The organism is Actinoplanes sp. NPDC023801, from assembly GCF_040639655.1.
GTDB lineage: Bacteria > Actinomycetota > Actinomycetes > Mycobacteriales > Micromonosporaceae > Actinoplanes.
The window spans coordinates 1-98,873 of record NZ_JBFAAI010000012.1 but is presented as its reverse complement, the minus strand read 5'-3'; the positions used below and the strand labels follow the sequence as shown (position 1 = coordinate 98,873).

The 98,873-nt window shown below is 71.9% G+C and carries 76 protein-coding genes, 1 pseudogene and 1 riboswitch; of the genes and pseudogenes, 43 read left to right on the top strand and 34 right to left on the bottom strand.

The window, feature by feature from the left end; all coding sequences use genetic code 11:
* Positions 1–587: 587 nt before the first annotated feature.
* From AB0G04_RS22185 to AB0G04_RS22175, 3 genes are all read right to left on the bottom strand, one after another.
* Entirely contained in the window at positions 588–2,012 is a 1,425-nt protein-coding gene (locus tag AB0G04_RS22185) for an SDR family NAD(P)-dependent oxidoreductase (protein WP_360985660.1), read from the bottom strand.
* Positions 2,013–2,117: 105 nt separating this feature from the next.
* On the bottom strand, positions 2,118–8,351 hold the full coding sequence (locus AB0G04_RS22180) for an MMPL family transporter (RefSeq protein WP_360985657.1): 6,234 nt from the start codon (positions 8,349–8,351) through the stop codon (positions 2,118–2,120).
* 82 nt (positions 8,352–8,433) lie between these two features.
* Entirely contained in the window at positions 8,434–9,210 is a 777-nt protein-coding gene (locus tag AB0G04_RS22175) for a hypothetical protein (RefSeq protein ID WP_360985654.1), read from the bottom strand.
* 199 nt (positions 9,211–9,409) lie between these two features.
* Between AB0G04_RS22175 and AB0G04_RS22170 the strand changes: the two genes are divergently transcribed.
* On the top strand, positions 9,410–9,922 hold the full coding sequence (locus AB0G04_RS22170) for an FKBP-type peptidyl-prolyl cis-trans isomerase (RefSeq protein ID WP_360985651.1): 513 nt from the start codon (positions 9,410–9,412) through the stop codon (positions 9,920–9,922).
* A gap of 6 nt (positions 9,923–9,928) precedes the next feature.
* Here the strand turns inward: AB0G04_RS22170 and yaaA are convergent, their stop codons facing one another.
* A complete protein-coding gene (yaaA, locus tag AB0G04_RS22165; protein WP_360985648.1) occupies positions 9,929–10,726 on the bottom strand; it encodes a peroxide stress protein YaaA in 798 nt (265 codons plus the stop codon).
* 48 nt (positions 10,727–10,774) lie between these two features.
* Here yaaA and AB0G04_RS22160 point away from each other — a divergent pair, with 48 nt between their 5' ends.
* Entirely contained in the window at positions 10,775–13,072 is a 2,298-nt protein-coding gene (locus tag AB0G04_RS22160; protein WP_360985645.1) for a bifunctional diguanylate cyclase/phosphodiesterase, read from the top strand.
* 90 nt (positions 13,073–13,162) lie between these two features.
* A complete protein-coding gene (locus tag AB0G04_RS22155) occupies positions 13,163–18,466 on the top strand; it encodes a diguanylate cyclase (RefSeq protein ID WP_360985642.1) in 5,304 nt (1,767 codons plus the stop codon).
* Between the two features lie 4 nt (positions 18,467–18,470).
* On the opposite strand, the gene AB0G04_RS22150 is transcribed toward AB0G04_RS22155, so the two are convergent.
* Positions 18,471–20,297 carry a copper resistance protein CopC gene (locus tag AB0G04_RS22150; protein WP_360985639.1) on the bottom strand — a complete coding sequence of 609 codons (1,827 nt, stop codon included), beginning with the start codon at positions 20,295–20,297 and terminating at the stop codon, positions 18,471–18,473.
* A 28-nt stretch (positions 20,298–20,325) separates the two neighbouring features.
* On the opposite strand from AB0G04_RS22150, the gene pgm reads away from it, so the two are divergent.
* The 3 genes from pgm to AB0G04_RS22135 all read left to right on the top strand — a co-directional run bounded on the left by pgm (position 20,326) and on the right by AB0G04_RS22135 (position 25,757).
* Positions 20,326–21,951 carry a phosphoglucomutase (alpha-D-glucose-1,6-bisphosphate-dependent) gene (gene pgm / locus AB0G04_RS22145; RefSeq protein WP_360985636.1) on the top strand — a complete coding sequence of 542 codons (1,626 nt, stop codon included), beginning with the start codon at positions 20,326–20,328 and terminating at the stop codon, positions 21,949–21,951.
* 83 nt (positions 21,952–22,034) lie between these two features.
* Positions 22,035–24,341, top strand: a complete 2,307-nt coding sequence (locus tag AB0G04_RS22140) for an EAL domain-containing protein (protein ID WP_360985633.1) — start codon at positions 22,035–22,037, stop codon at positions 24,339–24,341.
* A 54-nt stretch (positions 24,342–24,395) separates the two neighbouring features.
* A complete protein-coding gene (locus AB0G04_RS22135; protein WP_360985630.1) occupies positions 24,396–25,757 on the top strand; it encodes an MFS transporter in 1,362 nt (453 codons plus the stop codon).
* Here the strand turns inward: AB0G04_RS22135 and AB0G04_RS22130 are convergent.
* Positions 25,688–26,617, bottom strand: a complete 930-nt coding sequence (locus AB0G04_RS22130) for a MarR family winged helix-turn-helix transcriptional regulator (protein ID WP_360985627.1) — start codon at positions 26,615–26,617, stop codon at positions 25,688–25,690. The genes AB0G04_RS22135 and AB0G04_RS22130 overlap by 70 nt on opposite strands.
* A gap of 111 nt (positions 26,618–26,728) precedes the next feature.
* Here AB0G04_RS22130 and AB0G04_RS22125 point away from each other — a divergent pair, with 111 nt between their 5' ends.
* Positions 26,729–28,174, top strand: a complete 1,446-nt coding sequence (locus AB0G04_RS22125) for a GGDEF domain-containing protein (protein WP_360985625.1) — start codon at positions 26,729–26,731, stop codon at positions 28,172–28,174.
* Positions 28,175–28,183: 9 nt separating this feature from the next.
* On the opposite strand, the gene gndA is transcribed toward AB0G04_RS22125, so the two are convergent.
* On the bottom strand, positions 28,184–29,620 hold the full coding sequence (gene gndA / locus AB0G04_RS22120) for an NADP-dependent phosphogluconate dehydrogenase (RefSeq protein ID WP_360985622.1): 1,437 nt from the start codon (positions 29,618–29,620) through the stop codon (positions 28,184–28,186).
* A gap of 135 nt (positions 29,621–29,755) precedes the next feature.
* Between gndA and AB0G04_RS22115 the strand changes: the two genes are divergently transcribed.
* Positions 29,756–31,162, top strand: coding sequence for a GGDEF domain-containing protein (locus AB0G04_RS22115; RefSeq protein ID WP_360985619.1), 1,407 nt, complete (start codon positions 29,756–29,758; stop codon positions 31,160–31,162).
* Between the two features lie 14 nt (positions 31,163–31,176).
* Here AB0G04_RS22115 and AB0G04_RS22110 read toward each other — a convergent pair whose 3' ends face one another.
* Complete coding sequence (locus AB0G04_RS22110) at positions 31,177–31,491, bottom strand: type II toxin-antitoxin system PemK/MazF family toxin (RefSeq protein WP_360985616.1); 315 nt, start codon at positions 31,489–31,491, stop codon at positions 31,177–31,179.
* Between the two features lie 363 nt (positions 31,492–31,854).
* Between AB0G04_RS22110 and AB0G04_RS22105 the strand changes: the two genes are divergently transcribed.
* Entirely contained in the window at positions 31,855–33,714 is a 1,860-nt protein-coding gene (locus tag AB0G04_RS22105) for a SpoIIE family protein phosphatase (RefSeq protein WP_360985613.1), read from the top strand.
* 7 nt (positions 33,715–33,721) lie between these two features.
* Positions 33,722–33,895 (top strand): annotated as a pseudogene (locus tag AB0G04_RS22100) (sulfurtransferase TusA family protein); the annotation flags it as partial.
* 29 nt (positions 33,896–33,924) lie between these two features.
* On the opposite strand, the gene AB0G04_RS22095 reads toward AB0G04_RS22100, so the two are convergent.
* A complete protein-coding gene (locus AB0G04_RS22095; RefSeq protein ID WP_360985610.1) occupies positions 33,925–34,419 on the bottom strand; it encodes a group II truncated hemoglobin in 495 nt (164 codons plus the stop codon).
* Positions 34,420–34,477: 58 nt separating this feature from the next.
* On the opposite strand from AB0G04_RS22095, the gene AB0G04_RS22090 reads away from it, so the two are divergent.
* Together AB0G04_RS22090 and AB0G04_RS22085 are read left to right on the top strand one after the other, a co-directional pair.
* Positions 34,478–35,737, top strand: a complete 1,260-nt coding sequence (locus AB0G04_RS22090) for an erythromycin esterase family protein (protein WP_360985607.1) — start codon at positions 34,478–34,480, stop codon at positions 35,735–35,737.
* 190 nt (positions 35,738–35,927) lie between these two features.
* Entirely contained in the window at positions 35,928–37,025 is a 1,098-nt protein-coding gene (locus AB0G04_RS22085; RefSeq protein ID WP_360985604.1) for an alpha/beta fold hydrolase, read from the top strand.
* A gap of 12 nt (positions 37,026–37,037) precedes the next feature.
* On the opposite strand, the gene AB0G04_RS22080 is transcribed toward AB0G04_RS22085, so the two are convergent.
* Together AB0G04_RS22080 and AB0G04_RS22075 are read right to left on the bottom strand one after the other, a co-directional pair.
* The gene (locus AB0G04_RS22080) at positions 37,038–38,096 is read right to left on the bottom strand and encodes a spore photoproduct lyase family protein (protein ID WP_360985601.1); all 1,059 of its coding nucleotides are present in this window, start codon (positions 38,094–38,096) and stop codon (positions 37,038–37,040) included.
* Positions 38,097–38,169: 73 nt separating this feature from the next.
* The gene (locus AB0G04_RS22075; RefSeq protein ID WP_360985598.1) at positions 38,170–38,367 is read right to left on the bottom strand and encodes a hypothetical protein; all 198 of its coding nucleotides are present in this window, start codon (positions 38,365–38,367) and stop codon (positions 38,170–38,172) included.
* A 102-nt stretch (positions 38,368–38,469) separates the two neighbouring features.
* On the opposite strand from AB0G04_RS22075, the gene glgX reads away from it, so the two are divergent.
* Entirely contained in the window at positions 38,470–40,578 is a 2,109-nt protein-coding gene (glgX, locus tag AB0G04_RS22070; RefSeq protein WP_360985595.1) for a glycogen debranching protein GlgX, read from the top strand.
* Between the two features lies 1 nt (position 40,579).
* Here glgX and AB0G04_RS22065 read toward each other — a convergent pair whose 3' ends face one another.
* The gene (locus AB0G04_RS22065) at positions 40,580–40,924 is read right to left on the bottom strand and encodes a VOC family protein (protein ID WP_360985592.1); all 345 of its coding nucleotides are present in this window, start codon (positions 40,922–40,924) and stop codon (positions 40,580–40,582) included.
* Positions 40,921–41,280, bottom strand: coding sequence for a MerR family transcriptional regulator (locus tag AB0G04_RS22060; protein ID WP_360985589.1), 360 nt, complete (start codon positions 41,278–41,280; stop codon positions 40,921–40,923). The genes AB0G04_RS22065 and AB0G04_RS22060 overlap by 4 nt, the downstream gene beginning before the upstream one ends.
* Before the next feature lie 75 nt (positions 41,281–41,355).
* On the opposite strand from AB0G04_RS22060, the gene AB0G04_RS22055 reads away from it, so the two are divergent.
* From AB0G04_RS22055 to AB0G04_RS22035, 5 genes are all read left to right on the top strand, one after another.
* Entirely contained in the window at positions 41,356–42,462 is a 1,107-nt protein-coding gene (locus AB0G04_RS22055; protein ID WP_360985586.1) for a glycoside hydrolase family 32 protein, read from the top strand.
* Between the two features lie 3 nt (positions 42,463–42,465).
* Entirely contained in the window at positions 42,466–42,867 is a 402-nt protein-coding gene (locus AB0G04_RS22050; RefSeq protein ID WP_360985583.1) for a ChaB family protein, read from the top strand.
* Positions 42,868–42,959: 92 nt separating this feature from the next.
* The gene (dacB, locus tag AB0G04_RS22045; RefSeq protein ID WP_360985580.1) at positions 42,960–44,507 is read left to right on the top strand and encodes a D-alanyl-D-alanine carboxypeptidase/D-alanyl-D-alanine-endopeptidase; all 1,548 of its coding nucleotides are present in this window, start codon (positions 42,960–42,962) and stop codon (positions 44,505–44,507) included.
* A gap of 11 nt (positions 44,508–44,518) precedes the next feature.
* On the top strand, positions 44,519–45,127 hold the full coding sequence (locus AB0G04_RS22040; RefSeq protein WP_360985577.1) for a hypothetical protein: 609 nt from the start codon (positions 44,519–44,521) through the stop codon (positions 45,125–45,127).
* 24 nt (positions 45,128–45,151) lie between these two features.
* Positions 45,152–45,268, top strand: a riboswitch (SAM riboswitch).
* Positions 45,269–45,281: 13 nt separating this feature from the next.
* Positions 45,282–45,938: a GNAT family protein gene (locus tag AB0G04_RS22035; RefSeq protein WP_360985574.1), complete on the top strand. Its 657-nt coding sequence runs from the start codon at positions 45,282–45,284 to the stop codon at positions 45,936–45,938.
* Here the strand turns inward: AB0G04_RS22035 and AB0G04_RS22030 are convergent.
* The 4 genes from AB0G04_RS22030 to AB0G04_RS22015 form a co-directional block, all read right to left on the bottom strand.
* Positions 45,919–46,554 (bottom strand): HNH endonuclease family protein, encoded by a 636-nt coding sequence (locus AB0G04_RS22030; RefSeq protein ID WP_360985571.1) that lies wholly within the window; start codon positions 46,552–46,554, stop codon positions 45,919–45,921. The genes AB0G04_RS22035 and AB0G04_RS22030 overlap by 20 nt on opposite strands.
* Positions 46,555–46,672: 118 nt before the next feature.
* On the bottom strand, positions 46,673–46,987 hold the full coding sequence (locus tag AB0G04_RS22025) for a hypothetical protein (protein ID WP_360985568.1): 315 nt from the start codon (positions 46,985–46,987) through the stop codon (positions 46,673–46,675).
* A gap of 101 nt (positions 46,988–47,088) precedes the next feature.
* Positions 47,089–48,330 carry a phosphatase PAP2 family protein gene (locus AB0G04_RS22020; RefSeq protein WP_360985565.1) on the bottom strand — a complete coding sequence of 414 codons (1,242 nt, stop codon included), beginning with the start codon at positions 48,328–48,330 and terminating at the stop codon, positions 47,089–47,091.
* 68 nt (positions 48,331–48,398) lie between these two features.
* Entirely contained in the window at positions 48,399–49,946 is a 1,548-nt protein-coding gene (locus AB0G04_RS22015; protein WP_360985562.1) for a GGDEF domain-containing protein, read from the bottom strand.
* 85 nt (positions 49,947–50,031) lie between these two features.
* On the opposite strand from AB0G04_RS22015, the gene AB0G04_RS22010 reads away from it, so the two are divergent.
* Complete coding sequence (locus AB0G04_RS22010; protein WP_360985559.1) at positions 50,032–51,213, top strand: acyl-CoA dehydrogenase family protein; 1,182 nt, start codon at positions 50,032–50,034, stop codon at positions 51,211–51,213.
* A 175-nt stretch (positions 51,214–51,388) separates the two neighbouring features.
* Here AB0G04_RS22010 and AB0G04_RS22005 read toward each other — a convergent pair whose 3' ends face one another.
* The 5 genes from AB0G04_RS22005 to AB0G04_RS21985 all read right to left on the bottom strand — a co-directional run bounded on the left by AB0G04_RS22005 (position 51,389) and on the right by AB0G04_RS21985 (position 59,280).
* Entirely contained in the window at positions 51,389–52,048 is a 660-nt protein-coding gene (locus AB0G04_RS22005; protein ID WP_360985556.1) for a GNAT family N-acetyltransferase, read from the bottom strand.
* Positions 52,049–52,107: 59 nt separating this feature from the next.
* Positions 52,108–55,152 carry an EAL domain-containing protein gene (locus AB0G04_RS22000; RefSeq protein ID WP_360985553.1) on the bottom strand — a complete coding sequence of 1,015 codons (3,045 nt, stop codon included), beginning with the start codon at positions 55,150–55,152 and terminating at the stop codon, positions 52,108–52,110.
* Between the two features lie 115 nt (positions 55,153–55,267).
* Positions 55,268–56,176, bottom strand: coding sequence for a 5'-3' exonuclease (locus AB0G04_RS21995; RefSeq protein WP_360985550.1), 909 nt, complete (start codon positions 56,174–56,176; stop codon positions 55,268–55,270).
* 84 nt (positions 56,177–56,260) lie between these two features.
* Positions 56,261–58,594, bottom strand: a complete 2,334-nt coding sequence (locus tag AB0G04_RS21990; RefSeq protein WP_360985547.1) for an ABC transporter permease — start codon at positions 58,592–58,594, stop codon at positions 56,261–56,263.
* Complete coding sequence (locus tag AB0G04_RS21985) at positions 58,591–59,280, bottom strand: ABC transporter ATP-binding protein (RefSeq protein WP_360985544.1); 690 nt, start codon at positions 59,278–59,280, stop codon at positions 58,591–58,593. Before AB0G04_RS21985 ends, AB0G04_RS21990 begins: the two co-directional genes overlap by 4 nt.
* Positions 59,281–59,421: 141 nt before the next feature.
* Here AB0G04_RS21985 and AB0G04_RS21980 point away from each other — a divergent pair, with 141 nt between their 5' ends.
* Genes AB0G04_RS21980 through AB0G04_RS21960 form a run of 5 tightly spaced genes read left to right on the top strand, consistent with a single transcriptional unit; the run spans position 59,422 to position 63,509 of the window.
* Entirely contained in the window at positions 59,422–60,234 is an 813-nt protein-coding gene (locus AB0G04_RS21980; protein WP_360985541.1) for a histidine kinase, read from the top strand.
* A complete protein-coding gene (locus AB0G04_RS21975; RefSeq protein ID WP_360985538.1) occupies positions 60,231–60,887 on the top strand; it encodes a response regulator transcription factor in 657 nt (218 codons plus the stop codon). Before AB0G04_RS21980 ends, AB0G04_RS21975 begins: the two co-directional genes overlap by 4 nt.
* A gap of 19 nt (positions 60,888–60,906) precedes the next feature.
* Positions 60,907–62,046, top strand: coding sequence for an acyl-CoA dehydrogenase family protein (locus AB0G04_RS21970; protein ID WP_360985535.1), 1,140 nt, complete (start codon positions 60,907–60,909; stop codon positions 62,044–62,046).
* A 26-nt stretch (positions 62,047–62,072) separates the two neighbouring features.
* On the top strand, positions 62,073–62,516 hold the full coding sequence (locus tag AB0G04_RS21965; protein ID WP_360985532.1) for an Lrp/AsnC family transcriptional regulator: 444 nt from the start codon (positions 62,073–62,075) through the stop codon (positions 62,514–62,516).
* 12 nt (positions 62,517–62,528) lie between these two features.
* Positions 62,529–63,509, top strand: coding sequence for a phosphotransferase (locus AB0G04_RS21960; protein WP_360985529.1), 981 nt, complete (start codon positions 62,529–62,531; stop codon positions 63,507–63,509).
* Here AB0G04_RS21960 and AB0G04_RS21955 read toward each other — a convergent pair.
* Both AB0G04_RS21955 and AB0G04_RS21950 read right to left on the bottom strand, forming a co-directional pair.
* Complete coding sequence (locus AB0G04_RS21955) at positions 63,499–63,822, bottom strand: hypothetical protein (RefSeq protein ID WP_360985526.1); 324 nt, start codon at positions 63,820–63,822, stop codon at positions 63,499–63,501. The two genes, AB0G04_RS21960 and AB0G04_RS21955, sit on opposite strands and share 11 nt — an antisense overlap.
* Positions 63,823–64,103: 281 nt before the next feature.
* A complete protein-coding gene (locus tag AB0G04_RS21950; RefSeq protein WP_360985524.1) occupies positions 64,104–64,730 on the bottom strand; it encodes a TetR/AcrR family transcriptional regulator in 627 nt (208 codons plus the stop codon).
* A gap of 80 nt (positions 64,731–64,810) precedes the next feature.
* On the opposite strand from AB0G04_RS21950, the gene AB0G04_RS21945 reads away from it, so the two are divergent.
* On the top strand, positions 64,811–65,545 hold the full coding sequence (locus AB0G04_RS21945; RefSeq protein ID WP_360985521.1) for an SDR family NAD(P)-dependent oxidoreductase: 735 nt from the start codon (positions 64,811–64,813) through the stop codon (positions 65,543–65,545).
* 22 nt (positions 65,546–65,567) lie between these two features.
* On the opposite strand, the gene AB0G04_RS21940 is transcribed toward AB0G04_RS21945, so the two are convergent.
* Both AB0G04_RS21940 and AB0G04_RS21935 read right to left on the bottom strand, forming a co-directional pair.
* Positions 65,568–66,773 carry a pyridoxal phosphate-dependent aminotransferase gene (locus tag AB0G04_RS21940; protein ID WP_360985518.1) on the bottom strand — a complete coding sequence of 402 codons (1,206 nt, stop codon included), beginning with the start codon at positions 66,771–66,773 and terminating at the stop codon, positions 65,568–65,570.
* A gap of 44 nt (positions 66,774–66,817) precedes the next feature.
* Complete coding sequence (locus AB0G04_RS21935) at positions 66,818–67,387, bottom strand: TetR/AcrR family transcriptional regulator (protein ID WP_360985515.1); 570 nt, start codon at positions 67,385–67,387, stop codon at positions 66,818–66,820.
* On the opposite strand from AB0G04_RS21935, the gene AB0G04_RS21930 reads away from it, so the two are divergent.
* Positions 67,386–67,991, top strand: a complete 606-nt coding sequence (locus AB0G04_RS21930) for a maleylpyruvate isomerase N-terminal domain-containing protein (protein WP_360985512.1) — start codon at positions 67,386–67,388, stop codon at positions 67,989–67,991. The two genes, AB0G04_RS21935 and AB0G04_RS21930, sit on opposite strands and share 2 nt — an antisense overlap.
* A gap of 37 nt (positions 67,992–68,028) precedes the next feature.
* Here the strand turns inward: AB0G04_RS21930 and AB0G04_RS21925 are convergent, their stop codons facing one another.
* On the bottom strand, positions 68,029–68,736 hold the full coding sequence (locus AB0G04_RS21925) for a class I SAM-dependent methyltransferase (protein WP_360985509.1): 708 nt from the start codon (positions 68,734–68,736) through the stop codon (positions 68,029–68,031).
* A gap of 168 nt (positions 68,737–68,904) precedes the next feature.
* Here AB0G04_RS21925 and AB0G04_RS21920 point away from each other — a divergent pair, with 168 nt between their 5' ends.
* Positions 68,905–69,096 (top strand): CsbD family protein, encoded by a 192-nt coding sequence (locus AB0G04_RS21920; RefSeq protein ID WP_360986030.1) that lies wholly within the window; start codon positions 68,905–68,907, stop codon positions 69,094–69,096.
* 90 nt (positions 69,097–69,186) lie between these two features.
* Here AB0G04_RS21920 and AB0G04_RS21915 read toward each other — a convergent pair whose 3' ends face one another.
* Complete coding sequence (locus tag AB0G04_RS21915; RefSeq protein ID WP_360985506.1) at positions 69,187–70,545, bottom strand: lysine 2,3-aminomutase; 1,359 nt, start codon at positions 70,543–70,545, stop codon at positions 69,187–69,189.
* Positions 70,546–70,683: 138 nt separating this feature from the next.
* Here AB0G04_RS21915 and AB0G04_RS21910 point away from each other — a divergent pair, with 138 nt between their 5' ends.
* The 9 genes from AB0G04_RS21910 (at position 70,684) to AB0G04_RS21870 (ending at position 80,661) form a co-directional block, all read left to right on the top strand.
* The gene (locus AB0G04_RS21910; protein WP_360986027.1) at positions 70,684–71,691 is read left to right on the top strand and encodes an L-erythro-3,5-diaminohexanoate dehydrogenase; all 1,008 of its coding nucleotides are present in this window, start codon (positions 70,684–70,686) and stop codon (positions 71,689–71,691) included.
* Between the two features lie 5 nt (positions 71,692–71,696).
* Positions 71,697–73,235, top strand: a complete 1,539-nt coding sequence (locus tag AB0G04_RS21905) for an amidohydrolase family protein (RefSeq protein ID WP_360985503.1) — start codon at positions 71,697–71,699, stop codon at positions 73,233–73,235.
* 14 nt (positions 73,236–73,249) lie between these two features.
* Complete coding sequence (locus AB0G04_RS21900) at positions 73,250–74,782, top strand: lysine 5,6-aminomutase subunit alpha (protein WP_360985500.1); 1,533 nt, start codon at positions 73,250–73,252, stop codon at positions 74,780–74,782.
* Entirely contained in the window at positions 74,779–75,510 is a 732-nt protein-coding gene (locus AB0G04_RS21895) for an OAM dimerization domain-containing protein (RefSeq protein WP_360985497.1), read from the top strand. Before AB0G04_RS21900 ends, AB0G04_RS21895 begins: the two co-directional genes overlap by 4 nt.
* Positions 75,507–75,911: a hotdog domain-containing protein gene (locus tag AB0G04_RS21890; protein WP_360985494.1), complete on the top strand. Its 405-nt coding sequence runs from the start codon at positions 75,507–75,509 to the stop codon at positions 75,909–75,911. Before AB0G04_RS21895 ends, AB0G04_RS21890 begins: the two co-directional genes overlap by 4 nt.
* The gene (locus AB0G04_RS21885) at positions 75,908–77,125 is read left to right on the top strand and encodes a glutamate mutase L (RefSeq protein WP_360985491.1); all 1,218 of its coding nucleotides are present in this window, start codon (positions 75,908–75,910) and stop codon (positions 77,123–77,125) included. The genes AB0G04_RS21890 and AB0G04_RS21885 overlap by 4 nt, the downstream gene beginning before the upstream one ends.
* 398 nt (positions 77,126–77,523) lie before the next feature.
* Positions 77,524–79,140, top strand: coding sequence for an apolipoprotein N-acyltransferase (gene lnt, locus AB0G04_RS21880; protein ID WP_360986024.1), 1,617 nt, complete (start codon positions 77,524–77,526; stop codon positions 79,138–79,140).
* Entirely contained in the window at positions 79,137–79,907 is a 771-nt protein-coding gene (locus AB0G04_RS21875) for a polyprenol monophosphomannose synthase (protein WP_360985488.1), read from the top strand. The genes lnt and AB0G04_RS21875 overlap by 4 nt, the downstream gene beginning before the upstream one ends.
* A 244-nt stretch (positions 79,908–80,151) precedes the next feature.
* Positions 80,152–80,661 (top strand): FxsA family protein, encoded by a 510-nt coding sequence (locus AB0G04_RS21870; RefSeq protein WP_360985485.1) that lies wholly within the window; start codon positions 80,152–80,154, stop codon positions 80,659–80,661.
* A gap of 466 nt (positions 80,662–81,127) precedes the next feature.
* Here the strand turns inward: AB0G04_RS21870 and AB0G04_RS21865 are convergent, their stop codons facing one another.
* Together AB0G04_RS21865 and AB0G04_RS21860 are read right to left on the bottom strand one after the other, a co-directional pair.
* Positions 81,128–81,466, bottom strand: a complete 339-nt coding sequence (locus AB0G04_RS21865; protein WP_127552714.1) for an RNA polymerase-binding protein RbpA — start codon at positions 81,464–81,466, stop codon at positions 81,128–81,130.
* Positions 81,467–82,051: 585 nt separating this feature from the next.
* Entirely contained in the window at positions 82,052–83,185 is a 1,134-nt protein-coding gene (locus tag AB0G04_RS21860) for a serine/threonine protein kinase (RefSeq protein ID WP_360985482.1), read from the bottom strand.
* A gap of 525 nt (positions 83,186–83,710) precedes the next feature.
* Between AB0G04_RS21860 and AB0G04_RS21855 the strand changes: the two genes are divergently transcribed.
* On the top strand, positions 83,711–84,514 hold the full coding sequence (locus AB0G04_RS21855) for an SDR family oxidoreductase (protein WP_360985479.1): 804 nt from the start codon (positions 83,711–83,713) through the stop codon (positions 84,512–84,514).
* A gap of 45 nt (positions 84,515–84,559) precedes the next feature.
* Here AB0G04_RS21855 and AB0G04_RS21850 read toward each other — a convergent pair whose 3' ends face one another.
* Positions 84,560–84,988 carry a MauE/DoxX family redox-associated membrane protein gene (locus tag AB0G04_RS21850; RefSeq protein WP_360985476.1) on the bottom strand — a complete coding sequence of 143 codons (429 nt, stop codon included), beginning with the start codon at positions 84,986–84,988 and terminating at the stop codon, positions 84,560–84,562.
* A 56-nt stretch (positions 84,989–85,044) separates the two neighbouring features.
* Between AB0G04_RS21850 and AB0G04_RS21845 the strand changes: the two genes are divergently transcribed.
* On the top strand, positions 85,045–85,644 hold the full coding sequence (locus AB0G04_RS21845; protein ID WP_360985473.1) for a TetR/AcrR family transcriptional regulator: 600 nt from the start codon (positions 85,045–85,047) through the stop codon (positions 85,642–85,644).
* Here the strand turns inward: AB0G04_RS21845 and AB0G04_RS21840 are convergent.
* Positions 85,619–86,908 carry an SGNH/GDSL hydrolase family protein gene (locus tag AB0G04_RS21840; protein ID WP_360985470.1) on the bottom strand — a complete coding sequence of 430 codons (1,290 nt, stop codon included), beginning with the start codon at positions 86,906–86,908 and terminating at the stop codon, positions 85,619–85,621. The genes AB0G04_RS21845 and AB0G04_RS21840 overlap by 26 nt on opposite strands.
* A gap of 95 nt (positions 86,909–87,003) precedes the next feature.
* Entirely contained in the window at positions 87,004–89,061 is a 2,058-nt protein-coding gene (locus tag AB0G04_RS21835; protein WP_360985467.1) for a PAS domain S-box protein, read from the bottom strand.
* Positions 89,062–89,232: 171 nt separating this feature from the next.
* Between AB0G04_RS21835 and AB0G04_RS21830 the strand changes: the two genes are divergently transcribed.
* Together AB0G04_RS21830 and AB0G04_RS21825 are read left to right on the top strand one after the other, a co-directional pair.
* The gene (locus AB0G04_RS21830) at positions 89,233–91,092 is read left to right on the top strand and encodes a hypothetical protein (protein WP_360985464.1); all 1,860 of its coding nucleotides are present in this window, start codon (positions 89,233–89,235) and stop codon (positions 91,090–91,092) included.
* Positions 91,093–91,163: 71 nt separating this feature from the next.
* Positions 91,164–92,393, top strand: a complete 1,230-nt coding sequence (locus tag AB0G04_RS21825; RefSeq protein ID WP_360985461.1) for a hypothetical protein — start codon at positions 91,164–91,166, stop codon at positions 92,391–92,393.
* 1 nt (position 92,394) lies between these two features.
* Here the strand turns inward: AB0G04_RS21825 and AB0G04_RS21820 are convergent, their stop codons facing one another.
* Positions 92,395–93,852 carry a hypothetical protein gene (locus tag AB0G04_RS21820; RefSeq protein ID WP_360985458.1) on the bottom strand — a complete coding sequence of 486 codons (1,458 nt, stop codon included), beginning with the start codon at positions 93,850–93,852 and terminating at the stop codon, positions 92,395–92,397.
* A gap of 86 nt (positions 93,853–93,938) precedes the next feature.
* Here AB0G04_RS21820 and AB0G04_RS21815 point away from each other — a divergent pair, with 86 nt between their 5' ends.
* The 3 genes from AB0G04_RS21815 (at position 93,939) to AB0G04_RS21805 (ending at position 98,780) form a co-directional block, all read left to right on the top strand.
* Positions 93,939–95,084, top strand: a complete 1,146-nt coding sequence (locus AB0G04_RS21815) for a HAMP domain-containing sensor histidine kinase (RefSeq protein ID WP_360985455.1) — start codon at positions 93,939–93,941, stop codon at positions 95,082–95,084.
* Complete coding sequence (locus AB0G04_RS21810) at positions 95,081–95,737, top strand: response regulator transcription factor (RefSeq protein WP_360985452.1); 657 nt, start codon at positions 95,081–95,083, stop codon at positions 95,735–95,737. The genes AB0G04_RS21815 and AB0G04_RS21810 overlap by 4 nt, the downstream gene beginning before the upstream one ends.
* 130 nt (positions 95,738–95,867) lie before the next feature.
* Positions 95,868–98,780, top strand: a complete 2,913-nt coding sequence (locus AB0G04_RS21805) for a M36 family metallopeptidase (protein ID WP_360985449.1) — start codon at positions 95,868–95,870, stop codon at positions 98,778–98,780.
* Positions 98,781–98,873: the final 93 nt, after the last annotated feature.

The window sequence follows — 98,873 nt, the reverse complement described above, 5'->3', positions numbered from 1 at the left end:
TGGTGGGGCGCCTGGTGGTGCTCCTGGTGGGGCGCCTGGTGGTGCTCCTGGTGGGGCGCCTGGTGGTGCTCCTGGTGGGGCGCCTGGTGGTGCTCCGGGTGGTGCTCCGGGTGGGGCGCCTGGTGGTGCTCCGGGTGGGGCGCCTGGTGGTGCTCCTGGTGGTGCTCCGGGTGGTGCTCCTGGTGGGGCGCCTGGTGGTGCTCCGGGTGGTGCTCCGGGTGGGGCGCCTGGTGGTGCTCCGGGTGGGGCGCCTGGTGGTGCGCCTGGTGGCGCTCCAGGTGGGGCTCCGGGCGGTGCTCCCGGTGGTGGCTTCCCGGGTGGTGGCTTCCCCGGCGGCTTCCCGGGTGGCGGTGCTCCGGGTGGTGGCTTCCCGGGCGGTGCGCCCGGTGGCTTCCCCGGTGGCGCCGGTGCTCCGGGTGGTGGCTTCCCAGGTGGTGCGCCCGGTGGCTTCCCCGGCGGTGGTGGCCCGGGCGGCCCTCCGGGTATCGGCGCCCCGTAGTACCTGCCTCGCGCAGGTTTGTCCCTTCAGAACGAACGGGCCGCACCTCACGGTGCGGCCCGATTCGCTTGTCGTCCGCCGGGAACGGTCACCACGCGACGGGGACGTAGTCCTTCAGGAAACAGCCGTACACGTTCTCGCCACGCTCGCCGCGGACGATCGGGTCATACACCCGGGCCGCCCCGTCGACCAGGTCGAGCGGGGCGTGGAAGCCCTCCTCGTGCAGGCGCATCTTCGTCGGATGCGGGCGCTCGTCGGTGATCCAGCCGGTGTCGACACTGGTCATCAGGATGCCGTCGGCGAACATGTCGTCCGCGCTGGTACGGGTCAGCATGTTCAACGCGGCCTTCGCCATGTTCGTGTGCGGGTGCCCGGCACCCTTGTAACCCCGGCTGAAGATGCCCTCCATGGCGGACACGTTCACCACGTACCGCCGGGGGAATTTTGATGCCGTCATGGCCGGCCGTAGGCGGCTGACCAGGATGAACGGTGCGGTCACGTTGCAGAGCTGCACCTCCAGCAGCTCCAGCGGCGCCACCTCGTGCACCCGGTCGCTCCAGCTGTTCGTCGACACCAGGTCCGGCACCAGGCCACCCGCGTCAATCGCGACCGAACGGGCGGTCAGCGCCATCTCGGTGACCTCCTTCGCGGACAGCGTCGGCGGGTGCGCCGCCGTCAGCGCCGCAGCCGGCGACGAGCCGATCTGCGCGGCGCCACCGAAGAACTCCAGCTCGGGCAGGGGACCGTCGGGCAGCGGCGCCGACTCGGCGGCCACTAGCTCGGAATAGGCCCCCGCGGTACGGCGTACCGTCTGGGCCGCGTTGTTGATCAGAATGTCCAGCGGCCCGCGGGCCGCGACCGACTCGGCCAGGCCGACGACCTGCGCCGGATCGCGCAGATCGATGCCGACCACCCGCAGCCGGTGCAGCCAGTCGGCGCTGTCCGGCATCGCCGCGAACCGGCGGACCGCGTCGTGCGGGAACCGGGTCGTGATCGTCAGGTCCGCGCCGTCGCGCAGCAGACGCAACGCGATGTACATACCGATCTTGGCCCGGCCACCGGTGAGCAGCGCCGTCCGCCCGGTCAGGTCGGTACGCGCGTCGCGGCGCGAGTGGTTCAGCTCCGCACACGAGGGGCAGAGCTGGTGATAGAACGCGTCCACCACGGTGAACCGCTGCTTGCACACGTAACAGCCACGGGCCTGCTTCAGCACACCGGCCGTCGCGCCGCGGACCGAGCTCTGCAGCGGAATGCCCGCCGTCTCGTCGTCGATCCGGCCCGGCGCGCCGGTCGCGGTCGCCGCCGTCACCGCGCGATCGTTGGCGAGGACCGCCTGCCGGCGCTCCTTGCGGCGCTGCACCTTCACCGTCTTGAACAGGCCCGCGGTCGCCCGCCGTACCCGCACCGCGTCCGGGTGGTCCGGCTGCAGCGACTCCACCTCGGCCAAGACCGCGAGACAGACCTCGAGACGGTCCGGATCCACACCCACGGCGTCCGGGTCGATGCCGGTCATTTCGTACGTCCCCCTCTGTTCCTGCCCGCACGCACTGTACTTCCGGCGGCGCCCGGACCCACCGGCGGTCCTATCGGCCGTCCGGCGCCGCCGTCAAGTACTTGCTCACCGATCGGCGTCCGGCTCCTCCGGCCCGGGCTCCTGACCAGGCAGGGCCTGACCCGGGTGATCCGCCAGGGAAGCCGGGCGGCGGGCCTGGCGATCGTACGGGTGCTCGCCCGACACACCAGCCCACGACGGCCCGCCGTTCGGGGGACGCCGGGCTGCCGTCCGCCCGTGCTCCGGCAGGTGATCGGCGAGAGTCGACGGGCGTACCGTGCCCCGAAGCCGGTCGTCCAGAGTCTCCGGGCGGCGGCCGCGAAGGTACTCGGCTTCGTTCCGGTCCGGCTCCGCGACGCCCCACGCGCCGGCGTCGGCGGCGGCCGCCTCGTCCGCGGTGGCCACCGGCTCGGCGGGCCCTTCGGCCGGCTGAGCGGGATACGTCCCGGTGGTGGCCGCGACTCCGGCCGGGGCACCTCCACCGGCGGTCGCCGGGTCGCCGCCGCTCAGCCACTCGTCAAGTGTCCGCGGGCGGTGTGCCCGGCCGGACGGGCTAACCGGTGCGGCGGAACCGGCCGAGGCGGAGGCGAGGTCGCCAAGCGTCTGCGGGCGGCGGTCCGCGGGAGGCGGGAGGTCGCCCAGGCTCTGCGGCCGGCGGCCCACGGGCGGGTGCTCCGCCGCCGGCTGGTGCACCGGGGCGCCCGGACCGGCCGGGGCATCCGCCAGGGTTCGGGGCCGGGAAGCAGGAGCGTCCTGCAGAGTCTGCGGACGCTGGGCCGGTGCCGGGTCGGCAGCGGTGGCACCGCTCAGCCACTCGTCGAGGGTCTGCGGGCGGTGCACCGGTTCCGCTGCGCCGGTGACCGCGGCGGCTCCCGGCTCCGGCGTTGCGGCGGGCGACCCGACCTCATCCACCGGCTCGGCGCCGGCGGTCGTCTCCGCGGAGAGCGGCGAGATGCTTTCGGCCGCGACGGCGTCGGCGGGTTCCCGGGTTGCCTCGCTGACAGCGTCGTCGGCGGTACCGGGGGTCGTGTCGCCCGACCCGCGGAGAGGCGCCGGGTCAGGGACCGCGGTCGCCTGTTCGCCCTGGCCGGCGAGACCGAGGTCCAGCAGCGCGCCGTTGGCCTCTGCCCGGTCGTCCGCGGCAGCGTTCCGGACATGGTCCGGCAGGGGCGTCCCGGCCGGTGCGGTGGGCATGGCGGCCGCTGGCAGGGCCGTGACCTGCTCCTGTGCTGACGGGAACATCGGCTCGGCGGGTCCGGCGAGCTCCTGATGCCCGGTGGTGACCGCGGCCGGCTCGATCGGGCTGGTGGGCAGGCTGTCACCTGAGGCCGGCTCGATGAACCCGGTGGACGACTCGGCGGGCCGATCCGTGGGTGCGGCCGGCTCGCCGGAGTCAGCGGCCGGCTCGACCGTCGTGGTGGGGCCGGGTTCGGCCGGCCGGCTCACGGGCGTGGTCGGGTCACCGGAGGGGACGGCCGACGGCTCGTCCGTTGTCGGCGGGCGAGGGGGTAGGTCGGCCAGGCTCTGCGGCCGGTGCGGCCGAGCAGCCGGACTCACCGGAGCAGGCAGATCGCCGAGGCTCTCCGGGCGCGCGGTCAAAGCCGCTTCAGTGATCGGCGGCACTGCCGGGGCAGTCACGTCCGGCACTGCCGGGACGGTCATGTCCGGCACCGCGGGGACGGTCGCGTCCGGAACCGTGCGGCCCGGTGGAGCAGGCGTCACGTCACGCGCTGCCGGGATGCCGGCCAGCAGGTCGTCGAGAGTCTGCGGGCGCTCGCGGCCGACCCGTCCGGGTAGCGGGTGCGGCAGGTGGGCGTCGGGCCTCGGGGAGGTTTCTGAGGTGCGCGGCTCGGCGCCGAAGCGGTCCAGCCAGGGGAAGGGATCCGGTTCCGACAGATTGGACAGGCGGGGGTCGGATCGCCAGGAGAACGGGTCCTGGTCCGGTCCGTCACCGGAGGCGGGCGGGGTGGGATTCGCGACGGGTGTCACGAGGCGGTCAGCCCAGGGTTCGCTGGTCGCCGGCCCCTCAGCGGGCGCCGGCCCGTCAACGGGTGCCGACCCCGCAGCGGGTGTCGGCCGGTCAGCGGGTGTCGGCCGGTCAGCGGGTGCCCCGACGCTGGGTGCCGACCCGCCGCCGGGCGCCGGCTCGTCACTGATCGGTGACACACCGCCGGGCACGGAGTCTTTGCCGGGCGCCGGCTCCTCGCCGATGGACGTGAAGCTGCTCCAAGCCGCTTCGAAGGAGGCGGACGCTGGGGATCCGAACAGCGCGCTCTCGGTAGTAACTTCGATGGGGGTGAGGGCTGCGGGAGCTTCAGGATCGACGGCCGCGTGGCCCGCAGTCGTAGTGGGGGCGGGAGTCTCAGGATCGACGGCCGCGCGGCCCATGGCCACAGTGGGGAATCCGGCGACCCGACCCGTCTCGTCGGTGCCGGCAGGTGCGGAGGAACTGCCTGCGGTGTCCTCGACGGTCGCCACTCCGACGGGACCCTCTGGGATGCTCGCGGTGGCCGGGTCGATGGCCACCTGGTGCAGGGCGGTTACGTCCCCTGCCTCGACCGGGGCGCCCGAGCTGTCGGAGGCCGCTGCGAATTCTTGAACCGGGTCGGCTGTGGCCGCCGGGACCGTTGTGGCTTCTTGAACCGGGTCCGGTGTGGCCGCCGGGACCGTCGCGGACTCTTCAACCGGGTCGGGTGTGGCGGCCCGGACCGTCTCCTCGGCGAACAGCCCGGTGTAGACCGTCGCCGAGAAGATCTCCGGCTCCGGCGACCAGGTGGCCGACGAGGCGGCCTGAGCGGTGTCCTCCGGTGACGCGGTCGTCTCCGGGACGCCGAACGAGGACCCGGCAGCCGGTGGCGAGGCCGGGACCGGTTCAGTTGTCGCGAGCGGAACAGCACCAGCCGATACGTCGCTGTCAGCATCGGCGTCAGGCCCGCTCAGCGGGGATTCCGCGGCTTCGGTGACCCTGTCGGTCCCGGTGAGGGCAGCCTCCGGCACGGCGAGATCCCGACCGGAAGAGGTGGCTGCGAAGAGCCCGCCCACGACGGAATCGGTGGAACCGTCGCCGCCCCTCTCGGCGGCCTCGCCCACGGAGCGGCCGTGGGCGTCGCTTGCGGAGAGGCTGGAGCGGTCGGTTACGGAGAGGCCGTGGGTGTCGCTTGCAGAGAGACCGGGGGTGTCGCCCACGGCGAGGCCGGGGTGGTCGGTTGCGGCGAGGCCGGCGGGGCCGGGGCGGTCGGTTGCGGCGGGGCCGTGGGTGTTGCCCACGGCGAGGCCGGGATGGTCGGACTCGTAGAGGCCGGGGACATCGCTTGTGGAGACGTCGGCAGGGCCGGAGAAGAACCGGTCGCCGGGAGACGTAGCGGGGTCCGTGACGCTCTCTGCGATGGAGGCACCGGAGAAGACACCCTCGCTGGACTCCGCCGTGCCGGGGAGCTCGGCGGGCCTGGCATCAGAAACGGCGGTGGCCGGCGGGGCCGGGGAGGTACCGGGCTCGTCGGAGTCCGGCGAAGTCGGGGAGGCGGACGGGCCGGCGTCCGGCGGCAGATGCAGGACCTGCGTCACCGACGCGTCGCCGCCGGACCGGGGGGCGTCCTCGGATTCCGGGGCGCCGGGCAGGTGCAGGACGTGAGTGGCGGCCGGGTCCGGGCCACCGGTGGACGGACGATTACCGGCCGGGGCCGCGTCGGTGGATTCAGGGTCCGGCCTGCTGAGCTCGACGCCTGCGGCGAGGGTGGCCTCCACCTCGGCCCAGAGATCTTCGGGGCTGGTGCGCTCCGGCGCGGAGGACGAGACGTCGACGGAGTCCGGCTCCGGCGAGAAGGAGTCCGGGTCACGATGACGTCCGGGTCCTTCCGGCTCCTCCGTCCCCGCACCGGAGGAAGTCTCCGTACCGCCGGAGGAGGTGTCCGTACCGGTGGAGGGCGCGTCGGTACCGGTGGAGGAGGCGTCGGTACCGGTGGAGGAAGTCCCCGTACCGCCGGAGGAAAGGGAACGCTCCGGAAGCAGACCGCCTGCCCGGACCGCGGCCCCCTCCTTCTCGGAGAGGTAGTCGAGGACCGCCTCGTAGTCGAGCACGACCGTGCTGGACACCTCGGTCCCCCCGGATGGCAGCGCGGCCCGGTCCGGCCCAGCGGGGAGGGCGCGGGCCAGCAGCGTCCCGTCGAGGACGGTGGTCTCCTCCATGGCGGGGTCGTCCGGGCGCCACGCGTGCTTCCCACCCGGTTCCTCCTCGCCCGCGTATTCGGCGAGGCCGGCTTTCTCCTGCAGGCGCCGCAGCGGTCCGGGGGCCCACCAGGAGGCGTCGCCCAGGACGGCGAGTACGGCGGGGACGAGCAGGACGCGGACCACGGTGGCGTCCAGCACCAGCGCGACGATCATGCCGACGCCGATGAACCGCATGGTCGTGACCGACGACAGCGCGAACGCGCCGGTGACGACGATGAGGAGCAGCGCTGCCGCGCTGATGACCCGGCCGGTACGGCTGAGGCCGATGGTGACGGCCTGATGGGTGGTGGCGCCCCGCAACCGGGCCTCGACCATGCGGGAGAGCAGGAACACCTCGTAGTCGGTGGAGAGGCCGAAGACCACGGCCGCCATCAGGACGACGATGCCGGCTTCCAGCGGTGTCGGTGTGACGTTGAGCAGGGAGGCGCCGTGGCCCTCCTGGAAGATCCAGATGAGGATGCCGAAGGTCGCGGTGAGGCTGAGCGCGCTCATCACGACGGCCTTGATCGGCAGCAGGACGGAGCCGAAGGCCAGGAACATCAGCACCAGCGTGGCGCCGGCGAGCAGGCCGATCATGAGGGGCAGCCGGTCGCCGATCGCCTCGAGGCTGTCGACGTTGCGGGCGGTGACGCCGCCGACGAGCAGTTCGGTGCGGGTCGGCGGTTCGAGGGCGCGGAGCGCGTCGACGGCGTCCCGGGCCTCGTCGCTGAACATGTCGGTGCTCTTCAGGTCGGCGGTGAGGACGACGACGTCCTTGCCGTTGCCGCCGGTGGTGGCGACCTTCTCCACGCCGGCGACCTTCCCGGCGGTTTCGCTGAACGCCTTGACGTCCGGCTTCTTGCCGTCGGTGGCGCGGACGACGACCTGTACGCCGTCCGAGCTGAACTGCGGGTAGTCGGCTTTGAGCGTCTCGATCGCGACGCGGGACGGGTCACCGGCGGGAAGCTGCCGTTCGTCGTTCTCGCCGAAGCGGGCGTCGGCGATCGGCAGGGCGAGGACCACGAGGGCGGCGAAGATGGGTACGGCCACGAGCACCGGCCGCCGCAGGACCATTCCGGCGAGCCGTTCCCAGCCGCCGCCGTCGCCCCGGGTGAAGCGGGGCAGCCGGACCGGGACGAGGTCGACGCGCGGGCCGAGGATGGCGAGCAGCGCCGGCAGCAGGGTCAGCGACAGCAGCATGGCCAGGAAGACGGCGGCGAGCCCGCCGTACGCCAGGGATTTGAGGAAGTCCTGCGGGAACAGCAGCAGCCCGGCGAGGGCGGTCATCAGCAGGGTGGCGGAGAAGACGACGGTGCGCCCGGCGGTGGCCACGGTGCGGCGGACCGCTTCGGCGGTGTCGTGGACGGCCTGTTCCTCCCGGAACCGGCCGACCATGAACAGGCCGTAGTCGATCGCCATGCCGAGGCCGAGGAGGCTGGCCACGTTGATCGCGAACGAGTTGACCTCGTAGACGAGCCCGATGGCGTGCAGCACACCGAGGGAGCCGAGGACGGCGGCGCCGCCGACGAGGACCGGCAGGGAGGCGGCGACCAGCGAGCCGAAAATGATCAGCAGAAGGATCAGGACGATGGGCAGCGACACCATCTCGGCGAAGGCCAGGTCGTCGGTGGAGCGCTCGGACGAGGCGTGGCTGAGCGGGATGCCGCCGGCCAGTTCGACCTTCGCGCCGGGGACCGTGAGGGCGTCCTCGATGTCACGGTACGACTCCGTCTTGGCGGCCTCGTCGTCGCCTTTCAGGGTGATGATCGCGACGGCGCTGGACTTGTCCTCGGCGGCGAAGGCGGGGGCCTTGGCGTCCCAGTACGAGCTGTGCGACTCGACGGCCGACCCGGGCAGTGCCGCGAGCCGTTCCTTGACGCGTTTGGTGAGCGCGGCGTCGTCGATGGTGCCCTGGTCGGGCGTGTAGATGGCGATGACGTCACCGCCCTGCTCGCCGGTCGCGGTGGCCACCGTCTCGGCGGCCCGTGCCGACTCGCTCCGTGGGTCGTTGTATCCACCCTCGGTGAGTTGACCGAAAACGCCGAAGCCCCAGATGCCGGATCCGATCACCGCGACGAGCGCGACGATGAGCACCGGCCATCTCAGGCGGGCGACCCGCGATCCCCAGCCCGCGAACACAGGGTTCCCCTTTCCGGATTCACAAGAGTGGAGCAGTTCAGCTCAGGGTCGCGGCCTGGAGGGCCACGCCGCCGCAGTCTTCGTCGAAGGCCGCGTCGGTGATCCACTTGATCGAGATCTTGCCAGTTCCTGACGCACGGTACGAGACGACATAGGCGGTCGTCGCCATCGAGTCGCCGCGGCCTTCGAAGTGATCGATGTACGCCTCGCCGCCGGTGCTGAGTCGAAGGCGCAGGCTGCCCCGGGCCTCGATCACGCCGACGTACAGCTTGAGGGTGTGGGATCCGGTTGTCGCCGGTGCGGAGAGGGTGAACCCGTTGCCGGCACCGCAGGTACGGATGCCGCTGGTGACCCCGGAGGAGGCGGCCATCGGTTCGCCGCCGGTCCAGGTGAACCGTTCCGGGCTGGCGGTGTGCCGCTGCCGGGACTCGCCGGGGGTGCCCTCGAGGATCGTGAAGTCGCCACCCCGGTCGCGTTCGAGGGAGAACCGGCCCTGTTCGCCCCAGTGCACCCAGTCGACGGTGCCCTCGGCGTCCAGGTCGACGGTCGCGGCCACCGGCACCCGCTCGACGACGATCGAGTCGATCGGTGTCATCGACGGTGTCGGGGTGGCGCTCGGCAGCGGGATCGGGACCTGCTCGGCGGTCGGCGCGGCGACCGTGGGCGCGGCGGCGGCCGGCGGGTCGCCGTGGGTCGCGCGGCTGTGGATGATCACGCCGACGGTTGTCGCGGCGAGCACGCCGGCCAGGATCACGGCGGCCGGTTCCACGTGTTGCCGCCACTGACGCCGCCGACCGGGATCGAGCAGGGGCAAGGATCCTCCAGATCGGGCGGGGCGGGCAGGGCGCTAAACGATCTCATCTCCCCGGCCCCGGGTGAAGAGGGGGAGGCGGGTCAGGTCCTTACGGCCGATCGCCTGCATCGGCGATTCGGAGGAGGTTCTTAACCGTATTGGTCCCGGTTACGAGTAGCGTGTCCGAAGTTTCCGACTCGTCCGACCGGGAGAGCGACGTATGAGTGACAAGACCAGTTCCACCAGCACCCATCGCGGCCAGGCGATAGCCGGGGTGCTCAGCGGCGTGCTCGTCTTCGTCGTGCTCGTGGTCGTCTTCTTCGTCGTGCGCAACGACGGGGACCCGGTGCCGGCCGCCGCGCCCGCCGCCTCGGCCGACCCGCTCACGCAGGAGCCCCAGATCCCGACCGGGTCCGGCACCCTCACCGATCTCGTGATCAAGGAGCTGGTGCCGGGCAACGGCGAGGTGGTCAAGGCGGGCCAGACCATCACGGTCAACTACAAGCTGGTCGGGTACACCTCCGGCGAGCAGATGGACTCGTCCTGGGAGAGCGGCCGGTCGAAGCCGATCAGCTTCCGGGTCGGCACCGGTCAGCTGATCCAGGGCTGGGACAAGGGCATCCCCGGCCAGAAGGTGGGCAGCCGGATCCAGCTGGACGTGCCGCAGGCCCTCGCCTACGGGCCGGAGAAGGGCGACCTGCGGTTCGTCGTCGACATCCTGTCCGCTGAATGACGGTGGTCAGAGCTCGGCCACGACGACGTCGAGCTGCCGGGCCCGGCCGGCCGGCGCGGGGCGTTCCTCGACCGTGAACTTCAGGTCCCGCAGGGCCGTGACCAGCTCGTCCACCGAGCCGGGCGCGGCCCGCTCGGCGGCCAGCGCACGCACCAGGCGGCCCTTGGTGGCCTTGTTGAAGTGGCTCACCACGGACCGCCTGGCCACGCCGTCGACGACCCGCTCGTGCAGCACCCGCAGCGCGGCCGCCTCCGGGCCCGGCGTCCACATCGCGGCATAGGCGCCGGACCGCAGGTCCAGCACCGGCGTCCCGGCGCACGCCCGGTCGAGGGCGGGCTTCAGAGCCTTCTTCCAGTACGCCGTGAGCCCACCCACCGGTGCGGGCAGCGTGACACCCACCGAGCAGCGGTACGCCGGGATCCGGTCGCCGAGGCGCACCACGCCCCACAGGCCGGAGAAGACGACCGCCCGCTCGTCGAGCCAGGCGACGGCGGACTCGTCCAGCTCCCGGATGCCGAGCGCCTCGTAGAGCACCCCGGTGTACACCTCCGAGGCCGGGGCGGCCGGTGCCACCGGCAGCTCGGCGTTGCGCGTGATCTCGCCGCGCTGTCCCTCGCTGAGCCCCAGCACGGCCAGGGTGTCCGCGATCGATCGCGCGCTGCTGCGCCGGCACAGGGCGACCAGGCGGGCGAGCACCCGGGCGCGCGCGGCGGCCAGGGGCGGCAGCCACAGCGACGACGGGTCGACGGGGTCACCGGCCGTGGCCGGGGTCTTACCCTCGGAGGGCGGGAGCAGGATGAGCACGCCGGAACGATAGCGGGCGGCTTCCTTCACAACATCCGACAGCCGCCGATGAGTACCGACATGGGGAACTTCCGCCGAGGGCCGTGGCTTCAACTCGCCCTCACGGCCGGTACCGCGTTGCTCGGTGTGCTGTGGTTCATCCGGTGGTCGGCCGGCGGGCACGGCGACAAGGCCACCGCGTACCTCTTCATGCCGGCCGGACTGGCGGTGGCCGCGTTCGCGATCCTGCGGATGGTCCGCACGGTGCCGCTGGCGCCGGCGGCGGCCCGCTTCTGGTGGCAGCTGTTCGGCGGTTGCCTGCTGCTGTTCGGCGGGTACTCCGCGCTGGCCGTCGCGGCCTTCCGCAGCGCCCCGGACTACCCTGCCATGCCGATCGCCGGAACCGTGGGCGTCTGCGGCGGGATGCTCGTCGCGATCCATGCGGTCGCGCGTGTGCCTCTCGGGGTCGCCACCCGCTACGAGCTGGGCCGGCAATGGCTGGACCGCGCGATCGCGTTCCTCGGCTGCGCCGGCGTGCTGTACCACTTCGGGCTGGCACCGCTGATCGACACGCCCGAGCTGCGGGGCCGGCCGCTGGTGACGATGACCCTGCTGGCGTTCGTACTGGCGGCCGGCAGCATCACGAAGGTCTCGTACATCAACGGCGGTCCGGTCGACCGGGTCGCGGTGCGGCTCCTCGCGGCCATGGGCCTGGTCGGAGCGGTGGTGGCGATGATCGGGGTCAACGGTGGCCCCGACTGGCCCGCGGCGGCGCAGGCGCTGGCCCTGCCGGTGGTACCGGTGCTCCTGGTGCTGGCCGTCCACCGGCAGTGGATCTCGGCCGGCGCCCCGCCCCGGCGGCCCAACACCTGGTTGCCCTACCTGGCGGTGGCCGCGGTGCAGGTGCCGGTGGTCGACGTGCTGCTGCACCCGGCCGCCACCGCCGAGCGGGTGGCGGCAGCGACGGCCGTGGCCGTCATCATGCTCGTCATGATCCGGCAGTACCTGGTGATGCGCGAGAACGGCCGCCTGCTGCGAGAACGTGAGGAGTCCGAGCGGCGCGCACGCCACGAGGCCACCCACGATCCGCTGACCGGCCTGGCCAACCGTGCTCTGTTCCGGGAATGGCTGGTGCAGGTACTCGCCACCGGCGACGCGACGGTGCTGCTGGTCGACCTCGACGACTTCAAGACCGTCAACGATTCCCTGGGCCATGACGTCGGCGACGAGTTGCTCGTCGCGTTCGCCGGGACGCTTTCTGACGCGACGGGTGACGACGGCCGCGTGGTGCGCCTCGGCGGTGACGAGTTCGCCGTGCTGGTGACCGGGCCGCGGCAGGCGGGCGACCCGCTGGCGCAGCGGATCATGACCGCCTTCGAGGTACCGATCAGCGTGCACCGGCTGCTGGTGCACGCCAGCATCGGCATCGCGACCGCGCCCTCCGGCACCGCGGCGAGCAGTCTGCTCCGTGATGCCGACATCGCCCTCTACACCGCCAAGCAGCGGGGCAAGGGCAACTGGGTGCGGTACACCGCCGACCTGCAGCAGCCGGTCTTCACCGATGTCCGGCTCGGCGGCGAGCTGCGCCGGGCACTGGACGCCGGCGAGTTCCGGCTGCTCTACCAGCCCATCGTCAGGTTGGCCGATCGCCGCCTGATCGGTGTCGAGGCGCTGGTGCGGTGGCAGCACCCGCAGCGCGGCCTGGTGCCGCCGCTGGAGTTCATCCCGGCGGCCGAGCGTACCGGCCTCATCGTCCCGCTCGGTCGTTTCGTGCTGCGCGAGACCTGCCGGCAGGCGGCCGCCTGGCTCGCCGAGTTCGGCCCGCACGCCCTGGAGAAGGCGTCACCCAACGTTTCGGTACGGCAGCTGCACGATCCCGACTTCGTCGGCGACGTCAAGGCGGCGCTCGCCGACAGCGGACTGCCCGCCGGCCGGCTGGTGCTGGAGCTGACCGAGTCCGCGGTGCTGCGCGGCCCGCAGGTCTCACGGGTCCTGCACGAGATTCACGCGATCGGTGTCCGGCTGGCGCTCGACGACTTCGGTACGGGCGAATCGTCACTGAGCCTGCTCCGGACCTTCCCGGCAGCCATGGTGAAGCTCGACAAGTCGTTCGTGGACGGTATCGAACTGGAACATCCGGGAACGCCCGGCAACGATGCCGGCCAGGCGGTCGCCCGGGCGGTGGCCCAGCTCGCCAGCGCCTTCGGCCTCGACACGGTCGCCGAGGGCATCGAGAACGAGGAGCAGGTGCAGCGGCTCCGGACGCTCGGCTACACCGTCGGGCAGGGCTATCACCTGGGCCGGCCGATGGAGGCCGGGAAGATCACCGAGTTGCTCGCCCGGCAGCGCCTGACCGCCGCGGCGTGAACCGTCGCGGACGGCCGCCGTCCGGTGCTGCCGGGCCGCGATCCGTGGCGGCAAGTCTCAAGACACGCCTGCCGCGGCCGATGGACAGACATGAGCGTTGTCGCACCTGCCCCGGTGGCCGACGCCGTGGCGCGCCTGTGCCCCGCGGGGTTCACCGTCCTGGGCGAGCTGGGATCCGGTGGTCAAGCGGTCGTGTACCGGATCGGGCGCGGCGACGAGCAGTACGCGGTCAAGCTGTTCCACCCCGAGAGCGAACCGGAGCCCTTCCTCGCCGCGCTGCGGCGGGAGGCCGCCCGGCTCGCCAGGGCCGTCCATCCGGGGCTCCCGCGGGTTCATGACGTGGGTGTCGTCGACGACCGCCCGTACCTGGTGATGGACCTGGTCGAGGGCCGCCCGCTCACGGACGCGCTCCGGGCCGGGCCGATGCCGGCCGAGGCACTCCTCGATCTGGCCGTCGGCCTGGCCGGGGCGCTGCGGGCGGCGCACGGGGCCGGTCTCATGCACGGTGACATCAAACCGGACAGCGTGCTGCTCGCCGGCGACGGCCGGGTGCACCTGACCGACTTCTCCCTCGGGTCGCGGATGCGCTGCTCGGCTCCGGGGGACCGGATGGCCGGAACGGCGACGTACACCGCGCCGGAACAGAGCGGCATGGTGCACCGCCCGGTGGACCTCCGCGCCGATCTCTACTCGTTCGGGGTCGTTCTGTTCGAGTGCGCGACGGGGCGCCCGCCGTACGAGGCGGCGGATCTCGGCGAGTTGCTCCGGCTGCACGCGGTGGCACCGGTTCCGGACCCGCGGCAGGCGGCACCGCACCTGTCGCCGGCGCTCGCGGACGTCATCGTCGGGCTGCTGGCCAAGGACCCCGACGACCGGCTGCGGAACGCGGACGAGTTGCACGCGCGGCTGAGCCGGATCGCCGGCGTGCCGCCGTGCGACCCCGCCACCGGGGTCCCGGGAGCCGCCGCGGATACGCCGCTGGCCGGCCGCGACGCCGAACTGGCCGAACTGGGTGAGCGGTGGAACCGGGCCGTGCAGGGGCACGGCGGCATCGTCGTGATCAGCGGCGCGCCCGGCAGCGGCAAGAGCCGTCTGGCCCGGGAACTGACCGGCCGGCTGCCGGACCGGCACCCGGTCCTTCGCGGTGGCGGCTCCCGCATCGAGACTCAGCCGCTGGCCCCCCTGCGGGCCGCGGTGGACGACTATGTGCGGCAGCTGATCGGCGGCGCCGGCCACGTCACCGCGTCGGCCGCGTTGCAGGATCTGCGCCTGGCGTTGCACGACACGGACGGGATCGTTCTGGCGCTGTCCGGATCACTGGCGCAGATCTCCGAGGCCGCCCCGCCCGAGGGGGTCCTGGACGAGGAACGCTGGACCGCCGCGGTGGCCGACTTCCTGCTCCTGCTGGCCCGCCGTGCCGGAGGCATGGTTCTGCATCTCGACGACGTCCAGTGGCTCGACCGTTCCACGGTACGGGTCATGGAACAGCTGGCCGGCTCGATCGGCGAGGTGCCGCTGCTGGTGCTGCTGACCGCGCGTGACGACGCGGCGAGCGCGCCCGCCGTACACGCCTTCGGTGAGCGCCTGGGTGATGGTTTCGCCACCGTGGTGCTGGCTCCGCTGGACTCCGCGGCGGTCGCCGAGCTCGTCGTCACCCTCAACGGTGGATCGGCCGTCAGCCTCGAACTGGCTACCAAGCTGACCGCTCGCAGCCATGGCAACCCCTATCTGCTGTACGAGTACGTGCGGGCGATCATCGATGCCGGCCTGGTCACCGTCCGCTGGGGGGAGTGGCACGTCGAAACGGCCGGTCTCGACGTCCTTGACCTCCCCGGTGACGTCGCCGAGCTGGTCCATCAGCGCATCGACACGCTGGACGCCCGCGGCCGCCATCTGCTCGGCACCGCGGCCGTCTCCGGATACCGGTTCGACGCGGCTCTTCTGGCCACGGTCAGTGAGTTGCCGCCGGGGGTGGTCGACGGCGTGCTGGCCGAGGCGGCCCGGCACGCGCTGGTGGAGCGGCACGCCGACGGCACCTACGGATTCCTGCACGAGCGCATCCGGCAGGTGCTGGCCGACGACCTCGACGACGTGACCCGGCGGGCCCTGCATGATCGGATCGCCGACGTCCGCGGCGCTCACCCGGACGCCGACCCGCAGGCCGTGTACGCGACGGCTCGTCACCGGATGAACGGGACGCCGGGGTACGACCCGGCCGGAACGTTCGCGGCCTGCCACGCGGCAGGCGCCCTGGCGCTTGCCGACCACGCACCGGACACCGCCGTGACGTTCCTGGAACACGCCATGGCCGTGGCACGTGAGGCGGGGTCGACGGCCGGCCCCGGGTGCGAGGAACTGCTGGCCACCGCGTACCACCAGGCGACGCGCCTGGAGGATGCGGCCGGTGCCCTGCACGAGGCGCTGACCAGGACGACGGACCCGATCCGGCGGGCGAAGTTGTGGTACCGCCTCAGCGCGGTGCACACCTCCGCATGGAACACCGCGGAACAGATCCGCGCCGGCGAGGCGGCCCTCACCGAACTGGGCGCCGACCTGCCCCGCAGCGGCCCGGCCCGGGTGCTGTCGACGATGTGGCTGCTGCTCGTCACCGTGCTGATCCGGGTCACCGGAATCGGCCGCGGCACCGCCACCGGCCGCAAGCGTGAGCGCTACCTGCTGCTCTGCTCGATCTACGACAACCTCGGCGGCGCCTACACCCGGGAGCTGCAACCCCGCCGATCGGTGATCTACGCGCTGCGGGCCCCGTACCTGGCCGTCCGCGCGGGCCGCTCACCGGAGAGCGTGCTGACCCTGAGTTCCATCGCCCTGTTGCTCGAGTTCAGCCGGCTGCCGTCGCTCGCCGCTCCGCTGGCGGCGGTCTGCCGGCGCCAGGCCGAAGGGCTGGGCGACCGGCAACTGGCGGCCCGGGTGGCCTGGAGCCGCGCGGTCGCCCGGCACGGCGGTGGCAGCGACAACGGGGAGAGCGTCGAGCAGGTGCTCGCCGACCACGATCGCTGGCTGGACTTCGGTCTCGCGCTGGACGCCTACGCCGTGCTCTCCTGGGACTGGCTGCTCCGCGGCGACATGGCCGCCGCGGAGGAGGGCCTGGGCCGGGCCCGCCGCCGTGCCACGGCCAGCGGACAGGGCAACCGCAGCGCGGTGGTCGCCGCTGACGCCTGCCTGCTGGCGCTGCGGGGCCGTGCCGGTGAGGCGGCCCGGCATCTGGCCGCGATCGAGGGCGACGACATCCCCCTGCATCAGTGGGTGGACCTGCTGATCGGCAAACTCCAGACCGCGGTCGAGCGGCAGGACTTCGGTGACGACTTCGACAGCGCGATGAGCGGCTTCGACGCCATCGGGCTCAGGCCCCGTGACCTGCTGCCGGCCCAGCACACCCTGTACTGCCTGCGTGCCTACGCCGAGCTGGAGCGATGCCATCTCTCCACCGGGGAGCACCGAGAGGCCCGGCTGGCCGCGGCCCGGGCGGCGGTGACCACCCTGGGACAGGTCGCCTACCGGCCCATCCTGCGGGCCCACCACCGCGTCGGTGCGGCCGCTCTCAGCGTCATGGCCGGTCGGCCGGAGAAGGGCCTGAAACAGCTGGCCGCCGCCGCACCCGTGCTGCACGCGGTGGACGCGCCCCTGGTCGAGTTCGAGGCCGCGCGGGTGGCCGCCTACGCGCTGCTCGCCCTGGGCCGGCCGGAACATGCCCGCCGTCGCGCCGGCTACGCGTTGTCGCTGGCGTACCGGCAGGGCTGGCCGCATCGCGCGCAGCGGCTGATCGCCGAGTTCGGCTTGGAGGCTCCGGCCGGCCCGGAACAGCCCGGCGGACGCGTCCACGTCGATCGGGAGGCGCAGCGCTGGGCGGCGCTGCAACAGGTCAGTCTGGCCGCCTCGCGGGTGCTCGACCCGGCGCAACTGGCCCGGATCGCTCTCGACGAGACCATCCGGATCCTCGGCGCGGAGCGAGCCCTGCTGCTGCTGGAGGAGGATTCCGCCACCGATCTGGGCGGGCATGTCGGTCGCGACGCGCACGGCCGTGATCTGGTCGAGGTGTCCGGTTACAGCACCACCGTGGTGGAGCAGGTGCGCACCGCCCGGACGGCCCGGGTCGTCACCGGCACCGAACAGGGCGAGGTGCTCAGCACCCCCAGCATGGTGGAGTTCGGGCTGCGCAGCATCCTCGCCGCCCCGGTGCTCCTGGACGACCGCCTGCTCGGCGTCGTCTATCTCGACAGCCGGCTGGCGAAAGGGGTGTTCTCCGGTGGTGACGTCGACGTCCTGACGGCGATCACGCACCAGATCGCGATCTCGCTGGAGACCGCCCGCACCGCACAGCTGGAGGTCGCCGTCGCCGCCGCACACCGGCAGCGCGATCTGGCCGAGATGCTGCGCGAGGCCATGGGCTGGTTCGCCGCCACGCTGGAGCCGGACGAGGTGCTGGACCGGCTGATCACCAGCGCGTTGCGGACCGGCCGTACCGGCCGCGCCTGCCTGGTCCTGGAGGCGCCCGGTGAACCACGGACGCTGACCGTGCGGTACCGGGACGCGTCCGGCGCCCACCAGGCCCGGATCACCGACATGCCGGCCGGGATCGCCGGGCTGGCGTACGCGGACGAACCGTTCCTGACGGCCGAGTGCACCACGGTGCCCTCGCTGCTCCGGATCGCCGGTGCCGAGCCCGGCGGCGACGCCGCGGCGTCGGACGGCTGGCGGCTCGTTCCGCTCACCGCGCGCGGCACCCGGCTCGGCGTCCTGCTGCTCGGTGGCCCGGCGACCGAACCCGGGGAAGCCGAGGTGATCGCGGCGCTGGCCGGTCAGGCGATGGCCGCGTACGACAACGCCCTGCTTTTCGCCGAGGTGCACCGCCTGGCGACGGTGGACGCGCTGACCGGCGTGGCCAACCGGCGGCACTTCTTCGACGAGGCCCGCCGGATGCTGGCCCGCGACCGGGGGCCGGGTGGCCGTCTCGCCGCGATGATGGTGGACATCGACCACTTCAAGAGGATCAACGACACGTACGGCCATCAGGTGGGCGACGAGGTCATCCGCGAGGTGGTGGCGCGCCTGCGTGCGGCCTGCCGTCCGGCCGACCTGGTGGCCAGGTACGGCGGCGAGGAGTTCATCGTCCTGCTCCCGGACGCCGGGGACCGGGGCCCGGAGGTGGCCGAGCGGATCCGCGCCGAGGTGGCCCGCACCCCGGTCGGCACCGCGGCCGGTCCGGTGCACGTGACGCTCAGCATCGGGCTGTCCTATCTCGCCGGGCAGGACGAGCTGGACGACCTGCTCGCCCGTGCCGACTCGCACCTGTACGAGGCGAAGGCGGCCGGCCGCGACCGGGTCGTCCTGGACCGGCCGGGCCCGTCCCGTCCCGTCATGGCCGTCCGCGGTTGAGAGGTCAGCCGCGTACCTCGACCGTGGTCTTCACGGACGCGCGGTCGATCTCGCTGGTCCGGATGGTGAAGACGACCTCATAGGTGCCGGGAAGCGGGAACGCGATGGAGCCGAGCGCCTGGTTGCCCGGGAGCACACCGGCCATCGGGTGTTTCACCGCCTCCAGGGCCGGTTCGAGCAGCCGCGCCGAGACCTCCCACTCCTCGGCCTGCAGCGGTGCGCCGTCCGGCCGGTAGAGGAACGCGTGCACCGTGTTGTACTCGCCCAGTTCGACCGGATAGATGTTGAACTGGACGGTGTAGATGTCGCTGGAGAGCGTCTCGGACATGCCCTTCCCGCTGATCGCGCCCTGTTTCGCGGCGGCGCTGCGGCCCGGGTCGACCTGCACCAGCACCGAGCTCAGCGCCAGGATCACCACACTGGCGACGACCTCGACGGCGACCGTGCGCCGCAGGCCCCGTCCGTTGCGGGCACTGTTCACCATCCGCCGGGCGCCGGCCGCGGCGGCCAGGACGAGGGCCAGGATGCCGAGCTTGACCAGCAGCAGCCGCCCGTAACCGGTCTGCCAGAGCGCCGGGAGCGAGCCGAGCTGGATGACCGCCTGGACGGCGCCGGTGACCACCAGCCAGATCACGGCGAGGGCCGCCCACCGCGACCACACCGGCAGGATCACCCCGAGGACCCGCTCGTGCGTGCGGCGCAGCAGGAAGACCGTCAGGGTGACGAGACCGCCGAGCCACGCCGCCATCGCGGCCATGTGCACGATCCCGGCCGCCACCGTCACCACGGGCAGCGGAACGGCGATCGCGTGGCCGGTCAGAGGCCAGGTGGCCAGTCCGGCGGCGGACACGGCCAGGACGGCGGCGGTCCGCAGGCGGCGGGATCCGGGCGCCGACGGGGCCGGTGCGGCGGTGGGCAGAGGTGCGGTGGGCAGAGGTGCGGTGGGCAGAGGTGCGGCGGATGCGCCGGCACCCACCAGGACGGCGGCGGGCGCGGTTCGCGGCACGGTCACGGCACGTCGTGGGCGGCGCAGCAGAGGCGGCAGCAGTACGGCCAGAGCACCGAGCATCGTGAGCCGAGCCACCAGCAGCAGGCCGTACTGGCTGGTCAGCACCTCGGTGAACTCGGCGGCCGACAGCTGCCAGAGGGGTGCGCCGGAACCCTGCTGAGCCTGGGTGCCGAGCGCACCGAGGGTCGCCGCGGCGGTCAGCGCCAGACCGATCCGGGTCATCCGCAACGCCCCGGCCCGGGAACGCCGGCCGGGCCACAGGAACGCCAGGAACAGCGCGGGACCGGCGATGAGGGTGACCCCGGCGTACCCGATGGTCCTGAGGACGGGGACCGCGACCGAGACCGAGGGGTGCGGCCCGGTGATCGCGGCGGGTTCCTCCGGGCGTGCCGAGGGTGCGCCGACCGAGAAGGTGATCGCGCCGCCGACCGGGTGGCTGTCCGCCGAGATGACCCGGAAGCTGATCAGGTACGTGCCGAGCGGCTTCTTCGCCTTGCGGACCGGGATCCGCACCACCGTGCCGTCGACGGTGGCCGTCCCGGAGATCCGCTCGCCGTCCGGGGCGATCACCTGGACCCGTCCGGCGACCGGGCTGACCGGTTCGCTGAACGACACGGTGACCTCCGACGGCGAGGCGCCGATCACACTTCCCGGCGCCGGCGTCGAGCCGATCGTCGCGGCGTGTGCGGCGGCGGGCGCCGCGGGCATCGCGAGAGTGGTGGTCAGCAGCACGAACATCACGACGAGCACCCGGGTCACATGGGGTAGTTCGGATCCACGCGGGGAAAGGTTCAACGTGGCCGTGCGGATACGATCCGTCACAGCTTCATCCACCACCGAGGAGGCCGACATGTCCGCCCACCCCCGTGCCGGCCGGCCCGCCGAACCGGCCGACCTGATCGACGTTCCGAAGGTCGTCTCCCGTTACTACACCGACCATCCGGATCCGGCCGAGGCCGGGCAGCGGGTCGCGTTCGGCACCTCCGGGCACCGCGGTTCCAGCCTGCGGGCCGCCTTCAACGAGGACCACATCGCGGCCACCAGCCAGGCCATCGTCGAGTACCGCCGGGACCAGGGCACCACCGGCCCGCTCTTCCTGGGCCGGGACACGCACGCGCTGAGCGAACCCGCGATGATCACCGCGCTGGAGGTGTTCGCCGCCAACGACGTGACGGTGCTCATCGACGACCGGGACGGTTACACCCCGACGCCCGCTCTGTCGCACGCGATCCTGCGGTGGAACCGGTCGAACACGGCACAGGCCGACGGCGTCGTGGTCACGCCCTCGCACAACCCGCCGGACGACGGCGGCTTCAAGTACAACCCGCCGAACGGCGGCCCGGCCGACACCGACGCCACCCGCTGGATCCAGGACCGCGCCAACGCCCTGATCGCGGCCGGCCTCAAGGAGGTGCGGCGGACCGCCCGCCCGGCCGGCTCGGAGAAGTACGACTACCTCGGCACCTATGTCGACGACCTGCCCTCGGTGATCGACATCGAGGCGATCCGCTCGGCCGGGGTACGCATCGGCGCCGACCCGCTGGGCGGGGCCAGCGTGGCGTACTGGGGTGAGATCGCGAGCCGGCACGGGCTGGACCTCACCGTGGTGAACCCGCGGGTCGACCCGACGTTCGGGTTCATGACCCTGGACTGGGACGGCAAGATCCGGATGGACTGCTCCTCGCCGTACGCGATGGCCTCGCTGATCGAGCGCAAGGACGCCTTCCAGATCTCCACCGGCAACGACGCCGACGCCGACCGGCACGGCATCGTCACGCCCGACGGCGGCCTGATGAACCCCAACCACTACCTGGCCGTCGCCATCGCGTACCTCTACTCCGCACGCGACGGCTGGCCCTCCGGCGCCGGGATCGGCAAGACACTGGTCTCGTCGTCGATGATCGACCGGGTCGCGGCCGACCTGGGCCGCCGGCTCGACGAGGTGCCGGTCGGCTTCAAATGGTTCGTGCCCGGCCTGCTCGACGGCTCGATCGGCTTCGGCGGCGAGGAGAGCGCCGGAGCGTCGTTCCTGCGGCGCGACGGTGGCGCGTGGAGCACCGACAAGGACGGCCTCATCCTGGACCTGCTGGCCTCCGAGATCCTCGCGGTCACCGGGAAGACGCCGAGCGAGCACTACCGGGAACTGACCGCCCGCTTCGGCGAGCCGGCCTACGCCCGGATCGACGCACCCGCCACGCCCGCCGAGAAGGCGGTGCTCGGCAAGCTGTCGCCGTCGCAGGTGACCGCGTCGTCACTGGCCGGCGAGCCGATCACCGGCGTGCTGACCAGCGCTCCCGGTAACGGTGCGGCGATCGGCGGGCTCAAGGTGGTCACCGCGTCGGGCTGGTTCGCGGCCCGCCCGTCCGGCACCGAGGACGTCTACAAGATCTATGCCGAGTCCTTCCACGGGCCGGACCACCTGACCCGTATCCAGGAGGAGGCGCGCGCTGTGGTGTCCGCCGCTCTGTCCGGCTGAGGTTCGTCTCAGGTTCCGGTCTCCCGCGCCGACAGACAGAAGGCAGGGAACGCGCCTAACCGGGCAGGAGCCGAACGACACCGATGACCGAACCCGAGACCGCCGGTAGCCCCCGGCCGAGTGCCGGGGGCCTGGCTCCCGTACTGGTGGCCGTCTGGGCGAACATCGGAGTCCTGGTCTGGTTGCTGATCCGCGATGCCGAGGACGTGTTCCTCGGCTACGCGGGCGGCCCGGTCGCTCTGGCCGCGGGTGTGTTCGCGTGTCAGCGGATCGCCCGGGTGGTGCAGATGCCCCGGCCGGTGCGCACCTTCTGGCGCCGTCTCGAACACGCCGCGGTCTGCCTGCTGGTCACCTCGGTCGTGGCTCTGCTGCGGGCCAACAACGACACCGGCATGTCGCTGTGGGTGGCCGTGCCGATGATGCTCGGCGTCGGGATGCTGATGGCCGCCTTCCTCGGTCTTCCCGGCCCCCGGCGTACTCCGGCCGGCTGGCTGCGCGGCGTCCTCGACACCGTGACCGTCGCGGTCGCCAGCGCGCTGGTCTTCTGGTACGCGGTGTTCGATCTGGCCCCGGCCAGCACCTCGCTGCAGGCCCGGGCGGTGGCCGCGGGCGTCGGTGTCGGCGGCGTCCTGCTGCTGGTCGTCGTCGGCAAGGCCGCGGCCGCGCCGGAGTCGATCGTCGACGGCGCCGCCTTGCGCGTGCTCACCACCGGCCCGATCACCTGTGTCGTCGGTACCGTTCTTCTGATCGCCGGTGACGACTGGTCGCGGATGGCGTTGTCGGTGCTGGCCCTGCCGTTGACCGGCGCCGCCATGTGCGTCGGTGCCCACCTGCAGCGGCGGGCCCTGACCCGGCCGGCCGGGCGGGAGGCCGCGTTCCCGGACCGGTCGCTGTTCAACCTGCTGCCGTTCGTCGCGGTCACCGCCACCGCCGGCCTGGTGATCAGTGTCAGCGCCCAGGACATGACCGGCCGCCAGCGTGTGGTGATCATCGGCGCCCTGCTGATCGCCGGTTGCGTCGTCGCACGGCAGCTGCTCAGTCTCCGGGAGAACACCGTCGCCCTGCGCGGCATCCGGGCGCAGCAGGCCGAGCTGGAACGCCTCGCGCTCAGCGACGGCCTGACCGGGCTGCCCAACCGGGCCCGGTTCCTGGTCGCGCTCGGTGAGCGCCTCGACGCCCACCAGCCGGCCGCCGCGCTGCTGATCGACGTCGACGACTTCAAGATGATCAACGACACGATCGGCCCCGCGGCCGGCGACCAGCTGCTCTTCCAGGTGTCGCAGCGGCTCAGCGAACGGTGCACGGCCGGCGAGATGCCGGCCCGGCTCGGCGGCGACGAGTTCGCCGTCCTCCTGCCGGTCGACGACGAGCACGAGGCGGAGGCCGCCGCCAACCGGCTCCTGCTGGCCCTCGCCGACCCGTTCCGGGTCGGGGACCAGCAACTGCTGCTGCACGGCAGCGCCGGTATCGCGGTAGCCGACGCCGGTGAGGGCGCCGACGAGGTGCTGCGCAACGCCGACATCGCCATGTACGCGGCCAAGGGCAGCGGCAAGGCCTCTCTGGCCCGGTTCGAGCCGCGCATGCGCCAGGACGTGGTCAACCACGCCCGGATGGCCAGCGAACTGCGCAACGGCATCATCCGCGGCGAGCTCCGGCTGCTCTATCAGCCGGTCTTCGACCTGGTCACCGGACGGCTGCACGGGTGTGAGGCGCTGGTCCGCTGGCAGCATCCGGACCGCGGCTTCGTCTCGCCGGGCGACTTCATCCCGGTCGCCGAGCGGTCCGGGCTGATCGTGCCGCTCGGCGCGTGGGTGCTGCGGGAGGCATGTGAGCAGCTGGCCCGCTGGCGGGCCGAGTACGGCGCGGGAGCGGTCGAGGCGGTCAACGTCAACGTGGCCGTCCGGCAGTTGCGCGAGGCCGGGTTCGTCGACGAGGTCGCGGCTGTGCTCAGCGACACCGGGCTGACCTCCCGCAACATCATCCTGGAGGTCACCGAGTCGTCGGTGGTCGACGGCTGGCAGGTCCGGGAGACTCTCCAGGCACTGCACGAGATGGGTGTACGGCTGGCGCTCGACGACTTCGGCACCGGTCAGTCGTCGCTCAGCCTGCTCCGCGCCTTCCCGGTCGACGTGCTGAAACTCGACAAGTCGTTCGTCGACGGCATCGCCGACGGCGCCGACCGTGGCCGGCTCGCGGTCGCCGCCGCGGTGGCGCAGCTCGCCGAGTACCTGCAGCTGAAGGCGGTCGCCGAGGGCATCGAGAGCCAGGAGCAGGTGGACCGCCTGCGGGACATGGGCTACCGGTACGGCCAGGGCTTCTTCATGGCCCGGCCGCTGCCGCCGGCCGAGTGCGGCGCGCTGATGGCCGCCGACCCGGTCCGGGCGGCCTGAGCCCGGCCGAATTCGATTGGACCTCAACCCGGGTGCACGTACTAGCGTGCACCCATGACCGTCATCACGGGCCATGTGCGGACCTTCTATCAGTTGCTGCTCAACACCGGCCTGGTATCGATCATCAACTTCAGCGTCTGGTTCGCCGTCACCTTCTGGACGTACCTGCAGACGAAGTCGGTCTTCGCCACCGGCGTCATCTCCGGCATCTTCCTGGTGCTGACCGCGCTCACCGGCATCTGGTTCGGGAGCCTGGTCGACGGCCACCGGAAGAAGATCGCCCTGCAGGGTTCGGCGATCGCCTCGCTGGCGATGTACGCGGGAGCACTCGCCCTCTACACGGCGGTGCCCGAGGCCGCGTTCCGTGACCCGGCCGACGCCCGGCTCTGGATGTTCGTGCTGCTCCTGATGTTCGGCGTGATCGCCGGGAACATTCGCACCATCGCGCTGCCGACCATGGTCACCCTGTTGATCGACGAGGACCGCCGGGACCGGGCCAACGGCCTGGTCGGCACCGTCTCGGGCACCACCTTCCTGGTCACGTCGGTGATCAGCGGTGTGCTGGTGGCCTTCGACGGCATGTTCTCGATTCTCGTCCTGGCTCTCGTGGTGCTCGCGCTCTCGATCGTCCACCTGGCCTTCGTGCCGATCCCGGAACGGCCGGACGGCCACGCCGACGCGGACGCCGAGGCCGCCGCACCCGGCGTCGACCTGCGGGGCACGCTGCGGATCATCCGGAGGGTGCCGGGCCTGACCGCGCTGATCCTGTTCAGCACGTTCAACAACTTCCTCGGCGGCGTCTTCATGGCGCTGGCCGACGCCTACGGCCTGTCCCTGGTGTCGGTGCAGACGTGGGGCCTGCTGTGGGGCGTGATCAGCACGGGCTTCATCATCAGCGGGCTGGCGATCGCCCGGACCGGGCTCGGATCCCGGCCGGTCCGGCTGCTCCTGCTGATCAACGTGGTGCTCTGGGCGATCATCCTGATCTTCCCGCTCTGGGCGTCGATCATCCCGATGGCCGTCGGCATGTACCTGTACATGCTGCTCATGCCGTACGCCGAGGCCGCCGAGCAGACCATCCTGCAGCGTGTGGTGCCGTACGAGCGGCAGGGCCGGGTCTTCGGGCTGGCGCAGAGCGTGGAGCAGGCGGCGTCCCCGCTGACCGCCTTTCTCATCTCGCCGATCACCCAGTTCGTGTTCATCCCGTTCATGAGCGACGGTGGTGCCGGTGCGTCGGCCATCGGATCGTGGTTCGGCACCGGGCCCGACCGCGGCATGGCCCTCGTCTTCGTGCTGACCGGCGTCATCGGCGTCATCGCCACGGCATCGGCCCTTGCCAGCCGCCCCTACCGGGCGCTGAGCCGGCGGGTGTCCGAGGAGTCCCCGGCCCCCGCCGCCGAACCCGCCACCGCCTGAACCCGCTTCTCGAAACACATCTGGTTGTACGGGGAGGAGCCGTATCCGTCGATCTCGTGGTAGCCGGCGGCCCGGTACAGGGCGAGGGCCTCGGTGAGCACACGGTGCGTGCCGAGCCGGACCGTGGTGACGCCGTGCGCCGCGGCGTCCGCCTCCAGCCCGCGCAGCAGGAGCCGGCCCAGGCCGAGCCCGCGCGCCTCGCCGGCCACCCACAGGTGCCGGATCTCGGCGACCCCGGGTGACAGCCGGACCCACGCGCCGCAGCCGGCCGGCCGGTCCTGTTCGCGGGCCAGCAACAGGGTGCCGTCCAGCTCCTCCGGAGTGGTCAGCGTCGCCTCGTCGTAGCCTTCCGGGAAGCGCCCGGCCAGTTCCGTCGCATAGCGCCGCAGGCACCGCCAGGCGGCGGGATCGCGGGCCGGCACCGGCCCGATCGTGATGCTCGCCAGCCGCAGCAGCCGCCGCACCCGCTCCTGCGCCTCCACCAGCTCGGCCCGCTGCTCCGGGTCCAGACCGGCGACCAGTGCGGCGACGCCGTCCCGGGAACGCTCGTCGAGAGCGGCCCGCTCACGCCGCCCGGCGCCGGTCAGCTCGGCGACCCGCCCGCGGGCGTCGTCCGGATGCGGGACGACGCGGATCAGGCCCTGCTGCTCGAGGGCGCGCAACAGCCGGCTCAGGTAGCCGGAGTCCAGGCCGAGGTGCTCGCGCAGGTCACGGACGGCGGCCCGGTCGCCGATCTCCCAGAGCAACCGGGAGTGGCCGAGCGGGCGGTCGAGGCCGAGGTACCGATCGCTGAGCAGGCCCAGGCGTTGCGTGTAGAACCGGTTGAAGTCGCGGATCCGGTCGATCGCGTCGGCGTGCATGTGCCGAGGATATCTGACCTGAGTCAGAGAACGCGGTTTCCTCAGGCGCGCGCGGATCCGGCCGATGTTTGACTGTCGGCCCCCGCCGGCGTCGGCGAGAGGACCGAGGCGATGAGATGGCCCCGAGCTACGGCGCCCGCATGGCCCGTGCACCTGGGCTTGCTCGTGCTGTCGGTGACGGTGTGCACGGCGTACGCGCTGGCCGAGCCCGAGCTGCGCATGGTGGTCTTCGCGACGGCGACCACCGTGCCGGTCGTCACGTACCTGCTCGCTCTGAGCTCCGGGCACCTCAGCGACCGCAAACCGTGGCTCGCCGCCGCGGCCGGGCTCGCCTGCCTCACCCTCGGCACCGTCCTCTGGCCCGACTGGATTCCCGGTCACCACCTGGGCCGCGCCGAGGGATCCCCGACCGACATCGTCATGGCGAGCGCCCACCTGCTGTTCCTGGTCGGCGTCGGGAACGCGCTGCGGCGCCACGGCCACAAGGACCCGGGTGGCCTCATCGACGCCGCACTGTTCGGCCTCTGTGCCGCCGGCCCGATCTGGGAATGGCTGATCGGGCCGAACCTCGGGCCGGGCGCCACCCCGCTCGGCGAGACGCTGCTCCTCGCTGACCTGCTCGTCCTCACCGGGGTGCTCGGCTGCCTCATCCGGATCGGCGTCACCGCACCACAGGCCCGTGCCCCCCTGGCCTACCTGATGCTCGCCGTCATACTCACCCTGATCTGCCACGTGACCGCGGTGCTGACCGTGAACGGCAGTTCCGTCTGGACCGCGCAGTTCATGATGCTGGCCTATCTGACGCTCGCCGCCGGCCCCGTCCTGCCGTCCGCGCCGATGGTCACCGAACCGATGGCCGGCCGGACCACCGCCGACCACCCGCCGCTCGGCTGGCTCGGCGCCGCGCTCTGCGCCAACCCGCTGCTCGCGGCCGTCCAGGCGATGCAGGCCGACCGGCCCGCAAGCGTGGTCCTGCCGGTCAGCACCATGCTCGTCGTGCCGGTGGTGGTGCTGCGCCTGCGCCTGCTGTCGTCGCAGCGGGCGGCGGCCGAACGCACCCTCCACCACCAGGCACACCACGACGAACTGACCGGGCTGTACAACCGGCGGCACGTCGTCGCGAAGATCGACGAGGCGATCCGGGCGCTGGACGGTGGCGAACACGCCGAGATCACCCTGCTGCTGTGCGACCTCGACGGGTTCAAACCGGTCAACGACCAGTACGGCCACCAGGCCGGCGACGTCGTGCTGCAGGCCGTGGCGCAGCGGCTCACCGAGGCGGTCGGACCGCAGGACGCGGTCGGCCGGCTCGGCGGCGACGAGTTCGTCGTCCTGCTGCGCGGCCCGGGGGCCGGACCCGCCGCGGAGCGGATCACCGCCCTGATCGCCGAGCCCATCGCGGTGCCGGGCGGCACCGTACGCATCGGCGCCTCGATCGGCACCGCCACCGCCTGGCCCGGCGACGGCGCCGACCGGGAGAGCCTCATCGCCCGGGCCGACGCCGCGATGTACGCCGTGAAGGCGCGCGCCGCGGCGCCGGCACCCGCGCGGGTCTGACGCCGGACGTCAGGCGTCCACCTCGGGACGGCCCTCGGCGGCCCACAGGGTGTGGAACGAACCCGGCTTGTCCACCCGCTGGTAGGTGTGCGCACCGAAGAAGTCCCGCTGGCCCTGGATCAGCGCGGCCGGCAGGCGCTGGGCCCGCAGGCTGTCGTAGTACGCCAGCGCCGACGAGAAGCCCGGCGCCGGGATGCCCTGCTGGGCGGCGGTCACCACGACCCGCCGCCAGGCGTCCTGCGCACCCGACACGGCGTCCAGGAAATACTGGTCCGCCAGCAGCGTCGCCAGGTCGGGCTGCTTGTCGTACGCCTGCTTGATGAAGTCCAGGAACTTGGCGCGGATGATGCAGCCGGCCCGCCAGATCTTCGCCATCGCACCCGGGTCGATGTCCCAGCCGTACTCCTTGCTGGCCGCCTGGATCTGCTGGAAGCCCTGGGCGTACGCCACGATCTTCGACGCGAACAGCGCCTGCTCGACGTCGGCCTGCAGGTCACCGGAGTGCTCGCCGGTCGCCGACGGACCGGGCAGACCGGCCTCGACGGCGGCGGTCCGCTCGGCCACGCCACCGGAGATGGCCCGCGCGAACACCGACTCCGCGATCCCGGACACCGGCACGCCCAGGTCCAGTGCCGCCTGCACGGTCCAGCGGCCGGTGCCCTTCTGCTCGGCCCGGTCCACCACGATGTCCACGAACGGCTTGCCCGTCGACGCGTCGGTCTGCTTGAGCACCTCGGCGGTGATCTCGATCAGGTACGACCCGAGACGGCCCTCGTTCCACTTGCCGAACACGCCGGCGATCTCCTGCGGGGACAGCCCGCCCACCTGGCGCAGCAGGTCGTACGCCTCGGCGATGAGCTGCATGTCGGCGTACTCGATGCCGTTGTGCACCATTTTCACGAAGTGACCGGCGCCGTCCGGGCCGACGTGCACGCAGCACGGCTCCCCGTCGACCTTCGCCGCGATGTCCTCCAGCAGCGGGCCGAGCGCCTCGTACGACTCCTTCGGCCCACCGGGCATGATGCTCGGGCCGTGCAGCGCGCCCTCCTCGCCGCCGGAGACACCGGCGCCGACGAAGTGCAGGCCCTTCGCCTTCAGCGCCGCCTCCCGCCGCCGGGTGTCCGCGTAGTGTGCGTTGCCCGCGTCGATCAGCATGTCGCCCTCTTCGAGCAGCGGAGCGAACTCGTCGATGACCGCGTCGGTGGCCGGGCCGGCCTTCACCATGATGACGACGCGGCGCGGGCGCTCCAGACTGTCGACGAACTGCTGCGCGGTCTCGGCGGGGAGGAACGTGCCCTCGTGACCGAACTCCTCGACCAGTTCCTTGGTGCGGCCGTAGGAGCGGTTGTGCAACGCCACGGTGTGGCCGTGCCGGGCGAAGTTACGGGCCAGGTTACGGCCCATCACCGCCAGGCCGGTGACACCGATCTGCGCCTTCTGCGACATCAACTACGTCCTTCCTCGTTACCCGCCCGTTATGGGCCCCGCGGTCATTCTTACGGGATCCGGGCCTCTGGGGTTCGATCACGTCCACGTGGTGAGCATGCTCAAGTCTGCGCCGCCGCGGCCGATCGCACAGCCGTGACCCGCTTCTCCGGCATGCTGGCCTACCTGGCCGTGGTGATCGCCTGCACGGCGGCCATGGGCGTGGTCCCCGGGCCCGGACGGCAGTGGATCTTCCTGCTGCTCGCGATCCTGAACGTGATCGCGGTCACCCTGTTGGTGCGCAGGGCGCCGCCCGGCGACCGGGCGCCCTTCGTCCAGCTGGGTCTGGGCACCGGCTGGCTCGTGGTCAACGCGGTGCTCGCCACGCTCGGCCAGGACCGGTGGGTGGTCGCCGCGGACGTCGTCCTGGCGGTCAGCAATCTCCACCTGCTCGCCGCCGCCGTGCTCCTCGTGCTGCGCCGCGCGCGCAACGACCTCGGCGGCCTGATCGACGCCGCCGTCACCGCGATCGTCATCGCCGCCCTCACCTGGACCCTGCTGCTGCAGCCCCGGCTCGACCAGGCGGGGGTGCCGTTACTGCTGCAGGTCAACCTGCTGGCCAGCGTCCTGTTGCTGTCCGGTGTGCTCGGCGTCCTGATCCGGGTCGCCCGGATCGCCCGGCCCCGGCCCGCACCGCTGGTCCTGTTCGCCGGGGCGGTCCTCTGCGACCTCCTCGGCTACGTCGCCGTCGCCGGTGCGACCGGGGCGGTCACCGCGCAGACCACCGCGCCCCGCGAGATGTTCTTCCTGCTCGGCTACGCCCTGCTCGGCCTGGCGGCACTGCATCCGGACGCCCCGCGGCTGGCCCGTCCCGGCCCGGTCCCGCCGGACCGGCTCTTCACCGGGCGGGTCATCGTGCTCACCGCCGCCGTCACCGTGGTGCCGTTCGTCTCCGGCGTCCGGGAGATCCTCGGCGTACGCGGCGACGCCGCCCTGCTCACCGTCGGCAACCTGCTGATCGTCGGCCTCGTCGCCTTCCGGGTCGCCCGCCTCGCCCGCCAGCGTGAGGAGGCCGGCCGGCAGCTGCGTCACCAGGCCACCCACGACCTGCTCACCGGCCTGCCCAACCGGGCCGCGCTCTGGGCCCGGCTCGACGCCGGCCTGGCCCGCGAACGGCTGGCCGGCCGCCCGTCGGTGATCCTACTCTTCTGCGACCTCAACGGCTTCAAGCAGGTCAACGACCGGCTCGGTCATCTGGCCGGCGACCGGCTGCTCGCCGAGGTCGCGAGGCGTCTGCGGAGCACCGGCCTCTACACCGCCCGCTACGGCGGCGACGAGTTCGTCCTCGTCGGCGACGACCCGGATCAGGGGCCCGCGGCGGACCGCATGACGGCGCTACTGCGCGCCGCCCTCGCCGAGCCGGTCCGGATCGCCGGCGAGGAGATCCGTATCGGCGCGGCGGCCGGCACCGTCCTGTCCACCGGCGGCCTGAACGCCGACGAGCTCATCCGTCGTGCCGACCAGGCCATGTACGACGACAAGGCCACCCGCCGGGCCGCCTGACCGCACCCGCCGGCTCAGAGTTCGAAGAGATCCCGCATCGCGGCCGCCAGCCGCGCCATGCTCGCGCCGGTCACCATGCCGATCCGCTCGGCACCGGTCGACGCCGGCAGCCGACGCAACCGGTTGACCACCACGACGCCGGTGATCGGATCCTGCTCGGTCAGCGCCACCGCGTACGGCGGCAACTCGGTCACCCCGCGCTGGCGCACGATCGGCGCGCAGAACGGCGTGGCGTTCTTCCGCTCGTTGTGACTGTCACCGGAGAGCACCAGAACCCGGTACCGCAGATCGGCCCGATCACCGATGGTCCAGATCTCGCCGCGCCTCATGTCAGCACGCCCGGGGGGTGGGCGCGGTCCGGCTCGGCATGGCACGAAGCGTACCGCCGCCTCGATCTCGTCCGCGTGCGCCCCGCCCGGCGCCGTGCGCTCCCGGCTGTCGCGTACGACGGTCCCGGCGTGCCCGGGACGGCGGTCGCGGCGGCCCGGGGAGACTGCCTGTCCGCAGTGGCGCGGACGCTGACCGAACGTCGGACGCTCGACCGGGTGACCTGTGCGACGAGGCCGCATCCGCAAGCACCCGGCCGGATGATCGGAGGATGTCACGGTGCCGCGCGCTGGCGTAAGCAGGAACCCGGAGCGGGCGGGAGGTCGCTGGTGGGAGGTCAGGCTCACGCGGGGACGGTGGGCGGCATGCGGTCCGGAGCGGGCTGGGGTTCGGCGGACAGCGATCGCGGCGATCCGATGCCGGACTCCTCCACCGGAACGCGGGTCGGGTGGGGTGCCGGTGCCCAGGCGCGTGCCGGGTCCGGGAGCGAGGGCGGCCGGCTCGCGGTGGAGCGGGCGGTCGGGCTGCTGGCCGGGCGCGCGCGGTGCCGGACCACGGAGGCGTACCGGCATCTGCTGCGGATGGCGTCGGAACGGGAGTGCGACGTCGCGGATCTCGCCGGCCGGGTGATCCGGCTGCTGGACTCCGCGGAGGCGTTCGCCGGCATCCCCGCGCCGGAGACGGTGCCGCAGCTGGTGGCGGCGGCACTGGCCGGCCACCCGGAGAAGGTGGCACCGGGCCCCACGCCGTGGCTGGCCACGGTGCAGGGCGTACTCGATTCGCTGCCCGGCATGTCGGGATATCTGACCGCCGAGGCCGACGACACGGGCCGGCTGGCCGACCTGGTGTGGGCGGCGGCGAGCCCGGAGGCGGTCACCCCGGACGGCCGTCGTGGCTCACAGCTGATCGGGCTGCCGGTGAGCCGGCACTATCCGGAGGTGCTCGCCGGCGACCGCCGGCAGGTCTACCAGCGGGTCCTGGACACCGGGGTGCCCGCCGACCTGGGACCGGTCCGGGTGGCGGAGGCCGACTTCACGATCCGTGCCGGCCGGCTGGGCCCCGGCCTGCTGATCAGCTGGGAACGCCTGCCGGACCCGGATCGCGAGTCGGACCGGATCGACGGCATGGAGCAGCTCGGCAACCTGGGCTGGGGGGAATGGGACCTGGTCAGTGGCGAGACGTACTGGTCGCCGCACCTGTACCGGATCTACGAGCGGGACCCGGCGCTCGGCCCGCTCGGCCAGGAGGAGTCGGACGCGATCGCGGTCGCCGAGGACCAGCCGTTGCGGGCGGCGGCGCTCGAGGCGTTCCGCCGGTCCGAGCGGGTGGACGTGGTGACCCGGGTGACGGTCGGCGGCCGGGTGAAGCACCTGCGAACGGTTGCGGACGCGGTACGCGACGGGGAGGGCCGGCCGCTGCGGATCTACGGCATCGTGCAGGACGTCACCGAGCAGCAGGCCGGGGCGGACCGGCTGGCCGAGGTGGAGCGGACGCTCGCGGCCGAGCACGAGCTGGCCGCCCGGCTGCAACGGATCATCCTGCCGATCCCGGCGGAGCCGATCGATCTGCCCGGCATGCGGGTGGCGGTGCGTTACCTGCCGGCCGGGCCGGAGGCGATGATCGGCGGCGACTGGTACCACGCGGCGCCGCTGCGGGACGGGTCGGTGCTGCTCGCGGTCGGTGACGTGGCCGGCCACGGCACGCACGCGGCGACCACGATGGCGCAGATGCGGCACGCGCTGCGGGCCCTCGCGGTGATCACCAGTGATCCCGGGTTGCTGCTGCAGCACCTGAACCGGCTGATGTGCGAGCTGGAGGCGGACACCCCGGAGCTGGCGGCGACCGCGGTGATCGCCCGGTTCGATCCGGCCCGGCGCGAGCTGGTGTGGGCACAGGCCGGCCATCCGCCGCCGCTGCTGAGCCGGGACGGGCGTACCGCGCCCCTGGCCCGGCCGGCCGGTCCGATGCTCGGGGTGATCGACGACGCCCGGTACGCCGACGCGGTGATCGGGTTCGTCCCCGGGGACGTGCTGCTGCTCTACACCGACGGGCTGGTCGAGCACCGGCGGCGCGGCCTGGACGTCGGCCTGGACACGGTGATCGCGACGGTCGACGACGCGGTGCGGACCGCGCCGGAGCAGCCACTCGCCGAGCTGCTGGGCCGCTTGCGGCGCGCCAACCCCGACGACGACACCTGCATCCTGGCGGCGCGCCCCAGGGCATGATCTGTTCATGGACCCGGTTGTTCTCGACGGTGGCGACCGCCGCTGCGTGCTGCTCCTCATCGAGTTGCGCAAGCTCACCACCACCCTGGCGCCCGGCACCGAGATCCACCTGATCGCGACCGACCCGGCCGCGCCGCTCGACCTGCCGGCCTGGTGCCACCTGACCGGTCACGAATATCTGGGGCCGGTCCAGGACCGGGAAAGATCGACCTATGGCGTACGGGTGGCCGGCGCCGCCGTCGACACGGAGGAGTCGAGTCCCTGGCGACCGGCCCAGGTCCAGCGTGGCATCGGCGGATCCCGCGGCACGACCGCCGACATCGGGAAGTAGGAGCCGACCTCGGCGGTCGCCGCCCGGATGTACCCGCCGAGCGCGGCACGCAGTTCCGGATCGTCCGGCAGGGTGGCCGCGACCGCCTCGTCGAAGCACGTCACGAACGCCGCCGAGAACGGATCCTCGTCGCACTGGTTGGCGTGCACCCGCAGCATCGCCTCGTGCCCGCCGTGCCGCTCGGTGTAGACGGGCGGCCCGCCCAGCACCTCACCCCAGTACTCGGCGAGATGTCGTACGTGCGCCGGGTCTACGCCGTGCGAGAACGGGTGCGCAAGCTCCGGGTCGGCCAGGCAGCGGTCGTGGAAGTCGGTGGCCAGGGCCAGCATGGCCGGTGCTCCGCCGGCCGCTTCGTAGAGCGTGGGACGTCCCATCACCCCAGCATGGCAAGGTCGGACGTATGAGGCGACCCCCTTCGGGTACGCGGCGCCGGTGACCCGGTACTCCGACGAGGTGGCGTCGATCGCCCGCCCGCTGCTTGATCCTGGGGATCTGGAGATCCTGCTGGACCGGGCGGAGGGCGCGAAGGCGGTCCTGATCGGCGAGGCCACCCATGGCACGCACGAGTTCTATCAATGGCGGGCGGCACTGACCCGGCGCCTGATCGAGGAGCGCGGCTTCTCGTTCGTCGCGGTGGAGGGCGACTGGCCGGACTGCGAGCGGGTGAACGCCGCGGTCCGTGGTGCCGGCCCGGACCCGCGTGACGCGCTGGTCCGCTACGACCGGTGGCCGACCTGGATGTGGGCGAACGAGGAGACCGTCGACTTCACCCGCTGGCTGCGCGGATTCAACGAGCGCCGGGCACCGGACGACCGGGTCGGCTTCCACGGGCTCGACGTGTACTCGCTGTGGCAGTCGATGCGGGAGATCCTCACCTGGGTCCGTGAGCACGACCCGGACCTGGTGCCGCCCGTGCTGGAGGCCTACCGGTGCTTCGAGCCGTACCGCGAGGACTCCAACGCCTACGCCTGGGCCACCCAGTTCGTGCCGGCCGCCTGCGAGGACAAGGTCGTCAGGATGCTCGTCGCGGTCAAGGATCGGGATTTCGCGGTGTGGCAGAACGCCGAGGTGGTGGCGGGCGCCGAGGGCTACTACCGGACGATGGTGCGCGGCGGCCCGGACGCCTGGAACATCCGTGACCGGCACATGGACCAGACCCTGGACCGGCTGCTGCGCCGATACGGGCCCAGCGCGAAAGCCGTGGTCTGGGCGCACAACACCCATGTCGGCGACGCGCGGGCCACCGACCAGGCCGGTTACGGCGAGGTGACGCTCGGACAGCTGGCCCGGGAGCGGTTCGGCGCGGACCGGACGCTGCTCGTCGGATTCGGCACCCATCACGGGACCGTGGTCGCCGGCTCCGAGTGGGGCGCGCCGATGGAGGCGATGGGCGTGCCCGAGGCGCGGCCCGGTTCGCTTGAGGAAGTCTTACAGGCGGCCGCCCCGCCGGAGGCGCTGTTCGTGTTCCCGGTGCGGGGTCCACGACCGGATCTGCTCACCCTGGAACTGCCGCACCGGGCGATCGGCGTGGTCTACCGGCCGGAGCGGGAACGCTGGGCCAATTACGTGCCGACGATCCTGGGCGAGCGCTACGACGCGTTTCTGTGGTTTACCGAGACGCGGGCGCTGCGGCCACTGCACACTCTCCGGGTGGACGTGCACGAGCCGGAGACGTACCCCAGTGGTGTCTGACTTTGATAATGAACCGCCGATTAAATGGATCTTTTGAATATCGGTGGCACATCGTTCTGTTGACGTGTGCCGACAACTGAAAGGGCACGTACGTGTGCCCTTGAATGCCGATCCATTCCGGGGTAGATCAGTTTTACGCTGTGGCTTCCATCGATCATCCGAATCGGATTCAGTCAGGGAATGTGGTGCCATGAGAAAGATCTCCCGACTCCTCCTCGCCGCGCTGATCGCCGCGGCCGGGATGCTCGTCGCGACCGCCGGACCGGCGCATGCGGCCTTGCCGGGATTCGTGCTGAGCTCGACGACGGCGAGCCTGCCGCCGGAACTGGCCGCCCTCGCCACCGGTAAGCGGATCCAGTACGTCACGACCAACATCAAGGGTGGCCTGATCACCGCGACCGGACTGGTTCTCACGCCGAAGGCCGGCAAGACGAACCGTGTGGTGGCGTGGGGGCACGGCACCACCGGCATCGCCGACACCTGCGCCCCGTCGACCAATCACGCCATCTTCTGGCCGGAGGCCCGCGACGCCATCAAGGAGATGCTCCTCCGGGGCTGGAGCGTGGCCGCTCCCGACTATCCCGGCATCGGCACGCCGCAGGAACACCCGTACCTGATCGGCGCCAGCGCCGGCCGTTCGCTGATCGACAACGTCCGCGCGGCCCGTCTGCTCGACCCCGCGCTGTCCACCCAGTACGTCGTGGACGGCCACTCGCAGGGCGGCCAGGGCGCGCTCTTCGCCAGCCAGCTCGCCCCGTCCTACGACGGCAACCTGGTGCTCAAGGGCACGGCGGCGATCGCTCCGGTCTCCAACACCCAGGAGTTCATCAACTACATCCCCGGCACCGCCGCCCAGGGCTACCTGGTGATGGCGCTCTACGGGGTCTCGGTCGTCGACCCGACCTTCAAGTGGAAGGACGTGCTCGCCGCACCCGCCGAGGAAAAGCTCGGGGTTCTGCAGTCCGGCTGTCTCTACGACATTCTCGACGCCTACGACGAGTTCACGGCCGAACAGCTCGTCGAGGGGGGCGTGGTGTCCGACGCGGTTCTTGCGAAGATGGCCTCCTACGAGAACCCCGCGCAGACCGCGCCGAGTGCTCCGGTGCTGCTCGTGCACGGCACCGCGGACGATGCCGTCCCGTACTTCGCCTCCGAGATCCTGGCCGGTCAGATCGCCGGTTACGGGGTGCCGGTGACCTTCCAGACGGTCGAGAACGCCACCCACGACGGCGCCGTGACCCAGACCGCGGCGCTGGTGGCCAACTGGATCGCCACCCGCTTCACCTGATCCACGCCCTCGTCAGAACGCGTAGCGGACCCTCAGATAGGGGGTCCGCTGCGCGATCAGGTCGGTGAGCGCACGAACGTAACCGCCCTTCGCCCCGGTGCGGTACCGGACGTTCAGGTCACCGTTCTGCGAGCGTTTCACCTGCTGAAGCTCGGGGCGCCAGAGCAGGTCCTCGGCCCGCGGGTGCCAGCCCAGGTTCACCTCGTGCAGGCCGCGGTTGTGGGTCAGGAAGATGATCTCGGCGGCGAGCTGGCGTTTCGCGGCCGGACCGATCCCCGCGTCCAGGCGGTCGAGCAGCACGGCCCAGTCCTCGAGCCAGCCGTCCCGCACCACGACCGGGCTGAGGTTGACGTGCACCTCGTACCCCGCCTCGACGAAGTCGTCGATCGCCGCGATCCGGTCCTCGACCTGGCTGGTGCGGATGTCGAGCACCTTCGCGTCGGCCGGCGGCATCAGCGAGAAACGGATCCGGGTCCGCCCCCGCGGATCCCAGTCCAGCAGATCCCGGTTGACGTGCTTGGTGGCGAAACTGGCCTTCGCATCCGGCAGCCCACGGAACAGTTCCACCAGATCGCGCACGTTGTCGCTGATCCGGGCGTCCACCGAGCAGTCGGAATTCTCCCCGATGTCATAGACCCAGGCCACCGGGTCGCATTCGTTCGGTTCCGGTTTGCGGCCCTGACGCTCCGCATGCCTTTTCGTGTACGCACAGACGCGCTCGATGTTGGCGAAGACGGTGATCGGATTGCTGTATCCCTTGTGCCGGGGCACATAGCAGTAGGCGCAGGCCATCGCGCAGCCGTTGGCCGTGGAGGGCGCGATGAAGTCGGCGGACCGCCCGTTGGGCCGGGCGGTCATGGTCTTCTTCACACCGACGACCAGCGCCTCCTGCTTGATGCGCACCCACCGCCGGACGTTGGTCTCGTCGCCGTACAGCTCCGGGATCCGCTGATGACTCTCCACCTCGACGATCGTCGCGTCCGGCCAGCGGGCCAGGATCTCCTTGCCGCGGGGCAGCTCGGCCGCCGCCGGTTCGAGATAGATGCGCCGGATGTCCAGCAGTTCCCCCATGCCACCATTGTCCCTCCTCACGCCACCTCCGCACCCGCCGCCACGTCACGTCCCACCCCAACCCCCGGCTGGCTCAGACGGCTGTCTCGAGCCGGTGGAGACAGCGGTGCGCGACAGCCTGGAAGACCCGGCGCCGGCCGATCCGGTCACCGGTGGACCCGGCGAGCACCAGCAGACTGGCCAGAACCAGGGTGTACGAGTCGATGATCCACCGCAGGCCGGAGATCGGCGCGTCCAGATCGGCACGGATCGCGGGCAGCGCGACGTTCACGATCGCCGGCCGGCACCCCCTCCTCGTGGCCCGGCGCATGTTTCTCGCCACGTTGACCCGATCACAGTTTCCCGGCGGGTACGGATTGGGCAAGGTTGACCCATGCATATCTGGCCGGGGAACCCGTATCCACTCGGGGCGACCTACGACGGTGGTGGAACAAATTTCGCGCTCTTCTCCGAGGCGGCCACCCGTGTCGAGCTCTGCCTGTTCGACGACGACGGCCGGGAGACCCGGATCGACCTGCCGGAACGGGAGGCACTGGTCTGGCACGGGTACCTGCCGCGGGTGGTGCCGGGTCAGCGGTACGGCTACCGGGTGCACGGTCCGTACGACCCGTCGCGCGGGCTGCGGTGCAACCCGTCGAAGCTGCTGCTCGACCCGTACGCGAAAGCCATCGACGGTGACTACCGCTGGGATCAGGCGCTCTTCTCGTACAACTTCGGGGATCCCGAGTCGTACAACGACGCCGACTCGGCGCCCTTCTCCCCGCGTTCCGTCGTGATCAACCCGTATTTCGACTGGGGCAACGACCGGCCGCTCAAGATCCCGATGTGGGAGACGGTGATCTACGAGGCGCACGTCAAGGGGATGACGATCCAGCACCCCGACATCCCGGACGACGTCCGCGGGACCTACTCGGGTCTCGCCCACCCGGCGATGATCAGGTACCTGAAGAATCTTGGGGTGACCGCGGTCGAGCTGATGCCGGTGCACCAGTTCGTCCACGACAGCGGGCTGATCGAGCGTGGCCTGACCAACTACTGGGGTTACAACACGATCGGGTTCTTCGCGCCGCACAACGGCTACTCGTCGTTCGGCGGCGCCGGTGGTCAGGTGCAGGAGTTCAAGGCCATGGTGAAGGCCCTGCACTCGCAGGGTATCGAGGTGATCCTGGACGTCGTCTACAACCACACGGCCGAGGGCAACCACCTCGGTCCGACGCTGTCGTTCCGGGGCATCGACAACCCGGCCTACTACCGGCTGGTGGACGAGGACAAGCGCTACTACTACGACACGACCGGCACCGGGAACAGCCTCAACGTCCGGCATCACGAGTCGCTGCGGCTGATCATGGACTCGCTGCGGTACTGGGTGACCGAGATGCACGTCGACGGTTTCCGGTTCGACCTGGCCGCGGCGCTGGCCCGGGAGTTCCACGCGGTGGACCGGCTGGCGGCGTTCTTCGACCTGGTGAACCAGGACCCGGTGGTGTCGCAGGTCAAGCTGATCGCCGAGCCGTGGGACGTCGGTGACGGCGGCTACCAGGTGGGTGGGTTCCCGCCGAACTGGACGGAGTGGAACGGCAAGTACCGCGACTCGATCCGCGACTTCTGGCGCGGTGAGCCGTCCAGCCTCGGCGAGTTCGCGTCCCGGTTCACCGGCAGCTCCGACCTGTACGAGGTCGACGGCCGGCGCCCGATCGCGTCGATCAACTTCGTGACCGCGCACGACGGGTTCACCCTGCACGACCTGGTGTCCTACAACGAGAAACACAACGACGCCAACGGTGAGGGCAACCGGGACGGCGAGAGCCACAACCGGTCGTGGAACTGCGGCGTCGAGGGCGAGACCGAGGACGCCGACGTGATCGTGCTGCGGGAACGCCAGAAACGGAACTTCATGGCCACGCTGCTGCTGAGCCAGGGTGTGCCGATGATCGCGCACGGCGACGAGCTGGGCCGCACGCAGCAGGGCAACAACAACGTCTACTGCCAGGACAGCGAGATCTCCTGGATGGACTGGGAGGGCGCCCGCCTCGAGGACGTGCTCACCGGGTTCGTGCGGCGGCTGCTGAAGTTGCGCGCCGAGCATCCGATCTTCCGGCGGCGGCGGTTCTTCACCGGCGAACCGGCCGGCGACTCGAAACTGCCGGACATCGCCTGGCTGCGCCGCGACGGAGAGGTGATGACCGAGCCCGACTGGAACACCCGCAGCGGCATGACCATGACGGTGTTCCTGAACGGCAACGGCATCCCGGAACGCGACGCCCTCGGCGAGGAGATCAAGGACGCCTCGTTCCTGCTGCTGTTCAACCCGCTCGACGAGGACGTGGCGTTCACCCTGCCCGACCGTGATTACGGCCGCACCTGGGAGCTCGCCGCGAACACCGCCGACCCGCTGCTCGCCGCCAAACGCAAGACCGCCCGTGCCGGGACCCAGTTCAAGGTCACCCGGCACAGCCTGGTCCTGCTCCGCTGCCGGTACTGAATCAGTCCTCGACGCAGAACACGTTGCCCTCCGGGTCCTCCATGACCGTCAGGTCCGGGCCCGGAGTCACCACCGTGGCACCCAGCCTCTCCAGCCGCGCCACTTCGGCCTGCACGTCTCCGCCCGGAGCGCGCAGGTCGAAGTGCAGCCGGTTCTTCGCGGTCTTCGGCTCCGGCACGCGCTGGAACCACAGGTTCGGGCCGCCCCAGCCGGGTGCCTCCACGAACGCCTTGGCGCTGGTGCCGGTCGCGTCCAGTTCGCCGCCCAGGGCAGCGGCCCAGAACCGGGCCACGACCAGGGCGTCGGCGCAGTCGAAGGTCAGGCTTTTGACCCACGCGACGGTCATCGGCTCACCGACCTGTACCAGGCGATCTTCTCGCGTACCCGCTGCTGCTCCACGCGCAACTGTTCCACCTTCGCGTCGATCTCCCGATCGTGTTCCTCCAGCAGCGCGGTGCGCTGCTCGGCTGCCTCGTCACCCTTGCCCAGCAGCTCGGCGAAACGGCGCAGGCGAGCGATCGGCATTCCGGAGTCGCGCAGGCAGCGCAGCAGCCCGAGCCGCGACAGGTCGTCGTCGGAGAAGATCCGCCGGCCCGCCGACGTCCGCTGGATGCCATGCAGCAGTCCGATCTTCTCGTAGTAGCGGATCGTATCGATGCTGACGCCGAGCCGCTCGGCGGTTTCGCCCGGTGTGTATGGCACCGGGCCAGGTTAACCGCTCTCCGGACGGCATGCGTTCCCCCTGGTGCCCGATGCCGGTCGATGCCACGCTGAGGCATGGAACGCGAACCGCGGCCCCGGCTGCACTTCACCCCGCGTGCCGGCCGCGTCGGCGAACTGTTCGGCGTGCTCACCTCCGGCGGGAGCTACCACCTCTTCTACGAGCATCTGTCCGGGCGGGATCCGGCCTGGGGGCACGCCCTCTCCGAAGATCTGATCCTCTGGACCGAGCAGGCCGCCGGCCCGCCACCGCGCGACGGCTCGGCCCGCTGCGGGACCGTCGTGGCCGGCCCGGACGGCCCGGTGCTGTTCCACACCCTCGCCGGTGGCGGGGTCGGGCGGGCCGTCGCCCCGGCGGGTCTGACCGGCGCGGCCTGGCAGGCCGAACCGTCCGGCCCGCTGCTGGCCGGACCGCCGTCCGGGGTCACCGAGATGCGGGACCCCTACGTCTTCTGGGCCGGCAGCAACTGGCGGATGCTGCTCGGGGCCGGCCTGCGCGGCGGCACGGCCGGCGTGCTGCAGTACCACTCGGCAGACCTGCTGAACTGGTCCTACGACGGGGTGATCGTGTCCCGGGACCGGTCGTCCTGGGGCTGTCCCCGGCTGTTCCCGCTGGACGGCTCCTGGGTGCTGCTGGTCACCAGCGGTCCGGCCGCCGACCTGATCTACGGGATCGGCAACTACGACGGCATGCACTTCACCGCCCGCGCGTGGGGCCCGTTCGGGCACGGCCGGTTCGGGCCGGCGGTCACCTTCGTCGACGCCGCGGGCCGGCGCTGCGCGCTCGCCCGGCTCGGCGAGGACCCCGCCCATCCCGGTTCGGCGTGGGCCGGGTCGCTCAGCCTTCCCTGGGTGCTGGCGGTACGCGACGACCGGCTGATCGCCACCCCGCATCCGAACCTCGACCCCTACCTGACCAACGGCGCCACCGGGCTCACGGCCGCCGGGGGAGAGGTACGCGACCACGGCGACCTGATCCTGAGCATGCCAGCCGGCGGCGAGACCGTCCTGTTCGCCGACGCCGACATCGTCGAGGTGACCGTCGAGGGCGTCAGCGGCCTGGGCGTCGCCCGGCGCACCGGCCCGACCGTGCCCGGCGTCCGGTTCGCCCGCTTCGGTGGCTCCGCACCCGGGTTTGCCGGGCCGGGGGCCGGGCAACCCTGAATCATGCCCGGACGCGACGAACTCCCCGACACGCTCAAGCGCTCCCCGAAGAAGGCACAGGACACCTTCATCAAGACCCACGACTCGGCCGTCGAACAGTACGGCGAGGGCGAGCGCGCTCACCGCACCGCGTTCTCCGCGGTCAAGCATTCCTTCGGGAAGGTCGGCGACCACTGGGAGCCCAAGGAGGAGAAGGGCCCGAGTGACGCGAAGGCCGCCGGCGGCCGCGACACGAGAGCCGAGACCGCGGGCGGCGTCGACGCCAACGCCAGCAAGGATCACCTGCTCGGCATCGCCCGCAAGCTCGACGTCGCCGGCCGTTCCCGGATGACGAAGCCGCAGCTGGTCGAGGCCATTCAGAAGGCGAACGCCCGCGAGACCCGGCGCGCCCGCAACAGCGGCTGACTCCGACGGGGGAACCGCCGGCGATCCGGGGCCGCCACCCGCCGGAGCCGTGTGACGATCGCGTCGTCCGTTCCCGCAGCCGAGGACGTCCGATGCGTGGTGTTCCCGCCCTGGTGGCAGCCGTCTGCGGCGCCCTCCTCGCGGTGCCGGTCCCCGCCGCGCCGGCCACCGCCCGCACGGTGACCGAGGATCGCGCCGCCGGTGCTCCGAGCGGCGCGGACGGGACCCTCCGCGCGGAGCTGGACCGGATCCTGGCCGACCCGCGGCTGGCCGGGGCCACCATTGCCGCCGACGTGCGCGACGCGGCCACGGGTGCCGGCCTCTACCAGCGCAATGCAGGGCTGCGCGTGCTTCCCGCGTCGAACCAGAAGCTGCTCACCGCGGCCGCCGCCCTCGAGGTCCTCGGGCCGGGCCACCGGTTCCGCACCACGGTCCGGGCCGCCGGAGGCAGCCTCCATCTGCACGGACAGGGCGACCCCACGCTGACGTACGAGCGGATCGACCGGCTCGCCGCGACGGTGGCCCGGGCCGGGGCGAAACGCTACGACCGGCTGGTCGCCGACGACTCGTGGTTCGACCGGGTGCCGCTCGGCCTGGACTGGAGCTGGCAGGACGAGTCGTTCACGGCTCCGGTCTCGGCGCTGACATTCGCGGCTGACGGACGGTATGACAACGCGGCCGTCGAGATCCGCTACCGGGGCGTGGCCGGGCGGCCACCCGTCGTGCGGGTGTGGCCGCCGGTCGTGGAGGTCCGGGTCGTCAACCGGGCGGTCACCGGCGGCAGCGGTGACACGGTGAGCGCGGTGCGGGCGCACGGAACCTCGACAGTCACGCTGCGTGGCTCGGTGGCCGCCGGACGGTCCGGAACCGCCCTGGCCGCCGTCCCGGATCCGGCCGCGGCGACGACCGGGCTGTTCCGGGCGGCGCTCCAGCGACACGGGGTCACGGTCGGTGGACGTACGGCCAGAGGGCCGGTGCCTCCGGCATTCCGCCACCTCGCCGCTCACGTCTCACCGCCGCTCGCCGAGATGCTGCCGCCGCTCCTCAAGCTCTCCAACAACGGCATCGCGGAGCTCCTGGTCAAAGCCATCTCACGGGCCGCTGAACCGGCTCGGCCGGGAAGCTGGCCGAGCGGGCTGGCCGCCGCCACCGCCGCCCTCGGCCGCCTCGGCGTCGATACCCGGCTGCTCACCATGGGTGACGGCTCGGGTTTGAGCCGCCGCAACTGGGTGACCGCCGCCCAAGTCGTCACCCTGCTGCGGCAGGCGCGGCGGAGAACCTGGTTCCCGGCGTTCCGGGCGGCCCTCCCGGTCGCCGGCGACCCGGACCCGATGGTCGGTGGCACGCTGCGTGACCGGATGCGCGACACCCCGGCGGCCGGCAACGTGCGCGCCAAGACCGGCACGCTGACCGGCGTCAACGCGCTCTCCGGGTACGTCACCGACGCCGGTGGCCGCCAGCTGGTCTTCGCGTTGATCGTCAACGGTTCGCTCACCGGCACCGCAGCCGTCCTCGACGAGGCCGCGGTGATGCTCGCCGCCCGCCGGACGGAGGAGGTTGCGGTGGTGCTCGCCGCCCACCGGACGGACCATGCCGCGGTGATGCTCGCCGCCCGCCGGACCGGTGACGCCGCGGTTTAGGCTTCGGCGGCGTGACCACACCACGGCGCAGAGCGGACCCCGCATCGTTCACCGACCCGGAGAACTGGAGCGGCGGCTACTACGAGCTGTATCTCGAGTTCGGCGCGCGGGACGATGCCGTCCTCGGCCGGGCTGCGCGGGCGCTGACCCGGGTCGCCGGCATCGACGGCTGGTACCCGGACCGTCACCGGGACCCGGCCGGGCAGACACCGCGGGAACCGGAGGCCGTCGCGCTCGACGAGCCGGGCGATCTCGCCGGCACCGTCGTCGTCCCCGGCGGGCACCGGGTCGTCTGCCGGCTGATCCCCTACCGCGCCGACGGGCCCCTCGGCGCCGACCATCTGGGTCTCTGCCTGCCGCTCGGCGCGCTGCACCGCACCGACCGCCGGATCGGCGGCTTCCCGTTCGGGCCGGACGGCGACGAGCGGTCGCTGGCATGGCGGACGACGCTCGACGAATGGCTTGCCGGGCTCGGGCGGGCCGTCTTCGCCGAGGTCCCGTTCACTTCGGCGGTCATCGGGTTCGAGCTCGATGCGGACGTCACCCCGGACAACCAGGCCTGGAACGCCTACCTGCTGCCGACCGCCGGCGGCCTGCACCACGTGCCCGTTGTCCGTTGAGGATCAGTGGTATGTTGCCCGTCAGGTCATGAGTGTCAGCGTCAAGCCCCGGCTCGCTGGCCGGCAACCCTCCGCGGCGCGGGCGGGGTGCCCCGGGTGATGACCGGGTCCGGCGCGTGGCGTGCCGGGCAAGCCGCGAACCAGAGGGACCCTCATGGATCATCCTGTTCTGCACGGCCGTCTCGTCCGCCTCGAGCCGCTGCACCGGCGGCATGTCCCCGGCCTGGCGGCGGCCGCCGGCGAGGACCGCGGCCGGTACGCGTGGACCTGGGTGCCGACCGCCGGGACCACCGCCGCCTACGTCGAGGAGCAGCTCACCACCGCAGCGACGGGACGGCTTCTCCCGTACGCCCAGATCTGTCTGCGGACCGGCCGGGCGGTGGGGGTGACCGCCTACTGGGACCCGCGCCCGTTCCCCGGTGGTGACCGGCTCGCCCAGATCGACGTGGGTTTCACCTGGCTGGCCGCCTCCGCGCAGGGTTCCGGACTCAACCTGGAGGCGAAGTACCTGCTGTTCCGGCAGGCGTTCGAGGTGTGGCGGGTCGTGCGGGTCGGGTTGAGCACCGACGCCCGCAACGCCCGGTCCCGGGCCGCGATCGCCGGGACCGGCGCGCGTTTCGAGGGTGTGCTGCGCAACTGGTCCCGGTCCTGGGCGCCGGGGGAGCATGGGATGCTGCGCGATTCCGCGCTCTATTCGGTGGTCGTCGAGGAATGGCCGGAGTGCCGCGCCTACCTCGAGCACCGGTTGTCCGAAACGGGACAGGGCGCCGCCGGAGCGGCGCCCCGTGACGTCAGCTGGAGCAGGTGTTGAGCATCGTCTGCAGCGCCGTCTTCTCCGACGACTGCACCTTCAGCGCGTAGTGATACTTGACCACGATCCACATCCGGGCGTACGTGCAGCGGTACGACGTGACCGACGGCTGCCACGTCGACGGGTCCTGGTCGCCCTTCGACTGGTTCACGTTGTCGGTGACGGCGATCAGCTGCGGCCGGGTCAGGTCGTTGGCGAAAGTCTGCCGCTTGCTGGTGGTCCAGGCGCTCGCGCCGGAACGCCACGCCTCGGCCAGCGGCACCACGTGATCGATGTCGACGTCGGAGGCCGCGGTCCAGGTCGCGCCGTCGTACGGGGAGTACCACCGGCCGGACGTCGCGGCGCACGCCGAACTGGTCACGACGCTGCTGCCGTCCCGCTTGAGGACGGTCTCGCGCGTGTTGCAGGTACCGGAGATCGTGATCCAGTGCGGGAACAGCTCCCGATCGTAGGTGCCCGCGTTCGCCTCGGCGGCGACGGTCAGTGCGTTCAGGTAGGTCTGTGCCGTCGACTTCGACGGGATGCCGGTCGGGGCGGCCTGGGCGGGGGAACCCAGCAGACCGATAGTGATTACGGCAGCGGCGAGGCCGGCGATCAGGGGACGGGGGAGGGGCATGGCGGCTCCTTTGTTTCGTCCGATTCGGACGACACAGATCTACGGGAGCCGAACGTCGCCAGATCATGATGTCCGTGAATTTCTCGTGTCCGAACAATCAAGTTCAAACCCGGCTGGGTCAGTCGTGTGGCCAGCCGAGTGCCTCGCACGCGATGAGCCACCAGTGGCGTTCGGCCAGCAGTGCGGGCGCGTCGGAGGCACCGACCCAGCTGCCGGATCCGTCCACCGGAAGCAGCGAAGGGTCGCGCGGCACGAACACCGGGACGTGAGCCTCGGGAACCGGGAGCCGATACGACTCGTCGCCCACCGGCACGACGTTGCGCACGAAGCCGACGCAGCGGGTCGCGGCGTCGCGTCCCAGGTGCCGTGACGTCAGCTCACGCACGCCTTCGGCCGCCGGGCGCCAGGTCCCGCCGCGGTCACCGAGGAACACGGTCGGAAGATCAAGGCCTTTGGGCGTACGGACGCAGAACAGCTCGGCCGCCCCTCTGTGGTGACCTGCGCCCCGATACAAACCGCAGGTCACCACGCGGTTCAGCGGCGGCGGAACTCGTGCAGGTAGAGGTAGACGCTTGTTCTCGCGCCGACCACGGCCCCGGCGGTATCGGCGGAGCGGAAGTGGACGCCACCCCACACGCGGGCGTTGATCAGTTCCTCGAGGGCACTCGAGAAGCCGGCGAAGTGGCGGGTGGTGCCGGTGGCCTCGCTGGTGGCGTGGAACGCGATGTCGTCGCGGCCGAAGAACATCCGCAGGATCACCATGTTGGAGCCGGTGGTGCAGGCGTGGCCGGACGTGTGGTCGGGGCTGCCCGGCGTGATCAGCAGCGGCATCCACGACGGATCGGCCGTGGTGTCCGGGTTGCCGTCGGTGTCGGCGAGCTGAACCGCGGTGACCGGGCGCCAGAAGCCCCAGTGGCGTTTCTCGTTGAAGCAGGCGGTGTTGGCGTCCGACGCCGCGACGTTCACCATCGCGAGGAGGCGGGCCGACTGGACGACGCTGAGACGCTGCGTGACGGCGAGCTGCCGGTTGATCTCCCACAGGCCGAGCTTGCGGTCGTGCCACCACCGGGCCGCGTCGGTCTGGTCGGCGGTGCGCACGGTGCTCGCGGCCCCGCCGACCGCCTTCACCTCGTTGAGATCGCGGGTGTAGGCGGCGCTGGTGAGAGCGGGCGGCCCAGCGGTGCGGAACATGTCGTTACGGGGCAGGACGAACGCCCGCAGGTCGGCGGACCAGGCGCCGGAGTTGGCGAAGGTGGGCGGGGTGGGGCGCCACCGGCCGGGTTCGGTGGAGACCGGGAACGCCTCGACGCCGAAGGCCCCGTCGCCGGCACGGGAGGCGAGCATGGCGGCGGCGGTCTGTTCACCGACCGCGACACCGCCGCGTTCGGCACGGCCGTCCGGGATCCCGGCCAGATACTCGTCGTACTGGGTCCGGAGGCGGTCGGTCTGGGCCGGGTACAGCGCGGTGAGGACCCGATGGGCGGCGGTGGCGACGGCGGCGTCGGTGGATTCGTGGCCGGTGGCCCGGGGAGCGGTGATGAACGGCTCGTACGGCTTCCCGGCGATCGCGTTGACCGCGTCGTAGACGGCACCCTGCACCATGGCGAAGCTGCGGCTCTGCACCCACGGGTTCTCGCGGGCGACATCCCAGATCGCGGTCTGGGCGTTGAGGTTCCAGGTTATGACGGAGTTGCCGGCCGGGGCAGCCGCGGCGGCGGCCGGAACCGCGAGCGGCGTCAGTACGGCGGCCATGATCAGTGCCAATGCACGCTTCATGCGCTCATCGCACCGGATCGATCTGGCAGAAATCTGTCAGCGCGGGCCGTACCGGTGGTCGTCCGCGATCAGGCCGCCGCAGCCAGGTCGCCGTCCGCGGACGATTCCAGGGACTCCTGCCAGATCGCCCAGCGGGTCTGCGGCCCGAGAGACTTGGCCTTGTACATGGCCAGGCCGGCGCGGTGCACGATCTCGTCGTGGCCGAGCTCGCCGGATGCGGCCACGGCCACCCCGATGCCGGCGGCCAGCGTGACGAGGCGGCCGTCGACCGCTACCGGCCCGAGCGACGCCGCGATGCGCCCCGCGACCTCGTACGCCTCCCCGGGGTTTCTGATCTCGGGCAGTACCACCGCGAACTCGTCGCCGCCCAGCCTGACCGGCACGCCGTGCTCCGGCACGCAGCGTCGCAGCACCTCGGCGAACTCGGCCAGCACCCGGTCCCCGGTCCGGTGCCCGAGACTGTCGTTGATCTCCTTGAACCCGTTCATGTCGATGACCAGGATCGCCATGTGGCGGCCGGTCCGCACGCCGCGGCTGATCGCCAGATGGGAGACCTGCCGAAACCGGGTGCGGTTGCCGAGCCCGGTGAGTCCGTCGCGCAGCGCACGCTCGTCGCTCTCCCGTTGCACCAGGATCTGCCGGTACACCACGAGTACGGTGAGCATCGCACCGCCCAGCGCGAACCCGCCCCAGGGGAAGAACCGCTGCTCGCTCCAGGCCTGCGCCAGCATCAGCAGATAGGCCACGGCGACGAAGAGGAACGGCAGGCAACGCCCGGAACCGAACCCGTGCCGCGGTTCGGTGCCGGCCGCGCCGGCCGCCGCCCGGCTCTGCGTCACGGCGGCGGCCATGATCAGCGCGTCCGCGGTGAGCCGGCAGACGAACTGCCAGGAGGCCGGAGTCCCGGCGGCCTCGGGACCGTTCAGGTAGCCGTGCACCGCGTCGCCGGCGAACAGGACGAGGCTTCCGGCGGTGAGCAGCCACAGCGGCCGTTGGGCCGGCTCGCCGGCGCCGCGCAGCAGCGCCCGGACCGCGCTGAACAGCAGCAGCAGGCCGGCGAGCGGGTGGGCGACGGCGCTGACCAGCAGGCCGGCGGAGGGCTCGGACAACTCCAGGAGCGGGCCGGCCGTGGTGTACCAGAGCACCACGGCGGCACCGGCCGTCACGGTCAGCGCGTCGACGGCCGTCCTGAGCCGTTCCCGGCGGGTGGTGGGTGTCAGCGGGAACCGCAGCAGGGCGATGATCAGCGCGGCCACGAACACCACATGTGCGGCGTCGTCCCAGTGGGACGTTTCGCCGGACTCGAGGATCATCAGCAGCGGGACGGTCACCACGGGCACCGAGAAGCCGGCGGCGACCGCGGCCCACACCTGCCGCAGCCGGGGCGGCAGCTTCGCCGTCCGGGCCGCGCGCACCGCCGCGACCAGGCCGCACACGCCGAACGCGAACCGGCCCAGTCCGGCGGCCGGCTCGTACCAGGACAGCCCGGTGACCAGGTTGACCCCGGAGAGCACGAGCACCGCCAGGTACAGCGCGCCGAGCGCCAGGTGGACCGGTGACAGCCCGCGGGTCGTGCGGCGGAGCCACCGCGGCATCCGTCGACTCGCAGTGTGCACGCTGCCTCCTCCGCCGGGCTGGACGCCGGTGCAGATCGGTCCGGGTTGCCGTCACTTGAGGGACGGCGGTCCATAGGATCTGGTGATGGCCGTACCCCAGACCCATGCCGAGGCGGTCACCGCCGCCAGCCAGCTCGCCGACCTCCTGATCCCCGGCGCGATCCAGCGCGACCGGGACGGGGCCGGCACCGTCCCGCACGAGGCGCTCGCCGCCCTCGACGCCTCCGGCCTGCTCGGCATCACCGTGCCGGCCGCCGACGGCGGTCCCGGTCTCGGTCCGCGCACGCTGGCCGAGGTGACACGGATGGTGGCCGCGGCGGACCCGTCGATCGCGCAGGTCCCGCAGGCCCACTTCCTCATGGTCGACGTGCTGGCGGTGCACGGCGGTGCCGAGGCCCGCAAGCGGATCTACGGTGACGTGCTGGCCGGCCGGCGGGTCGGCAACGCGCTGGCCGAGCGGGGCGGCAAGCACGCCCAGGACCTGCGGACCCGGATCACCGACGGGCGGCTCGACGGCGTCAAGTACTACACCACGGGGGCGCTGACCAGCGCCTGGATCGCCGTGAGCGCACTCGACGAGAACGGCCGGATGGTTCTCGCGCTCGTAGCGCGCGACGCCGGGGGAGTCGAGGTCGACACCGACTGGGACATGATCGGCCAGCGGGCGACGATCAGCGGTACGGCGACGTTCCGGCAGGTTCCGGTCGAGGCGGGACTGCGGATCGACTACGCCGGCGCCTACGAGGTACCGCAGCAGCTCGGCGCGCGGGCCCAGCTCGTGCACGCGGCGATCGAGGTCGGCATCGCCGGTGCGGCGCTGCGCGACGCGCGTTCCTACCTGCGGGAGAAGGCGCGGCCGTCGACCGAGGCGGTCCGGCACGGCGCCACGGCCGCCACCGACGACCCGCATGTGCGGCACCGGTACGGGCGTCTGGCCACGCGGGTCCGTGCCGCTGAGGCGCTGCTGGAGTCGGCCGCTCGTACCCTCGAGGAGGTGGGCCTGATCCCGGCCGACGCCGAGGCCGCGGCGCGGGGCTCACTCGCGGTGGCGGCCGCGAAGGCGTTCGGCAGCGAAGTGGCGCTGGAGGCCGGCTCGGAGCTGTTCACCCTCTGCGGGACAAGTTCGGCGGCCGCCAAGTACGACCTCGACCGGCATTGGCGCAACGCCCGCACCCACAGCGTCCACGACCCGATGGACTGGAAGTACGCCCACATCGCCGCCTACGACCTCGCGGATCAGTTGCCGCCGAACCACGGCCAGCTCTGACCCCGTTTCGGGTACGGGCCACGAAAGTAACGGCCTCGCACCCGCGACGCAGGCGCGGGTCCGGGCCGACAGCGCGACCGCCGGGCGAATGCGACGGTCACCAGCCGGCGGCGGAATTCCGGCTGGCCCTCACCGCTGTCTCAGCGTTGCTGAGACAGCGGTGGTGCGCAGCTGGTCAGTTCAGGCGGTATGAGGCGAAGATTACGTCGGCGCTGTGGGTGAAGCCGAGGCGTCCGTACAGGCGGATCGCGTTCTCGTTGTCGTGCACGGTGTGCAGGAACGGCAGCTCGCCACGGGCCAGGATGCCGGCCGCGACGGCGAGCGTGAGCCGGGCACCGAGGCCCTTGCCGCGGAACTCCGGGTCGGTGCAGACGGCGCTCACCTCGGTCCAGCCGGGCATCCGGAACCGCTCGCCGGCCATCGCGATCAGCCGGCCGTCGCCGTCCCGGATGCCGAGGTAGCGGCCCAGGTCGATGGTCCTCTTCAGGAACGGGCCGGGCTGGGCGCGGGCAACCAGGTCGAGCATCTCGGGCACGTCCTTCTCGGTGAGGACGACCGCTTCCGGGTCCTCGACGCCGGACATGCTCTGGCCGATCATCTGGACGCCGGACGTCACCGTGACCTGCTCCCACCCGGCGTGCGGGGTGATCGAGGGGCCGGTGAGTACGGCGTGATCGGTGATCGTGGCCAGGTCGCGCCAGGCGGCGGGGTCGGCCGGGTCGCTCAGCGCGGCGAACGGGGCTATTTCGGGCAGGAATCGGGCGGCGTTGCCCGCGGCCTCGGCGAAACACGCCTGCGGCCCGGAGAGGGCGGCCCACACGGGGTTGTTAAGCACACCCCCGACCCTGCCCTCTGCCGGGCCGTCGCGCCAGCAGATATCCGTCTAACCACCCGTCAGGCTCGCTGCATGGCCGGGTGCTCCTGGTACTCGGCGGCCAGGCCCGGGATCTCGGCCGGCCACAGCGGCTTGGCGAAGTGGTAGCCCTGTCCGTACTGGCAACCCATGGCGTCCAGCGCGGCCCGCTGACCAGGTTCCTCGATGCCCTCGGCGACGACGGCGAGGTCCAGATTGTGCGACAGGGTGACGATCGCGTCGACGAGCGCGTGCTGCTGACGGCTGTGCAGGATGTCGTCGATGAACGACTTGTCCAGTTTCAGCACGTCCACCGGCATCTGCCGCAAGTAGCTCAGCGACGAGTATCCCGTACCGAAATCGTCGATCGCGATCCGCACACCCAGGGCCCGCAGCGCCTTCAGATCCGCCAGCACCTTGTCGGCGTCCTTGAGCACCAGGCTCTCGGTGATCTCCAGCAGCAGCCACTCCGGGCGTGCGCCGGTCGCGGCGAGCGCCTCACGTACCCGGTCGGCGAAGTCCGCCGTCCGGAACTGCCGCGCCGACACGTTCACGCTCACGTACCGCAGCGTGGTGTCCGGGTTCTCGGTCTTCCACTGCGAGAACTGCCGCAGCGCCTCCCGCAGCACCCACGTGCCGATCCCGACGATCGCGCCGCTCTCCTCGGCCGCCTCCACGAAGTGGAACGGCCCGAGCAGTCCGCGAGCCGGGTGCTGCCAGCGAACCAGCGCCTCCACGCCGGTGATCTTCTGGTCGACCAGTTCGACGATCGGCTGGAACTGGAGCACGAACTGTTCCTCCTCGATCGCCTCGTGCAGGGCGGTACGCATCTCCAGCCGCTGCATCATCGCGGTGTGCAGGTCGTTCTGGTAACGCTGCCAGCCACCCTTGCCGTTGCCCTTGGCCAGGTAGAGCGCCAGGTCGGCGTGCCGCAGGAGCTCGGTGGCGGTGTCCGCGTCGCGGTTGGTGGCGACGCCGACGCTGCACTGGGCGCTGACCACCTGCGTACCGCCGTGGCCGTCGGACACCTCCACCGGTACGGCCAGAGCCTCCAGCAGCCGGGCCGCCATCTGCTCGGCCGCGTCCACCGAGTCGCTCTGCTCGACCAGGACCGCGAACTCGTCACCACCCATGCGGGCCGCCGTGCTGCCCGTTCCCGTGCTCGCCGAGATCCGCTCCGCGACGGCCAGCAGCAGCTGGTCACCGGCCGCGTGCCCGAGGGTGTCGTTGACCTCCTTGAAGTCGTCCAGGTCGACGAAGAGCACACCGAGGGTCGCGCCGTCGCGCTCGGCCACGCAGAACGCCTGCTCCAGCCGGTCACGGAAGAGCACCCGGTTGGCGAGCCCGGTCAGCGCGTCGTGGAACGCCTGGTGGGTGAGGTCCTTCTCCAGGCCGCGCCGTTCGGTCACGTCCCGCAGGGTCACCACCAGCCCGGCCACCGTCGGATCGTTGCGCAGGTCGCGCAGATCGCACTCGATCTCGACGGTACGGCCACCGGCCCGTACCGCGGTCAGCTCGATGTCGTCGAGGTCGCCGACGCCGGACCGCACCCGGAACATGATCTCCCGCAGTGTGCTCTGCGAATGCTCGGCGATCAGCGCGGACAGCGGGTCGCCGGTCGGGTCCGCGCCGAACAGCGCCTCGGCCGACGGCGTCGCGTACCGGATGGTGCCGTTGGCGTCCAGGATCAGGATGACGTCGGCCGCGCTCTGGATCAGCGTCCGGAACCAGGCCTCGCCCTCCCGGCGGCTCACCTCGGCGGTCAGCGAGATCCGCTCCAGCACCACGGCGATCTGCGAGGCGAGCGTCTCGAACGCCGGCAGCAGCAGGTGCAGCACCGGGTCGGGCGCCCCGATCACCATCCGGCCGGTCCGGCCGCCGGCCAGCGGCTGCGTGGCGTACGCCAGGTTCTTGAAGCCACCGCAGGCGAAGCCCTCCGGCAGGTCGGCGGCGGCCACCAGATGAACCCGCGGCTCGCCGGCGACAGCCCGCACCGGAGGCAGGAACTGCAGGTGGTACGGCTGGTCGGCGGGCATCAGGGTGGCGATGGCCTCACGGACCGCCCGCGTCACGTCGCCTTCGCTCGCCGCCGCGAACAGCAGCGTCCCGGCCTCGCGCAGGGCCCTTTCCCGGCTGCCGGCCTGCCGCTGGGCGCGTGCCAGGTCCGCGACCCGCGCCAGGACGAGCAGGAACATCGCCGCCGCGGCGGCCGCGATGATCGGAGCGTCGACCACCCCGTCGCGGGCGAGCTCGGCCTCGTGACCATGCAGGTACTCCACCGCCAGCACCGCCGGGGCGATCAGCGCGGCCGTGCTTAGCCAGAACAGCCGGTGGCTGCCCATGCCCGGGTCGGGGCGCTCGATCGGCTCGGACAGCGACCGCATCGACGGGCGCAGGGCGGAGTAGCCGATCGCCGAGTAAAAGACGATCCAGCCCAGATCGACCGGCCCGCCCGGCGCCCAGGCGCTGTTCAGCTGCGACTGGCCGAAGAAGATGTCAGACACCAGCAGGCCGACCACGGCGACGCCGATGGTGGCCACCGAGTCCATCCGTTTGCCGGAGCCGGTGAACATCCGCAGGATGACCGCGAGCACGAGCACGTCACCGAGCGGGTAGCCGATCGAGACGACCTTCTCCAGCAGCGAGAGGTGATCGGCGCGGGCGAACGGCGCGATCCAGTACACCCAGGCCAGCAGGCCCAGGCCGACCGTCGGCACCAGGGCGTCCAGCAGCGCCGCCCGGTTCGCGTCCCCGCCGTTGCGGGCCCGGAGCAGCATCAGCAGGCCGGCTGTCAGGAGCGGGTAGAAGATCAGATAAAAGAAGTCGGCCACGCCCGGGAAGGACGGTTCGCGGCCGAGCGCGAGAATCAGGTTGTAGGCGCTGTCGCCGGTCGTGAAACAGGCGATCGAGAGGCTGATCAGGTACCACGGCAGCTTCCGCCGCGGCTGGTGCATCCGGACGCCCACCAGTACCGCGATCGCACACGAGTAGCCGAGCGCCGCCCAGCTGTACAGGTGACCGTCCGGGAAGGCGTAGTAGACGCCGGTGAGGACCAGCGTCCAGGCGCCGAAGCACGCGCGAGCCATTCGCGTCGACAATGCGTACTCCGTTCGTCGGGTGGCGGACTTGCCGCCCCGCCGTATCGGAGCCGTGCCACCCGACCTGAGAGCCCGCCGCCGCCCGCACCCGGACGGCAACCTGTCAGCCGGCCAGGGCGTCCACCAGGCGGCGCGCCGAACCGGCCAGGTTCCATCGTTCGGCGAGCGCGAGCAGCGCGTCCGGGTCGCGGGGCGCCTTCGGCAGCGCCGGGTCGAAGTCCGGCAGCGGCACGTCGGTGGCGACCTTGCAGACCGGCAGTGCCTTCGCCAGGTACTCGCGGGAGGCGGCCAGTTTCGCCCGTACGCCCGGCGCGAAACCGGCGTCGGGGTCGTCGAGCGCGGCCACGATCCGTTCGACGCCGCCGTACCGTTCGATCAGCCGCGCCGCGGTCTTCTCGCCGACGCCGGCCACCCCCGGCAGGCCGTCGCTCGGGTCGCCGCGCATCGCCGCGAAGTCCGCGTACCAGCGGGCCTCGACCCCGTACTTGGCCATCACCAGGGCCTCGTCGGCGTCCTCGAGCTTCGCCACGCCGCGCCCGCAGTAGAGCAGCCGCGTCCCGCGGGCGTCGTCGACCAGCTGGAACAGGTCACGATCCCCGGAGACCACCTCGACCGGCGAGGGCTGCCCCACGGCGAGGGTGCCGAGCACGTCGTCGGCCTCGTAATCCTTCACCCCGAACGCCGGGATCCCGATCGCGGCGAGGGTCTCCAGCAGGATCGGCACCTGCCGTTCGAGCGACGACGGCACCTCCTCGACATCACCGTGGGCAACCCGGTGCTTCTTGTACGACGGCACGAGCTCGACCCGCCACGCCGGTCGCCAGTCCGCGTCCAGCGCGCAGACCAGCCGGTCCGGCCGACGGGTACGGATCAGCTGGGCGAGCATGTCGAGGAACCCGCGGATCGCGTTGACCGGTTCGCCGGCTGCGGTCTGCGCCGCCTTCTCCGGGATCCCGTGGAACGCACGGAAGTAGAGGCTGGGGGCGTCAACGGCCAACAGTGGTCGGTTCACCGCCCCACCCTAATCTCCCGGCCCGCGCGGACGCCGTCCGCGCGGGCCGGTGTCGGCGAGGGCGGCACCGGCCCGCGGAGCGGGTCACTCGTTGTGCAGGGCCCGCGCGATGCTCAGCCGGGCCGCCGACCGAGCCGGCAACAGCGCGCCCACGATCGCGATCAGCACGCCACTGAGAAGCATCAGGAGCAGCGTCGCCGGCTCCCAGACCTGGAAGACGTAGCCCGGCATGGTGATCTTGGCGGCGTCCGCGGCGAGCGGCACCACCACCCGGTGCGCGGCCATCCCGATCGGGATGCCGACCAGTCCGCCGATCACGCCGAGCGCCGCCATCGACGTGATCAGCATGGCGATCACCTGGCGCGGGGTCATCCCGACCGACTTCAGCATGCCCAGATCACGGCGGCGATCCTGGACGTTCAGCGCGACCGTGTTGAGGACGCCGAGCGCGGCGACCGCGGCCAGCAGCACGGCCAGCACGGTGGAGAAGCCGGTCACCACCACCGCGACGTCCGTGGTTTCGCTGTTGTCCCAGACCGTCAGCCCCGGATCGGCCGCACGCAACGCCGCCATGTAGCCCTCGATGTCCGCGCCCCCGGCCAGCTCCACCTGGTAGTAGAACTCGAACGGGTCGCCCTCGCCGAGGTCACGCCAGGCCGCGAACAGGCCGGCGCCCGGGCCGGGCAGGCTCTGCACGGTCTCGCCGACGATGGTCACCGTCGTCCGGGCCCCGGCGATCTCCAGGGTGAGCGTGTCGCCGACCGTGAGCCCTCGCTTGTTGAGCAGCTCGGCCGAGGCCACCACCTCATCGGCGCCGGCCAGCCAGCGGCCCCGCAGCAGCTGCTTCTGATAACCCATGGCCGCCGTGTCGCCGCGGATGAAGTTGACGTGCACCGGTTCGCTCTGCCCCAGGGCCGGCACGGTGCGGCCACGCGAGGCGCCGACCCGCACGGCGCCCGGCGTGCCGCGCAGCAACGCCTCGACCTCCTGGTCGGTACGGGCCGAGGTGGTGCGTTCGCCGCCGAGCCGATCGAGCCGTTCCGGCCGGACGCCGACGTCCCCACCGGCCTCCGCGCCGATCCGGGACACCTCGGACAGCGAGGCGGCCAGGCCGGCCGTGAACGTCACCGTGGTCACGCCGAGCAGCAGCGACGCCAGGGTCAGCACCGTCCGGCCGGGCCGGGCGAACGGCAGGCCCAGCCCGAGACTGACCGGGCGCGGGAGTCGCGTACCGCTCAGGGCTCGTTGCACGCGCAGACCGCGACCGCGTCGCGGCGCGCTGCCCGCGCTGATCGCCGCGGCGGCGGAGAGCCGGTGGGCCCGGGAGGCCGGAAGCAGCGCGGCCAGCAGCACCAGCGCGGGCACGCCCAGCAGCCCGGCCGTCCACACCCACGGCTGCACGCCGGTGTCCCGGCCGTAGCCCATCCCCTGGAACGTCTCGTTCAGCAGCGGGTTCGCGCCCAGGACGCCGAGCGCCGTGCCGAGCACCGCGCCGGCGGACGCCGGGACGGTGACCATGGTGAGGTAGACGGCGACCACCTGGCGCGGGGTGAATCCGATCGACTTGAGCACCCCGATGTGCCGGAACCCGGAGATCACCGCGCCGCTCACCACGTTGCCCACGATGATCACCGCCACCAGCAGCCCGAGGATCCCGAACGTGCCGAGGAACGGCAGGTAGATCCCGGCCGTCTCGGCGGCCTCCTCCTTGACCACCTGGTACGGCTGGGCGGCGAGCAGCGCCCCGCCGGGGAGCCCCGTGGTCACCCCGGTCAGCCGCTGCTGGACCGCCTCCCTGGTCGGCACGTCGCCGGCGAACCGGTAGAGCATCTGGGTGGCGGACGGTTTCAGCGCCACCGCCTGTTCCGGTGTCACCCAGCCGTCGGCGGTCGCGCTCACGCTGTACGCCCACCCGACCACGGTCAGCGCCGACCCGTCCACGGTGATCGTGGCGACGTCACCCAGCGGCCCCATCGCGAAGGTGGCCTCGTCCTCCGGGACGGCCGCCAGCACGATCTCTCCCGGTGCCGACGCCCACCGGCCGCGCCACAGGTCGAGCCGGTCGACCTCACCGCCCGGATCCGCCCGGCCGACCAGGGTCAGCGGCCCCTGGAACATCGGCCCGGCCGTGCCGGCCGCCTCCACGGTCGCCTGCGCGAACGGGCCGGCAGCCGCGGCCACGCCGTCACGTGCCGCGGTGAGCTGTGCGTCCGTCACGCTCGCCGGGTCGTACGCGGCGACCGCGTGTGCCCCGCGTTGCTGCGCGAAAGCCCGGTCGAACGGTGCCGACATGGCGTCCAGCAGGGCCAGCGACACCACCACGGTGGCCGTGCAGAACAGTGCCACCAGCCCGATCACGAACGTCTGCAGCCGGCGCCGGCGCACCGCGGCGCGTGCGGCCGCCCACACGGCGCTCATACCCGGTCCAGTGCGGACTCGGCCGCGATCCGGCCGTCGGCGAGCTCCACCAGACGGTTGGCGCAGCGGTGCGCGAGCCGTTCGTCGTGGGTGACGATCAGCAGCGTCTGCCCGATCTGGTTGAGGTCGATCAGCAGGTCCATCACCTGCTCACCGGCCCTGCTGTCGAGTGCGCCGGTCGGTTCGTCGGCCAGCAGCAGGGCGGGCCGGTTCATCAGCGCCCGGGCCACCGCGACCCGCTGACGTTCGCCGCCGGACAGCGCGGCCGGGTAGACGTCACGCCGGCCGGCGATGCCCAGCTCGTCGAAGAGTTCCAGCGCGCGGCGCCGGGCGACGGCCGCCGACGACCCGGTCAGCTGGGCGGCCAGGGCCACATTGTCCAGCGCGGACAGATCGTCGAGCAGGTTGAAGAACTGGAAGATCATGCCGAGGTGGTGCCGGCGGAACAGGGCCAGCCTCGTCTCGGTCATCAGGTCCAGGCGCTCGCCGTGCACGTTCACCTCGCCGGCGGTCGGCCGGTCCAGACCGGCGATCATGTTGAGCAGCGTCGACTTGCCGCAGCCGGACGGCCCCATCACGGCGACCGCCTCGCCCCGCCGGATCGTCAGGGAGACCCCGTCCAGTGCGGCCGTCCCGCCGTACTCCTTGCGCACCTCATCGAGCCGGACCACCGTCTCTGTCGTCATGGGAGGCGACGCTACGGACCACCCGCCGGGGAGGGCATCCGCCGCCGGATCCAAACCGGCGGCGGCGTCATCCCGGGGATGTAGGCGGTGCCCACCCCGGGTTGATGCGGGTCCGTGCGCGGCCGTGACAGGGTGTCCGGCATGGAGACGGTGGCGCTCGCGCTGGGCGGCGTGCTCGTACCGGCCTGCGCGGCCGTCGTGGCGCTGGCGATCGCGCTGCGCCGGGCCCGGCAACGCCACGAGCGGGCGCTCGGCGAACGCGGCTGGCTGCTGGAACGCGAACGCGAAGCGGCGGCGCACGCGGCCGTCGGCGAGGAACGCGCCCGGATCGCCCGCGAACTGCACGACATCGTCAGTCACAACGTCAGCGTCATGATCGTCCAGGCGGGCGCGGCCCGGGAGGTCCTGGCCACCATGCCCGAGGAGGCGGCTGCGGCGCTCGCGGCGGTGGAACGTGCCGGACGCGACACCATGACCGAACTGCGGCACCTGCTGGGCCTGCTCGCACCGGACGCCGGCGGCGCCGACGGCAACAGTGATCTCGCGCCGCAGCCCACGCTGGCACGCCTCACCCCGCTCGTCGACCGGATCGCGTTCGCCGGCCTGCCGGTCGAGGTGCGGGTGTCCGGCGAGCCGCGCCCGCTGCCGGCCGGCATCGACGTCACGGCCTACCGCATCGTGCAGGAGGCGCTCACCAACGCGCTCAAGCACGGCACCGGAGGCAAGGCGGAGGTCACCATCCGGTACGCCGCTCACGCCCTGCGGGTGGAGGTGCTGACCACCGGCCCGAGCGTGCTCACCGGCGGTGCCCCGCCCCCGGCCGGTGACGGCGCCGGCCGCGGACTGACCGGCCTGCGTGAGCGGATCGCCGTGTACGGCGGCGACCTGGACGCCCGCCGCCGTCTCGGCGGCGGCTACCGGGTGCGGGCCCGCCTGCCGCTTGATGCGTCATGACCGGTCCGCGCGTCCTGATCGTCGACGACCAGGAACTGATCCGGACCGGATTCCGGCTGATCCTGACGGCCCGCGGCATCGAGGTCGCCGGGGAGGCCGGCGACGGCGCGGCCGCGGTCGAGGCCGAACGCCGGCTGCGCCCCGACGTGATCCTGATGGACATCCGGATGCCCGGCATGGACGGCATCGAGGCGGCCCGGCAGATCCTGGCCCGGACCAAGCGCTGCCGCATCCTGATGCTGACCACCTTCGACCTCGACCGGTACGTCTACGCCGCGCTCGCCGCCGGGGCCAGCGGCTTCCTGCTCAAGGACGTGACCGCCGACCACCTGGCGGCCGCCGTGCGGCTGGTCGGCACCGGGGACGCGCTGCTCGCCCCGTCGATCACCCGCCGGCTGGTGCAGCGGTTCGCCGGCGACGGCGGGACCCCGGCCGTGCACCGCGACCTGTCCGCGCTGACACCACGCGAGCGGGAGGTGCTGAGCCTGCTCGGGCGCGGCCTGTCGAACGCCGAGCTGGCCGCCTCGCTCACCCTCAGCGAGGCGACCGTGAAGACGCACGTGGCCCGGATCTTCTCGAAGCTGGATCTGCGCGACCGGGCCCAGGCGGTGGTGGTCGCCTACGAGACCGGGCTGGTCACCCCCAGCGGTTAACGGGCGTTAAGCTGCCGGTATGACCGTGGATCGCATGCTTCCCACCCCTGAAGCGCACGACCTGCTCGACCTCACCACCGAGATCGCCACCCGCGAGCTCGCCGGCAAGGTCGACGACTTCGAGGCGCGCGGCGAGTTCCCCCGCGAGGTGCTGCGCACGCTGGGACGTTCCGGCCTGCTCGGGCTGCCCTACGACGAGGCCGACGGCGGCGCGGCGCAGCCGTACGAGGTCTATGTGCAGGTCCTGGAGATCCTGGCGGGGACGTGGCTGGGCATCGCCGAGGCGGTCAGCGTGCACACCCTGTCCTGTTTCCCGGTCGCCGCGTTCGGCACCGGCAAGCAGCGGGCCATGCTGCCGGAGATGCTCGGCGGTGAACTGCTCGGGGCGTACGCCCTCTCCGAACCGCAGGGCGGCAGTGACGCGGCCGCCCTCGCCACCCGCGCGGTGGCCGACGGCGACGACTACGTGGTGACCGGCACCAAGGCCTGGATCACGCACAGCGGCCGCGCCGACTTCTACAACATCTTCTGCCGCACCGGCGGTCCCGGCGCCCGCGGTATCTCCTGCCTGCTCGTCGACGCCGACACCGCCGGACTGCTGCCGCAGACGCCCGAGAAGCTGATGGGCCTGCGCTCGTCGGCGCCCGCCGCGCTCGTGCTCGACGGCGCCCGCGTCCCGCGCGAGCGACTGGTCGGCAACGAGAACGAGGGCTTCGCCATCGCCATGAAGGCGCTCGACTCCGGGCGGCTCGGCATCGCGGCGTGCGCCGTCGGGCTGGCTCAGGCCGCCGTCGACTACGCGACCGGCTACGCGAAGGAGCGGGAGCAGTTCGGCAAGCCGATCGGGTCCTTCCAGGGCATCGGGTTCATGCTCGCCGACATGGCCACCCAGGTGTCCGCGGCCCGCGCGCTGCTGCTGTCGGCGGCCCGCCTCAAGGACGCCGGCCGGCCGTTCTCGATCGAGGCGGCCAAGGCCAAACTGTTCGCCACCGACGTGGCCATGAAGGTCACCACCGACGCGGTGCAGGTCCTCGGTGGCGCCGGTTACGTCTCCGACCACCCGGTCGAGCGCTGGTTCCGGGAGGCGAAGGTGCTGCAGATCGTCGAGGGCACCAACCAGATCCAGCGTCTGGTCATCGCCCGGTCGATGACGGGGTGAGTCATGCCGGTCGGTAGGGTGACGCCGTGGAAGAGATCGACCGGGCGATCATCTCGGCCCTGACCGCGGACGGCCGGTTGTCGTACACCGACCTGGCCGAGCGGGTGGGCCTCAGCGTCTCCGCCGTGCACCAGCGGGTCCGCCGGCTCGAACAGCGTGGTGTGATCAACGGCTACACGGCCAGGGTCTCCTACGAGGCCCTGGACCTGCCGCTGACGGCGTTCGTGGCGATCCGCCCGTTCGACCCGTCCCAGCCCGACGACGCCCCGGACCGTCTGGCCCACCTGTCCGAGATCGACTCCTGCTATTCGGTGGCCGGCGAGGACTTCTACATGCTTCTGGTACGGGTGAAGAGTCCCGCCGACCTGGAACGGCTACTGCAGGACATCCGTACCGCCGCGAACGTCACCACCCGGACCACCGTGGTGCTGTCCACGCCGTACGAGAACCGCCCGCCCCGCATCGCCTGACGTCGCTGCCTGATGGAATCCCTGACGAAGAACCGGCAGACCCCGGAGACCCTGCGGGCGATGATCCAGCGCGCCTACGGCCCCGATCAGGTGCCCGGCCAGGACGGCGACTGGTGCAGCGAACTCGGCCACGGCTGGTTCAACGTGGCGTACAAGATCCGGCTGCGCTCCGGCGCTCCCGTCGTCCTGAAGATCGCCCCGCCGCCGGGCGTCGAGGTGATGACCTACGAGCGCGGCGCGATGGCCACCGAGCTGGCCGCGCTGCGGCTGATCCGCGAGCACACGACCGTGCCGGTCCCGGCGGTCGACTTCGCCGACCGCAGCCGCGAGTTGTGCGACGCCGACTGGTTCGCCATGCCGTTCGTCGACGGCGACAACCTCGGCATGCTCCGCGACGCCCTGACCCCGGCGGAGCGCGAGTCCTACCAGGAGCAGCTGGGCGCCGCCACGGCCGAGCTGAACACCATCCGCGGCACCGCTTTCGGCCCGCTGACCGGACCGGGTTCGGCGAGCTGGCGAACAGTCTTCACGTCCATGATCGGAAGCGCCCTCGACGACGGTGAACGCCGCGGTGTCGACCTGGGCCGTTCCTTCGCCGTGCTCCGCGGGCTGATCGAGAGCCACGCCGGCAGCCTCGACGAGGTGACCGAGCCGCGCTTCGTCGAGTGGGACCTTTGGGACAACAACGCCATGGTGCGCGACGGCCGGATCGTCGCGATCATCGACCACGAGCGCGCGTTCTGGGGCGACCCGCTGATCGAGGCCGGGTTCACCGCCGCAGAGCTGCCCGCCTTCGGCGATCCAACGGCCTTCATGCGCGGGTACGGCCACCCGCAGCTCACCCCGTCCGAGCAGGTCAGACGCCGCCTGTACGGCCTCTACCTGGCACTGATCATGGTCGTCGAGACCGAGTACCGGGCGATGACCGACCCCGGCCACCTGGACTGGGTCCGCGCCCGCCTCGACGAGGCCGTCGATCGGCTCACCCACTGACCTCGTACCGGCTCCACACGGTGCCGTGCTCGCCCACGGTGACGTCCACGGTTCTCAGCCGGACCGGCGCGGACCCGGCGCGCAGCAGCGCGCCGTTCAGCCCACCGCCCGCGTGCGAGACCACACAGCGCGCGCCGAGCAGGTCGCCCATCCTGGAGAGCGCCCGCGTGAGGTCGACGCGCTCCGTCCCGGCGATCAGGTAGGGGATCTCCTCCCGGCGCAGACGCGACAGGTAGGCGGGCGGGGTGTCGTCACAGACCACGACCAGCAGGCTGGTGTCCCCGTCCCGCGCCCGTCCACGACGGCGAACCACCGGGCGCTCTCCTTCTCCAGGAAGTCCTGGCGCAGACCTTCCGTGGATGCCGGGGCCGGCAGGTCCAGCGGCCCGGCATCGCCGGCCACGAAGGTGCCGCTTCCCTCGAGCACCACCGTGGGACGGTGCCGCTCCTCGATCCATGCCGCCCCGCGGCCGTGCGATCCTGCTCATCCCGGCACGGTAGCGCCGGCCGTCGATGCTTCGTCAGTGGTGAGGACGATGCCCCCGGTGATGGGGCCGGATCCGGCCGAGGCAGGGGAGGCGGTGGCGGACGGCCGTCACCGGTCGTTCTCGTGCGGTGGCGCGGCCTCCGCCCGTAGCCAGCGATGCAGCGTGTCCAGCGTGACCCGCAACGGCTCGGCGGTCCGGTGCACCTTGCCGAGCAGCAGCGCACCCTGCACCGTGGCGAGCGTGGTGATCGCCAGCTGATCAGGGTCCGCGCCGGCGTGCACCTCCCCGCTGTCGCGCATCCGCCGGAAGACGGCGGCGAGATCGTCACGCCACCGGCCGAACGAGACGGCCAGGTCGTGCCGGGCGTCGTCGTCGTGACCGGCTACCTCGGCGGCGATCGAGCCGATCGGGCAGCCGACGCGGCACTCGTGGTCCTGCTGGAACTCGACGATCTCCTCGAGCCAGCGCCGGAGCTCCGGCCACGTGCCGACCCGGGCGAGGCGCGCCGACTGTGCGTCGACGACGACCTCGGTCTGGTGGGCGATGACCGCGCGGATCAGCCCCTGCCGGTCGGTGAAGTAGTGGTAGAGCTGGCTCTTGCTCGCCCCGGCCGCCGCCAGCACGGCGTCGATGCTGGTTCCCTCCACGCCGCCGGTCGCCATCAGCTCCGCCGCGGCGGCGACGATCCGGTCCCGGCTGTCACGGCCGCGCGCCGTCCGCGGGGTGTTCTGCACGAGGGCAGTCTAACGAACTGGACTGGATGGTCCAAGTTCCGCTAAGTTCTGGACTGAACAGTCCAATAGGGGAGGCAGTCATGGGAACTCGACTCGACGGACGGACCGCGATCGTCACCGGCGCGACAGCCGGCATCGGACGGGCGATCGCCGAGGTGTTCGCCGCGCACGGAGCGTCCGTGCTGGTGGTCGGCCGCGACGCCGGCCGGGCCGGTGAGGTGGTCGACGGCATCAAGGCGGCCGGCGGCGACGCCCGCGCGGTGCTCACCGACCTGCGCCACCCGGACGCCGTGGACCGCGTCGTCACGGCGATGCCCGAGCCGGACATCCTGGTGCACAACGCGGGCGTCTACCCGTTCCGGTCCACGCCCGGCACCGACCCGGAAACCTTCGACGCGGCCGTCGACATCAACCTGCGGGTGCCGTTCTTCCTCACCGCGGCGCTGGCACCGGGCATGGTGGCGCGCGGTCACGGCAAGATCGTCAACATCACGACGATCGGGGCGTACGTCGGCACACCGGTCACCGCGGCGTACGGCGCCACCAAGGCCGGGCTGGAACTGCTGACCAGGGCGTGGGCAGCCGAGTTCGGCCCGCACGGCGTCAACGTCAACGCCGTCGCGCCGGGACCGACCGACAGCTTCGGCATGGCCGGCATGCGCGACGGCATGCTCGCGATGACCGCGGCGGTGCCGGCCGGGCGTCCCGCGCGCCCCGAGGAGGTCGCCGCGGCCGCGCTGTACCTGGCCGGGCCGGACGCCGACTACCTGCACGGAACGACGATCACGGTGGACGGCGGCCGCACGGCCACCTGACCCGCGGCCCGGACGGGGTCGTCTACTGGCGGTAGTGGGCCAGGAAGGAGCGGAACCGGCTGACCGCGTCGTTCAGCACGTCGACCGGGGCGAGGAAGACCAGCCGTACATGATCGGTGGTGTCGATGTTGAAGCCGGTCCCGTGCGAGAGCAGCAGGTGTTTCTGCTCCAGCAGGTCGATGATCAGCCGCTCGTCGTCGCGGACCTTGTGGACGGCCGGGTCCAGGCGGGCGAACAGGTAGAGCGCGCCCTCCGGCTTCACGCAGTCCACGCCGGGGATCGTGGTCAGGGCCCGCCAGGCGTGTTCGCGCTGCTCGTAGAGGCGGCCGCCGGGGGCGATGAGCGCGTTGATGCTCTGGTAGCCGCCGAGCGCGGTCTGGATCGCGTGCTGAGCCGGCACGTTCGGGCACAGGCGCATGTTGGCCAGCAGCTGCAGGCCCTCGAGGTAGTCGGTGTCACGCCCGTCGAAGCCGGTGATCGCCAGCCAGCCGGAGCGGAAACCGGCCGCCCGGTGCGTCTTCGACAGGCCACCCATGCTGATCATCGGTACGTCCGGGGCGAGCGCCGCCGCGGTGTGGTGCACCGCGCCGTCGTACACGATCTGGTCGTAGATCTCGTCGGTGAAGACCAGCAGCCCGTGCCGCCTCGCCAGGTCGAGCATGCCCTCCAGGATCTCCCGGGAGTAGACGGCCCCGGTCGGGTTGTTCGGGTTGATGATCACCAGCGCGCGGGTGTTCGGGCCGATCCGGGCGGCGAGATGCTCGAGGTCGGGCTGCCAGCCGTTGCTCTCGTCGCAGCGGTAGTGCACGGCCCGGCCGCCGCACAGCGACACCGCACCGGTCCAGAGCGGATAGTCGGGGCTCGGCACCAGCACCTCGTCGCCGGTGTCGAGCAGCGCCTGCAGGCACATCACGATCAGCTCGGAGACGCCGTTGCCGAGCATCACGTCCTCGGGCTGGACATCGGTCGCGCCCTGCACCTGGTACTTCTGGGCGACCGCCACCCGCGCCGAGTAGATACCGCGCGCGTCGCTGTAACCCTGCGCGTTGGCGAGGTTGTGCACCACGTCGGCGATGATCGGGTCGGGTGTGCCCAGGCCCCACGGCGCGGGGTTGCCGATGTTCAACTTGATGATCTTGTGACCGGCGTCCTCGAGCGCCTGTGCGCGGCGCAGCACCGGCCCGCGAATGTCGTACCGGACAGCCTTGAGCCGTTGCGCCTGCTTCACCCGGTCACTCTCCCACGTCGCCGACGGACCCCGCGAGACCGAACCTACCTCCCGAAGATCAGGTCCAGCTGTGCCTCGAGCGCGGCACGCGCCTCCCCGGGCGTGTACTGCCCACCGAGCAGATAGACCCCCAGCCCCTCCATCTGGGCGAGCAGGCCGCGGGCCGCGACCTCCTTCTCCGGTACGGGCAGCAGGCTCCCGATGAAGCCGGTCAGCTGCGCCGTCTCGTCGCGCAGTGCCGCCGACGCCGACGGCCGCACCGCCGTGTACGCCAGGAACGCCAGCGCCACCCGCCCGTCCGCCCGGCTCTCCTCCTCCAGCGGCAGCAGCGTCGTGATGATCGTCCGCAGCAGATCACGCGGCTGCGGAGCGTCCCCCAGCGCGCTGACCGCCTCGGTGACCCGCACCTGGTTGCGCTCGCGGACCACCTCCATCGCGAACGTCATCATCTCGTCCTTGGTGCGGAAGTAGTGCTGCACCATCCCGGCCGACACCCCGGCCTCGGCGGCCACGTGCCGCAGACTGACCGCTTCCAGTCCCTGCTCGGCGGCGACCCGCATCAGCGCGTCGGCGATCCGGGTGCGGCGCTCCGTCCGGTCCACCTTCTTGGGCATGACGTACATGATGGGGCACGTGACATCGACAAGTGCGGACCACCTCGACACCGCCGTGGCGGAGATGCTGCGCCTGCTCGTGCCGGTCCAGGACCGCGACTGGGACGTACCCGCCGGCGAACTCGACTGGACCTGCCGGGAGACCGCGGCCCACGTGGCGCACGACCTGCTCGCCTACGCCGCACAGGTGACCTCGGGTGCGCCGGACGCGTACCTGCCGCTGGATCTGGAGGTCCGGCCGGCGACGGCCCCGGATGTGGTGCTGCGCATCGTCGCCGCCTGCGGCGGCCTGCTGAGCGCCGCGCTGCGTACCGCCGGCCCCGGCGCCCGGGCCTGGCACTGGGGGCCGACCGACCCGTCCGGTTTCGCGGCCCTGGGCGTCAACGAGATCCTCGTGCACACCTGGGACATCGCTCAGGGTCTGGGGCTGTCCTGGACCCCGCCACCGGACCTGTGCGCCGCCGTCCTGGCCCGTCTGTTCCCGGACGCCCCGTCCGGCGACCCGGTTCAGGCCCTGCTCTGGTGCACCGGCCGGATCGCCCTGCCGGATCGCCGCCGCCTGACCGACTGGAAGCTCAAGGCCGCGAACGGCGGCCGTACCTGAGGCCGCTTCCGGCCCCGGGCCGCTGCGCGTGCGCCCGTCACGGCCGGCGGGGCGTCAGGGTGGTGCGGACGCACTCGGTGACGTACGGCAGTTCGTAGGTCTCCCGGCCGAGCAGCGCCGGATGGGTGGCCATCAGCTGCCGGACCTGGGCGAGTACGGCCGCCCGCTCGTCGGCCGGCAGCAGGATCATCCCGCTGCGGGAGCCGGCCAGGCCGATAAGTTCGGCGGGCGTGAGCGTCTGAGCCCACCGGAACGCGGCCCGCTCCACCGGCCCGAGCCGTGGTCCGCCGGCCGGGCCGGAACCGCCGATGATGTCGCCGAGCCGGGCCACCCAGTCGGTGCTGTCGTCCCGGACGTTGCGGATCAGCCCGAGCCGCCCGCCCGGCGACAGGACGCGCGCGATCTCCGTCACGGCCCGGTCGGGTTCTTCCCAGCACCACGCCTCGGCGACGATGACGACGTCGGCGGAGGCGTCCGGGAGCGGGATCCGATGGGCGTCGCCCTGGTGTGCGGGGACCTCCGGCCGGGTGCGGCGGAGTTCGGCGAGCATCGCGGGGGACGGGTCGACGGCCACCACGTCGAGCCGGCGGGCCCGTAGCTGCCGGGTCAGGCGCCCGGTTCCGGCGCCGAGGTCGAGCACGCGGGGCGACCCGACGGGCAGGAGCCAGCCGAGAGCGCCCGCGGGGTAGGGGGCATGACCCGGCCGGGCGAGGTGAGAACCGGGCGAACCGCCGAGGTCATGCACCGGTCGATCATAACCGGCATTGTCCTAGGATGCTTTAGGGGATGTGACGTGTTTCAGATGCCCGCACAGCGGGCATAAGTTGATCAACGGCAAGCGAGGCGGCCCGTCGGGTACGGCGCAGGACAGCCGATGACCGACGGCCGCGAAGAGGCCAAGGAGGTTAAACCCATGAGCATCGCCGACAAGGCCAAGAACAAGGCCGAGGAACTGGCCGGCAAGACGAAGCAGGGCATCGGTGAGGCGACCGACAACGAGCGCCTCTTCGCCGAGGGTCAGGCGCAGGAGACGGCCGCGCACGCCAAGCAGGCGGGCGAGCACGTCAAGGACGCCGGTCGAAACGTTCGCGACGCCATCCGCTAGTCGCGCAGCAGACACCGCGGTCAGAAACGGGAGGGCAGGCGCGACTGCGCCTGCCCTCCCGTTCGCATATCACCCGCCGGGCCGGGACGGTCAGGCCTCGGCCTGCTGCTTGCGCCACCAGTCCTGGCCGGACCCGGGGAGCGTGTCGATCGGGTCGTAGTAGGCGTACAGCTTGGAGAGCGCCTCGCTGTCGCCCGCCTCGATGGACGTGCGGTAGTTCTTGGTCCAGTACGAGATCCCGTGCTCGCGGTCGTACTCGGCGACCATGTGCACCCAGCGCTTGCCGACGAACGGCACGTCACAGACGATCCGCGGGGTCGCGTACCCGGGCAGGTACCCCATCAGGTCGTGCTGCAGCTGCTGGGCCTCGTGGACGGCGACGCGCCAGTGCTCGGCGTTGGGGATCATGTCGCACATGTAGAAGTAGTACGGCAGGATGCCGGCCTCGCCCTGCAGCGCGAAGCACAGGTCGAGCAGGTCGGGGGCGGTCGCGTTGACCCCGCGCATCAGCACACCCTGGTTGCGCACATCCCGGACACCGACCTCCAGGAGGGTACGCACGGCGCGCGCGACCAGCGGTGTCAGTGAGTTCACGTGGTTGACGTGGGTGTGCACGGCCAGGTTGACGCCGCGTCGTTCGGCGGTGACGGCGACCCGGTGCATGCCTTCCACGACGTCGTCCTGCAGCCAGTGCTGGGGGAGCCCCATGAGCGCCTTGGTGGCGAGCCGGATGTCGCGGACGGTCGGGACCGAGAGCAGGCCCATGAGGTACGCCTCGAGCTGCTTCCACGGCACGTTGGCGACGTCGCCACCGGAGACGACGACGTCACGTACGCCGGGATGGGCCTTGAGGTAGGCGAGGTGGGCCTCGTAGCGGTCGACCGGCTTCTGCAGCAGTTTGAGTTTGGCGACCGTGGGGGTGCTGTTGCCGACCAGGTCCATCCGGGTGCAGTGCCCGCAGTACTGCGGGCAGGTGGAGAGCAGCTCGGCGAGGACCTTGGTGGGGTAGCGGTGGGTGAGGCCCTCGGCGACCCACATGTCGTGCTCGTGCAGGGAGTCGCGGGTGGCGTGCGGGTGGGACGGCCAGTCCGGGTGGCGGTCACTGGCGACCGGGATCATGTAGTTGCGGATCGGGTCGGCGTAGAACGACGCGGTGTCCGGGGTCCGGCCGGGGACCATCGTGTTGATCATCTGGGGCGGGATGAGCATCGACATCGTCGCGTGCTGCCGCTGGTCGGTTTCCAGGTCGGTGTAGAAGCTCTCGTCGACGAGGTCGCCGAGGACCGTACGCAGCTGCTTGATGTTCTTGACGCAGTTGACCCGCTGCCATTGCGCGGACTGCCACTGCTGGGCCGTCACGTCGCGCCAGCCGGGGAACCGGGTCCAGTCGGGCTCGATCAGTTCACGCCGCTGGTATTCGTACGGCTGGCCCGTCACGTCGTCGGTCACCGGTTCCTCCCTCGTTCGGTTCGGATCAAGCTACCGGAGAATCTCCGGTCTAGTAACCATGTATACGCAGGATTTACGGCGAAGGCTGCTGTGTGAGAGTGTTTTTAATGCCTGAAGATCGTGAGGAGCTTGAGCATGGTGGGGTTGCGGCGGGTACTCGAACCGGTCGGCGTGCTGCCGCAGGCGGCGTGGAAGCTCGACGCGTCGCCGGAGATCGGACCGGACGAGACGCGCATCCGGGTGCAGCGGCTCAACCTCGACGCCGCCAGCTATCGGCAGCTGGCCGGCAAGCATGCGGGCAACGGCGACGCGATCCGGGCCGAGGTGCTGGAGATCGTCGGGACGCGCGGCAAGATGCACAACCCGGTCACCGGTTCCGGCGGCATGCTGATCGGGGTGGTCGAGGAGGTCGGGCCGGAGTCGCCGCTGCCCGTCAAACCGGGGGACCGGGTCGCCACGCTGGTGTCGCTGACCCTGACGCCGCTGCGGATCACCGACGGGCTGACCCGCTGGGACGGCCTCAGTGAGCAGGTGCCGGCCGAGGGCACGGCGATCCTGTTCGGGCGTTCCATCGTCGGCGTGCTGCCCGACGACCTGCCGCCGGAGCTGGCCCTCGCCGTCTACGACGTGTGCGGGGCGCCGGCCCTGACCGATCGCATCGTGCGCAGGTACCCGGCCGGCGCGACCGTGGCGGTGCTCGGTGGTGCCGGGAAGAGCGGATCGCTGACCCTTGCCGCGGCACGGCGCGCGGGGGCCCGTACCACAGCGATCGTGGTGAACGAGGCCGAGCGGGACGCGCTGGTCGAAGCCGGGCTGGCGGACGAGGTCGCGATCGCCGACGCCCGCGATCCGGTGGCGGTGAGCAGGGCCGTCGGGGAGCCTGCCGACGTGACCGTCGTCTGCGTGGACGTGCCCGGCTGCGAGCACGGGGCGATCCTGGCGACCGCCGAGGGCGGCACCGTGATCTTCTTCTCGATGGCGACGAGTTTCCCGGCCGCGGCGCTCGGTGCCGAAGGGCTGGCCGCGGACGTGACGATGCTGATCGGCAACGGGTACGTGCCGGGACACGCCGAGTTCGCGGTGGACCTGCTGCGGCAGGTTCCCTCGGTCCGGGCGTTGTTCGAGGCGCGGCTGGCGGCAGACTGACGTTCATGACGAACACTCCCTCGGTCCGCTACGTCAACGGCCGGTTCTACTCGGCCGCGGAACCCCGCGCCACCGCCATGGTCACCAGCGGCGACACGATCGCCTGGCTGGGTGACTCCGCCGACGCCCCGTCCGCCGACGTGACCGTCGATCTGGACGGTGCGCTGGTCACGCCCGCTTTCGTGGATGCGCACCTGCACGTCACGGACACCGGTCTGGCGTTCGACGGCCTGGACCTGTCGGCGGTGCGGTCGCCGGGCGAGCTGCTGGAGAAGGTGGCGGCGTTCGCGGCGACGCGCCCGGCCGACGGAGTGGTGCACGGGCACGGCTGGGACGAGTCGACGTGGTCCGACCAGACGCCGCCGACCGCGGCCGAGCTGGAACGGGCGGCGGAGGGCCGGCGGGTGTACCTGACCCAGGCGTCGGTGCATTCGGCGCTGGCGTCGTCGGCGCTGCTGCCGGCGGCCCTGGGGGTGGAGGGCTACGACGAGTCCGGCTGGGTGCGGGAGGCGGCCCATCATGCGGTACGCGCCGTCGCGCTCGGCTCGCTGACGGCGGCGCAGCGGACCACGGCGCAGACCACCGCACTGCGGCGGGCGGCGTCGGAGGGTATCGCCGCGGTGCACGAGTGCGCCGGTCCCGGCACGTCGAGCGAGGACGACTTCGTGTCGGTGCTGGCGCTGTCCGGCCAGGGCCTGCCGCGGGTGTTCGGGTACTGGGGTGAGCTGGGCGGTGCGGACCGCGCCAGGGAGCTCGGTGCGCACGGCGCGGCCGGTGACCTGTACGCCGACGGGGCGTTCGGTTCGCGGACGGCGTCGGTGCGGCACGCGTACCTCGACGGCGACCACGGGTGCGGTGAGGCGTTCCTGACCGCCGAGCAGGTCGCCGGGCATCTGCTGGACTGCATCCGGGTCGGTTTCCAGGGCGGTTTCCACGCGATCGGCGACGCCGCCATCGAGACCGTGCTGGAGGGTTTCGCGATCGCCGCCAAGAGCGTCGGCGTGGACCGGCTGCGCGAGGGGCACCACCGCATCGAGCACGTCGAGCTGATCGACAAGCCGATGATCGCCCGGATGGTGGAGTTCGGGGTGATCGCCTCGGTGCAGCCGGTCTTCGACGCGCTGTGGGGTGGCACCGACCGGATGTACGCGCAGCGACTCGGCGTGGAGCGGGCGATGGCCACCAACCCGATCGGGGCGATGCACGCGACCGGGGTGGCGCTGGCGTTCGGTTCGGATTCGCCGGTGACGGCGCTGGACCCGTGGGCGACGGTGGTGGCGGCCGCCGCCCCGCGCAACCCGCGTTACCGGATGACGGTGCGGTCGGCGTTCGCGGCGAGCAGCCGGGGTGGCTGGCGTGCGGCCGCGGTCGGCGGCGTGGGTGTGCTCAAGCCGGGCTCGTCGGCGACGTTCGCGGCCTGGGAGACGCCGTCCGGCCTGGTGGACGGGCTGCCGGCGCTGCTGCCGGACTCCGACGGCGCCGAGCCGGCCCGGCCGGTCTGCGTGCGCACGGTGCTGCACGGCGACACGATTTTCGAGAGGTAACAGGAGGCGTTTCGTTGGCCGGGAAGCTGGATCTGGATGCGACCGTGGTCGCGCGGGCAAGGGCGCTCGCCGCACGGGCGGGGCAACCGGTCGTCGACCTGGCACGGTCGCACACGACCGTGTCGGTGGAGCGTGCGGTGCTACGGCTGGCCGGGGTGACCGGGGCCGACCCGGACGGCATCCCGTGGGTGAACCGGCTGGTTGACGCGGTGCGTGCGGATGTCGGGCTCGGTCACGGCGTGGCCGTCCCGGTGTTCCACGCGATGGAGACGACGGGTGTGGAGGACATCACGGTCCTGGCGCAGAAGGCCGCGGCCGGGTCGGTGCGGTTCACCATGCCCGATCGGCCCGCGAAGGCCAGGCAGCGCGCCAGGCGGGCCACTGCGGCCGGTCTGCGGGCCATCGACCGGCGGCGGGCCGAGCGGGACCGGCTGATCAAGCGGCTCGGTGACCCGAAGCAGCGCCCGTGGATCTACCTGATCGTCGCGACCGGGGACATCTACGAGGACATCCCGCAGGCTCAGGCCGCGGCGCGAGCCGGTGCGGACGTGATCGCGGTGATCCGGTCGACCGGTCAGTCCCTGCTGGACTATGTGCCGGAGGGCGCGACCCGCGAGGGGTTCGCCGGCACGTACGCCACGCAGGAGAACTTCCGTCTGATGCGGGCCGCGCTGGACGAGACGTCGAAGGAGGTGGGCCGCTACGTGCGGCTCACCAACTACGCGTCCGGGCTGTGCATGCCGGAGATGGCGACACTGGCCGGGCTGGAACGCCTGGACATGATGCTCAACGACTCGATGTACGGGATCCTGTTCCGCGACATCAACCCGATCCGTACGTTCGTGGACCAGCGGTTCTCCCGGCAGATCCACGCCCGCGCCGGGATCATCATCAACACCGGCGAGGACAACTACCTGACCACCGCCGACGCGGTCGAGGCGGCGCACACGGTGACGGTCTCCCAGTTGATGAACGAGTTCTTCGCCCACGAGGCCGGCCTCGAGGACTGGCAGCTCGGGCTGGGCCACGCCTTCGAGATCAACCCGGAGGTGCCGGAGTCGTTCCGCCTGGAACTGGCGCACGCGTTGCTTGCCCGGGAACTGTTCCCGGACGCTCCGCTGAAATGGATGCCGCCGACCAAGCACATGACCGGCGACGTCTTCCGCGGCAACCTGCTCGACGGCTTCTTCAACCTGGCCGGCGCGCTGACCGGCCAGGGCATTCTGCTGGTCGGCATGATGACCGAGGCGGTCGTCACGCCGTGGCTGTCGGACCGTGACATCGCGTTGCAGAATGTCCGCTACGTGCTCAACGGCGCCGGCAACCTGCACGAGGACTTCACGCCGGGACCGTTCATCCGCGGCCGCGCCAACCAGGTCCTGTCCGAGGCCATCGACCTGCTGGAGCGCATCGTCGACGACGGCATGCTGAACGCGATCGCCGATGGCACCTTCGGCATCATGAAGCGCCCCGCCGACCGGGGCAAGGGCCTCGACGGCGTCGTGAGAATCGATGAGGACTACTACAACCCGGTGGTGACGTCATGATCGTTCGCCCTTATGGGGACACCACCGGCGACGGCATGGTGCAGCTGTCCTTCACCCTGCCGATCCCGCACGACAAGCGGGCCGAGGGTGCCGCGCTGCAGCTGGCGAACAAGATGGGCATGGACCCGGCGATGCTGGTGCACGCCAAGCCGATGGGTGACGGGTTCACCTTCTTCGTCGTCTACGGCAAGGTCGGTCATCTCGTCGACACCGACAAGGTGCAGGTCGTCGAGCGTGACTATCCGCTGCTGAGCGCCAAGGAGGTCAACGCGGCGATCAAGCGGGGCCTGCGGCGGCGGCTCAACGTGGTCGGTGCCTGCATCGGCACCGACGCGCACACCGTCGGCATCGACGCGATCCTCAACCTCAAGGGCATCGCGGGGGAGAAGGGCCTGGAGTACTACTCCGAGCTGTCGGTCACCAACATGGGCGCCCAGGTGTCGGTGCCCGACCTGGTGGAGACGGCGCGCGAGAAGAAGGCCGACGCGGTGCTGGTCTCGCAGGTGGTCACCCAGCGTGACGCGCATCTGCAGAACACCAGGGCCATGTCGGCGGCGTTCCGGGAGGCGCTGCCGGCCGGTAAACGGCCGCTGCTGATCGTCGGCGGGCCACGTTTCGACGAACTGATGACGTCCGAACTCGGCGTCGACCGGATCTTCAGCCGCGGCACCACGCCCCGCGAGGTCGCCTCCTATCTCGTTCACGCCCTCGTCGGGAGCAGCAAATGATCACTGTGACGCATCGCCGGTACGTGCCCTACTCGCACGCCCACTACGCCGGGAACCTCGTCGACGGGGCGTACTCGCTCGCGGCGTTCGGGGACGTGGCCACCGAGATCTGCATCCGGCTCGACGGTGACGAGGGGCTGTTCGCCTCCTACGACGACGTGCAGTTCAAGGCTCCGGTCCGGGCCGGGGACGTGCTGGAGATCAGCGGCACGGTGACGAAGATGGGCACCCGCTCGCGGAAGATCGCCTTCGAGGTGCGGGTGGTGTGCCGGGGCACGTCCGGTTCGGCGGCCGAGGTGCTGGCCGAGCCGATCGTGGCGACCAGCGCGGTGGGCACGGTCGTGGTGCCGCCGAAGCCGATCGCCGCACCCGCCGCGGCCGAGGTGCCGCCGCAGCTGTGAGGACCGCCGTCTGCGTGGACGTCGGGTCCACGTACACGAAAGCCGCCAAGATCGATCTGGACGGCGCGGAACTGATCCACCGTGCTGAGGTGCCGACCACGTCGTCCTCGGACGTCCTGGAGGGCCTGGACGCCGCGGTGGCCGCCGTCGGTGGCGGCGACGACCTCTACGTCTGTTCCTCGGCCGGTGGCGGGCTGCGTCTGGCCGTCATCGGCTACGAGCGGCTGGTCACCGCCGAGGCCGGGCACCGGGTCGGCCTGTCGGCCGGTGCGCAGGTGGTCCACGTGGCCGCCGGGCCGATGTCCGGCCCCGACCTGACGCGGCTGCGGGCCGCCCGCCCGGACGTGCTGCTGCTGGCCGGCGGCACCGACGGCGGTGACGGCGACACGCTGCTGCACAACGCCCGGCGGCTGGCCGCGGCACGGATCCGCGTTCCGGTGGTCCTTGCGGGCAATTCATCGGTACGCGACGAAGCCCTCACGCTGCTGCACGCCCGTGGTGTGCCGGTGACCCCGGCCGCGAACGTGCTGCCACGGATCGGGGTGCTGGACCCGCTGCCGGCCCGCGCCGCGATCCGTGACGTGTTCCTGCGGCACGTGATCGGCGGGAAACGGCTGTCGCGGGGCACCCGGTTCACCCGGCTGGTACGTGCCGCGACCCCCGACGCGGTGCTGGCCGGTGTCGAGGTGCTGGCCGACACCACCGGCTACGGGATCCTGGTCGTCGACGTAGGCGGGGCCACCACCGACGTGTACTCGGCGCTGGTGCCGGACGCGGAGGAGGAGACCGGCCCGCGTCGTGACGTGGCCGGCACCCTGTGGCGCTCTCGCACCGTCGAGGGCGATCTGGGGGTCGCCGTCGGCGCGGACGGCACCCGTGCGGCGGCGGCGGCCGAGAAGCTGCCCGCCCCGGACGGCGACCGGGAACTGGCGGCGGCGGCCGCGGTGGTGGCGATGCGCAGGCACGCCCGCGGCCGTCCCGGGCTACGTGACGTACGTCTCCTTATCGGCTCCGGAGGAGTACTGCGGCACGGTGGCGGGGAACGCGTGCTGAACGCGGTACTGGCCGATGTGGGCGGTGGCTGGGCGCCCCCGGAACAGGCCCGCGCCGTGGTTGATCAGCAGTACGTCCTGGCGGCCGCCGGGCTTCTCGCGGCCGATCATCCTCAGGTGGCGGCACGGCTGCTGGGTAACTCGATCCGGTACGGAGAATGACACGCCGATGAATGAGACACGCCAGGACACGTGACACCCGGTTGACAGACAGGCGGGGGTGAGACGTACCGTCTTCAGGTCCTGTTCCACGTGTCCTCACCCACTGGCCGCAGTCCCCGCAGGGGTCGCGCGTTCTGCCAGGTCCAGGGGGTGGGCGACGCAGACGGCACGAGGCGGGCCACGCACGGGTGGCCCCTCCGGAGGCCGGGGCCATGACCAGTAGACAACGGCACGACGCGGGCAGCCGGCACGCGGCGGGTCGGTCCGAAGGTCATGGCGAGTCCGCCGGATCACACCGGCCGTGAAGAGGGCGGAAGCACTCGAGGGGCGTGGTCGAAACTGTGACCGCGCCCCTCCGTCGTCCCTGCTCACCGGCGGGTAGCCTGCCTGGCGTGGAAATGACTATGCCGCCGCCGGTGCGGTCCGAGCCGGGACCCGCGGCGCAGACGCCCGGGCGCCCGCTGCGGCTGCCGGTGGCGGTGGTGCTCGCCGTCGCCGCGGGTGCGGCCCTGCTGCTCGCCCTGCCGCCGTACGACCTGTGGTGGCTGTCCCCGGCCGGGGTGGCGCTGCTCGCCGCCGCCGTGCACCGGCGGCGCCTGCGGGCCGGGCTCGGTCTCGGGTTCCTCGCCGGGCTGGCGCTGTTCGTGCCCCTGCTCGACTGGACCGCGATCGCCGCCGGCTGGCTGCCGTGGATGCTGCTCTCCTTCGCCCAGGCCTTCTACGTGGGTCTGGCGGGGCTGGCCGGGGCGTGGCTGTCGCCGGTCACCGACCGGTGGCGGGGCTCGTGGCCACTGCTGACCGGGCTGATCTGGACCACCCAGGAATTCCTGCGCGACCGCACCCCGTTCGGTGGATTCCCGTGGGGGCGGCTCGCGTTCAGCCAGGGCGACGCGCCGGTGCTGCGGCTGGCCGCGTGGGGCGGCGCCCCGCTCGTCACGTTCGTCGTGGCCGTCACCGGCGGCGCCCTGGTCGCGCTGGCCTGGCGGCACTGGACCCGAGCCGGCCTGCTCGGAGCGGCCGGGTTCGCGGCCACCGCCGTCGTGCTGACCCTCGCCCCGGCGGCCGTGCCGCTCACCGCACCGGCCGGCGCGTCCACCACCGTCGCCATCGTGCAGGGCAACGTGCCGCGGCTCGGCCTGGACTTCAACGCCCAGCGGCGCGCCGTGCTCGACAACCACGTCAACGCCACCCTCGGACTGGCCGCCGACGTGGCCGCCGGCCGGCAGAAACAGCCCGGCCTCGTGGTGTGGCCGGAGAACTCCAGCGACATCGACCCCCTGCGCAATGACGACGCGGCCGCGCTGATCCAGTCCGCCGCCGACGCGATCAAGGCGCCGATCCTGGTCGGCACCCTGCAGCGCACCGACGTGGCCGGCGACTTCTACAACGTGGGCATCCTGTGGCGGCCCGCGGGTGCCGGTCCCGACCTGGACCAGCAGTACGCCAAACGCCACCCCGTGCCGTTCGCCGAGTACATGCCGATGCGTTCGGTCGCCCGGCTGGTCAGCGACAAGGCCGACCTGGTCCGCAACATGCTCGCCGGTGACCGGCCGGGTGTCGTCGACACCGGCGCGGCCGTGCTGGGCGACGTGATCTGCTTCGAGGTCGCCTACGACGACATCGTCCGCGACACCGTCGACGGCGGCGCGCAGATCCTCGCCGTGCAGACCAACAACGCCACCTTCAACGAGGCCGAGGCCCGTCAGCAACTGGGCATGGTCCGGCTACGGGCCGTCGAGCACGGCCGGGAGGCTCTCATGGTCTCCACGGTCGGTGTGTCCGGCTTTGTGGACGCCCAAGGTGCTGTATACGGTGCGACCGGTTTCAACACCGCTGCTGTGGTGGTGCGTGACATACACCTGGACGGACCGCGTACGCTGGCGACTCGTTCGGGCATCTGGCCCGAGGTGTCGATCGTCTTTGGTACGGTCGTCGCCCTCCTCGTCGCGCTGCCCCTGCGCCGCCGGCGGGCGATAATCGACAGTGGCGACGTGACGGGTTCGGAGGAACGGTGAGCGAGGCGGAAGGTTACCCGGGAGTGGGACGGGTCCTCGTGATCATCCCCACGTACAACGAGGCGGACAACGTCCGGGGGATCACCGAACGGGTCCGTGCGGCGACGCCCGCCGTCGACATCCTGATCGCCGACGACAACTCCCCGGACGGCACCGGCGCCATCGCTGACGAGCTTGCCGAGGCCGACGAGCAGATCTTCGTCATGCACCGGGCCGGCAAGGAGGGCCTCGGAGAGGCCTACAAGGCCGGCTTCCAGTGGGCCAAGGACAAGGGATACGACGCGGTCGTCGAGATGGACGCAGACGGCTCGCACGCTCCCGAGGAGTTGCATCGGCTGCTCGACGCGCTCGCCGACCACGACGCCGTCATCGGGACCCGCTACATCCCCGGTGGCACCGTGCACAACTGGCCGCTGCGGCGCCTGCTGCTGTCGCGAGGCGGCAACCTGTACATCCGGATGGCGCTGGGCATGCCGTTCAAGGACGCCACCGCCGGATACCGGGCTTACCGCATCGCCGTGCTCGACAAGATCGACGTCGCGACGATCGCCTCCACCGGCTACTCGTTCCAGGTCGAGATGACCTGGCGGTCGTACCGGCAGGGGTTCCGGATCATCGAGGTGCCGATCACGTTCACCGAGCGGGAGGTCGGTGTCAGCAAGATGAGCGGCAACATCTTCAAGGAACAGCTGCTGAGGGTGACCCTGTGGGGCGTGCAGGCCCGCAAGGAGAGCCTGCTCACGCTGGTCGGCCGCAAGTCCCGCTGAGGACGTTTCCGGCTTCCGGCTCCTGCGCTGAGCTGCCTCCGGCTCCCGGCTCCCGCGCTGGGCTGCTCCCAGCTTCCGCGCTGCGCTGCTTCCGGCTTCCGGCTTTCGCGCTGAGTCCGCCTTCCGGCTCCCGCGCGGGGCCGATATTCCGGGCTTTCCCTGAGAACGGCTCCCAGGCGGAGGTGTCATGCTTGACCGAGCCCGTCGTGAGGCGGGCTCGGGACACCCCTCGGAGGATTCACCCATGCGGCGTAGCAGACTGGCCTACCTACCCCTCGTGTTCCCTCTGCTGGCGTTCGCGGAGTTCCTGGCCTTCGTGTCGGTGGCACACGCCATCAGCTTCCTCTGGGCGGCCGTGCTGCTCGCCGCGTCCAGCGCCGCCGGCATCGTGCTGCTGCGCCGCGAGGGCATCCGCGGCTTCCGGGCCTTCCAGGAGGCTGCCCGCGCCGGCCGGCCGCCGGCCACCGAGGTCACCAACTCCCTGATCGGCCTCGTCGGCGGGCTGCTGCTGGCCCTGCCCGGCTTCATCACCGGCGTTGTCGGCCTGATCGCCCTGCTGCCGCCCAGCCGGGTCCTGATCCGCCGCAGCGTCGAGCGGCTCGCCGAGCGGCGCCTCGGCGGCGCGGCCACCGGCGACCTGTTCGGGCCGCGCCGGGTGCGGGTGCACCAGAGCGACCCGGTCACCGTCGTGGTCGTCGACGAGCAGCGGTCCACCCCGCCGGCCGGCGCGATCGAGGGCGAGATCGTCCGCTGAGCCACGCCGGCCTTGTCGTCCGCTGAGCCATGGCCTTCACAGGCTCTTCTGCCGATTTCCGGCCGGCCTTTGCAGGCTTTCCCGCCTAGCCTCTTGCCGGCCTTCGCGGGGTTTTCTCCCGCTTAGCTTTCGGCCGTGCCGGATCCGCCGGCCGTGTCCGTGCCGCGTGCGCCGGCCGTGTCCGTGCCGCGTGCGCCGCCCGCGTCCCGGCTTGGTTCGCCTTGCCCTGGGCGCTTGCGGCCGGTCGGCTACGGCCGGGTCGTCCGGCTGGCTGACCCCCGGCTGACCGGGAGCCGGTTTGCGGCCCGCTAGGTACCTGGCTTGCGGCCGGTTCGGTCGGGGTGGGTTTTGCGGCCCGCTGGGTGCCTGGTTTCGCCGTCCTGATGACGGGGACAGACAGCCGGAACGAGATGAGCCGCCCGGGTCCAGGACCGGGGCGGCTCATCTCGTTGTCGTGCGGTATGCCTCAGCGGCCGCGGCGGGTACGAACCTCCTGCAGCCGCTCGTTGAGGATGTCCTCCAGCTCGGCGATCGAACGCCGCTCCAGAAGCATGTCCCAGTGGGTGCGCGGCGGCTTGGCCTTCTTCTGCTCCGGCTCGTTGCCGTCGACCAGACGGGCGACGCTGCCGTCGAACTTGCACTCCCAGGTGGTCGGCACCTCGGCATCGACGGCGAACGGCACCTCGAACTGGTGACCCTTGACGCACAGGTACTCGCGGGTCTGCCGGGGCGCAAGCTCGGTGTTACGGTCGGACTCGTAGCTGACTGCGCCAAGACGGCTGCCGCGCAGCATGCGTTCGCCCATGATCGGCTTTCCCCTCGCTCGTGGTGCTGCTCTCGTTGGTGTAACGAAAGGGACGGCCGCGGGATTCCTCCGCCGGGAACCCCCGACGACCGTCAAAGTCTGTCCGCACCGCCAGGTATCAACGGTGTTAACGCTATGAGCGTAACCGGCCACTCACCCCAGCTCGCAAACCGAACCGGCGTCCCAGTGGACCTTGGTCCACTTTATGGTTGTTTGACGCTTCTTCGGGTGGTGCGATGTCGGTCACTCGCTCAGATTCACTCGTAATTCACGGCACCTTCGGTCACTCTGTGGTGCGCCTACCGTAGTGATCGGCTACGACTGCCTGCTCTGAAGCGTTCCGCCGCGATCTCCGGACCTCCCGCGAACGTGAGAATGTTCACCGGTTGATCAAAGCGTCGTGAAAGTCCAGAACGCCTCCCGCAACCTTGATCCGGTACGCCCTGACGGCCGCCGCACTGCCGTCACCCCGATCACTACCCCCGTTCTGGGCGCGCACACTCGTGACTTCCAGCAACCCGCCCACTCGGCCTCCGCCGTCTGCCGCCAACGGCCGGTCCTCGGAACCTCGCGACGCGGCCGCCGTCAGCTGTTCCCGGCGGCGGTGGGCTGGGCGGGCGCCGGAGCGGCCGGACGGGCGCTGCCCAGGGCGGCCAGCGCCGCCGCAAGGTCACTGACCTGGGACGTCAGCTGGGCGACCCGCTCCTGCGCCGCGTCGGCGTCGGCGCGGGCGGCCACGAGGCGGCGTTCCAGGTCGGCCTGCTCGCGCGCGGCCCGCTCGGCGGACCTCTCCAGATCTTCGCCGGTACGCCGGAAACCGTCCCGCTCGGCAGTCACCGCGGCCAGGGCCTCCCGCGCGGTGGTCACCTCCACCCGCGCCTGGCGGGCCTGCTCCACGGCCTCGTCCCGGGCTCGTTCGGCACCGTCGGCGCGCTGCCGGTCCCGGCCGGCCTCCGCGGTGAGCCGTTCCAGTTGTTCCCGGACGGCCGCCAGATCCTCCGCCGCGCGGCGTTGCGCCTGTTCGGCCGTACCGCGGAAGTCCTTGGCGTCCTGGATCGCGGTCTTCAGGTCACGTTCGGCGGTGTCGCGCTGCCCGCGCACCTCCTGCAGCTCGCGCCGTGCGGCGTCCATTTCGTCGGCGGCCGCGTCGCGCTCGGCCTCGGCCCGTTCCCGCAGCGCCACGGCCGTCGTAGCGGCGCGTACCGCCTCGTCGCGGGCCGTCATGGCCTCCTGTGCGCGCTTACCGGCTTCCTCGGCGGCCCGCTGGGCGTTGGCCGCCTGCTGCCGCGCCTCGTCGCGTTCGGCGGTCGCCGCCGATGCCACCTGCTGCGCCGCCGCCGCCGCGGTGGCCGCATGATCGGCGTCGCGGCGTGCGTCGTCACGTTCGGCGTGCGCAGCGGCCACCTGCCCGGACGTCTCCGCCCGCACCTCGGCGACCTGCCGTTCGACACCGGCCGGCGACATCTCCGAATGCAGGGCCTCGGTCAGCGCGCCGACCAGCTGGTCGAGGCGGTCCACCACCTCCCAGGTGCGGGCCACCTGACCGGCGAGCCCCGGCGACTGGCGGTGCCGCATCCGCACGTTCCGGGAGGCACGCTGACATTCGCCGTCATTGTCGCGGCAGTAACGGAACGGCCGGCCCGCGGACGCGCGCTGCGGCACGGGGCGCCCGCAGTGGGCGCAGGGACGGGTCTCGGTTTCGGAATCCTGCACAGTCATAACACCGCCAACCCTAAGCGCGCCGAACCTACCGGCCCGGTAACCACACCGGTGCCCCGCACATGATCAGCCACCCAGCGGCGGCCGGCCACCCCGATCACTCGCCCGCCCGCCGGTGGATCGCCCACAGTCTCTCGCCACCGGCCCGGCCGGCCGCGTCCGGCCCGCGCGGTGATCCACGGTGCGATGGGCGCCGTTGGTGCCCACAGGCGGCGAGTTCCCAGCGGTTGTGGTGATCCACGGTGCGAGGGGTGCCGTTGGTCTCCACAGGCGGCGAGTACCCGACGGTTGTGGTGATTTGCGGTGCGCTGTGTGCCGCTGGTCTCCCCGGGGGACGCCTTCTCGATGGTTGTGCCGATCTGTGGTGCGCTGGTTGGCATATGTCGCCACGCCCGGCGACCGGCAGGCAGGGGAGCGGCCGGTGCGGGAGCGCGAGCCGACGATGAGCAACGAGGTGGGCGGCGGCCGGCGGCGAGTGCCACGGTGCCTTGCGTGGGCGTACGCCGGAGGATCTAAGGTCGTCCGATGGAACGCACTGCGCTGGTGACCGGGGCCTCGTCGGGAATCGGGAAGGCGACCGCGGCGGCTCTCGCCGCCCGCGGCTATCGCGTGCTGGGGACCAGCCGTGACCCCGAGTCGCTGACGGCCGGGCAGCGGGCCGACGGAGTGGAGTACGTGCCGCTCGACCTCGGCGACGACGCGTCGATCGAGAGCCTGGCGCCGGTCCTGGCGCGGGTGGACGTGCTGGTCAACAACGCGGGGGAGAGCCAGTCCGGGCCGCTCGAGGAGTTGCCGGGCGACGCGCTGCGGCGGTTGTTCCAGGTCAACGTGCTCGGGCAGGTACGGCTCACGCAGCTGGCACTGCCGGGGATGCGCGAGCGGCGGTACGGGCGGGTCGTGATGGTCGGGTCGATGCTGGCGTCGTTCCCGCTGGCCTACCGGTCCTCCTATGTCGCGTCGAAGGCGGCGATCAAGGGGTTCAGCAACGGGGCACGGCACGAGCTGTCGCCGTTCGGGGTGTGGCTGACCACGGTGGAGCCGGGGTCGATCGCGACCGGCATCAGTGAGCGGCGCACGAAGTACATCGGGGCGGACTCGCCGTACCGGGAGGATTTCGGGCGGATGCTCGCCGCGCTGGACCGCAACGAGCGGTCCGGGATCACGGCCGGGAAGGTGGCGGCGACGATCGTGTCGGCGGTCGAGGCGGCCCGGCCCAAGGCGCGGTACGCGGTGGGCAGCAACGCTCCGGCGGTGTTCGCGCTGCGGCGGCTGCTGCCCGGCGGTGTCGTCGAGAGGATCGTGCACCGCCGGCACGACCTCAGCCGCTGACCCGTTCGCGGCGGCGCGGCGGGGGAGGGCGCCGCGGGCACGACGTCAGCCGCTTGTCCGCCCGCGGCGGCGCAGGCCGCGCAGGGTGCTGATCGCGCTTGTCGCGCCGAGAGCCCACAGCACCAGCAGCGGCTGGAAGAACAGCCGGAGGAAGCGTTTCGTGTCGGTGTCCAGGCCGAAGCCGTCCTTGTGCTCGAGCCACTGCGCGATGTTGCCCGGGAAGATCACCACGAAGAACAGTGCCACGATCGCCCCGACGAGGCCGCGGGCCGGTTGCCTCCACACCGCCAGCAGCGCCACGCCCAGGGTGATCTCGACGACGCCGGACGCGAGAACCACGAAGTCGGCGTCGATCGGGAACCAGTCCGGCACCTGGGCCTGGAACTCGGCGCGGGCCACGGTGAGGTGGGTGATGCCGGCGAACGTCAGGACGACGCCGAGAAGGGCCTGCCCGAACGCTCTCACGATGTTCATGGGCGGCATCATAACTGATGACTTCATCAGTTCAGAGGTCGCCTAAACTTGCCGCCATGACCGGGCGACTCGAACGGCGCAAGGCTCAAACCCGCGCCGCGCTCATCGACGCCGCGCGTACGCTGCTGACCAGCCGTGACCCGGCCGGCGTCAGCATCCAGGAGATCACCGACGCGGCCGACGTCGGATTCGGCAGCTTCTACAACCATTTCCCGTCCAAGCAGGAACTGTTCGACCTGGCGGTGGCCGCGGTCGCCGACGAGCACCGGGCGATGATCCGGGCGGCCACTGAGGGACTCACCGATCCGGCCGAGGCGCTCGCCGTGGCGGTGCGGCTCACCGCCCGTTTCCCGCACACCCATCCCGCACTCGCCCGGATCATCGACCGGGCCGGGCTCGGCTATCCGGGACCCTGGTCGATCGACGACCTGCGGCACGCCCACGCCGTCGGGCGGCTCTGCTTCGACGATGCCGAGGTGGCGTCCGCCTGCGTCAGCGGGTCACTGCTCGGCGTACTGCGAAACGGTTTGCGGGCCGGTGATCCGAGCCTGGTCGACCAGGCCGCCGACCGGCTCGCGGTCAGCCTGCTGCGCATGTTCGGCCTGGTCGAGGGTGACGCCCGCAAGGTGGTCAATCGCCCGCTGCCGGCCGCATGACGGCACCCGGCTGACCGGAGGCGGGGCCGCCGGAGACACCGGGCGCGGGCGGCGTGCCCTCCCGGACGGTGAACCAGGACGGATCGACGGCGCCGGCGATGGCCCGGAAACCGTCGGCGGACGGGTGCAGGTGGTCACCGGAATCGTGACGTGGCAGGTAACGCAGCGGACGGGCGGGATCGCGGGTGACCGCGTCCTGGTCCAGGACGGCGTCACAGCCGCTGTCCGGGGAGCGGACGAAGGCGTTGATCGCGGCGCGGGCCGCTTCGCCCCGGCGGGTCCAGTAGCCGGCTCCCTCGTACGGCGTCAAGGTCGAACAGATCGTCCGGACCCCCGCGCCCTGAGCCCGGGAGACCAGCCCCCGCAGTGCGGTGATCAGCCGATCCGCCGAGGGCGGATCGGCGGCTCCCAGATCGTTGAGCGGATCGTCGGAGATGATCACCCACCGGACGCCCGGCTGCCGCAGCACATCCCGCTCGAACCGCCGTACCCCGCTCGGCCCGCGGCCGTCGGCCAGCAGCCGGTTCCCGCTGATCCCGGCGTTCAGTACGCCGGCCCGGTGACCGGCCGCCCGCAGCCGGTCCGACAGCAGGTCCGGCCAGCGGCGATTCGCGCCGAACGCGGAACCGAGGCCGTCGGTGATCGACGCCCCGAACGCGACCACCGCCCCGGCGTCCGAGCGGACGTCCAGCCCGGCCAGGTAGAACCAGCTCGACTCGGTCTTCGGCGAGGCCAGCCGGACGGCGGAGGTCTGATCGCCGGCGGCGACGTGGTTGTGCCGCACCGCGATCCCGTGCCGGGTGCTCGGGCCAGTCGGTGACGGCAGGAACAGGCTGATCACCACCTCGCTGCCGGCCGGCACCCCGAACGGCACCTCGTCACTGGTCGCGGTACCGCCCGGCGCGACGGTGACCGAGGTGGCGCCGCCGAACGTCACCGCACGGTCGGTGGCCGGGTCGATCGCGGCCACGCCGTCCGGCCGGGCCAGCCGGGCCGCGCCGACGACCAGCGGCCGGTCGCCGAACTCGTTGGTCAGCCGGATCCGGGAGATGTCGCCGCCGATGCTGGCCCGCACGACCTGCCGCAGGGTGTGACCGCCGAAGGGACGCCCGCCGTCCTCGACGGCCGTCGCCCAGGTGCCCGTCCACGGCTGGATGGCCGGTGACGGCGACGCCGACGGCGGTGGCGTAGCGGGGCCGGGAGCCGGCGCCGGCGGGGAGCACCCACCGGCGAGCAGCAGCAGAAGCAGTGCTGCCCGCCGCATGCCGTCCTCCCGGTCGCCGACCTCACGCCGATCCTGTCACCGCGACCCCGGCGGCCGGACGGCATTCCGGTGGACGGTCCCGCTCCGGCGCCCGGTCAGGAGACGCTGACCGGAGTGCCGGGTTCCGCGACGACCGGCGTGGCCTGGGCCGGTGTGCAGGGCAACGACAGGACGAACATCGCGCCGCGGGGCCGGTTGGGCTGGTAGGTGATGGTGGCGCCGGAGGCCCGGGCCAGGCGGGCCACCAGGTAGAGGCCCAGCCCGGTGCCGGGTTTGGTGGTGGCCACGCCGGTCTCGGCCCGGGTGAAGCGTTCGAACAGGTGGGGGACGAAGGCAGCGGGTACGCCCTCGCCGTGATCGCTGACCCGGACCGTCACCCGGTCGCCGTCCGGGCGGACGGTGACGTTGATCGGCGGGGCACCGTACTTCACGGCGTTGGCCAGCAGGTTGCCGAGCAGCAGCGCCAGGTGGACCGGGTCGGCGACGGCGATCGCCTGGTCGGGGGCCGTGACGGTGACACCCTGGGCAGCGTCGTAGCCCTGGGCGCTGACCGCCTGGCGCGCCGCGTGGGCGACGTCGAGACGGACCGGGCGGGCGGTGAGCGCCCCGGCGTCCAGCTGGGCCAGGGTGAGGATCTCGCTGACCAGCTGCTCGGCGCGGTGCCCGCCGGTGGTCATCCGCCGCAGGTAGTGCCGGCGGGTCTCGTCCGGCATGTCGGTCCAGTCGTCGAGGAGCATCTCGCCGGCCGAGACGATGGTGGTGAGCGGCTGGCGTACGTCGTGACTGAGCATGGCCATGAAGTCGGCCATCTGCTCGTTGGCGTGTTCCAGACGTTCGGCGTGGCGGGCCAGTTCGGCGGCGTCCTCGCGGCGGGCGCGCTCCAGCATGCGGCGTTCGGTGACGTCGATGATCTGGGTGGCGAAGTACTGGCTGCGGCCCTCCTCGTCGCGCAACAGGCCGGCGGTGATGATCACCTCGATCGGATGGCCGTCGGCGTGCAGGTACCGCTTCTCCATGTCGAAGCCGTCGACGCGGCCGGACATGCAGTCCCGAACGCACTTCAGGCAGGCCTCGAGGTCGTCGGGGTGGGTGATCTCGGCGAAGTTGACGCCGACAAGCGCGCGCTCGGGCCGGCCGAGCATGTTGCACAGGGCGGGGTTGACGCGCAGGAACCGGCCGTCGAGGTCGGCCATGGCCATGCCGATCCGGGAGTTGTCGAAGAGCCGGCGGAACCGCTGCTCGGTGGAGTGGAGTTCGCGGCGGTTGCGGCGGGCCCGGGCGGTGGCGGCGACGACGAGCAGGCCGACGCCCGAAGCGGTGACCAGCGCGGCCCGGCCGGCGGCGCGGCTACCGGCCGTATTCGCGAACAGCACGTCCTCGGGGACGGCCGCCGACAACCGCCACGGGGTGTTGGGGATCTCCAGCGAGGTGTACCGCCACCACTGGCCCTTCGCCAGGTAGCGGCCCTGGGCGGCGCGGCGCAGCGCGGCCGACAGGTCGGGCTCCGCGTTGGCCAGCCGGGTGACCTGCTCACTGCCGTCGGTGTTGGCGGCGACGATGGCGTCCGAGTCGTCCACCAGGTTCACCTTGACCCGTTCCAGGGTGATGGCGCTCCTCAGGTAGGTGGCGATCGGTCCCTTGCCCACGGGCACCGCGCCGGAGAAGACACGCAGGCCCGAGGACGTGTCGAACGGTACGGCGAACGCGACGACCGGCAACCCGCGTGCGGCCGAGGCGACCACCGGGGAGACGGCCGGGCGGCCCTCGTCCACGGCGGTTCTCAGGTGCGGGTACCGGTCGGCGATCCGTTCCCCGATCACCGCCGGGTTCGACGGGATGACCTGCAGGAGCCGCCCTTCGCTGTCGAGCAGGACCGCGGCCGGGTAACCGAAGCCGCCGACCGAGCGGGTGAAGTCGCGCTCGCTCACGACCGGCTCGGTGAGGAAGGCCAGAGCTTGGGTACGTTCTCGCTCGATCAGTTCCTTGACGGTGCTCTCGACCAGTTTGCCGGTGAGGCCGACCCGGTCCTGGTATCGCGCGACGACGCTCTGCTTGGTGGTGTGCTCGACCCAGAAGAGCACGCCGGCGCCGATGCAGGTCAACATCAACCACACCGCGAGCGGCGCGGCCAGGAAGCGCCAACCCGTCCGCATATTTCCGACTATGGCACGGTTTTGTCAAGGCCAAGTCGAGACCGTCAAAGGCAGCCTGCCGCACCACGTCAGGCGGGCGCCGGCCGGATCACCTCCCACTCCGTCACAGCCCAGGTGCAGGCGACCGGTCAGGAGCCGTTTGCGCTGGTAGAGGTCCGCTATCCTCGCGCGGTGACCACCGCACCGCACGAGTCGTACGGCCCGATCGGCAACACCCTGGCCGGATACGGACTCGCCTGGGCCCACCGTCGCGCGGTGCTCGCCGTACTGCTGCCGGTCCTGACCGTCGCACTGCTCGGGATCCTCGCCCTGGACCTGTCTCTCGGCCGCGAGCACACGGTGATCATCGACGGATTCCCGGTCGTCAACGATGCCGTCCTGCCGAAGACCGTGCTCGTGGCGGCCTGCTGGCTGGTGGGGCTGTCCGCCGCCGCGTTCACCACGGTGAATGCGGCCCGCGGACGGACGGTTCGCCCCTGGGCCGCCGTCCTGGCCTCGGTGCGGCACCTGCCGCTGTTCGCCCTCGGGCTCGCGGTGCTGGGTGGCGGCACGGTCCTGCTGCTCGGACTCGCCGCCGGGCTCGGTGCCGCCGGGGTGGTGGCGGTGCTGGCCGCGGCCGCCGTGGTCACGGCACGCCTGATGGTCGAGCTGGTCGCCCGGCACTTCGGGGCATCGGGATGGGCGCTGACCGGTGGCCGGGTGGTCAGCACCGCCGGGGCCGTCCTGGCCGGTGGACTCGTCGTCCCGTTCGCCGTGTCGATGATCACCGCATCGCCGCCGTTGCCGGCCCTCGCGGTTCACGTGATCGGCGCGGTGCTGATCACCGGTGTGGTCGCGGCGCAGGCCGGTGTCCTCGGCCACGTCTTCCTGACGGTCGCCGGCCAGCCGGGTGCACCGGTCACGCCCGAGCCCGATCCCCGGGAACCGGACTCCCGCCGTCTCTGGATCACGGTGGCTGTCGCGCTCGTCGCGGTGGCGGCGCCGGCCGCTGTCGCCGCCGCCAACCCGTTCCGGGCGACGACGGTCCGGTCCCATGGCGGCGCGCCCGGCGGGGCGGTGGCCATGGTGTGGCCGGCCGGCGGGCACCCGGTGATCGCCACCATGAGCGGGGCCCGGTTCTGCGACGACGACCTGTGCGAGCGGTACGTCGACCACACCAGCGGGCCCGCCGTGATGGACGACCGGGGCACCGCCGCGGCCGGCGCCGACGGGACCACCGTGGTGAAGGCGGTGCTGACCGGTGGCCAGGACGACGGCGGTCCGTTCATCGACTTCGCGGCCTGCACCCGCGCCGGCTGCCGGGAGGCGTGGGTGCCGTCCCGCGGTTCCGCCCGGGAGCCCTTCGAATGGCCGGACCTCGCCGTCGCGGTCGCGCCCGATCAGGCCGTCTGGTTCGCGCTGGCGGCGTCGCGGGAGAAGACCTTCGCGGTCACCCTGATCCGGTGCGCGGATGCGGGCTGCCCCGCACCGGAACGTCACCGGATCAAGGACGTCGAGCGTCTCGACGACGACGGCGTCACCGGCTCACGGCGGGTACGGCTGTCGATCGGTGCCGACGGGAGGCCGGAGCTCGCGCTGCGTACCGGACTGATGATCAACGTGGTGACCTGCGACTCGGCCGCCTGCGGTGACCCGCGGACCCGCACGGTGTTCGCCGGTGACCCCGAAGCCGTCTGGTCGGCGCCGGCGATCACCTTCGAGCCCGGCGCACTGCGGATCGAGGACCGGATGCTGCCGCTGGACGGCGCCGAGATCGCCTCCCGGTCGGGCGCGGTTGCCTCGGCCGGATCCGTCCTCTACGCCACGGCTGCCGAGGCGGCTCCGCAACCCGGCCTGCACATCCGGATCGGTGCGGCGGAACCCGCTCACTGGCGGCAGGTGCTGTGGCGATGCTCGGGAGAGACCTGCGCCCGGCAGGGACTGGGCACGATGGCGGAGGCCACCGGAGGGGAACTGCTGGCCGCCGCCGGCGACGGCCGGGTGCTGATCGTTCGCGAGGACCGGATCCTGCTGGTCTCGGCTCCGGGGTAGTGCTGGCGTTACCTTCAGGACTCCACTCCGGACGACTGTGGCCGCCGGCCGGATCCGGTTGGCTCAAGGGCATGACGAAGACGTTGGAATCCGCCAGGAAGACCGTTGCGGCGATGGCGGTCACGCTCGCCGCTACCGCGTTCGCCTCCGCTCTTCCGGCGCTGTCGGCCGGACCCGCCTCCGCTCTTCCGGCGCTGTCGGCCGGACCCGCCTCCGCGGCCCCGGCCGTGGCGGCGATCGCCTCACCGTTCGCGCTGCCGCGGCCGTCCGGGCACTTCGCCGTCGGCCGCGAGGTGCTGCACCTGGTCGACCGGTCCCGGCCCGACCCATGGGTGCCGGGCAGCCCTCGTGAGCTGATGGTGTCGATGTTCTACCCGGCCGTGGCACTGCCCGGGCCCCGGGCGCCCTATCTGTCGGCCGCCGAGGCGCGACTGCTGATCGACGACCGCAAGGCGACCGGCGTCATCGATCCGGCGGAACTCGGCGCCACCCGCACGGCCTCCGTCGCCTCCGCCCCGCCGCGCCGCGGCCGGTTCCCTCTCGTCGTGCTGTCACCCGGCTTCACCCTGCACCGGCACACCCTCACCCACCTGGCCGAGGAGCTCGCCAGTCGCGGCTACGTGGTGGCCACCGCCGACCACGCGCACGAGTCGGCGGGCACCGACTTCCCCGGCGGGCGCACCCTGAGCTGCACCGCCTGCTCCGTGGTCAAGGGGCAGGGCGATCCCGGTCATGCCCGCGTCGCCGCCGGCCGGTCACGCGACCTGTCGTTCCTGCTCGACCGGCTCACCGGCGACCGTCCGGTGTGGCGGCACGCCCGCCTGATCGACCGCACCCGGATCGGCATGGCCGGCCATTCGATCGGCGGCAACGCCACCGCGGTGACGATGGCGGCCGACCCGCGGGTGCGCGCCGGGATCAACATGGACGGCACGCTGTTCGAGCCGGTCCCGGCCGGCGGCCTCGGCGGGCGGCCGTTCATGCTGCTCGGCGCGCCGACCGTGGCCCCCGGCGCCGGGCCGGACAAGACCTGGGTGCGTGACTGGCCGCTGATGGACGGCTGGAAACGCTGGCTCAGCGTCACCGGCAGCGGGCACCTCGACTTCACCGACATCCCGGTGATCGGAGAACAGGCCGGCATCCCGGACCCCGGTTACCCGCTGCCGGGCAGTCGCGCCGCCCGCATCACCCGCGACTACGTCAACGCGTTCTTCGACCTGCACCTGCGCGGCGTGCCGCAGCCGCTCCTCGACGGCCCGGCGGCCGGCTATCCCGAGGTCCTGTTCCAGCAGCGGTCCTGAGTCATCCGCGGCCTCGGGGCGCCGCGCCGGCACCGCTGCGGTCCGGGACCCGCCGGGTGGCGCTCCACAGAGCCACAGCGGTGTAGGCGCCCAGTACCGCCAGGCCGGCCCACCACGGCAGTGGGAAGTAACCCGTGGACGGTGAGTAGTAGGCGGTGACCTGTGGATACTCCACCTCCGTCTGTTTGACGGCGAAGGCCGCGGCAGGAGTGACCCGCAACAGCCACTCCACGGTCGTGTCCGGGAGCAGCGGAAGCACACTGACCGTGAACGGCAGGGCCACCACCGCCAGCGCCAGTCCGGTGCCGGCCCACCGCCGCCGGGTCAGGGCTCCCAGCGCGTAGGCCAGCATGGCGGACAGGGCGAGCGCCACGGCCGTGCCGACGACCACCCGGACCCCGATGGACACCGGCAGGGCCTGTATCGCCACTCCCTTGCTCCGTGCGACCGCCGAGCTGACCGGCAGCACGGCACCGGTCGACACCAGCCCGGCCACGAACGCCCCTGCGCCGACCGTGACCGCCCGCCGCCGGTCCGGGGCGGTCGTGGCGCCGTACCGCGCGGCCACCACCAGTACGATGATCAGCGCGACCACCAGACCGGTGAGGCTCTGTTCGGCAATCCACGCCATGTCCTCGCGGGCCGGGCCGATGTCCCCGGTCCCGCTGATCCTGATCACGCCATCGGTCTGGACCGCCCCGGACGGGTTGATGTGCTTCTCCCAGTCCGTCTGGTTCATCCGGCCGACGGATTCGCTCGTCCACGAACCGTTGCCGCCCTCGACGGTGACGTTGTCGAAGACACCGACGGCCTGCGTGAACCGGCACTCCTGGGTCGCGCCACCCAGGCCCGCCTCCCGCAGCGTCAGATCGCAGGGAGAAGCGGCGAACAGGCCGACCCGGGCGGTGTCCGCCAGACCGTCGAGCCGTACCGTCCCCACCATCTGCCACCGGACGCCGTCGGCCGATTCAGCTCCGGCGATCGTGTCGCCCGAGCGTGTCAGCCGTAGCCAGCGTGGTTCCCGCGCCGAGACGCCACCCGGCCGTCCGGCGACGTCGTGCCGGTAACCGTGCTGGAACCGGACGCCGTGGGCGCCGGTCATCGCCAGGGCGGCATAGCGCGAACCCGGCCGCAACCCGTCCTTGACGATGATGCCGGACTTCGCCCACGGCACCAGGCCGGAAACGATCTCGTCGTGGCCGGGCGGGGGATAGGTTATCGTGCCGGTCATCGAGGTCATCCGGACCGTGATGGTGCCCCGCGGGCCCAGATCACGGTGCAGGAACCAGAAGCGGTCGCCGACGACCGAGCCGTCGTCGGTCACCGGGACGGGCGGGCAGGGCCCGTCGCAGGACACGCGGAGGCCAGAGGCGGACAGCACGCCGGCCGCGACCACGGCGACGGCGGCGACGGCCAGAGCCGCCACCCGGGCCGGGCGGAGAAAATCCGGAGCGAACATGCCGTCGGTTCTACGGATCGGCGCCTAACACCCGCCGAACAGCCTCTGTCATGCCGTTGTTAGGCGGGTCCGGGCATGCTGTAGCGATGTTGCGCTGGCACCGGGGCCGGGTCGGCACCCGGATCACGCTGCTCTACACCGGAGTGTTCCTGGTGTCCGGGCTCATCCTGCTCCTGATCACTTTCGCCTTCTCCAGCGGCAGCCGGACGACGGTCGCCGGGCCTCAGGGCGGGGACAGGGCGGGCGGGCTGGCCGAGACCCGGCGTCAGCTCGCCGCGCTGCAGGAGCAGATGGCGGCACAGAACATCGACCAGATGCGCCGGCTCGTCTGGGGCTGGATCGCCGCGCTGGCCGTCATGGCCGTCCTCTCCCTGGTGCTGGGCCGTCTGCTGGCGCGGCAGGCGACCGCGCCGATCCGGCTCATCACCGAGGTGACCCGGCGGATCTCCGCCGACAGCCTGGACGAGCGGATCGGGATTCACGGACCGGACGACGAGGTCAAGGACCTCGCCGACACGATCGACGGTCTGCTCGAGCGTCTGGAGGCGTCGTTCACGGCGCAACGCCGGTTCGTCGCCAACGCCTCCCACGAGCTGCGCACACCGCTGGCAACGATCCGCGCGAGCCTGGACGTGGCGGTGGCCAAACCGGATCCGGCGGCGTCGACGCTGGCACTCGCCGCCCGGCTGCGTACCCAGCTGGACCGGGTCGACCATCTGCTCGACGGCCTCCTGGTACTGGCCCGCGCACAGCACGGACGGCACGGGGACACCGGCCCGGTCGACCTCGGTGACCTGGCCGCCGCGGCCCTGCGCGACCGCGCCGGCGACGTGGCCGCCAAGGATCTGACGGTGACCGTCGACGTCGCGCCCGCAACGGTGGCGCAGGGCCACCGTCCCCTGCTGACCCGGCTGGTGGCCAACCTCGTGGACAACGCGGTGACGCACAACAACAGGGCCGGCTGGATACGGATCACCGGCGGCCTGGCCGGGAACACGGCCGAGCTGATCGTCGAGACCGGTGGCCGCGTCTTCGGCCAGGCCGAGGTCGATCGGCTGACCCAGCCCTTCGAGCGGCTCGGCGGGGAACGGGTCGGCTCGTCCGGGCTCGGACTGTCCATCGTGTCCGCCGTCGTCGCCGCGCACGGCGGACGGCTGCGGCTCACCGCCCGCCGGGACGGGGGCCTGCGGGTGATGATCGTGCTGCCCGGTGCGAGGAGGGAACCGGAGTGAGGATCCTCGTGGTGGAGGACGACCATGCCCTCCGCGAGGTGGTCGTGGAAGGGCTGGCCGACGCCGGGATGGCCGTCGACGCCGCGCACGACGGGCTGGCCGCCGCCGAGAAGCTCGATCTCGCCGACTACGACGTCATGGTGCTCGACCGGGACCTGCCCGGCCTGCACGGGGACGTCCTCTGCCAGATGGTCACCGAACGGGACCACCGGCCGATGGTGCTGATGCTGACCGCGGCCGGTGAACCAGGCGACCGGGTCAGCGGCCTCACTCTGGGCGCCGACGACTACCTGGCCAAACCGTTCCACTTCCCCGAACTCATCCTCCGCATCCGGGCGCTGGCCCGTCGCAAGCCCGCCGCCCGGCCCCGCACGTTGCGCGCCGCCGGGATCGAACTCGACCCGTTGCGCCGGACGGCACGGCGCGACGGACGGGAACTGGGGCTCACCGTGAAGGAGTTCGCCGTGCTCGAGGCGCTGTTGCGGGCCAGCCCCGGTTTCCTCAGCTCCGAGTCGCTGCTCGACAACGTCTGGGACGAGAACGCCGACCGGTTCACCAACACGGTGACGGTCACGGTGGGCCGGCTGCGCCGCAAACTCGGTGAGCCGCCGGTCGTCACGACCACTCCCGGCGTGGGATACCGGATCGGTTGACGCGCCGGTATCCATCGACCAGGATCTGATCGACACGCCTCGATTATGGACGTTCGGCCCATCCCGCGATCATGCATTGGTGCGATCGGATGCCAGGAGACCGGTAACGACCGTCCATAAAGGAGGTTCCGTGCGCACACCATCCCGTGCGTTGGCGGGCACCACCACAGCATTAGTCGCAGCCGTCCTGATTCTCGCCCCCTCAGGCGGCGGCAGCGCGGCACCGATCAACCCGGCCCCCGCGGCCGGGACACCTGAGGTGCACGGCGACAGCGACCACGCCGACACCATCGACAACCGCAAGGGCCTGGTGGCGCCGACCTCGGCGCAGCGGACCCGCGCCGCCAGGACGAGCGCCTCCGCCCGGTGGAACGTCTTCGGCACCCCGGCCAGCCTGACCGCCAGCAGCGCCAAGCCGCTGGCCACCGGACTGCCGGCCGACCCCGTCGCCGCCGCACGGGCCTACGTCGCCGGAAACCTCGAGGTTCTCGGCATCACCACGGCTGCCGCCGAGTCCCTTGAGGTGCTGCACACGCAGAAACTCGGCGAGGGCAGCATCGTGCTGCTCCGGCAGAAGTTCGGCGACCTCGAAGCCGGCCGTGACGGCCTGCTCTCGGTGGGCATCCGCGACGGCAAGGTGTGGTACGTGAGCTCGTCGCTCGCCCGCGACGCCGCCGCACCGCAGCCCGCCACCCTGACCCCGGCCGACGCCGAGCGCATCGCCGCCGAGAACGCGGGAATCGCCAAACCGACCTCGCTCGGCACCAAACTCGTCGCCGTCCCGACGCCCGACCAGGGCGCCCGTGCCGCGTACCAGGTCGCCTTCGGTGCCGGTCTGAACAGCGCCGAACCCGAGGCCTACACCACCTGGGTCGACGCCCGCGACGGCAGTGTCCTGGTTCGCGAGGACATCGTCGACCACGACGCCGACAACCCCGAGTGGGACGTCTTCCCGAACTCGCCGCGCACCGACTACTCCTCCCGCGACACCCGCAAGACGTTCTGCTGGACGTGGGAGCGCGGCTGTGACGAGGCCGTGTCCGGCCCGGCCTCCCCGCAGGCGTGGGACGTCGACCCGGCCACCGGCGCGCCCACCAACACGACAAGCGGCAACAACTCGTTCGCGGTGCACAACTGGCAGTCCAACGACCCGTTCACGGTCGGCACCGAGTTGGCCACGCCCAGCCCCACCCGCGAATACACGTACCCGTGGACCAACCAGTGGTACACGTCGAAGTGCTCGCCGACCGTCTTCGACTCACCGGCCCGCAACGACATCGACGCGGCCCGGGCCAACCTGTTCGTCCAGCACAACCGGATGCACGACTGGTCGTACCTCCTCGGCTTCACCGAGGCGACGTGGAACATGGAGAAGGACGGCAACGACCCGGAGCAGGGCAACGCTCAGGCCGGCGGCATCACCGGCGGCCCGCCGGAATTCGCGGCCCGCAACAACGCCAACCAGATCACCCCGCCGGACGGCGAGGCCCCGATCACCAACATGTACCTGTGGCAGCCGATCGCCGGCGCGTTCTACGGCGCGTGCGTCGACGGTGACTACGACATGTCGATCATCGGCCACGAGTACACCCACGCCATCACCAACCGCATGATCGCCGGCCCGAACGCGGGCCTCAGCTCGCCGCAGGGCATGAGCGAGAGCTGGTCCGACCTGCTCGCCGTCGAGTACCTCGCGGAGCACGGCTACGCCCCCAAGGGGCAGCGCGGCTTCACCGTCGGCGAATACGTCACCCGCGACCCGATCGCCGGCATCCGCAACCACAACATGAGCAACAACCGGCTCAACTACAGCTCCGTCGACTACGACTTCGTCGGACTCCAGGTCCACGCCTCCGGTGAGGTGTGGAGCGCCACCAACTACGACATCCGTTCCGCGTTCATCAAGCGCTACGGATACGGCTCGTCCGCGCTGCAGAAGGCCTGCGCCACCGGGAAGAAGGCAGTCACCTCGTGCCCCGGCAACCGGCGGTGGATCCAGCTGGTCTTCGACTCGTTCCTGCTGATGGCCAACAGCGCCAACAGCCAGGTCGACGCCCGTGACGCGCTGATCGGCGCCGACCTGGTCCGCTTCGGTGGCGCCAACCAGGACATCCTGTGGAACACGTTCGCCAAGCGCGGTCTCGGTGAGGGCGCGGTCAGCAACGGGGCCGCCGACGCCAACCCGACGCCGAGCTTCAGTTCGGCGTACGCGAAGGAGGCCGCGGTCACCTTCCGCCCGGTCGACGAGAACGGCAAGGCCGTCGCCGGCGCGAAGCTGTACGTGGGCGACTACCAGGCACGGGCCGTCGCGGTTGCCGACACCGACCCGGCTACCGCCCTGCCCGAGACCGTCAACCTGGTGCCCGGCGTCTACACCTTCGTGGCGCAGGCGCCCGGTCACGGGCACGCCCGGGTGTCCCCGTCGTACCTCAGGTCCGGCGCCGGGAAGCTGACCGTCAAGCTGCCGCGCAACGTCGCCTCGGCGACCAGCGGTGCGACCGCCACCGGTGACGGCGTCAACCTGGCCCGGCTCCTGGACGACGACGAGGCCACCAACTGGGCGTCGCTCGGCAGTGCTGTCGCCGGCAAGGGCGTCACGGTCGACCTGGCCGGCGACGCGCAGCGGGTCCGGCGGGTGCAGGTCAGTGCCCTGCTGCGCCCGGCCGTCACCGGCGACGTCGACGCGGGCGCGCAGAGCCGCTACTCCGCTCTGCGGCAGTTCCGGGTCCTGGCCTGCACGGCCACGGCAACCGTCACCTGCTCGGCCCCGGCCGACTTCAAGGCGGTCTACACCAGCCGGCCGGACGCGTTCCCGGCCGGATCGCCGAGGCCCCGGGCCCCGCAGATGCTCGTGAAGTCCTTCGACATCCCGGACGTCACGGCCACGCACCTGCGGATCGAGGCGCTCACCAACCAGTGCACCGGCGCGCCCGACTACGCCGGTGAGCAGGATCTGGACCCGCGCGCCAACACCGACTGCGCCACGGCAAGCCCGCAGGCGCTGAACGTGCGCATCGCCGAGTTCCAGGCCTTCACCCGATAAACCCGTCGGGGGGGGGGGGGGGGGGCGGGGCCCCCCCCCCCCCCGCAGGACCCGCAGGGGCGCGCGCCGCGGGCGCGGGCCGGACGGGGAAGA

What these genes read in the sequence shown, in the direction of transcription:
- AB0G04_RS22185 (WP_360985660.1), bottom strand. Translation starts at nt 2,012, where the DNA reads ATGACCGGCATCGACCCGGACGCCGTGGGTGTGGATCCGGACCGTCTC.
- AB0G04_RS22170 (WP_360985651.1), top strand. Translation starts at nt 9,410, where the DNA reads ATGAGTGACAAGACCAGTTCCACCAGCACCCATCGCGGCCAGGCGATA.
- AB0G04_RS22160 (WP_360985645.1), top strand. Translation starts at nt 10,775, where the DNA reads ATGAGTACCGACATGGGGAACTTCCGCCGAGGGCCGTGGCTTCAACTC.
- AB0G04_RS22155 (WP_360985642.1), top strand. Translation starts at nt 13,163, where the DNA reads ATGAGCGTTGTCGCACCTGCCCCGGTGGCCGACGCCGTGGCGCGCCTG.
- pgm (WP_360985636.1), top strand. Translation starts at nt 20,326, where the DNA reads ATGTCCGCCCACCCCCGTGCCGGCCGGCCCGCCGAACCGGCCGACCTG.
- AB0G04_RS22140 (WP_360985633.1), top strand. Translation starts at nt 22,035, where the DNA reads ATGACCGAACCCGAGACCGCCGGTAGCCCCCGGCCGAGTGCCGGGGGC.
- AB0G04_RS22135 (WP_360985630.1), top strand. Translation starts at nt 24,396, where the DNA reads ATGACCGTCATCACGGGCCATGTGCGGACCTTCTATCAGTTGCTGCTC.
- AB0G04_RS22130 (WP_360985627.1), bottom strand. Translation starts at nt 26,617, where the DNA reads ATGCACGCCGACGCGATCGACCGGATCCGCGACTTCAACCGGTTCTAC.
- AB0G04_RS22125 (WP_360985625.1), top strand. Translation starts at nt 26,729, where the DNA reads ATGAGATGGCCCCGAGCTACGGCGCCCGCATGGCCCGTGCACCTGGGC.
- gndA (WP_360985622.1), bottom strand. Translation starts at nt 29,620, where the DNA reads ATGTCGCAGAAGGCGCAGATCGGTGTCACCGGCCTGGCGGTGATGGGC.
- AB0G04_RS22110 (WP_360985616.1), bottom strand. Translation starts at nt 31,491, where the DNA reads ATGAGGCGCGGCGAGATCTGGACCATCGGTGATCGGGCCGATCTGCGG.
- AB0G04_RS22105 (WP_360985613.1), top strand. Translation starts at nt 31,855, where the DNA reads ATGCGGTCCGGAGCGGGCTGGGGTTCGGCGGACAGCGATCGCGGCGAT.
- AB0G04_RS22095 (WP_360985610.1), bottom strand. Translation starts at nt 34,419, where the DNA reads ATGGGACGTCCCACGCTCTACGAAGCGGCCGGCGGAGCACCGGCCATG.
- AB0G04_RS22085 (WP_360985604.1), top strand. Translation starts at nt 35,928, where the DNA reads ATGAGAAAGATCTCCCGACTCCTCCTCGCCGCGCTGATCGCCGCGGCC.
- AB0G04_RS22080 (WP_360985601.1), bottom strand. Translation starts at nt 38,096, where the DNA reads ATGGGGGAACTGCTGGACATCCGGCGCATCTATCTCGAACCGGCGGCG.
- glgX (WP_360985595.1), top strand. Translation starts at nt 38,470, where the DNA reads ATGCATATCTGGCCGGGGAACCCGTATCCACTCGGGGCGACCTACGAC.
- AB0G04_RS22065 (WP_360985592.1), bottom strand. Translation starts at nt 40,924, where the DNA reads ATGACCGTCGCGTGGGTCAAAAGCCTGACCTTCGACTGCGCCGACGCC.
- AB0G04_RS22055 (WP_360985586.1), top strand. Translation starts at nt 41,356, where the DNA reads ATGGAACGCGAACCGCGGCCCCGGCTGCACTTCACCCCGCGTGCCGGC.
- AB0G04_RS22050 (WP_360985583.1), top strand. Translation starts at nt 42,466, where the DNA reads ATGCCCGGACGCGACGAACTCCCCGACACGCTCAAGCGCTCCCCGAAG.
- dacB (WP_360985580.1), top strand. Translation starts at nt 42,960, where the DNA reads ATGCGTGGTGTTCCCGCCCTGGTGGCAGCCGTCTGCGGCGCCCTCCTC.
- AB0G04_RS22035 (WP_360985574.1), top strand. Translation starts at nt 45,282, where the DNA reads ATGGATCATCCTGTTCTGCACGGCCGTCTCGTCCGCCTCGAGCCGCTG.
- AB0G04_RS22030 (WP_360985571.1), bottom strand. Translation starts at nt 46,554, where the DNA reads ATGCCCCTCCCCCGTCCCCTGATCGCCGGCCTCGCCGCTGCCGTAATC.
- AB0G04_RS22020 (WP_360985565.1), bottom strand. Translation starts at nt 48,330, where the DNA reads ATGAAGCGTGCATTGGCACTGATCATGGCCGCCGTACTGACGCCGCTC.
- AB0G04_RS22010 (WP_360985559.1), top strand. Translation starts at nt 50,032, where the DNA reads ATGGCCGTACCCCAGACCCATGCCGAGGCGGTCACCGCCGCCAGCCAG.
- AB0G04_RS22000 (WP_360985553.1), bottom strand. Translation starts at nt 55,152, where the DNA reads ATGGCTCGCGCGTGCTTCGGCGCCTGGACGCTGGTCCTCACCGGCGTC.
- AB0G04_RS21990 (WP_360985547.1), bottom strand. Translation starts at nt 58,594, where the DNA reads ATGAGCGCCGTGTGGGCGGCCGCACGCGCCGCGGTGCGCCGGCGCCGG.
- AB0G04_RS21985 (WP_360985544.1), bottom strand. Translation starts at nt 59,280, where the DNA reads ATGACGACAGAGACGGTGGTCCGGCTCGATGAGGTGCGCAAGGAGTAC.
- AB0G04_RS21980 (WP_360985541.1), top strand. Translation starts at nt 59,422, where the DNA reads ATGGAGACGGTGGCGCTCGCGCTGGGCGGCGTGCTCGTACCGGCCTGC.
- AB0G04_RS21975 (WP_360985538.1), top strand. Translation starts at nt 60,231, where the DNA reads ATGACCGGTCCGCGCGTCCTGATCGTCGACGACCAGGAACTGATCCGG.
- AB0G04_RS21970 (WP_360985535.1), top strand. Translation starts at nt 60,907, where the DNA reads ATGACCGTGGATCGCATGCTTCCCACCCCTGAAGCGCACGACCTGCTC.
- AB0G04_RS21960 (WP_360985529.1), top strand. Translation starts at nt 62,529, where the DNA reads ATGGAATCCCTGACGAAGAACCGGCAGACCCCGGAGACCCTGCGGGCG.
- AB0G04_RS21945 (WP_360985521.1), top strand. Translation starts at nt 64,811, where the DNA reads ATGGGAACTCGACTCGACGGACGGACCGCGATCGTCACCGGCGCGACA.
- AB0G04_RS21930 (WP_360985512.1), top strand. Translation starts at nt 67,386, where the DNA reads ATGACGTACATGATGGGGCACGTGACATCGACAAGTGCGGACCACCTC.
- AB0G04_RS21935 (WP_360985515.1), bottom strand. Translation starts at nt 67,387, where the DNA reads ATGCCCAAGAAGGTGGACCGGACGGAGCGCCGCACCCGGATCGCCGAC.
- AB0G04_RS21920 (WP_360986030.1), top strand. Translation starts at nt 68,905, where the DNA reads ATGAGCATCGCCGACAAGGCCAAGAACAAGGCCGAGGAACTGGCCGGC.
- AB0G04_RS21905 (WP_360985503.1), top strand. Translation starts at nt 71,697, where the DNA reads ATGACGAACACTCCCTCGGTCCGCTACGTCAACGGCCGGTTCTACTCG.
- AB0G04_RS21895 (WP_360985497.1), top strand. Translation starts at nt 74,779, where the DNA reads ATGATCGTTCGCCCTTATGGGGACACCACCGGCGACGGCATGGTGCAG.
- AB0G04_RS21890 (WP_360985494.1), top strand. Translation starts at nt 75,507, where the DNA reads ATGATCACTGTGACGCATCGCCGGTACGTGCCCTACTCGCACGCCCAC.
- lnt (WP_360986024.1), top strand. Translation starts at nt 77,524, where the DNA reads ATGACTATGCCGCCGCCGGTGCGGTCCGAGCCGGGACCCGCGGCGCAG.
- AB0G04_RS21870 (WP_360985485.1), top strand. Translation starts at nt 80,152, where the DNA reads ATGCGGCGTAGCAGACTGGCCTACCTACCCCTCGTGTTCCCTCTGCTG.
- AB0G04_RS21865 (WP_127552714.1), bottom strand. Translation starts at nt 81,466, where the DNA reads ATGGGCGAACGCATGCTGCGCGGCAGCCGTCTTGGCGCAGTCAGCTAC.
- AB0G04_RS21860 (WP_360985482.1), bottom strand. Translation starts at nt 83,185, where the DNA reads ATGACTGTGCAGGATTCCGAAACCGAGACCCGTCCCTGCGCCCACTGC.
- AB0G04_RS21855 (WP_360985479.1), top strand. Translation starts at nt 83,711, where the DNA reads ATGGAACGCACTGCGCTGGTGACCGGGGCCTCGTCGGGAATCGGGAAG.
- AB0G04_RS21850 (WP_360985476.1), bottom strand. Translation starts at nt 84,988, where the DNA reads ATGAACATCGTGAGAGCGTTCGGGCAGGCCCTTCTCGGCGTCGTCCTG.
- AB0G04_RS21845 (WP_360985473.1), top strand. Translation starts at nt 85,045, where the DNA reads ATGACCGGGCGACTCGAACGGCGCAAGGCTCAAACCCGCGCCGCGCTC.
- AB0G04_RS21840 (WP_360985470.1), bottom strand. Translation starts at nt 86,908, where the DNA reads ATGCGGCGGGCAGCACTGCTTCTGCTGCTGCTCGCCGGTGGGTGCTCC.
- AB0G04_RS21835 (WP_360985467.1), bottom strand. Translation starts at nt 89,061, where the DNA reads ATGCGGACGGGTTGGCGCTTCCTGGCCGCGCCGCTCGCGGTGTGGTTG.
- AB0G04_RS21825 (WP_360985461.1), top strand. Translation starts at nt 91,164, where the DNA reads ATGACGAAGACGTTGGAATCCGCCAGGAAGACCGTTGCGGCGATGGCG.
- AB0G04_RS21820 (WP_360985458.1), bottom strand. Translation starts at nt 93,852, where the DNA reads ATGTTCGCTCCGGATTTTCTCCGCCCGGCCCGGGTGGCGGCTCTGGCC.
- AB0G04_RS21815 (WP_360985455.1), top strand. Translation starts at nt 93,939, where the DNA reads ATGTTGCGCTGGCACCGGGGCCGGGTCGGCACCCGGATCACGCTGCTC.